The organism is Gardnerella nova, assembly GCF_049244055.1.
In the GTDB taxonomy this organism is placed as follows: Bacteria; Actinomycetota; Actinomycetes; order Actinomycetales; family Bifidobacteriaceae; genus Bifidobacterium; species Bifidobacterium vaginale_H.
The window spans coordinates 403,221-518,563 of record NZ_CP058369.1; the positions used below are offsets into that span (position 1 = coordinate 403,221).

At 43.4% G+C, this 115,343-nt stretch carries 75 protein-coding genes, 3 tRNA genes and 2 pseudogenes (2 of these 80 cut by a window edge); 56 read left to right on the top strand and 24 right to left on the bottom strand.

What is annotated here, in order from left to right; genetic code table 11:
• The 6 genes from HXT56_RS01825 to HXT56_RS01850 all read left to right on the top strand — a co-directional run.
• A protein-coding gene (locus HXT56_RS01825) for a pyroglutamyl-peptidase I (RefSeq protein ID WP_421778285.1) crosses the window boundary here: on the top strand, positions 1–299 show its 3' end. It extends 307 nt beyond the left edge of the window; 299 of the gene's 606 nt are visible here — the last part of the coding sequence; the start codon falls outside the window, past its left edge; its stop codon occupies positions 297–299.
• Positions 300–433: 134 nt separating this feature from the next.
• Positions 434–1,174, top strand: coding sequence for a hypothetical protein (locus HXT56_RS01830; RefSeq protein ID WP_421778286.1), 741 nt, complete (start codon positions 434–436; stop codon positions 1,172–1,174).
• The gene (locus HXT56_RS01835) at positions 1,164–3,791 is read left to right on the top strand and encodes an HAD-IC family P-type ATPase (RefSeq protein WP_421778287.1); all 2,628 of its coding nucleotides are present in this window, start codon (positions 1,164–1,166) and stop codon (positions 3,789–3,791) included. The genes HXT56_RS01830 and HXT56_RS01835 overlap by 11 nt, the downstream gene beginning before the upstream one ends.
• Before the next feature lie 85 nt (positions 3,792–3,876).
• Positions 3,877–5,442, top strand: coding sequence for an L-serine ammonia-lyase (locus tag HXT56_RS01840; RefSeq protein WP_421778288.1), 1,566 nt, complete (start codon positions 3,877–3,879; stop codon positions 5,440–5,442).
• 259 nt (positions 5,443–5,701) lie between these two features.
• Entirely contained in the window at positions 5,702–6,109 is a 408-nt protein-coding gene (locus tag HXT56_RS01845; protein WP_421778289.1) for an FKBP-type peptidyl-prolyl cis-trans isomerase, read from the top strand.
• 85 nt (positions 6,110–6,194) lie between these two features.
• Positions 6,195–6,674, top strand: a complete 480-nt coding sequence (locus tag HXT56_RS01850) for a GreA/GreB family elongation factor (protein WP_116711572.1) — start codon at positions 6,195–6,197, stop codon at positions 6,672–6,674.
• Positions 6,675–6,992: 318 nt separating this feature from the next.
• On the opposite strand, the gene lexA is transcribed toward HXT56_RS01850, so the two are convergent.
• A complete protein-coding gene (lexA, locus tag HXT56_RS01855; RefSeq protein WP_421778290.1) occupies positions 6,993–7,727 on the bottom strand; it encodes a transcriptional repressor LexA in 735 nt (244 codons plus the stop codon).
• A gap of 171 nt (positions 7,728–7,898) precedes the next feature.
• On the opposite strand from lexA, the gene HXT56_RS01860 reads away from it, so the two are divergent.
• On the top strand, positions 7,899–8,279 hold the full coding sequence (locus HXT56_RS01860) for a LysM peptidoglycan-binding domain-containing protein (RefSeq protein ID WP_421778291.1): 381 nt from the start codon (positions 7,899–7,901) through the stop codon (positions 8,277–8,279).
• A 423-nt stretch (positions 8,280–8,702) separates the two neighbouring features.
• Positions 8,703–9,161 carry a transcriptional regulator NrdR gene (nrdR, locus tag HXT56_RS01865; RefSeq protein ID WP_116712022.1) on the top strand — a complete coding sequence of 153 codons (459 nt, stop codon included), beginning with the start codon at positions 8,703–8,705 and terminating at the stop codon, positions 9,159–9,161.
• 103 nt (positions 9,162–9,264) lie between these two features.
• Here the strand turns inward: nrdR and HXT56_RS01870 are convergent, their stop codons facing one another.
• Positions 9,265–11,541, bottom strand: coding sequence for a HelD family protein (locus HXT56_RS01870; protein WP_421778292.1), 2,277 nt, complete (start codon positions 11,539–11,541; stop codon positions 9,265–9,267).
• A 343-nt stretch (positions 11,542–11,884) separates the two neighbouring features.
• Between HXT56_RS01870 and HXT56_RS01875 the strand changes: the two genes are divergently transcribed.
• Together HXT56_RS01875 and HXT56_RS01880 are read left to right on the top strand one after the other, a co-directional pair.
• A complete protein-coding gene (locus HXT56_RS01875; protein ID WP_421778523.1) occupies positions 11,885–12,841 on the top strand; it encodes a nucleoside hydrolase in 957 nt (318 codons plus the stop codon).
• Positions 12,842–12,907: 66 nt separating this feature from the next.
• Positions 12,908–14,332: an MFS transporter gene (locus tag HXT56_RS01880; protein WP_116711575.1), complete on the top strand. Its 1,425-nt coding sequence runs from the start codon at positions 12,908–12,910 to the stop codon at positions 14,330–14,332.
• 83 nt (positions 14,333–14,415) lie between these two features.
• On the opposite strand, the gene hrpA is transcribed toward HXT56_RS01880, so the two are convergent.
• Together hrpA and HXT56_RS01890 are read right to left on the bottom strand one after the other, a co-directional pair.
• Positions 14,416–18,495 (bottom strand): ATP-dependent RNA helicase HrpA, encoded by a 4,080-nt coding sequence (gene hrpA, locus HXT56_RS01885; RefSeq protein WP_421778293.1) that lies wholly within the window; start codon positions 18,493–18,495, stop codon positions 14,416–14,418.
• Positions 18,496–18,551: 56 nt separating this feature from the next.
• Entirely contained in the window at positions 18,552–19,208 is a 657-nt protein-coding gene (locus HXT56_RS01890) for a class I SAM-dependent methyltransferase (RefSeq protein ID WP_421778294.1), read from the bottom strand.
• Between the two features lie 278 nt (positions 19,209–19,486).
• Here HXT56_RS01890 and hflX point away from each other — a divergent pair, with 278 nt between their 5' ends.
• The 3 genes from hflX to HXT56_RS01905 all read left to right on the top strand — a co-directional run bounded on the left by hflX (position 19,487) and on the right by HXT56_RS01905 (position 23,794).
• Positions 19,487–21,025, top strand: a complete 1,539-nt coding sequence (hflX, locus tag HXT56_RS01895; RefSeq protein ID WP_421778295.1) for a GTPase HflX — start codon at positions 19,487–19,489, stop codon at positions 21,023–21,025.
• A gap of 140 nt (positions 21,026–21,165) precedes the next feature.
• Entirely contained in the window at positions 21,166–22,128 is a 963-nt protein-coding gene (locus HXT56_RS01900; protein WP_004107125.1) for an L-lactate dehydrogenase, read from the top strand.
• A 181-nt stretch (positions 22,129–22,309) separates the two neighbouring features.
• Positions 22,310–23,794 carry a sensor histidine kinase gene (locus HXT56_RS01905; RefSeq protein WP_116711578.1) on the top strand — a complete coding sequence of 495 codons (1,485 nt, stop codon included), beginning with the start codon at positions 22,310–22,312 and terminating at the stop codon, positions 23,792–23,794.
• A gap of 124 nt (positions 23,795–23,918) precedes the next feature.
• Here HXT56_RS01905 and HXT56_RS01910 read toward each other — a convergent pair whose 3' ends face one another.
• The 4 genes from HXT56_RS01910 to HXT56_RS01925 all read right to left on the bottom strand — a co-directional run bounded on the left by HXT56_RS01910 (position 23,919) and on the right by HXT56_RS01925 (position 29,329).
• Positions 23,919–24,191: a WhiB family transcriptional regulator gene (locus tag HXT56_RS01910; RefSeq protein ID WP_116711579.1), complete on the bottom strand. Its 273-nt coding sequence runs from the start codon at positions 24,189–24,191 to the stop codon at positions 23,919–23,921.
• 120 nt (positions 24,192–24,311) lie between these two features.
• Complete coding sequence (locus tag HXT56_RS01915) at positions 24,312–26,228, bottom strand: FtsK/SpoIIIE domain-containing protein (RefSeq protein WP_421778296.1); 1,917 nt, start codon at positions 26,226–26,228, stop codon at positions 24,312–24,314.
• Between the two features lie 75 nt (positions 26,229–26,303).
• Entirely contained in the window at positions 26,304–27,626 is a 1,323-nt protein-coding gene (locus HXT56_RS01920; protein WP_421778297.1) for an LCP family protein, read from the bottom strand.
• 245 nt (positions 27,627–27,871) lie between these two features.
• Positions 27,872–29,329 carry an LCP family protein gene (locus HXT56_RS01925; protein WP_421778298.1) on the bottom strand — a complete coding sequence of 486 codons (1,458 nt, stop codon included), beginning with the start codon at positions 29,327–29,329 and terminating at the stop codon, positions 27,872–27,874.
• A gap of 302 nt (positions 29,330–29,631) precedes the next feature.
• Between HXT56_RS01925 and HXT56_RS01930 the strand changes: the two genes are divergently transcribed.
• From HXT56_RS01930 to HXT56_RS01940, 3 genes are read left to right on the top strand one after another with little or no spacing between them, the layout of a single operon-like run.
• Positions 29,632–32,985: a glycosyltransferase family 2 protein gene (locus HXT56_RS01930; RefSeq protein WP_421778300.1), complete on the top strand. Its 3,354-nt coding sequence runs from the start codon at positions 29,632–29,634 to the stop codon at positions 32,983–32,985.
• Positions 32,972–34,558: a DUF5719 family protein gene (locus HXT56_RS01935; protein WP_421778301.1), complete on the top strand. Its 1,587-nt coding sequence runs from the start codon at positions 32,972–32,974 to the stop codon at positions 34,556–34,558. Before HXT56_RS01930 ends, HXT56_RS01935 begins: the two co-directional genes overlap by 14 nt.
• A gap of 18 nt (positions 34,559–34,576) precedes the next feature.
• Entirely contained in the window at positions 34,577–35,521 is a 945-nt protein-coding gene (locus HXT56_RS01940; protein ID WP_116711585.1) for a nucleoside hydrolase, read from the top strand.
• Between the two features lie 62 nt (positions 35,522–35,583).
• On the opposite strand, the gene HXT56_RS01945 is transcribed toward HXT56_RS01940, so the two are convergent.
• Positions 35,584–36,012, bottom strand: coding sequence for a metallopeptidase family protein (locus HXT56_RS01945; RefSeq protein WP_116711586.1), 429 nt, complete (start codon positions 36,010–36,012; stop codon positions 35,584–35,586).
• A gap of 121 nt (positions 36,013–36,133) precedes the next feature.
• On the opposite strand from HXT56_RS01945, the gene HXT56_RS01950 reads away from it, so the two are divergent.
• Positions 36,134–36,952, top strand: coding sequence for an HAD-IIB family hydrolase (locus HXT56_RS01950; protein WP_421778302.1), 819 nt, complete (start codon positions 36,134–36,136; stop codon positions 36,950–36,952).
• A 283-nt stretch (positions 36,953–37,235) separates the two neighbouring features.
• Positions 37,236–38,093, top strand: a complete 858-nt coding sequence (locus HXT56_RS01955; protein ID WP_421778303.1) for a ComF family protein — start codon at positions 37,236–37,238, stop codon at positions 38,091–38,093.
• Here the strand turns inward: HXT56_RS01955 and HXT56_RS01960 are convergent.
• From HXT56_RS01960 to glgB, 3 genes are all read right to left on the bottom strand, one after another.
• Positions 38,075–39,289 carry a sensor histidine kinase gene (locus HXT56_RS01960; RefSeq protein WP_116711588.1) on the bottom strand — a complete coding sequence of 405 codons (1,215 nt, stop codon included), beginning with the start codon at positions 39,287–39,289 and terminating at the stop codon, positions 38,075–38,077. The two genes, HXT56_RS01955 and HXT56_RS01960, sit on opposite strands and share 19 nt — an antisense overlap.
• Before the next feature lie 114 nt (positions 39,290–39,403).
• Complete coding sequence (locus HXT56_RS01965) at positions 39,404–40,159, bottom strand: response regulator transcription factor (protein WP_116711589.1); 756 nt, start codon at positions 40,157–40,159, stop codon at positions 39,404–39,406.
• A 16-nt stretch (positions 40,160–40,175) separates the two neighbouring features.
• A complete protein-coding gene (glgB, locus tag HXT56_RS01970; RefSeq protein ID WP_421778304.1) occupies positions 40,176–42,449 on the bottom strand; it encodes a 1,4-alpha-glucan branching protein GlgB in 2,274 nt (757 codons plus the stop codon).
• Between the two features lie 134 nt (positions 42,450–42,583).
• Between glgB and HXT56_RS01975 the strand changes: the two genes are divergently transcribed.
• Positions 42,584–43,180: a CarD family transcriptional regulator gene (locus HXT56_RS01975; protein WP_205727502.1), complete on the top strand. Its 597-nt coding sequence runs from the start codon at positions 42,584–42,586 to the stop codon at positions 43,178–43,180.
• 150 nt (positions 43,181–43,330) lie between these two features.
• Here the strand turns inward: HXT56_RS01975 and HXT56_RS01980 are convergent, their stop codons facing one another.
• Positions 43,331–44,383 carry a metal ABC transporter solute-binding protein, Zn/Mn family gene (locus HXT56_RS01980; protein WP_116711592.1) on the bottom strand — a complete coding sequence of 351 codons (1,053 nt, stop codon included), beginning with the start codon at positions 44,381–44,383 and terminating at the stop codon, positions 43,331–43,333.
• 133 nt (positions 44,384–44,516) lie between these two features.
• On the opposite strand from HXT56_RS01980, the gene HXT56_RS01985 reads away from it, so the two are divergent.
• The 19 genes and pseudogenes from HXT56_RS01985 to glgX all read left to right on the top strand — a co-directional run bounded on the left by HXT56_RS01985 (position 44,517) and on the right by glgX (position 77,857).
• The gene (locus tag HXT56_RS01985) at positions 44,517–45,401 is read left to right on the top strand and encodes a bifunctional methylenetetrahydrofolate dehydrogenase/methenyltetrahydrofolate cyclohydrolase (RefSeq protein WP_250309335.1); all 885 of its coding nucleotides are present in this window, start codon (positions 44,517–44,519) and stop codon (positions 45,399–45,401) included.
• A 144-nt stretch (positions 45,402–45,545) separates the two neighbouring features.
• A complete protein-coding gene (gene rpsA, locus HXT56_RS01990) occupies positions 45,546–47,048 on the top strand; it encodes a 30S ribosomal protein S1 (RefSeq protein WP_421778305.1) in 1,503 nt (500 codons plus the stop codon).
• Positions 47,049–47,268: 220 nt separating this feature from the next.
• The gene (locus tag HXT56_RS01995) at positions 47,269–47,598 is read left to right on the top strand and encodes a TM2 domain-containing protein (RefSeq protein WP_116711594.1); all 330 of its coding nucleotides are present in this window, start codon (positions 47,269–47,271) and stop codon (positions 47,596–47,598) included.
• A gap of 284 nt (positions 47,599–47,882) precedes the next feature.
• Positions 47,883–48,407 (top strand): GNAT family N-acetyltransferase, encoded by a 525-nt coding sequence (locus tag HXT56_RS02000; RefSeq protein ID WP_421778306.1) that lies wholly within the window; start codon positions 47,883–47,885, stop codon positions 48,405–48,407.
• 55 nt (positions 48,408–48,462) lie between these two features.
• A complete protein-coding gene (coaE, locus tag HXT56_RS02005; protein ID WP_421778307.1) occupies positions 48,463–49,122 on the top strand; it encodes a dephospho-CoA kinase in 660 nt (219 codons plus the stop codon).
• A gap of 88 nt (positions 49,123–49,210) precedes the next feature.
• On the top strand, positions 49,211–51,325 hold the full coding sequence (uvrB, locus tag HXT56_RS02010) for an excinuclease ABC subunit UvrB (protein WP_421778308.1): 2,115 nt from the start codon (positions 49,211–49,213) through the stop codon (positions 51,323–51,325).
• A 189-nt stretch (positions 51,326–51,514) separates the two neighbouring features.
• Positions 51,515–52,954, top strand: coding sequence for a pyruvate kinase (gene pyk, locus HXT56_RS02015; protein ID WP_116711604.1), 1,440 nt, complete (start codon positions 51,515–51,517; stop codon positions 52,952–52,954).
• Between the two features lie 237 nt (positions 52,955–53,191).
• Positions 53,192–53,265, top strand: a tRNA-Leu gene (locus HXT56_RS02020).
• Positions 53,266–53,541: 276 nt separating this feature from the next.
• The gene (locus HXT56_RS02025; RefSeq protein WP_421778524.1) at positions 53,542–55,086 is read left to right on the top strand and encodes an alpha-amylase; all 1,545 of its coding nucleotides are present in this window, start codon (positions 53,542–53,544) and stop codon (positions 55,084–55,086) included.
• A 238-nt stretch (positions 55,087–55,324) separates the two neighbouring features.
• Positions 55,325–61,465, top strand: a complete 6,141-nt coding sequence (gene pulA, locus HXT56_RS02030) for a type I pullulanase (RefSeq protein ID WP_421778310.1) — start codon at positions 55,325–55,327, stop codon at positions 61,463–61,465.
• Positions 61,466–61,998: 533 nt separating this feature from the next.
• Positions 61,999–64,968: pseudogene (gene pulA / locus HXT56_RS02035) on the top strand (type I pullulanase); the annotation flags it as partial.
• A 954-nt stretch (positions 64,969–65,922) separates the two neighbouring features.
• Positions 65,923–66,549 carry a tryptophan transporter gene (locus HXT56_RS02040; RefSeq protein WP_421778311.1) on the top strand — a complete coding sequence of 209 codons (627 nt, stop codon included), beginning with the start codon at positions 65,923–65,925 and terminating at the stop codon, positions 66,547–66,549.
• A 111-nt stretch (positions 66,550–66,660) separates the two neighbouring features.
• On the top strand, positions 66,661–68,556 hold the full coding sequence (locus tag HXT56_RS02045; RefSeq protein ID WP_421778312.1) for an ABC transporter ATP-binding protein: 1,896 nt from the start codon (positions 66,661–66,663) through the stop codon (positions 68,554–68,556).
• 61 nt (positions 68,557–68,617) lie between these two features.
• On the top strand, positions 68,618–69,391 hold the full coding sequence (locus tag HXT56_RS02050; RefSeq protein ID WP_421778313.1) for an energy-coupling factor transporter transmembrane component T family protein: 774 nt from the start codon (positions 68,618–68,620) through the stop codon (positions 69,389–69,391).
• A 47-nt stretch (positions 69,392–69,438) separates the two neighbouring features.
• Positions 69,439–70,527, top strand: coding sequence for a 1,4-dihydroxy-2-naphthoate octaprenyltransferase (gene menA / locus HXT56_RS02055; protein WP_421778314.1), 1,089 nt, complete (start codon positions 69,439–69,441; stop codon positions 70,525–70,527).
• A 226-nt stretch (positions 70,528–70,753) separates the two neighbouring features.
• Positions 70,754–71,542, top strand: a complete 789-nt coding sequence (locus HXT56_RS02060; RefSeq protein WP_116711612.1) for an ANTAR domain-containing response regulator — start codon at positions 70,754–70,756, stop codon at positions 71,540–71,542.
• An 80-nt stretch (positions 71,543–71,622) separates the two neighbouring features.
• Positions 71,623–74,685 carry a DNA polymerase I gene (polA, locus tag HXT56_RS02065; RefSeq protein WP_421778315.1) on the top strand — a complete coding sequence of 1,021 codons (3,063 nt, stop codon included), beginning with the start codon at positions 71,623–71,625 and terminating at the stop codon, positions 74,683–74,685.
• Positions 74,686–74,755: 70 nt separating this feature from the next.
• Positions 74,756–75,640 carry a Nif3-like dinuclear metal center hexameric protein gene (locus HXT56_RS02070; protein WP_421778316.1) on the top strand — a complete coding sequence of 295 codons (885 nt, stop codon included), beginning with the start codon at positions 74,756–74,758 and terminating at the stop codon, positions 75,638–75,640.
• Positions 75,641–75,727: 87 nt separating this feature from the next.
• The gene (gene glgX, locus HXT56_RS02075; protein WP_116711615.1) at positions 75,728–77,857 is read left to right on the top strand and encodes a glycogen debranching protein GlgX; all 2,130 of its coding nucleotides are present in this window, start codon (positions 75,728–75,730) and stop codon (positions 77,855–77,857) included.
• Positions 77,858–77,987: 130 nt separating this feature from the next.
• Here the strand turns inward: glgX and HXT56_RS02080 are convergent, their stop codons facing one another.
• Positions 77,988–79,109 carry an ABC transporter permease gene (locus HXT56_RS02080; RefSeq protein ID WP_421778317.1) on the bottom strand — a complete coding sequence of 374 codons (1,122 nt, stop codon included), beginning with the start codon at positions 79,107–79,109 and terminating at the stop codon, positions 77,988–77,990.
• A gap of 157 nt (positions 79,110–79,266) precedes the next feature.
• Between HXT56_RS02080 and HXT56_RS02085 the strand changes: the two genes are divergently transcribed.
• From HXT56_RS02085 to aroA, 5 genes are all read left to right on the top strand, one after another.
• A tRNA-Pro gene (locus tag HXT56_RS02085) sits at positions 79,267–79,343 on the top strand.
• A 328-nt stretch (positions 79,344–79,671) separates the two neighbouring features.
• Positions 79,672–80,283, top strand: coding sequence for an ECF transporter S component (locus HXT56_RS02090; RefSeq protein ID WP_116711617.1), 612 nt, complete (start codon positions 79,672–79,674; stop codon positions 80,281–80,283).
• A gap of 111 nt (positions 80,284–80,394) precedes the next feature.
• The gene (locus HXT56_RS02095) at positions 80,395–81,987 is read left to right on the top strand and encodes an ABC transporter ATP-binding protein (protein ID WP_421778318.1); all 1,593 of its coding nucleotides are present in this window, start codon (positions 80,395–80,397) and stop codon (positions 81,985–81,987) included.
• 1 nt (position 81,988) lies between these two features.
• Positions 81,989–82,903: an energy-coupling factor transporter transmembrane component T family protein gene (locus HXT56_RS02100; RefSeq protein ID WP_116711619.1), complete on the top strand. Its 915-nt coding sequence runs from the start codon at positions 81,989–81,991 to the stop codon at positions 82,901–82,903.
• A 94-nt stretch (positions 82,904–82,997) separates the two neighbouring features.
• Positions 82,998–84,362, top strand: a complete 1,365-nt coding sequence (gene aroA / locus HXT56_RS02105; protein WP_421778320.1) for a 3-phosphoshikimate 1-carboxyvinyltransferase — start codon at positions 82,998–83,000, stop codon at positions 84,360–84,362.
• A 143-nt stretch (positions 84,363–84,505) separates the two neighbouring features.
• Here aroA and HXT56_RS02110 read toward each other — a convergent pair whose 3' ends face one another.
• The 3 genes from HXT56_RS02110 to HXT56_RS02120 form a co-directional block, all read right to left on the bottom strand.
• The gene (locus HXT56_RS02110; RefSeq protein ID WP_165846008.1) at positions 84,506–85,735 is read right to left on the bottom strand and encodes an acetate/propionate family kinase; all 1,230 of its coding nucleotides are present in this window, start codon (positions 85,733–85,735) and stop codon (positions 84,506–84,508) included.
• 171 nt (positions 85,736–85,906) lie between these two features.
• On the bottom strand, positions 85,907–87,613 hold the full coding sequence (gene pta, locus HXT56_RS02115) for a phosphate acetyltransferase (RefSeq protein ID WP_421778321.1): 1,707 nt from the start codon (positions 87,611–87,613) through the stop codon (positions 85,907–85,909).
• Positions 87,614–87,901: 288 nt separating this feature from the next.
• On the bottom strand, positions 87,902–90,379 hold the full coding sequence (locus tag HXT56_RS02120; RefSeq protein WP_116711622.1) for a phosphoketolase: 2,478 nt from the start codon (positions 90,377–90,379) through the stop codon (positions 87,902–87,904).
• Positions 90,380–90,801: 422 nt separating this feature from the next.
• Here HXT56_RS02120 and guaA point away from each other — a divergent pair, with 422 nt between their 5' ends.
• Both guaA and HXT56_RS02130 read left to right on the top strand, forming a co-directional pair.
• Complete coding sequence (guaA, locus tag HXT56_RS02125) at positions 90,802–92,364, top strand: glutamine-hydrolyzing GMP synthase (protein WP_421778322.1); 1,563 nt, start codon at positions 90,802–90,804, stop codon at positions 92,362–92,364.
• A 261-nt stretch (positions 92,365–92,625) separates the two neighbouring features.
• On the top strand, positions 92,626–93,354 hold the full coding sequence (locus tag HXT56_RS02130; RefSeq protein WP_116711624.1) for a GntR family transcriptional regulator: 729 nt from the start codon (positions 92,626–92,628) through the stop codon (positions 93,352–93,354).
• A 174-nt stretch (positions 93,355–93,528) separates the two neighbouring features.
• Here the strand turns inward: HXT56_RS02130 and HXT56_RS02135 are convergent.
• The 5 genes from HXT56_RS02135 to HXT56_RS02155 form a co-directional block, all read right to left on the bottom strand.
• Positions 93,529–93,615 (bottom strand) — tRNA-Leu (locus HXT56_RS02135).
• Between the two features lie 108 nt (positions 93,616–93,723).
• Entirely contained in the window at positions 93,724–95,739 is a 2,016-nt protein-coding gene (locus tag HXT56_RS02140; protein WP_421778323.1) for an FAD-binding protein, read from the bottom strand.
• 38 nt (positions 95,740–95,777) lie between these two features.
• Positions 95,778–97,424: a DNA-processing protein DprA gene (gene dprA / locus HXT56_RS02145; RefSeq protein ID WP_421778324.1), complete on the bottom strand. Its 1,647-nt coding sequence runs from the start codon at positions 97,422–97,424 to the stop codon at positions 95,778–95,780.
• Positions 97,421–99,067: a YifB family Mg chelatase-like AAA ATPase gene (locus tag HXT56_RS02150; protein WP_421778325.1), complete on the bottom strand. Its 1,647-nt coding sequence runs from the start codon at positions 99,065–99,067 to the stop codon at positions 97,421–97,423. Before HXT56_RS02150 ends, dprA begins: the two co-directional genes overlap by 4 nt.
• The gene (locus HXT56_RS02155) at positions 99,067–99,651 is read right to left on the bottom strand and encodes a YraN family protein (protein WP_116711628.1); all 585 of its coding nucleotides are present in this window, start codon (positions 99,649–99,651) and stop codon (positions 99,067–99,069) included. Before HXT56_RS02155 ends, HXT56_RS02150 begins: the two co-directional genes overlap by 1 nt.
• A gap of 365 nt (positions 99,652–100,016) precedes the next feature.
• On the opposite strand from HXT56_RS02155, the gene HXT56_RS02160 reads away from it, so the two are divergent.
• The 4 genes from HXT56_RS02160 to HXT56_RS02175 all read left to right on the top strand — a co-directional run bounded on the left by HXT56_RS02160 (position 100,017) and on the right by HXT56_RS02175 (position 106,128).
• Positions 100,017–101,339, top strand: a complete 1,323-nt coding sequence (locus tag HXT56_RS02160) for an O-acetylhomoserine aminocarboxypropyltransferase/cysteine synthase family protein (protein ID WP_116711629.1) — start codon at positions 100,017–100,019, stop codon at positions 101,337–101,339.
• A gap of 255 nt (positions 101,340–101,594) precedes the next feature.
• Positions 101,595–102,434, top strand: a complete 840-nt coding sequence (locus tag HXT56_RS02165; RefSeq protein WP_421778326.1) for an ABC transporter ATP-binding protein — start codon at positions 101,595–101,597, stop codon at positions 102,432–102,434.
• A gap of 17 nt (positions 102,435–102,451) precedes the next feature.
• Positions 102,452–105,145, top strand: a complete 2,694-nt coding sequence (locus HXT56_RS02170; protein WP_421778327.1) for an ABC transporter permease — start codon at positions 102,452–102,454, stop codon at positions 105,143–105,145.
• A gap of 383 nt (positions 105,146–105,528) precedes the next feature.
• Positions 105,529–106,128 carry a hypothetical protein gene (locus HXT56_RS02175; protein ID WP_421778530.1) on the top strand — a complete coding sequence of 200 codons (600 nt, stop codon included), beginning with the start codon at positions 105,529–105,531 and terminating at the stop codon, positions 106,126–106,128.
• Here the strand turns inward: HXT56_RS02175 and HXT56_RS02180 are convergent.
• A pseudogene (locus HXT56_RS02180) lies at positions 106,092–107,042 on the bottom strand (histidine kinase dimerization/phosphoacceptor domain-containing protein); the annotation flags it as partial. The gene HXT56_RS02175 and the pseudogene HXT56_RS02180 sit on opposite strands and share 37 nt — an antisense overlap.
• A gap of 118 nt (positions 107,043–107,160) precedes the next feature.
• On the opposite strand from HXT56_RS02180, the gene HXT56_RS02185 reads away from it, so the two are divergent.
• From HXT56_RS02185 to HXT56_RS02200, 4 genes are all read left to right on the top strand, one after another.
• The gene (locus HXT56_RS02185) at positions 107,161–108,543 is read left to right on the top strand and encodes an alpha/beta fold hydrolase (protein WP_250309361.1); all 1,383 of its coding nucleotides are present in this window, start codon (positions 107,161–107,163) and stop codon (positions 108,541–108,543) included.
• Between the two features lie 121 nt (positions 108,544–108,664).
• A complete protein-coding gene (gene proC, locus HXT56_RS02190) occupies positions 108,665–109,468 on the top strand; it encodes a pyrroline-5-carboxylate reductase (RefSeq protein ID WP_421778328.1) in 804 nt (267 codons plus the stop codon).
• A 68-nt stretch (positions 109,469–109,536) separates the two neighbouring features.
• Complete coding sequence (ychF, locus tag HXT56_RS02195; protein WP_421778329.1) at positions 109,537–110,625, top strand: redox-regulated ATPase YchF; 1,089 nt, start codon at positions 109,537–109,539, stop codon at positions 110,623–110,625.
• Between the two features lie 160 nt (positions 110,626–110,785).
• Entirely contained in the window at positions 110,786–111,688 is a 903-nt protein-coding gene (locus HXT56_RS02200; RefSeq protein ID WP_421778330.1) for a L,D-transpeptidase, read from the top strand.
• Between the two features lie 164 nt (positions 111,689–111,852).
• Here HXT56_RS02200 and HXT56_RS02205 read toward each other — a convergent pair whose 3' ends face one another.
• Positions 111,853–112,914: a YeiH family protein gene (locus HXT56_RS02205; RefSeq protein ID WP_421778331.1), complete on the bottom strand. Its 1,062-nt coding sequence runs from the start codon at positions 112,912–112,914 to the stop codon at positions 111,853–111,855.
• Positions 112,915–113,135: 221 nt separating this feature from the next.
• Here HXT56_RS02205 and HXT56_RS02210 point away from each other — a divergent pair, with 221 nt between their 5' ends.
• The 3 genes from HXT56_RS02210 to HXT56_RS02220 all read left to right on the top strand — a co-directional run.
• Entirely contained in the window at positions 113,136–113,501 is a 366-nt protein-coding gene (locus HXT56_RS02210; protein WP_421778332.1) for a DUF488 domain-containing protein, read from the top strand.
• Positions 113,502–113,804: 303 nt separating this feature from the next.
• Entirely contained in the window at positions 113,805–115,094 is a 1,290-nt protein-coding gene (locus HXT56_RS02215; protein ID WP_250309362.1) for a uracil-xanthine permease family protein, read from the top strand.
• 130 nt (positions 115,095–115,224) lie between these two features.
• Positions 115,225–115,343 carry the start of a UPF0182 family protein gene (locus tag HXT56_RS02220; RefSeq protein ID WP_421778333.1) on the top strand. It continues 3,490 nt past the right edge of the window, so 119 of the gene's 3,609 nt are visible here — the first part of the coding sequence; it begins with the start codon at positions 115,225–115,227; its stop codon lies beyond the right edge, outside the window.

Genomic DNA, 115,343 nt, shown 5'->3' on the forward strand with positions numbered 1-115,343 from the left:
AAGATGGTGACGTGGCGTATAAAGCGACTTTGCCAGTTGTGAACATAGTTGACGCTTTAAATCAAGCAAAATTGCCGGCGGCTGTGTCTTTTTCTGCAGGTGCGTACGTATGCAATGACGTGCTTTACAGTGTTTGTCATTATTGCCAGACTAAAAAATTGCCGATTAAGAGCGGTTTCATTCACGTTCCGTATTTGCCTGAGCAAGTTCTTGATAAGCCGAGTATGAGTTCTATGAGTTTAGCTGATATGCTTCGCGGTATTGAAGTTGCGCTGCAAGTAATTGCTGGAGATTGCTAGTAACTAGTATAGGTATTTATATTCTGCTGATTTTTTGAAAGTTTTATAAAAGCATAAGTGGTGTTATATGTGGTGTCAATGGTTGATTGTACTACAATTTGGCAAATTGTATAAAATGATCAAAACAGCCACTTATGGCGAAAGTGTGGTATAAAAGTCTTATGTTTTCTAAACGCGCTGTTACCATTTTTGCGGCTGCTGTCGTAACTGCTTTAGCGCTAGGTACGTTGAGTGCTTGCGAACCGCAGGGTAAAGCTGTGGGAGCTACTGGTCGCGCTGGGGACATAATTCACGATGGTGTGGATATTAACGACATTCATGTGCTTGTAGTTGGTTCTCGTTCTGCAGCGCTTGACACAGAGCTTATGGAACAATGTAAAATGTCAAAATTGAGCGCTTCTTACGTTTCAATATCCAATATTGTTAATCCTAACGAAGCTTCTCAGCAGGCTATTCGCGCGGCAAGTGAACAGCCGGTTTCGATAATACTTATTAACGAACTAGACGTAACAAGTATTGACGAGCCTTATGATTCTAATAATCAACCAAATAAAAAAGAGAATAACAAGCTCAATAAGATTGCGCGCAATAAACAAAACGAAAGCAAAGCATGGATTTCCGCATTACAATACGCGCGCTACGCTGGAGTGCCGGTGGCCTTAATTAATCCTGTAAACGCGCCTAAAGACGCAACTTTATACGCTGCAACATTGCGAATTGGAGATATTTCGAATAGTTTAGCGTCTAACAATCCTGCGTCTAGCAATACCGCGCCAAATAATACCGCAATTAAGCGCGCGTCTTTGCTCAGCATTGTTCGCGCAATAATCGACAATACGCCACACAGTAGGGAAGTGATCATAAATGGTAAGTAGCAAGCAAAACGCAATAGCGTCTACAGAAATCAGCAAAAATAACGCTGTTGCGGCGCTTCCTGAAGTAGAAATTTCTGGATTGAGCGACGAAGAAGTTGCGGAGGCGGTTTCTCGCGGAGACGTGAATATTACTTCTAAGCAGACTTCTCGCTCTTTAATGGATATTGTGCGCGCGAACGTGTTTACATTGTTTAACGCGATTATTTTCACAGCAATGGTGGTCGTGCTTGCAACGGGTTCGTGGAAAGATGCTGTTTTTGGCGCGGTAATTCTGGTGAATACTGGAATTGGCATCGTGACTGAATTAAAAGCAAAGCGTACTTTGGATAGGCTTTCTATATTGATTGCTGCTCGCGCAATGGTGCGTAGAGGTGGAGAAAATATTGAGATTGCGCACAAAGATATTGTGCTTGGTGATGTCTTGTGGCTTAGAGCTGGCGAGCAGGTGCCGGCAGACGTAGAAGTGTTGGAATCGTGGGGATTGGAAATGGACGAGTCCATGCTTACGGGCGAGTCTGCTACAGTTCGAAAAGCCCAAGGTGACGACGTTTATTCTGGATCTACTGCAGTTTCTGGAATGGCTTTAACGCGTGTTACTGCCGTAGGTGAGCACAGTTACGCCGCAAAATTAGCAGCGCAAGCGAAGGTTTATACCAAAACAATTTCCGACTTAAGCCGTGGAATTAATACGATTTTGAAGTATATGACGATGGTTGTGGTGCCTTTATGCGTACTGCTTGTGTGGTCGCAAATGCATAAGGTTGGCGGATTTGTTGAGGCTTGGCAGACTGGTGCTTGGAGAGGAGCTGTTGTTTCTGCTGTTGCAGGCGTTGTTGGTATGATTCCAGAAGGATTGGTTCTTCTTACTTCGCTTAATTTTGCGGTGGCTGCTATGCGACTTGCGCGTAAGCAAACGTTAGTTCAGGAGCTGGAATCTGTAGAAACTTTAGCGCGTGTGGACTGCTTGAATTTGGACAAAACTGGTACTATAACCGACGGTGGTATTGCGTTTGTTGGCGTAGAAAATCTAGATAATAGTAGTACTGAAATATCTTTACAGACCAACTTGCAGACCAACTTGCAGACCAACTTACAAACCAACTTACGAACCAACTTACGAACCAAGCAAGCTTTATTTGATTTATCAAACGAAGAAAATCCAAACGCAACAGGCGTTGCAATTATGCAAGGGCTTGGCGCTCAAGGAGTCGCAGCTAGCGCGCATGTAAATAATCGTCTTCCGTTCTCGTCTGCCAGAAAATGGAGTGCTGTGCAATATGCGCAAAGCAGTGGAGAATATAAAACTTGGTATATGGGTGCTCCGGAAGTATTGCTAAGCGCGATTAATTATGCAAATACTAATGAAATTTTAGAGAAAGTTAATTCTTATGCGGAGCTTGGTGAGCGCGTGCTGCTTCTTGCAAAAGTAAGTAGCGTTTCAGAAATAAATAAAACTTTCGGTGACACACCTACTATTTGCGCCGCTGCTCAGCCTGTTGCTTTGGTTCGCTGCTCTGAGCGTATTCGTGAAGATGCTCGCAAAACACTCGAATGGTTCCGTGAGCAGGGTGTGCGCTGCCGTGTAATTTCGGGAGATAATCCTACAACTGTTGCGGCTGTTGCTGCAAAAGTTGGTTTAACAGGAGATCGCAAGCCTGTTGCAATGGATGCTCGGAAATTGCCAGAAGATATTGACGAATTAGCTAAAGTGCTTGAAAACGTGGACGTACTTGGGCGCGTGCTCCCTCATCAAAAGAAGGCAATTGTTCAGGCGCTTCACGCTCAGGGTCATGTGGTTGCTATGACTGGTGACGGTGTGAACGATACTTTAGCTCTTAAAGAGGCTGATTTGGGCGTTGCTATGGGCAATGCTGCTCCTGCTGCAAAAGCTGTAGCTCAAGTGGTTCTTGTTGATTCGCGCTTCTCACATTTGCCAGATGTTGTGGCTCGTGGTAGGCAAGTGATGGCAAATATGGAACGAGTTGCAGGATTGTTCCTTGTAAAAACTGTGTATTCTGCGCTTATTTCTGCAGGAGTCGTGCTTCTAGCGCTTCACTTCCCGTATTTGCCTCGTCACATTACTTATATTGGTTCTTTAACCATTGGTATTCCAGCATTTTTGCTCGCTCTTGCGCCTAATACTCGTCGATACATTCCAGGCTTCTTGCAGCGTGTAGTTCGTTTTGCTGTTCCTAGCGGATTTGCTATAGCAGTTTCCGTGCTTGCGACTGCTGTTATAGCTCCTCGCGTTTTGGGACTTAATCTCGACAAAGCTGCAGATGACAGTGTAACGGTATCGCGTTTTATTGTTGCAAACGTGCAAGCTTTAGCAACCACTCGCAGTATTTGCTCGGTAATAGTATTCGTGCTCGGCATACTTGTGCTTGCAAGTGTTGCCAAGCCGTTGCGCTCGTGGCGAGGAATTATGGTTGTGCTATTTGCTGCAGCTGGCGTTGCTGGAGCTTTTATACCGTTTACTGCAAAGTTCTTCGAACTCCACGTGCCTACTGCTGGAAGTGCGTTTACTGTAATGCTGGTAGCCGCTATTTTAGCTGTAATATTGTGGCTTGTGTGCGTGAGTTTAGCCAAATTATTGTTTCAGCGACGTCAAAAGTGAAGAATTTAACATGATTTCAATACGCTGAGCGTGTTGAAGAGCGTTAACACATGCTTACAATAGATACGTGTTCAGTATTTTAGAAATGTTTTCAGTTGGAGTTGGTCCAAGTTCTTCGCATACCGTAGGCCCTATGCGTGCAGCTTGTGCGTTCGTTACATCGCTTAAAAAAAGTGGGAATCTTAAGAACGTTGCGCATGTAAAAGTGACGCTTTATGGTTCATTGTCGCTAACTGGGCTTGGTCATGGTACAGATCGTGCGTGTGTGGCTGGTCTCGAGGGCAATCTTCCGGACAATGTGGACACTGAGCATATGCTTACTATTCGAGAAGAGTGTAAAAAAGCTGGTACGTTAACGCTTGCAGGGGACCATACTATTGCTTTTGATTACGATACAGACGTAATTTTTGAAAAGTGGAAGCGCATGGTAGTTCATCCAAACGGTATGCGTTTTGTGGCGACGGATGATGCTGGAAATACGGTAGACGAGCAAGTATGGTACTCAATTGGCGGCGGGTTTATTCGTCAAGGTCGTGCTGATGACGCTATGGTGGGATTGCACGAGCGGGTGACTGAGCAATCAGAAAACGATAATAACGAAAGTAATAACGAAAGTAATAACGAAAGTAATAACGAAAGTAATAACGAAAGTAATAACGAAAGTAATAACGAAAGTAATAACGAAAGTAATAACGAAAGTAATAACGAAAAATCGGCAGACTTTTCGAATCAAATCAAAGATACTACCGTACCGTATCCTTTCACTTCTTGCGACGAACTTATAAATATTTGTCGAGAAAAGCATATGTCAATCAGCGATATCGTGTGGCAAAACGAGTTGGCGCTGCACGAAGGTGACGCAGATTACGTGCGCAACTATTTACTGCACGTGTGGAATGTGATGAGTAAATGTGTGGAAAATGGCTGCAATTCAAAGCAACCGATTCTTCCAGGCGGACTTGATGTGCCTCGTCGTGCGCCTCGTATGTATGAGCGTTTAGCTGCAAATTCGGATATGCTTCGTAATAATCGTCGTCGCGCTGACACCGCTTTGGAAAGTTCCGACTCTGCGTGGGTAAATCTTTTTGCGCTCGCAGTGAGTGAGGAGAATGCTGGCGGCGGGCGTATTGTTACGGCTCCTACAAATGGTTCTGCTGGTATTATTCCCGCGGTTTTGCAATACTATTGGCGTTTTGTTGATGCTGCTAGTGAGGATGGTATTGTACGATTTTTGCTTGCTGCAGGTGCTGTTGGTTACTTGTTCAAGCGCAATGCTTCAATTTCCGGTGCGGAAGTTGGTTGCCAGGGTGAAGTTGGGTCCGCCTGTTCGATGGCTGCAGCTGGATTGTGCGAAGTATTGGGTGGAACACCGGAACAGGTTGAAAATGCGGCAGAAATTGGTATCGAACATCACTTGGGATTGACTTGCGATCCTGTGGGTGGCTTGGTACAAATCCCGTGCATTGAACGTAACGCTATGGCTGCAAATACTGCGATTAACGCTGTCCGCATGGCAATGCTTGGGGATGGTTCGCATATGGTAAGTCTTGATCAGGCAATTAAAACTATGAAAGAAACTGGTCATGACATGATGTCAAAGTATCGCGAAACATCAAAGGGTGGCTTGGCTGTGAACGTTGTTGAATGCTAATTTGCTGAGGTTGTGTAGTTAATTTTTGCTAAGTTATACACAATGTGAATATTGCATGTACATACGTAACGATTCAGTGGTAATCTAGGACAGGTTAATCTAAGAAGTGTTAATCTAAGAAGCGTTGTTGCGAGCATGTTGTCTGATGTGTTCTGTGTAATAAACGCTCGTTTAGTAATGCTAGAGGACTGTGCAAGTCAGCTACGCAGATGTTATACTATTTCGGATTATGTTCTGTGAAGTTTGTAAAGGAGGCAGTATGGCACAGGATATGCCAGAGGTGATTGCAGAATTTGGCACTACGCCAACGGTGACGTTCCCAGCGTCTGAGCCGCCGGCTGGGCTTAAGGTTGTCGAATTAGTAGAGGGCAATGGTCCAGTTGTTCGTGCTGGCGATACGGTTACCGTAAACTACCATGGTGTGGTTTGGGGTGCTGAAAAGCCATTTGATTCAAGTTTTGCGCGCCATACGCCAGCTAGCTTTGGTATTGGTGTTGGCCAGGTAATTCAGGGCTGGGATCGCACGGTTCCGGGTCACAATGTCGGTTCGCGCTTACTTATTTCGATTCCGCCTGAGTATGGTTATGGTTCTCGCGGGGTATCACAAGCTGGTATTGGCGGTGGAGATACTTTAGTATTTGTTGTTGATATTATTGCAACTCGCTGAATGAGGTATGCGCGTGGTTTGAAGTTATCCGCGATCCGCGTGCAAAGACTTTAATTCATGGAGATTGTTAGATAAGGAGGTAGCAATGGCTGAAGAAAAAACTATTCTGCTTACGCAGGAAGCGTATGACAAGCTGAAGGAAGAGCTAGAGCATCGCGAAGGTGAGTATCGCGAAGAAATTACGGAACGTATTGCTGCGGCTCGTGCTGAAGGTGATTTGTCTGAAAACGGTGGTTATCAGGCAGCCCGTGAGGAGCAAGGTAAGAATGAGGGTCGCATTAACGAACTCATTGTGAAATTGCGTAACGCTAAGATTCTTGAAGCTCCAAAAGCTGGCACTGTCGGTAATGGTTCCTTGGTCACAGTAGAGCTTGCTGGACGTGAAATGACGTATGTACTTGGTTCTCGCGATATTGCGGTAGCTACTGAGTATGATGTTATTAGTCCGGAGTCTCCAATTGGTGCGGCTATTATGGGTGCGCACGCTGGTGATACGGTGAGCTATGCGGCTCCTAATGGTCGTGAGATTTCAGTAACTATCAAGGATTCTCATCCGCTTGCTTAGTTTGATTTGTTGCAGCTGAGTGCGATGCGTAATTGAATTTTGCGTCGTATGCGGTGATAAGATTTTCTCCCCGTTTGTTGATTTGTAAAACGAACGGGGAGAATCTTTTTTTTTGGGGGGGGGGGTGGATTGGGGTTGAATGTAAGTTTATTAATGGTATTTGTTGCAGGTTTTGATTTATAAGGTATTTATATAGTGTGTTGGTTGGGTAGTGTTGGCTGGGTGGTGTTGGTTGTATAACGCCGGTTGGGTTATCTTTTGGTTTGGGTGGTGCTTAAACCGTGCTAAATTAGACGTTTGATTAAATGCTGACTCGAATTATAGCTTGCGTAACACGGTAACAACTTTCCCCATAATAGTTGCATGTGATCCGTCGATAGGAGAGTATGCGGGATTGTGAGGAATGAGCCACACATGGCCGTTATCGTTACGGAATGTTTTTACTGTAGCCTCGTTATCAAGTAATGCTGCAACAATATCTCCGTTTATTGCTTCGTGTTGTTCTCGGACTACAACATAATCGCCATCGCAGATTGCTGCGTCAATCATTGAATCTCCATGAACTTCGAGCATAAACAAGTTACCGGTACCTGTAAGGCGCTCTGGCAATCGCATGACATCTTCTATATGTTGTTCTGCTGTAATAGGTGTACCCGCTGCAATTCGACCTACTAAAGGAACATCATGTGAATTTATTACAGCATCAGTTTCATGAAGACTAACATCCACTGCTTGCGAATAGTTCTGAGAAGTATTGCTTGCGTTTTTTGCAACAGGAACAGTGTCATTAATGATTTCAATAGCGCGTCCCTTGTTTGCGCTTATCCGTAGAATCCCTTTTTCTTCAAGCGCTCGTAACTGATGTTTTACTGACGAAGGACTGCGTAAACCAACAGCTTCGCCTATTTCGCGGAATGATGGCGGAAAACCATGAAGGGCAAGGCTGTTTTGAATAGCGTCAATAATGTTTCGTTGTCGTTCAGTAAGTGACGAGGCGTCATTTTTAACAACGTTATTGCTGTTATTGCTGCTATCAGTGTGCTCGTTATTCATGGTGCTCCTTTCCATAATTTATATTTTAGCGCAATTTTTCAAAAAATCAAACATCTGTTCGACACGCCGTTGCAACTGTCGAACAGATGTGCCATGATTAATACATCTGTTCGATAGAACAAATGTTCACTAGATTTGTTTACTGGATTGAGAATGGAAGGAAGGACAGCAATGAACGTGTTGTTACAAAACAGTTATCGTACGAGGATCAATGTGCATCGTCAGACGTCTCGCGCAACAACGCGTAGTCGACGTGTTATGTCTAAAAGTAGACGTGCTACTGTGCTATTTCGCATTTTTGTATTATTTACAGCTGCGTTTGTACTGTACACACTTATGATACCGAGAATCGCAGTATCTGCAATTCCTGAAAAGTTCGTAACATATACTGTTCGTCCAGGGGATACTCTGTGGAATTATGCCACATCAATCACGCCTAAAAACGGTAATGTTTCAGATAGCGTTGATAAGTTAGTGGCATTAAACCATCTTTCATCTGAAGATTTGCAAATTGGACAGTCTATTAATGTTCCGGTTATAAATGTTCAATAATTCATTGGGCAGTATAAGGTATGGGGGAAATATGAGAAGGACAAATATTGTTAATACATATGTCATGTCATTGTATGAGCAAAAATCTGTTGGAAAAGGAGTAATACATGAATGTGATAGCATGTATGAAATTTACACCTATCCAGATGGCTTCTACTATATTGCTTGTAATCAGTGTCTTGAGACTGACAGTTCACCATTGTTTGTTGATGATTTACTAGGCCATATGCAATGTGATGATATTGAAGACAGTGATATTAATCGCATTTGCATTATCTGTTAGTGAAAATCATGTGGTGAATCATGACGTATTACAGTAGAGTATTTTGTGTAAAGAGCAGAAGTTCGTATAATATTCTGAATTATTAGAATAAAGTAAATTTATTATGTCGTATTTCCGGAATCTTTAGTATGCTGGGTTATATGCATTGTCCTTTTTGTAAAAATCCTGATACTAAGGTTATAGATACGCGCATTAGTGAAGATGGTTATTCTATTCGTCGTAGGCGTGAATGCCAGGTGTGCGGGAATCGCTTTACTACCGTAGAAACGACCCAGTTGCTAGTTATGAAACGTTCGGGATCTGTTGAACCTTTCGATCGTGCAAAGGTAGTAGCTGGTGTAAGTAAAGCCTGTCAAGGACGTCCTATTGATGCTGAAGCACTAAAAACTATAGGCATGAGGGTAGAAGCAGATTTACGCGCACGAGGATTAGCTCAAGTAACATCTGAAGAAGTCGGTAAGGCTATCCTTAAGCCACTTCGCGAACTAGATGAGGTTGCATATCTTCGTTTTGCAAGCGTATATCAGAACTTCGCAGGACTAGAAGATTTTGAGCATGCAATTGAAGATTTAAAGCGAAGCAAATCAGAAGAACAATAAATCAAAATTATTGTGACATCGAACTTTCTGATTTGCGGCGTCCTTTCAATTGTTATTGAAAGGACGCCGCAGCTTTAACGGTTTTGATACTGTTATCAAAAACCTACTGTTCAAAATTCGCGTCGTCGGAAGTACGGATAATAAACAATTGTTGTGTTGGACGTGTCATAGCGACATAAAGATTAGCTGCTGCAGCAAGTCTTGATGCTGCTTCCTGTTCAATCTGCGAAGGCTGTAATACGATTACTGCGTCGTATTCCAACCCTTTCACATCTTCCGCTGTACAAACACTGCATTGTTTATCGTCCTCGTTTTGCTCATCAAGATGACGCATTATATGTTCCGGTAATGAATTGCGCAACGCATTATTCACCACGTCTTGCGTGTGTTTAATCATTTCACAAGGAGCGATAACCACTATACGACCACTACCGTCATCGGAAACAAACTTTTGGAACAAGGTTATGCACGATTGAGCAAGCTCAGTATCAAGATTTTCGTCAGATTCTACAATTTTTGTTACCAAAGATCCAGGCACCGATCGCACCGCATTAACTGTAGAAATATATAATCCTGAATCTGTGGCAACCTTGCTTGCAGCTTCGGAGACTTCTCGAGGATTACGATAATTAATCGTCAGTTCGTAAAGATCCCAATTTGGCTCGCCAAATAGAGTATTCATATTTTTCTGCCAACGGTGAGTACCACCTAAAGCAGAAGTTTGTGCAACGTCACCGACGATAGTAAAAGAACGTGAAGGACAACGACGCATGAGCATACGCCAATCCATAGCGGTAAGTTCCTGAGCCTCATCGACAACTACGTGACCATACGTCCACTCTCGGTCAGATGCAGCTTTGCGAGCGAGCAATCCAGCATCATCACCCTGCAAGTTATCGAGGAGCATATCTGCCGTCACTATGCCATTACCGATACCAGCTTGCGCAAGAGTATCAGAAGCAAACTGTTGTTCCTCAAGTTTCTTAGCTCGTGCCGATGCTCGTTGCGCGTCGAGTTTTGGATCTGGGCCAAGCAACTCCATAGCTTCATCGAGTAGAGGTATATCCGAACGTGTAAGAGGACTGCCCTTTGGTCTTACAAGAGCTGCGATGTCGTCTTCGCTGAGCCAAGGAGCATAAGTTCGCAACTGATCCGGCTTAGAGAACAGCTGATCAATAAGCCATTCGCCAGTCATAGGAAGCCAAGCAAGATTAAGCGTAATGCGAAGTTTATCATCTAAACGAAGCTGCGAAGTTATGTCGTTTAATTCAGCTTGGTCAGGATTGTAATCAAGCTGCTGCAAGTAACGGTTTTTTAAGATACTCAGTACAGTTTTTACAAAAGTATTGCGAGCTTGATTGTGTGGCTGATGTGTACGTTGAGCATCAGACTGCGCAATCTGAATGTCCTCTTTAAGAAGAGGAATACTGAATCCTCCAATATGTAATGTTGGAAGATTCTTAGGCACTCGAATACGTCCTGAAATCGCGTGTGCAATAACAGTGTGCATGCGATACATTCCTTTGAGTTTTGCCACATAAGCGGAATCCTCAGAGGTAGCGTGAACGTCTGGAATTAAATCAGCAATAGTACGACTCACCACTCCCGTTTCACCCAAGGAAGGAAGCACTTGATCAATATAACGCAAAAATGCCGAACTTGGTCCAACAATAAGCACACCGGAGCGTTCAAGCTTTCGGCGATGCGTATACAACAAGTAGGCAGCACGATGTAAGGCTACAGCAGTTTTTCCTGTTCCAGGTCCACCTTGTACCACAATCGTGTGGTCAAGCGGTGCTCGAATAATGCGATCCTGCTCAGCCTGAATAGTGGCCACAATATCAGTCATTTTTCCAGTACGACGAGATCCCAAAGAAGCAAGTAAAGCACCTTCGCCAGTAAGAGTACCCTGTTGAGATGCTTTTCCTACTTCCTCAGAGTGAATATCAAGAATCTCATCTTCAATGCCGACAACATCGCGGAAACGGAGGGTAATATGACGGCGCATAACAATATCGCCATGATGTGAAGGAGTTGCCTCATAAAAAGGTCGAGCTGCCTCTGCACGCCAATCAGTAAGAATAGGATCGTGGTTTTCACTCAACAAGCCAATACGCCCAATGTAGCGGCGAGTGCCTTCAGTATTATCGAGTCTTCCAAAAACAAGACGATCTTCGACAGCACGTAATTGCGTAAGACGATCCTCGTACATGGTTGCAAAAGAGTCGCGTTCTGTTCGCTGAGTAGGAGAACCATGTGATCCAGCCGCTCTCACAGCATCTAAACGCGTACGAATAGTGGTACGCAAGTCATCAAGACGACCGTAAGCGCGGTCCACAGCCTGCTGTTCTTCGCTAAGTTGTGAGGAATAGGTAGACATACGCATCCATTCTTCGTAAAGTACTGTTGCCAAAATAAGGCATTTAAGTATATCGCGGGGGTAATACACGCGAGTATTTCGTGTTGCATGGAATGAGTGTTTGCTGGGCATCAGTCGATTATTGACTGTGTAATTATAGTGGCTATTAAAATTTGTGAAAGAGGTTATAAACTTATGTTTATAAGTGTTGATTTTGAATTATAACGAGATACAATTTCTACGATGTATGGCATTAAACGATGAGGTCGTGATCTTCTGCGTTTGCTGCTAAGCAGTAATTATAAATAGCTGTGGTCGTCGCTGTTGACGACGGTAAGCTCACAATACAGAAAGGTAGTTCATGATGAAGAAACTTATTCTTGATTTGGACACAGGTGTTGACGATACATTAGCGATTTCCTACGCATTAGGCAGTCCAGAGGTTGAGCTTATAGGTATCACAGGAACCTATGGCAATGTTCTTATGGAACAGGGCGTCCGTAATGCGCTCGCCATCACTGAGTTGTTTGGACACCCGGAAGTAAAAGTGTACCGTGGCCTTCCTCACGCAAGCACTAAAGATTCGTTTGAAGTATTGCCAATCTCCGCGTTCATTCATGGCGATAATGGTATTGGTGATGTGGTAATTCCAGATTCAAAGCGTGAAGCTGAATCTAAGACTGCTGTCGATTTCATCATTGATGCTGTAAAAACCTACGGCAAGGATCTCATTTATGTTCCAACTGGTCCTATGACCAACATTGCTGCAGCGTTGAAGAAAGCTCCGGAAATTAAGGATGAAATCGGTAAGATTGTGCTTATGGGTGGCGCACTTACAATTCATGGCAACGTGAATGCGTGGACTGAGGCAAATATTTCTCAAGATCCAGATGCTGCTAATGAGCTTTTCCGTTCAGGTGCCCCAGTGACAATGATTGGTTTGGACGTTACATTGCAAACATTGCTCACATACAAAGAAACCCAGCAATGGCGCGATCTTGGCACTAAAGCCGGTAAATTCTTGGCTGATATGACAGACTTCTACATTAAGGCTTATGAGACTACTGCTCCTCACCTTGGCGGTTGTGGTTTGCATGATCCGTTGGCCGTTGCAGTTGCTGTTGATCCAACGTTGGTCACTACGTTGCCTATTAACATGCAAGTGGATGTGGAAGGTCCAACGCGCGGACGTACCATCGGTGATGTCACTCGTTTGAACGATCCAGTTAAGACTATGCAGGTGGCTGTTGGTGTAGATGTGAAGCGTTTCTTGAGTGAATTCATGACTCGTATTTCAGGTTTGGCAAAAATTGCCGGCTAAAAGTCACCAATATTTTCAAAATAGAAAATAAATTATAAATAAATTAATTCAATTGATTGGATTATTATGACTGAAAATGCAACATCTCTAGCAGTGGACCCATATGAGGATCCCAAAACTCGTGATAAAGTAGCGATTTATTCGCTAATTTTGCTGCTTGTCACATTCATTCTCGGCACATTGTGCTTGCAAGGCTTTAACCTAGTTTTTAATCAGATTGGTGCCGCCGTTGGTGCTCCTGAACAAGCCTCACTTATTACCAGTCTTCCGATTATTGTGCTTGGCATTGTGTGCTTTATTTATGGTTCGCTTGGCGACTTCGTGTCGCTTCGCAGGCTTATAACCATCGGTTTGGTAACGTTATTTGTTGGTTCATTATTTGGATTTATTGCCAACTTCTATTTCACTCCAAACTTGTGGACTGTTATTGTTGCTCGTATTCTGCAAACTGCGGGTGAACAGGTAGCAGGTTCATCTTTCTTAGTTATTGCAACTAAGTATTTGCGCAATGATTTGAAGGTTATCTTCTTCGGTCTCTTTACGGCTGCCTACCAGCTTTCGGCATCTATCGGTGTGTTTGCCGCAGGTATTTTAAGTTCTATCGCTTGGCAGTACCTGTTCTTGATTCCTGCTATCACCATCGTGTTCTTGCCTGTGCTTGTTAAGTGCTTGCCTACAAAGAATGGTATTGGTGGAAAGATAGATAAGCTCGGCTTCACCGTATTCGGTATTGCCGTAACACTTCTTACGCTGTTCTTCTCCTACAAGGCCTGGGGATTGTTGCTTGGTTCCATTGTGCTTTTCGTTTTGTTCGCTTTCTACATTATGAAGGCAAAGAACCCGTTCGTAACTCCTGCATTCTTTAAGAATAAGCGTTGGCTTTCCGGCATCGTATTGATCTTCATCTTCTATTTCACAAACTACTGCATGCCTCCTATCTACAATGTTATTGGTGGAGCTTTGTATCACATGACCACTAATCAGGTTTCGTCCTATCTTGTGTGGGCGTTCGTGTGCGCTGCAGTCTTTGGTGTATTCTCCGGTACGATTATTAGCCATATTGGTCGCAAAGCCGGTATTATTACAGCAGCATTCTTGATGATTGTTGGCTGGGTTGGTGCAGCTTTGCTTATCAACACTGATTTTATGTCGCTTACTATTTGCGCTTGCATCTACTATGCAGGATGCGGTTTGATGTACTCGCCAATCGTTTCAACGGTACTTTCTGCTCTTCCAGTTGAAGAATCTGGTCGTGGCTGTGGTATGAACGATTTGATTATGAACGTTACCGCTTCTATTGGTATTTCTATTTTCAGCGGTTTCTTTGGAGGAGATTTATTCAAAGGATTCTCCTTCAACGGTCTTAGTGGACAGGCGGCAGGTTATTCCAATTTGCTTATGATGGGTGCTGCAGTAGCCATCATTGGTTTAGTTGTTTACTTGGTTCGCAGCTGCTTTATTTCCGAAAAGAAGGAACTTACTGAAGAATAGTTTAAATAGGCTAATAAGTAAGTAAAAATAAGAGTAGGCGGTCGTACAAAATACGTGCGACCGCCTACTTTTTGTTAATTAGTTTATGCGTCTAATTTTCGCATGCGCTGTACGCTAATTGGGTAAGCAGTTCCAAGTTCTTGAGCCCATAGTGACACATAAAATTCTTCGCTCATCCATCGCAACTTTTCAGCGCGTTCCTGTGCTTCATCATGAGACGGGCCCGCAGGTAGTTTGTTGGCTTTTTCCAGCGCCTTTTCAACAATCTTATGAGCTTCTTCAGCTTCCCAAGCCCAACGAACATCGCGATCTTTATCCGATCTAGCTTTAGTAAGGCGGATTAAATCAGCATGCAAATATTTTTCGATGCGGGGTAGCGAATTAGCTGGCGTTTGCGCAATAAATCCTTCATAAACCAAGCTTGAGGCATGCTCGCGAATTGACTGTAGCACCGACAATAGTGGCAAATCAGCTTTACCAGAAACTACTTTGCTCAACTCCGCTTGACGTTTTACGATAGCAATAACGTCATGCGCAAGGCTATAAACAGTGTCCTCATAAATTTGCGACACATTAGCCACAGCTTCCTGCAGCAAAGAATCATCCGTAATTCTTTCAGGATTCGGTATCAGTCGTTTCACTGCAGCCATTTGTAAATCTTCAGCGAGCGCTGCGGAGGTTGAGTATGGGGCGGCAGTAAGCATAAGAGCTTCTGAACCAAGCCATCGCGAAGTGATACGTTTATCGTCCATATGCAGCATCTTGAGTGCACCCTGCCACACCATTTGCGAGCGTGAAAGATTAGTAGCTCCAGACTTGTGAAGCAAATCAGCTCTTTGCACAACGTTTCCAGCTTGAGCGGCTTTATTTGCTTTACGATTAACTACAGCACGTGCTGAATCCTGTGCTTCTTTAGCAAAACGTTGCTGCAACGCAAGTAACGATTTATCGGTACCAAGTACGGTAGGTTTTACATGATTTAACTTGTTGCGAACGTTGTTCTTATTGCGATTCTCTACGGTTTTTCGTTCTTCAACGCTGAACGTTACGCGCAGGTATGGCGAAAGTCTGCTCATCTGTTCGTCGTTAAATACTTCCGGATGAATCTGCGCGCCAATTACTTCAATAGCTGCTTTTGTAAATACTTCGCGGAAGTCTGTCCATGCAGTATTCTCTCCGTCTACTTCAGCATCAGCAACTCCCGGAAGCGTATCGTAGTGTTCGTCAATCCATGAGCGAATTTTTTGAGCAGTATCCGGCGCAGGCACGAACTGTACTCGTAGTGTTTTAGGCAATGACTTAATCATGCCGATAATAAGCTCATCAAGCAAGCCTGGAACATTCCACGTAAATTCTTCAGGCGTTAAGCGAGAAAGCATATACAGAGGTACGTGCACTGTTACACCATCTAACGGGTTATGAGGATCATAAACGTAACTTAAACGCAAATGCAAAGGTTGACCGTCAGTAGCGACCGTATTCCAATGGTCTGGATAATCCGCTAAATCATTGCTTTGCGTAGTTTGCAAACGTTCGACTTCTTCAGGATTAAAGTCGAGTTTGTACGGGTCGTCTGCGCGATTATCTTTCCACCATTTTGCGAGAGTTGCCACAGTGGTGACTTCTTGCGGTAGTCTCGTATCGTAGAAAGTAAATAAATCTTCATCGTTAACCGTTTCGCTTATTTGACGCGTGCGATTAGCTTGATTATCTGCGTCGTCAAGCACGTTTCGGTTAGCTGCAATAAAATTGTCGTGTGGGAAACGTTGCTGAATTTCGCCTTCAATTAGTCCTTGCCGAATCATCAACATTCTAGCTTCGTATGGATTAATACGAGACCATTGCACGAGACGATCTTTAACAATAGGCAGCCCGTAAAGTAACACTTGAGATTTAGCAACTGCAGCGCCTTTTGAAGCACTCCAATGCGCGTCGCAATAGGTAGTTCTCGTAAGGTTTTTCGCAAGTTGTTCAGCCCAAGCAGGGTCGATTTGAGCACAATAGCGAGCCCATAGTCTAGAAGTTTCCACTAACTGCGTGCAAATCACCCAAGAAGGTGTAGTTTTAGCAACAGAAGAAGCAGGGAAGATGGCAAAGCGAGTGCCACGAGCGCCTTGATAGTTATTATGTGACATTTTTTGAGCGCGTTTCATCGCCCTTATTTTTGCCGTTCCGCTTAATCCTGCAAAATCCGAAGCTTTTGGTTCGCGTACGATTTGCATGCCCATCATCGAAAGTAAGCCTGCAAGCATTGATGTGTGTATTCCTTGGGAATCCCAGGAGCAGCACAAGCTGTGAGCAGCCTGCTGGTTGTTAGGAAGTTGACGAATTTCCAAAGAAGGTCTTTTGCTTGGAACGGAATCGCCAACTTTATAATGCAATTCTTTGCATAAGTCACGCAACTGGTTGACTAAATCTTTCCATTGTTTAATACGCAAAAAGTGAAGAAATTCTGCTTTACAAATCTTGCGAAGTGCATTATTGCTCATATCGCCATCAGCTTGGAAAAGTCGATCCCACATATTCAAAGCGGTAAGAAAATCGCTAGTTTCGTCAGCGTATCTATTGTGGATTCTATCCGCCTCGTCGCGTTGTTCTTCAGGTCGTTCGCGAGGATCTTGCAAACTCAAAAATGCAACTACTACTAGCACTGCAGCTAAAGTATTCGGCGTAGTGCGCTTAGCAGCTTCAATAATCATGCGGCCTAAGCGAATATCGAGAGGCAATTTCGCAAGTTCGCGACCAATATGGGTGAGCGTAATTGCGCCGGATTTCCTACTAATTGCGCCCAGTTCAGTAAGTTCGTTAAAACCGTCGCTTACTGCTTTTATGTCTGGAGGATCAATAAAGCCAAAATTCGTAATATCTTCACCGGTTTTTGCAACTCCTACTGCAAGCATGTGAAGCACTACGGATCCAAGAGAAGTGCGCAAAATTTCCGGATCGGTAAAACGAGGACGCGTTTCGTAATCTTCGCGAGAGTAAAGTCTAATAGCAATGCCGTCTGCGATTCGTCCGCAACGTCCGGATCGTTGATCTGCGCTCGCTTGAGAAATCGGTTCTATTGGGAGCCTCTGCACTTTCGCAGATTTAGAATATCTGGAAATTCTTGCAAAACCAGGATCAACAACATATCGAATACCAGGCACAGTAAGCGAAGTTTCTGCAACGTTTGTGGCAATAACAATGCGCTGGTGAATATGCGATTCAAAAACGCGATGCTGGTCTTTAGCGGAAAGGCGCGCAAAAAGCGGTACAATTTCAATCGCGTCTGCCCGTTTCATATCATTCGCTCGCGCACCAAAATATGAGCGTAAACCTGATTCAAATTCGCGAATATCACGTTCGCCGGAAGCAAAAACCATAATATCGCGCGCGCCGTGCTCGTGGCTGGAATGAATTACCAATTGTGCGCATGCGCGAGTGACTGCAGAAGTCATATCTTCGTCAGCAATATCGTCGCGTTCGCGTTCGTTAGACTGGGTTTCTGCAACGGTTTCCTCGTCCATCGTAATGTCTGCAAATCCCGGTACGTGTCGCATTAGAGAGGGCGCGGATCCTAGTGGCTCGTAAAGCACTCGTACGGGGTAAGTGCGTCCGGAAACTTCAATAACAGGGACTGTGATGTGCAATGCCTCTTCAAAATGTTCCTTAAATTTTGCGGAATCAATAGTTGCAGAGGTAATTATGAGCTTCAAATCACGACGTTGCGGAAGTAGCGTAGTTACGTAGCCAAGCAAGAAGTCGATATTGAGACTTCGCTCGTGTGCTTCGTCAATAATAATTGTGTCGTAACGAGTAAGCAGTGGGTCTCTTTGAATTTGTGCAAGTAAAATACCGTCGGTAACAATACGAAGTTTTGTTTTAGGGGAGCTTTCGTCGGTAAATCGTACTTGATAACCGATTTCTTCCCCAAGTGTTACTGCCATTTCGCTAGCGATACGTTCGGCAACAGTGCGTGCAGCCAAGCGGCGAGGCTGCGTGTGTACTATTTGTTTTCCTCGTCCGCCTCTGCCAAGTTCCAACGCCATTTTTGGAATTTGTGTAGTTTTGCCGGAGCCAGTTTGTCCGGAAATAATGACTACTTGCGAAGATTTTATTGCTTCGATTATTTCATCATGAGCGGCACAAATAGGAAGTTCAGCAGGGTAGTCGAATTTCATAGTATATTTTATTCTTTTCTGATTTTTTTAATTTCCTGTAACTAGCTTGCTATTTTTTATTTTCTTAATACTTCTATAATTCGATATCCTTTGGAACTAGCGTATTTTTCTACGCTATATGTTTCGTCGAGATTTTCAGCAAGCCAAGTAATAAGTGAGTCTGATCCAAGATTTTTTTGTACTACTAAATACGCTGCGCCGCCAACTCGCAATCGTGGCAACCAAGTAAGCAAAATATTGTGCAATACTTCTTTCCCAACGCGAATCGGAGGATTTGACCATATTGCGTCAAAGTTGTCAAACTGTGGCGAAGAATCCGCATGAAGTGCATCGTCCGCTAGCGCTGCATGGACATGCTGTAATCCTGCAGCTTGGGCGTTGAGTTTAGTAAGTTCTAAAGCTCTTTCGTTGACGTCTACAGCAAAAATTTCTGCATTGGGCGATTCTAAACCAAGAGCTACAGTAATAGGACCCCATCCGCAGCCGATATCAAGTAGTTTGCCGTTTTCGGGAGGCTGGGGAGCATGTTTAAGAAGAACGGAAGTTCCTAAATCAAGTTGTGATGCGCTAAATACTCCGCGAGAAACTTGCATAGTAACGTCGTGGCCGCGCAATGTTACGTGCAAAGTATGTCGTTCGTCGTTCGACGATGGCGTAGCCGAAAAATACTGTTCTCCACCAACTTGTGGCTGTTTTGATTGCTGCTTGCTCATAACCTTGCTCAAAATATTGCTTGTGTAAACTTTGTGTGTTTAACTTTGTGGTTAAACCTTGTGTTAAACGATGGCACTTTTGCGCTATCGTTTCGTTATTTTGTATTTCTTCCGTATCGTCTTCCGTATTTCTTCCGTATTTCTTCCGTATCGTATCTATATACCGTCTTCCGTATTGTCTTCTCAACTTTCCATAATAAAACAAACGTTGTAAAACGCTAGCTAGTATGACTATAGTTGAGTCACCATTGAGCACAATCGAATAGAGGAGGGTACGTATGGTAGAAAATAAGGGCACTGCTGAAAGCGGCGATATGCCAGTTGCGGATAATTCAAGCCTTCCTGACGATTATTATGCTGCTGGTGATACTGCATTTTCTGGACACGCGGGTGTGCTTTCCGGTCATTCTGATGTGCTTCTTGATGCAACTTCAGTTAGTGAACAGCACGATGAGGCTTGGCAGGAGCGTGAGTCAAGAAACGCTCTAAAGCGTGTTGCAGGTCTTGGTGAGTTGCAAGATGTAACCGAAGTTGAGTATAGAAAGCTTCGTCTTGAACGCGTTGTTTTAGTAGGTGTATGGTCTAGCGCTCGTACGACGCTGGCTCAAGCTGAGGAGTCGCTTAGGGAGCTTGCAGCTTTAGCGCAAACTGCTGGCGCTGTGGTGTGTGATGGCATGCTTCAGCAACGCTATAGGCCGGATGCGGCAACTTACGTAGGTTCAGGTAAAGCGCGTGAGCTTGCGGCAGTAGTTGCGCAAAACGATGCTGATACGATTATTGTTGATGACGATTTGCCGCCTAGCCAGCGTAGAGCTTTAGAAGATGCTACTAAAGTTAAGGTTGTTGATCGTACTGCAGTAATTTTAGATATTTTTGCTCAACATGCGACGAGTCGTGAAGGTAAAGCTCAGGTTGAGTTGGCTCAACTACAATATATGCTTCCACGTTTGCGCGGTTGGGGTGCGGCTCTTTCTAGGCAGGCTGGTGGCCGTGCGGCAGGCGATGCTGGCATTGGTTCTCGCGGTCCTGGTGAAACAAAAATTGAGATGGATCGTCGCGCTATTCGCAATCGCATTGCCAAATTGCGACGTGATATTGCTCACATGGCGCCTGCTCGCGATGTGAAACGAGGTTCGCGTCGTCGTCAAGATATCCCAACGGTAGCTGTAGTTGGTTATACGAATGCTGGAAAATCTTCCCTTATTAATCGTCTAACTGGTTCTCAAGAATTAGTTGAAAACGCATTATTTGCAACGCTTGACACTGCTGTTCGTCGCGCTCAAACACGAGATGGTAGAAACTATACTTTAGTGGATACTGTTGGTTTTGTTCGTAGATTACCGACGCAGTTGGTGGAAGCTTTTAAATCGACGTTGGAAGAGGTCGGTCAAGCGGATGTGATTCTGCACGTCGTTGATGGTTCTCATCCTGATCCGATTGCGCAAATTGACGCAGTAAATGAGGTGCTTGCCAATATTGATGGTGTGGAAGATATTCCTCAGCTCATGGCATTGAATAAAGCGGATATGATGAGTGAGGCTGTGCGAGAACGTTTTACAGGGCTTTATCCGGACGCAATTGTTGTTTCTGCGGCGAGCGGTGAGCATGTGCAAGAGTTGCGTAATCGTTTGGAATCATTATTGCCATCTCCTAACGTTCGGGTAGAAGTAGTATTGCCTTATAGCGCGGGTGATTTGCTTGCTAGAGTGCGCGAAAACGGGATTGTAGAAAAAGTAGAATACGTTGATGCTGGTGTGGAACTTGTGGCGCGAGTAGGTGCTTCATTGGCTGCGAAACTTATGAGAATTGCGCTGTGAGAATAAATTCCGTAGGTGCGATTAGAGTAAAAGTGTTCATACCAACAGGCTCTTAATGTGAGAGCAGCCCTTGCTTTTGTAATTGGTGCATTTTTGTGCCGGTAAGGGTGTTATAGGTTGTTGAAAAGAGGTTTTTACTCATGGTGAGTTCGCAGGTTAAGCCAACGAAGCTTGCAATTATTGGTGCTGGTGCAGTAGGTTCGACGCTCGCTTTCGCTGCTGCGCAGCGTGGTGTTGCTCGCGAGATTGTACTTGAAGATATTGCTAAGGAACGTGTTGAGGCTGAAGTTTTGGATATGCAGCATGGTTCTAGCTTCTATCCTGCAGTTTCTATCGCTGGTTCTGATGACGTCGAGATTTGCCGTGACGCGGATATGGTTGTTATTACCGCTGGCGCTCGCCAGAAGCCAGGACAAACTCGTTTGGAGCTTGCAGGCGCAACCATCAATATTATGAAGTCCATAATTCCAAACGTGGTGAAGGTTGCTCCTAACGCTATTTACATGTTGATTACCAACCCTGTCGACGTTGTAACCCACGTTTCTATGAAGCTTTCCGGTCTTCCAGCAAACCAAATGTTTGGTTCTGGTACCAACCTTGATTCTGCGCGTCTTCGCTTCCTTATCGCTCAGCACACTGGCGTCAACGTTAAGAACGTTCACGCTTACATTGCTGGCGAGCACGGCGATTCCGAAGTTCCTCTGTGGGCTTCTGCAACCATCGGTGGCGTCCCAATGTGCGATTGGAACGCTCTTCCAGGCCACGAGCCATTGGATGCCGCTAAGCGCGAAGAGATTCACCAGGAAGTTGTGAACGCTGCTTACAAGATTATTAACGGTAAGGGTGCTACCAACTACGCTATTGCTATGTCTGGTGTGGATATTGTTGAGGCTGTGCTTCGCGATACCAACCGCATTCTTCCAGTATCTTCTTTGCTTGATGACTTCCACGGCATTTCTGACGTGTGCATGTCTGTACCAACTTTGCTCAATCGCAATGGTGTAAACTCTCGCCTCAATACTCCAGTTTCCGATCGCGAATTGGCTGCATTGAAGCGTTCTGCTGAAACTTTGCGCGAAACTGCTGCTAAGTTTGGTTTCTAATTTATAACTAAGTAATTTCTTTTTATAAATTACTAAAGTTGCTAAAGTATTGAGCCGTTTCTTCGCTTAATTGTGAGGAAACGGCTTTTGTATTGCTAAGTTTGATACTCTTAGAATTTCGTATTATTGAGCACAACATACCTCTTAATATTTTCGTTTGTGTTCGATATATGATGTACCTATGGCTGATTTTTCTCACATACTTGCAACTCGTCCCGACTTTAACGATAGTGATCGTGAATGGCTGCATCATTTAGTGGCGGATTGGCAAGTTATTGCGGACCTTAGTTTTGCTGACTTACTTCTTGTTATTCAAAACGGTGACGGCGATTACGTTGTTGCTGAGCAGTGCCGTCCGTCAACCGCTATTACTTTGCGCACGGACGATTTGCTCGGTAAAAAGTTAGATGATTCGCTTGTTCCTGAACTTAATGAAGCTATGAAATCTGAAACAAGTTTCCATTCTTCAACGTTGCGTTCTATTGGTAGGGCTACGGTTTGCTACGTGTATGCGCCGGTTCGCCACCGTGGTAAAACGCTTGGTTTAGTTATGCGAGAAACAAATTTGGCAACTCGCGAATCCAACGGCCGTTACGAAATGGAAAGTATTAACGCTGGTAAAACATTGTTTGATATGATTCCACGAGAGCAGTTCCCGTACCGAGATTCTGTTCTTAACCAGCGCCATAACGCTCGTGTTTCGGATGGTTTTATTGTGCTTGAGGCGGATGGTGTTGTTCGTTATGCTTCTCCTAACGCGATTAGTTGTTTTCGTCGCTTAGGTGGGCTAGATACTATGCAAGGCGAGTATTTAAGCGAGTTTGGTACGCGTTTGCTTCACACTAACGATACGGTTCCTGAAAGTTTGCCATTGGTATTAACTGGCAAGGCTGATGTCGATTGTGAGCTTGAGGCTAATCGTTCGATTGTTTCTATGCGCTCGTTGCCGTTGTGGGGTCCAAATAATCGTATTGGCGCTGTGGTTTTGTGTCGTGACGTAACGGAAGTGTTGCGTCGCGAGCAGGAGTTGCGTACAAAGAACGCTACTATTTCCGAGATTCATCATAGGGTGAAAAATAATTTGCAGGCCGTTTCTGCATTGCTTCGTTTACAAGCTCGCAAAACGAAATCTGTTGAAGTTCGTAAAGAGTTGGAAGAAGCTCAGAGGCGTGTGCAAACCATTGCGTTAGTGCACGAGGGTTTGAGCCAGACTGCTGATGAAATCGTTGATTTTGATAAAGTTATTTCTAGCTTGCTGAAAATGTCTATTGAGTTGGCGTCGCAAAATCAGAATATTGATATTGATTTTATTGGTAAATTTGGTAGGTTAGCTGCCCAGGATGCCACGCCATTGTCGTTGGTATTAACTGAATTAGTTACTAATGCGGTTGAGCATGGTTTTGAGGGTCGAGAAGAAGGCCATATTCGTATTACTGTTGGCCGTGGAGGAGACAATCTCAATATTGTTGTTGAAGACGACGGCGATGGTATTGATAGTGAAGCATCGCATGGGATGGCGAAGTCTTCTGGGTCTGGTCTTGGTACGCAGCTTATTAATACTTTTGTTACTAACGATTTTGGTGGCACTGTGCGTTGGATGCCTCGTCGGGATGGAGGAACTAGGGTAGTGCTTGACATTAAGTTGAGGGTGTCGGGTATCGAATAGTAACGCGTTACTATTGAGTATCGTGGCATGTTGAAAACAAGTAATGCGTTATGATGTAGTGCTGCATCATAACGCATTATGTTTTGTCTGTTTATTGTTTACGTAAGTATTGTTACAGTGTTGCCTACAAAGTTGCGTCTTGACTTCTGCGCGCTCGCATAACCCTTCGTTTAAGCGATCTCCTCTCGTCCTCGCTCAGTCCGCCCCAAACACCATAATCTTGATTTGTTTCCAACGCGCATTTCAGACATTCATCCGAAACATTGCATGAGCGACATACTGCTTTTGCTTCCTCAAGTTGCTGAACTGCAGTACCAGCATTACCCAAAGGAAAGAACAGTTCAGGATCTTTATCTCGGCAAGCGGCCGTTGTTCGCCAATACAGAGAATTGCTCATGAATCACTAACCTCATTTCTTTAACTCATATTGCTGAGTTTGAGAAAGTTCCCTGAATGTAAGGAAAGCATGAAAAAACAGTTTTTTCAAGGTATTTTGCAGCTTTGTTCCAAAATTTTACTATTTTGTGTATTCGCACAGTGATATTTGCGTTACTGTAGCCTTTCCGGGAGTAATCATTACGCATCTTCCAGGAAGTTGATAATCGTGCGTGTCAAAAGTTTTAGATAATGAATTAGGCACTCCTAGCATGGCGTCAGTACCAATATCGCCGGTGGGGAAAATAATACGAACCGGAGCTTGTTCTGGAAGTCGTAGGTGTCTCGATGTTGCCATACTCATGATTACGGGTGCGCTTGAACGAGTGAGTCTTTCTTGTAATGCAATAGCCTGAGGTTGGGTGCTCAATGGTTCTAATAATTCGTCGACATCGTCAAGAATAAGTGGAGTGTGGTCATCCTGAATAATATACGTATCGTTTGCGCTGAGTTCGGTTGCGCAATAGACTGGAAGCTCGAGTTTATGCGCTAGTATGCGTATAACGTTACTCTTTCCTTGTAGGCGGCCACCAATAATAGCTACGTTTCCTAAGTGAAGTGGAAGGGCTGCGGGAAGTAGTCGAATACCCGTATCTTGTAATCCAATAACCACAGGTTTTAGCTGAGTTTGCGTTTTTTGTGAGTTGATAAAGTGTGGATTTTTCTCAATTTCCTTGGGCTGAACGTTACGTTCATAGCTTTCGTAATTTGTATAGCTTTCGTAATTTTCCGTACAATATTGCTGAATTTGGTTGGGGAATATTAGAGAAGGCAGTGGAGCGCTAAATAGTAGTGGAGCATGCTGATAATGCAAGAATTTGCTAGCTAATTGTATTGCGGCAACTAGCAGTTGAGGATTGCGACTTCTTGCGCAGCGCAATGCTTCCACGCCTTCTCCAAGATTGTAATAGGCGCTACCAGGAGTGTTTGGACTAATGTTTGCTGCGTGTGAAGTTCCCAATAATTCTTGGGATTGTAGGCTGTCGCGTACGCGTAAACAAATATTGATGGCAATATTAGCTTTCATATCGGCACTTACTTGTCCAAGGGGATTTTGTGTGCCTGCAATAATATGCATTCCTAGAGAACGCCCAACCGCCGCGATACGAATAAGACGAGACATGTAATCGGGAAGCTGATCCTTTAAAGCGTGAAATTCGTCTATTACAATGAGCAGCGATGGTTCTTGAGGCGTAACTTGAGCAATGGTATGGCATCTCTGATTTGCAACTAAGCGCTCGCGCCGGTCTAATTCCAATTCAAGCCCGCGTAAAGCTCTTACTGCATGTCGCAAATTTAAGTCTCCGACATTCCCCATAGTATGAGGCAAATCAGCAAGCGTATCAAAAGTAGCGCCTCCTTTAAAATCCATGAAAACGAATCGCAACTGTTGTGGAGAGTAGCGAAATGCTAATGCTAAGCACCAGGTTGTTAGTAGTACGGATTTACCGGATCCAGTCGTTCCTGCTACTAAGGCATGCGGGCCATTATCCACAAGGTCTATGCAACAGTATCCGTGCGAATTAATGCCAAGTGGTGCGCTAAGATGTTCCTTGGAGGATGGGCGTGTTGTGGTATTTTCGTTTGCTAGCCACGTGCGTAATACCTCTCTCCAAGGTGGCTTGGATTGAGCAGCGGTAGTTCGTTGCATAAGTAGTGTTTCTAAACTTGCTGGCGTAAGCGTATCTGGCAGGTTTTCTATATGCGAGTTTTTGCTGTTAGTGTTCGTGACAATACGGTTAGATTCATGCTCTTTATGCAGCTGGTGAGCATAATTTTCTTGTTGCTGCTGAGTAATATATTGCAGTATCTGAGGAATTAAACTTGCAGCATACATCATGATACTGGGCACAATCATGGCAAGCATCATCCAATTATGTTGCATCCAAGCCATTATGAGTAGTGCAATGTGTGCAAAAATAGGCACAATGCTTGCTGCCATTTGTGCATACAGCAGTACTTTTACTGTGTCCATAGAGTCGTGTGATTTCTTTCGCATACTCTTATAATGGCGAAGTCAATCAGCACTGAGCAAGTTTTGGGGCGCTATGTGGATAAAAGCTAAGTGAGCACGTTATTGCTGCATGTCAGCAAGGGTTCCAACGGCTCCAGGTGCGTGTGAGCCTGTTGCAAGCTCGTTAAAGAGTTCAAGATTTTTAGCGTCGTCGAGCAATACTGACGAGCCAACATCCGGAAGCTGATAATCTGGATTAGTCCAATATACTGTTCCGGAAATTCCTTTAGGACCCGTTGCTTCTTTAAAAGCTTGAGCCATATTCCATAGTGTGCCAGGATTAGATTTCTCGTCGAATTGTACAGAAGAAAGCCCTGTCTCAGCAAGTTTTTTCACTTTGCCAAAATTCGTAAGTGTACTTTTATCCAGAGCTTTTTTCATTATTGCTGCAATAACCATGCGCTGACGTGCCGCGCGTCCAAAATCAGACTGTGGATCGGCGTAGCGCATACGTGAGAAAGCAAGTGCCGTATTGCCATCGACATGATGACATCCTGCTGTCCAATTTAAGCCACTAAATCTATCCGATACTGTGCGGTTATAGCACAAGTCAATTCCATCCAAAGCGTTTACTACGTTAGTAAGTCCAGCAAAGCGAACTTCAGCAACATGATCAATGCGATGACCGGTAATGCGTTCGACTACGGAAGTAAGCGTTTTATTCCCTGCTGTTTGTGCTACGCTATTGATTTTCATGTGTTCGCCATTAATCGTAACCAGAGAATCTCGTGGAATAGATATGAGTGAACTATTCCCATTGCTTGGTCGTGTGAGCACGAGGATAGTGTCAGTTCTAAAACCGGTTATTTCTTTAGCTTCTTCACCTTCGCGTTGATCTGAACCTAAAATAAGCCACGATGTGCCTTGCGTATTAGGAGTGTTGGTGAGCCATGATGTTCGGTTCATGTGTGAATCTACCCAGTGCCACGAGTATGCTCCCAATCCAACGCAACCAATTGCAAACATCGCAACAAGTGCCAGGAAAGCATGGAGTAAACGATGTTTTTTTCGTGGCAAGAGTGCATTGGCTACAGCGGGTGCAGTTGCCGCTGACGAGGTGATGGCGCGGTCGGGGATGTATTGTCGCACTTTTCTCAACGGTGTTGGTTGCGCAGCAGGTTGGTGAGATGGCAGGTATGTTGCAGGCCTTGAGGCGTAGGATGATGTGCTGTTATATACTCTAGCGTTTTGAGAAGGTCGTTGCTGAGGTGCAAATGATGGTGCAGACTGTTCAGCAGAACGATGTTGTTTGGCAGTGTTGGAGCGTTGAGGTATGAAACTTGGAGGAGTTGAGTTCGAATCAGTATTGCTAGTATGCGAGGGAGTGAAGATTGGTGGCGTTACGTTATCTTCAGATGATTCCCCATACTGTTGCGAATTCATCCATCCTCCCATGTGTTAGTAATTGATAATTCTGTTACTTGCCGCTAGCAACGACCTAATCATACTCTCAATGTATTACGGCAGCTAACATTCTCTAACTATTTACAACTATTTGTAACAATTTGCAACTACTTACAACCATTTAAGTAGTGCTTTACTGTGAATAAATTAGTTTACTCACAGCGTTACGTACGCCAGTTGTTTGTCAGTTGCTTTCCATTTGTTTGCTGCCATTGTGTGCATAGTTACTTTTTGTGAGGAACAGCACATAATACATTGTTCATATACTTATCGGCAATACCAACATATTGTCCAGTTTCCGGATTGTGAATAGTACCATTCTTAGGATTAACAATACCGCCAGTATTAGGGTCGATAAGTTGCCCCTGAGAATCGCGTATTAAACCGGTTTTTGGATTAATGGTTCCGGAGGTAGAAGCACTTGTTGAGACATCATTCAGCCTGTCGTTTTCGCTGATATCGTCGTCAGTGCTGTTGATACTATCGTTTTTCTTGTTATCAGTGTCTTTGGTGCGAGTATGAGCAGATTTCTTAGACTTCTTTTTGTTGTTGCTCTGTACCGCTTGATGATTGAGCGATAACGGCTTATTTTCTCGCATTCGTTCCCAAATATTGTCTGCTTCGTCGGACCAAATAACTCGATTTGGATCGTAAGGATCAGGAATAACTGGGATAGTGCGAGCATAAATATGTGAAGTGTCAATTTTTCGCATACTCAAAGCTAAACCAACAAGCGTGCTAGGATTTGCCATTCCTTCGCTAATATTGAGCGCTCCTAAAGCAGACTTAGCAAGTTGGTAAAGTTCGCCGGTTTGCGTAAACAAATTTTTAGACAATGCTTGATGCACAAGTTGTTTAATTAAGTATTGTTGCCGCGTAGTGCGCATAATATCCGAACCGTCGCTGGCGCTGTCATGACGCATGCGCGCGTACTGGGTAGCCATTCTTCCGTCAAGGTGCTGCATGCCCTGCTTGAAGTTAACTCCTGTATAAAGATCGCGAGTATCGGTAGGAATACACAAGGATACGCCGCCTATAGCGTCAATCATATTGCTCAAACCACTAAAATCGGTAACAATAAAATGTTGAATATTGAGGCCGGTCAGTGCATTTACTGCTTTCATTGAGCAAGATGCTGCTGAGGCTAAATCTCCGCCTTGAGCGTAACCGTTAGCAAAAATCGAATTAAACATAACGTGACGGCGTGCGGGAATATGACCTTTAGAAGTTTCACATGCTGGAGCATTAACCATGGAATCTCGAGGGATGGAAACAATATTTATATAGGTGCGATCAGCACTAATTTGCACAACCATAGTAGTATCGGACTGGTGATCTCCGACTTCGTCGTCATTTGTGAAACTTCGGTTGTTTCCATCTCGCGAATCTTGTCCTAATACTAGGAACGTCACTGGTTTCCCTGCGTTGACATCGATGGTCTGTGCTGCCTGTTTGTCTTGCGCAATAACATTCACCACACGGTTGCTTACCGTAGAAGAAAAGTCCATCCATACGGCTGCCATAATAGTGGTAATGAAGGTGAGTACAGCAATAATAATCATACAAAATGCTGTGCGAGCACGATTAGTTACTCGATAGCCAAGGCTATGCTGCGGAGTTCTGGATTTCCAATCATCATTCGATCGGTACCGCAGGCCTTCAGGATACCGTGAAGTTACCATGGTACCTTCTTTCACAGTAGGAGAAACCCCTAGGTTTGCCGTAATGGTAATTGTGTTCTGTTGAAATAGTGATGAGTATCCAAAAGAACACACATAAGGTATCAGTGTAGCCCATTGCGTTGAAATTTAACGCGTTATTTAAGATTTACTAAAAAATAGGCGTGTTTTCTCAAGTTTTCTACGTTTTTTATAAGACAATATGCGCATTTTGATTAAATATCTGTGGAAGTATGTAAGTATGTGATTGCGTAATGTAGTGTCGCGTTGCGGCGGATACCTACCCCTTGCGTAAACTGGTAGGTATGAATTCAATAACCGCTGGTACTCACGCTTTTGAAGATGAAGTTTTGCAAGTTTTTGCCGAGGCAAAATCGGCGCACCCGCATACGGTTGATTCTTCAATATTGGCAATGATGTGTGTTGAAAGAGATACTCGTTTCTACGCGGATACATTACGAGCGGTATTGCAACAATCAGTTCTTCCTGGCACCTTAGCTATTGTCGATTGTGCAGGTCGAGTTTCGCAAATCATGCAAACGACTATGGAAATTAGTCTTGCTGCCGATTCTCTTATGGATGTCATGCGCGGCACTATTTCTTCTCATAAGATTCGCGAGAATGCGGGGAAGCGATATACTCACAGCAACGAACAGGCTGAGCATAAGTTTTTACGAATAATTATTATTCCAGTATCGTCCGCTCGCTCATTTGGTGACGGTATAGAAAAAGCATTGCGTCAATTGATGCCATTACAGGGAATTTCAGCATTGTGGCTGTTACACGATGATTCGCGCCCTGCTAATAATTATTGTTTGGAATCGTTAAGAGAAACTTGGCGAAACACGCCTACGGCGTCGGTGTTAGGTGCAAAGCAAGTCGATTGGAATGGGAAGATTTTGCACAATGTCGGCATGTACGCATGGAAACATGATGTTCATACGCTTACTGTTGATGGCGAACCTGATCAGGAACAATACGATGGTCGTGGCGACGTATATGCAGTTTCTTTGGCGGGTGCATTAGTCACTTTGTCTGCTTGGCAAACGTTGCGCGGCACTCAGCCTTGGATGACTACTTTTAGAGAATCTCAGGATTTTTGCCGCAGGGTTTGTCTTTCTGGTGGACGCGTAGTGGTGGTTCCGTCGGCTCGTATTGCTCATAGACGTGCTCGTTTAGAGGGTATTCGTACGCGTTCTGGTGAGGCGAGATCTTCAGAAAAGTCTAGTTTCCGCCATGCAGTAGGCTCATCTCTTATCGCGAAACAACGTTACTGGTATACAGACACGCGCATGCTGTTGTGGCCTCTTATGTGGCTTTGCAGCCTTCCTATGGCACTTATAGGGGCGTTGCGTTCGCTTGTTGCTAAACGTCCTTATGTAGCTTGGGTGCGTCTAATGCTGCCATGGATTGCTATTATGCAGTTCCCACACGCTATGCTTGTTCGTCGTCGTGTTGCGAGAAGTACTCGTATCCCTCTTAAAAAGCTTACGCAATTGGTTGCAGATCGCAGGCAAGTTGCCAGGTGGCGGGATCGTAGTGCAGCGTTTCAAGCACAGCAACATTGCGTATTGTTAAGTCCTTTGGCGCGACAGCATTTGCATATTCGAGTTTTACGCAGGTGGAGTGCTGTTATTGCGGCTTCATTAGTGCTTTTTGCTGTCACTTTGTACTTGTATGGTGCTCCTTGGCGTGAAATGTTAGGGGGAGCCTCGTGGTACGCGCAGCAGTGGTTGCCAACGGGTGCTGATTTTCATCAAGTTTGGAATGCTGCTATTGGGGCCTGGGTTCCAGATGACGGTTTTGGTCCGGCACTTCCTCCGTCTGCATGGTTGAGTGTGTGGGCGCTCGCTTCACTTATAGTTGGAGCTAATCCGTTGCTTGCTATTACGCTTATGTTCTTCCTGGCTGCTCCAGCATTGTGTTTGAGCTTCTGGGCTTTAGCGGGTGTATTTACGCGTTCTGATATGGTGCGTGTTTGCGCTGGAGTTTGCTGGACTATGGTTGCTATGGCATTTGGCTTATTCGCACGTGGGGATTTGCCTATGCTGATGACAATGGTATTTCTTCCTGCAGCGTTTGCGTTTGCTTTCCATGCTGTTGGCATGTACGTTACTGAAGATCCTGTTCGACCGGTTTCATCTGTGCAGTGTGCTGCATGTGCAGCGTTGTGCTTTATGATTCCTGTTGCCGCAGAACCTCAGTTATTGTTGCCGCTGATTATTATTTTTATTGCGTCCTTTATTATGGTGCGTTCGCATCGTATCATGTTTTTGCTTATGCCGATTCCATCCATAGTCATTGTGTTGCCGACTATTGGTAGTGCTATTCGTTATGGATCTTCTGGTATGTGGCGTCAGCTTTTCTCCAGTGCTGCTTTACCTCTTCGCAGTGTTCAAGGCGCGCCTCGAGCTCAAGGCTACATTGATGTTTTGTTGCACGCATTTAATATGACGAATGTGCAGAATGTAGCGAGTATACCTATTATCGGTTTGCGAACTATTATTATGATAATTTTTGCTGTGCTAGCGGTAGTTATGGCTGTGGTTGCTTTAATGCTTCCGTTCGCTTTGCGAGTTTCTCGCATGATGTGGGTGTTGATTATTAGCGGTATGGCGTTGTCGTTGGTTGCCGCTCGCATTGTAGTAGCCGCTGATATTACTGGTCCAGTTGCGGCAAGTGTGCTTCCAGGAGTTTCATTATCCATAATAGGTGTGCTTTCTTGCATGTGCATGGTTGCAGGGCAAGCAGTGCGCCGTTTTGAACCGCTGCGAGCTGCTGCCATTTCTAAATCTGAAAAAATACAGAGCTACAAGACGCGTGCTGATAAGCGTGCTGCAATGCGTCGATCTGCAGCGCGCTTGTTGCAACATATTATTCATGTTGCTCGAGCAGTACTTGCTAGTGGCATGCTTACTATGGCAGTTCTTTTGTGTTTGTTTGCTGTTATTAGTGGACCGGTTACTTCTATTGCAGCAAGTAATAACGGCTTGCCTATGGTTGTTGCTGATTATTTGCGTAAAGATGATACTCATCGCATTCTCGCTTTGCGTGCGAAAAGTAACCATGATTTATCAATTGCTGTTATGAGGACCATTCGTGGAGATGCTGTTGATGTATCGCCTGCGCTTTTTACTCGTCAAGTTATTTTTGGTGATGCTTCGAGTACGAAGGTGCTGTCGCGCGCTGCGGCTCAGTTGCTTTCTCATGCAGATAGTGGAGCTATCGAAGCACTGAAACAGTTGGGTATTGGCGGTATTTACATTGTTAATGATGCTCATCGTCAGGCTGCTGTGCCATCTGCTGCCATGTCTATACAGCAAATGTTGCATCCTTCAGCTCGACTCGTCAGTGACGTAAATAAAGAAGCTACTGAACGTCTTATCGCACATGTTAATGCTGCTGAAGGAACCCAACTGGTTGTATCTATGCCGCAAGGAACTTATTTAAGGTTCGATGGCATGCCTGATGCACGATCTCTTGCTGCAACGTCACCTTACCACCATGCTAGACCGCTAGCTTGGAGAATCCCTTGGATGTTGTTGTCGGCTACTGTGCTATTACTATACTGCTTGGTGGCTGTGCCTCGTTTTGGACGACATACTATGATTGAACGTGGCGATGATCAGTATGAGGAGGAATGTGATGAGTTGGCATAAACGTTCTCATGACGTTTCAAAACATGGTGAATCTCCGGCTAAAGCAGATGTCGTTAAACAGCATCGCGTAGCTAGCCTTTGGGCGCTTGCCACATTCAGTGCGGTTCTTTTACTAGTATCTGCATGCGTTTTGGTGTTGTGCTGCCCAATGCCGCATTTGTCTGATAATCCGAATGCTCCACACAGGAATTTTGTGAGGAATGTAGGTGCCACTCATATACAGTCTGTGTGTCCGGTGCGCTTGTCTTTGCCTGATTCAGCGCAGTATGGTGACAGTCAGTATAACGAGTCGGAAGGTGATCTACAATCTTTTGCTCGCTACGGTGCGTTTGGAGACGTGTATCGTGCTGGAGTTCATAATCTGAGAGATTCTGAAGATCAGTCAACATTCTTGAACACACAAGCGAGCGACAGTGATATTTCAGCTCTTGTTGCTAAAGGTAATGTCGATCACGATGCTCAAGTGCTCGATGGACGTTTGTCTCGCGTTGCTCCTGGAACTGGTATTGCAGCTTCCATGGTTTCTTGGGCAACTCAAGGCGATGTGCGAGGCCTTGCGGCTACTGCTTGTTCGAATCTCGTAATGAAGCAAGCTTTTTTGGTACCAGAATCTGGTCCTGGTATATCGTTGCGTTTAGAAGCGTTTAATCCTGCTTCAAAACCAACAGTAGTTCGCGTTCGAGCTTGGTCAGCAAAACACGGTAGCACTCCACTGACGCTTTCTACCGGTAGTGCGTTTACCGTTCCTGCGCGCTCGCATGCGTTCTTTGATCTTGCTGCTGCAGCACCTCAATCTGCCGGCTTGTATGTGCAAGCTGACAGTGAGCAAACTCCTGTTGCTGCTTTCATAAAAGTGGTCCGTATGAGTGGTTTAACGGTGAAAGGCGTTGATATTATTCGCGCTTTGCGCCCAGCCTCGAATATGAGTGTACTGCCAGGCTTGAGCCAGTCAGATAAGGCTAAAGTGTACGTGTGGTCCGAAAAAAGCGGGAAAGTTACGCTCTCTTGGATGGATGATACTGGTTATAAAGCTATAAAAGAGTTGTCGCTTTCCTCCCGAAAGTTGCAAATTGTCGATCTTGGGGAAGTGCCGGAAAACGTTCACGCGTTAAGTGTAAGTGGTTCTGTTGCTACGGCAGCAATGGTGTCTGTTGTGCGCGATGGTAAAGATGGACAATCTGATGTTGCATTTATTAACGCAAATCGTTCTAATGGCATGAGTGTGGTAGTTTCGCCGATGTCTCCTGATGAAACAACATTACATATTGCGTCGACAAGTAATCAGGATGCCTCCGTGCAAATGAGAGCTTTTGATGCTTCAGGTGTGCTGGTTGGTGAGAAACATATTACTATCCATGCTAATTCAGCGGTGAGTATTCCAGCTTCTTACTTAGCTCGTCGTGCTGTGATGTTTGAAGTTCAATCTCATAGCAGCATATCGTGGGGCGCGCGCATTCGTAGTAACGAGGTAGATAATGCTGGTGTTGCCGGTGTGGCGTGGATTGCTTCGCAATCGTTGGAACCTCAACAAATGCAAGTGTTTGTAGTAGATAATCATCACATAGTGTATTAGGTGTTTTGAGTAATAGTGATGGCAGAGCGTAAGAAAATTATTATTGATACAGATTGTGGTTCTGACGATGCTATGGCAATAGCGATGGCACTTAGGGATGAACGCTACGAAATACTTATGTTTTCTACAGTTGCTGGAAATGTGAGTATGCGGCAGGCTACGCTTAATACGCTTACTACTATCGAGTATGCTCAATCGTATGAGCCTCCGGTTTATTGCGGATGCAGCAATATGTTGTTAAGGGATCTTGCCTTTGCTCATGAAACTCATGGTCGAGACGGCATGGGAGATATAGGTTTAGTTCCGCACAGACTTACAGCTTCTCAAGGCAACGGTATTATTCGTATGCTTGATTTACTACGCAATAGTGACGATGGTGAGATTGATCTCATTACTTTAGGTCCGCTCACTAATATTGCGCTTGCGTTGCGTATGGATGAAGCAGCTATGCGTAAAATTGGTCGGTTGATTATTATGGGGTCGGCTGGCTTGGGCAGGGGTAATGTGACGCCGCTTGCCGAATTTAATATATGGCAGGATCCTGAGGCGGCAAAAATAGTTATTGAATCAGGTCTCCCTAATATTACGTTAGTTGGCTGGGATGCTTGTTTGGGAGATTGCATGCTCAATCCTCGAGAGATTGCTGAGATCCGGAATAGTGGGCCGTTGGGGAAATTTGTTATTGATTGTAATAGGGAACTTTTGCAGTTGAATATTGAGCGTTTTGGTGACGCTTATTTAGATATGGCAGATCCGTCGGCAGTAGCAGTTGCGTTGTCTCCGTCTTGTATAGAGGAGTGCGGAAGTTATTTTTGTGAAGTTGACGTTTCTCGCGGCCCCGGTTATGGCGCTGTTATTGTGGATGTGAATAATTGCGTTGGCAAGAATCCAAACGTTGCGGTATGTAGCAAATTAAACGCAACGCTTTATAAGCAATATATCTACAGTACGCTAGGTGTTTAAGTAATCTTAAGTAATCTTAAGTAACTTTAAACAATTAAGTACGCTAAACGAGCGTTGTAATACTATTCTCCCCAATCTGGGTCTATTTCTTCTGGCCTACGTCCGTAAAGTTCAGCAAGACGCTGTACCATTTCGTCTCGAATGGCATATTGAAGCTCGGCGCGACTGCTTACATGAGTGCACAGAGGAAGCCTATATAGCACAATACGAGGCGGTATTCCGCGACTTGCCGGAAAAACTTGAGACATAATTCTGCGATTATGTTCCCAAAGAACTGGTTGAGAAGGTGGCACGTCTTCTACCGCAACTTGAACATCTTTCATAAGCGACTTCCATGCGTTGTTCAGCCTTCTCATCTGAGCTGCAACCATTGCATCGAACATGCCACTAGCAGTGCGATACTGTGGAAGGCGTGTGCCAAATATAGGCGCTCTTAATCCTCTTCCGTGGCGATTTCTGTAGTGACGTTCCTCCCAAATTACACCTGTCATACTTACACTGTAAGGGAAGGCTAGGGCAAAAAATATGCTGTAACGCATATATCGGTGTGTGCAATATAAGCACGCTATGGAATACTAGACAGTGAGTGTCAATAAGTCAGGAGGAGCCGCAATGCTCAAGCCAATAGTGCATGATTGTAATGAATGCACTCTTGCTGAACGGATTGGTAGCTCATCTTTAATTGCGTTTGATTTAGATAATACGTTGGCTTGTTCCAGAAAGCCTATGCTTGCCCCCATGGCGGAGGCTTTGAGCAATCTTATTAATGTAATTCCAGTTGCTATTGTAACCGGTGGTTGTCTATCGCTAGTGCAAAGTCAAGTGTTAGATAAACTTCTTCCTGGCACTCAACTTACTCGTTTGCATATTATGCCTACTAATGGTACGAGCTATTATCGCGTGCGCGACGATGCGTCGTTGCAATGTGTTTATGAGCATCGTATTAAATCTGAGCAGGCGGAGCACATTATTGCGGTTATAAAAGAATGTGCTCTACGCATGGGTTTATGGAAAGAACCTGGCGATTCAATGTTGTGGGGAGAGCAGATTGAGAATCGTGGGAGTCAAATTACTTTTTCCGCTTTAGGGCAACTTGCTCCAATTTCGTACAAAAAAGCTTGGGATCCTGCGGGTTCTCTCCAAACGCGGCTTCAAGAATGTGTTGCTCAAGCGCTGCCAGATTTTTCTGTGCGCGCGGGAGGCAACACAAGCATCGATGTATGCTGCCGTGGAGATGATAAAGCACACGCTTTGCGTATGTTAGCTCAGTATTGCGGTTTTTCCGTAGAAAATATTACTTTTATTGGTGACAGAATGTACCCGGGTGGTAATGATTATCCGACTGCTTTTACTGGGGCGTTGGCAGTAAAAGTAGGTAATCCGGAGGATACTTTAGCGCTGTGTCTTGAGGTACTTGCTTATCTTCAGTAGTTTGTATTGCGGAAGATTTATCCACTTTTTGTCCACATTTTTTGCTTAGAAGTAGCTTTTAACCACAATGGTATTTTTTATTTTTAATGCACTGTTGTGTGCTTGTATGCTTTTGATTATGGTTGGGAGACGCAAGGCGATAGGCCAAAATGATAAGCGGCTAGCAAACGTGGTATGGAGAGGGGGAACTGCATACCACGTAGCCGCTTTTCATTCTGCATTCAATTCATTCAATTCATTCACAAAGTCATTATCGAGTTATTTTGCTGATATTCCTTCTCGTATGCCTGGGTGGTATGTTGCGCATTGGCCTGATATTATGCGTGCAATATGGAATATGGTGTTGCCTCGGGGGTGTGCTGGCTGCGATGTTCCGGATGAGGTGCTTTGTAGTACTTGTTGTCGTGCTTTGTGTAGATGGCAACGTGTTCCATTCAAATCGGTAAAGTGTGGGTACCGTTATGCTTGTGGAATTTATGCCGGTACTGTTCGTACGGCAATATTGTCGTGGAAAGATCATCAAGATGTGGCATGTGACACTGTATTTTCGGATTTGATTGCTGATTTAGTAGTATGTGTGATGCGTGAGCTTGCGCAGATTTCCTTAGAGCCTAGAGTTGGAATTCGCATTGCACAAAGTAACAATGAAATAGTAAGTGATACTTGTATTTATGATTGGCAAAAGCCGATACTTGTTGTACCGTTGCCATCTTCTCGTGCTTCTATGCGTAAGCGTGGTCGCCAACACCTGTTTCCTGTTGCGCAAGCTGTTGCCAAGGCATTATGTGTTGCGGGATTTCCGGCTTATGTAGCCAATATTGTTCGTATGGATGCTGCGGTTTCAGCAAAGTCTGTTCAAACAGCTAATGGTTCGCGTGGTCGTTCTCATCGTGCTGCGCACGCTTTTCGAGTTGACTATTGTGCGCTACCTAATCAATGTCTGTTGAGAAGTGAAGTTGGAGATGATTGCGGTAGTGCACTGCAAGTAATTCTTATTGATGATATTGTTACTACTGGTTCGACTATGAGTAGCTGCGCGAGTGTGTTACAGTGTGCTGGAGCAATTCCTGTTGCGGCTTTTTCTATCGCATGCGTGCCTTCTAAAGATGCGCGTGTGGGATGTCAGTCTGTTTCGTTGTAGTCCAACGGTAGTGTAATTTCAAAGTTTGGGCCGCGCTTATCGTCAACTACTTTTACTGTGCCGTGGTGCAAATTCGCCGCCCATCGTGCAATTGACAATCCTAAGCCCGTGCCGCCTGACTCGGTTCCTATGCCTTGGTTGCCTTTGACGAATCTGCGGAAAATATCTGCTCTTGCTTCTTTGGGGATTTGCGCTCCAAAATTGACGACGTTGCTTACAACGGTATGCTGACTATGGTTGATATGTGCGTTGATAAGCACTTCTGTGCCATTGGCGGAGTGCTTGAGTGCATTTGCAATAACGTTGGTAAAAAGTTGCGAAAGTCGAGCGTAATCGCCGCATAAGTTGATAGTGTTATCGATATGAACTGTAATGCGGTGGTTGTGTCCTGCGTCTGCTATTTCCAAAGGTTCAATAATATCGTCAATAAATTCAGCAAGATTAAATGAAGTGATGGTAAGACTTTCAGCTCCAGCTTCAACGCGTGACAAATCAAGTAGAAAAGTAATGAGATCTGCGAGTTTGTGTGTCTGGTTTAGTATGGCTTCCATATTTGATGGTGTTGGTTCTACCACACCGTCAGCAAGATTTTCGAGCATTGCTTGCAGAGCAGACACGGGGGTGCGTAATTCGTGGCTTACGTTAGCTATTAACTCTCGCCGCATGTGATCTGCATGCTCGAGTTCCTCAGCCATTTCGTTAAACGCAGTGGTAAGTTTTCCTACTTCATCGCGCCGATTTTCCACGGCTACGCGAACGGAATAATCTCCTTCTGACATTGCTTCTGCAGCGTCTTTCATTTGACGCAATGGTGCTGTGAGTCCGCGTGAAAAAATGTAAGTAATACCAAGTGCTACAACCAAAGTTAGTGGCATTGCAATCCATCCGTTTAAGCCAGTTTTCAGTAAGAACCATGCCATTACGAATGCGATAGCAGTGGCGAAAACGATAATAATAGAAAGCTCAATTTTTAACGATGAGAAAAATCCGACAGGACGGTTGGGATAATTGTGTTGTTGCGATTTTTCTTGTGATTGCGTGTCCGGCTTGTCGTTGTGTTTTGTGAGCTTATGATTGGAATTATGCTGCGAGGACGGTGTAAAGGTTGGTGTAGTTGGTGTAGCAAACTCACGAGCGGTAGTGTCTGTGGGCTTAATGGCGTCTGATTCTTGGTTGTGTGCTGTGTTTGAAATCATAATGAGTTTTCTACAAAATAATTAAGCGAGTATCAGTGATTCATGGATAATAGCTGATTATTGGAACTGCGTGATATTGCCGCTGCTTATATTGGGCTGGAGTGGAGGAGTTCATTATTTTGCAACTTGTGATTGCAAAACGTGATCGTAATCGTTTAACGGCGGCTCAAATGCGTAGCCTATGCCGTGTACAGTACGAATCCACTCTGAGCCGATTTTATGTCGCAGCGATTTAATATGCGAATCGACGGTGCGAGTTCCAGAAGCATCTGGCCAATCCCACACTTCTTCGAGTAGTTTTTCACGCTTAAAAACAGTGTGCGGATTACGCGCAAGCGTAGCAAGCAAATCAAACTCAGTAGGCGTAAAATGTACCTCTTCATCATGAAGCGTCACTATTCGCTGCCGAGGCCTGATAACAAGCGCCCCAAAGTCCAGTGCGCGTTCGTTCTCCAAGGTTTTGGCGATTTGCGCTGCACGTTCTACGCGACGAAGTAAAGCTGCGCAACGAGCTATTAGTTCGCGAGGAGAAAATGGCTTAGTCATATAATCGTCAGCTCCAGCGCTTAAGCCAACGATTTTATCGGCTTCTGCATCTCGAGCCGTGAGCATAAGAATAGGAACTGGTCTTTTCTCAATAATGCGCCGAGTAGCTTCGATACCATCCATAATGGGAAGCATAATATCCATGATTATTAAATCAGGCTGTAGTTGTTCGGCAGCAGTAACAGCGGACGCTCCATCAGAAGCAACTCGTGCCCGCCATCCTTGTGCAGTGATGCGTTGTGCAATCGCTGTAGCAAGATCTGGCTCGTCTTCCACCACAAGGATGGTACGGGGGACACTGCTAACTGATGGAGCGTTCAGCATGTCTGGTAAAAACCTTTCAGTGTTGTACTGGCTTCAAGAATACTGCACCCAATGCTGGAACGGTAATTCTTGCAGAGTACGGGCGGGAATGATATTCTTCAGCAGCTGCTGTGAAGGTGCCGTTGTGGATATTAGATCCGCAATACTTGGCGTCGTCTGTAGTCAATATTTCTTCCCATTGACCACCCTTTGGCAATGCAACTTGATAATCCTGCCAAGCTTGGCCGGAGAAGTTCACTACCACAACGATTTCTTCACCATCATCGCCAATACGAACATAGCTTAAGGTGTTGTGATCAGAATCGTCGCTGGTGAGCCACTGGAATCCATCTGGAGTAAAGTCTTGGCTCCAGAACGCACGAGAGCTCTTATATAGCGCGTTAAGATCCGCAACAAGCTTCTGTACTCCTTGGTGGAATGGCCACTGAAGCTCGTTCCAGTTGAGAGAAGTATTGAAGTTCCATTCGCTCGATTGGCCAATTTCACCACCCATGAACAGAAGGTTCTTTCCTGGATGAGACCACTGATAGGCGAGCAGTGCACGAAGTCCAGCAAACTGTTGCCATTCATCGCCTGGCATCTTGCCGAGCAAGGATCCCTTGCCGTACACAACTTCGTCGTGGCTCAATGGCAGTACATAGTGCTCGGAATAAGCGTACACCATGGAGAATGTGATTTCGTTGTGATGCCAACGACGATTAATTGGTTCTTCTTTAAGATACTGCAAAGTGTCGTGCATCCAGCCCATATTCCACTTCAAACCGAAGCCTAAGCCGCCCATGTCGGTTGGTGCGGTTACGCCTTGGTATGCAGTAGACTCCTCGGCAATCATCATGATGCCAGGATTATTCTTGTACGCTGTAGCATTTGCTTCCTTAATGAAGTCGATAGCTTCAAGATTCTCGCGTCCACCATAAATATTTGGTCTCCACTGGCCGTTCTCGCGGCTGTAATCCAAGTACAGCATCGAAGAAACAGCGTCAACGCGGAGAGCATCGACATGGTATTCGTCGAGCCAGAAGCAAGCATTAGCAACCAAGAAGTTGCGCACTTCATGACGCCCAAAGTTGAAGATGTAAGTACCCCAATCTGGATGTTCACCACGCATTGGATCTGGATCTTCATACAGAGCTGTGCCATCGAAGCGGCCCAAAGCGAAATCATCCTTAGGGAAGTGGGCTGGCACCCAATCCATAATTACACCAATGCCAGCTTTATGAAGCTTATCAACCAAATACTTGAAATCATCAGGGGAGCCGAGACGAGAATCTACAGCATAGTAACCTGTAACTTGGTAGCCCCAGGATCCAGAGAATGGATATTGCGTAAGTGGCATAAACTCAACGTGAGTAAAGCCTTCTCTTTGCACATAATCAACAAGATGATCTGCAAGCTCACGATAGTTACCAAAATCGCGGTTCCAGCTGTTAGCCTGCACTTCGTAAATACTTATTGGACCATTGTGAGCGTCAGTCTTTGCTCTATGTTCCATCCAAGAAGTGTCATGCCACTTAAATTCAGAATCTACAACGATGGATCCAGTGTTAGGTGGCACTTCGTGCGAGCGCTCCATTGGATCAGCTTTCATAATCCAATTGCCGGACTGCGTGAGAATTTCAAACTTGTATACTTCGCCAGCAGTGACATCTGGAATAAACAGTTCCCAAATTCCGGAAGATCCGAGGGAACGCATGGCGTGACGACGGCCATTCCAATAGTTGAAGTTACCTACTACTCGCACTGCACGCGCATTAGGTGCCCACACAGAAAATGCGGTACCAGTTACTTTCTTCACCATCTTTCCGGTTTCTGGTGAAACAAGTCCCCATGAATCGGTAATCGTCTTAACGTGGGCGCCAAGTGCTTCCCAAAGGCGCTCGTGACGTCCCTCACCGAACAGGTACATGTCAAGTTCGCCAACTTGCGGCAAGTAACGGTATGGATCGTCGTCAGTCGATTCCGATCCGTCAATTTCAACAGTATAAATACGGTAACTTGGCACCGACCAAGTCTTAGCCTTAGCGTGTTTTACTGCAGGAATAACAGCGGTAAAAATACCGTTATATTCGTGCGTTGCTTCATATTCGCCACTCTTAGTAAGAATGACGACTTTCTTAGCCATAGGACGCAATACGCGGACTGTTACGGTATCGGCAAACTTGCCAAATCCAAGATGACCACCGAGAACCTCGTGTGGATTGTAATACTCTGCATTGCTCACCGCAGCTAATACGTCCTGACGGACTGGAACTGCGACTGCATCTTCATTGATGTTAGTAACTGTACTCATGTTGCCTATCATACATGCTTTATTGCCGTAAGTCGCGTGTGTTTCGCACTATTGTGAAAAAATTATGAAAGTTTTTTCAAGTCTTAGGCTTATGAGAAACTGTTATGAGTTTTTCTGTGTGTACGGAGGGTTCTGTGGAATATCAAGTCGGCGATATGGTCGTCTATCCTCGTCACGGTGCGGCTCGTGTTGAAGAAATAAGTGAACGCACTGTAAAGGGTGTAACTCGTCAGTATTTACGCTTAGTAGTGTTATCGTCGGATGGTCTGGAAATCAATGTGCCGGTCGATAACGTCAAAAAAGTAGGCGTACGCGACATTGTTGGTGCTCAAGAAGTTGCGAAAGTGTTTGAAATTTTGCGCACACCAATAATTGAAAAAGAAATGAACTGGTCGCGTCGCTATAAGTTAAACGTTGAAAAAATTGCTACGGGTGACGTTAATAATATTGCGCAGGTTGTCCGAGACTTGTCACAGCGAGACGTGGATGAACACGGATTATCTGCCGGCGAAAAGCGTATGCTTGCTCGCGCACGCAGCATTTTAATTTCTGAAATTGCTTTGTCTGAAAAGATTGATGAGCAGGAAGCTGAGCGTCTTCTCGATGTAAATCTTGGCTATAAAGATCCGCAGCCAGGTGACGAGCATCACCATACTGTTGCTCCTGAAGAACCTGCCGATCAGACCTTGGCTTTGCTTGAAGAGCGGAACAAGAAGTCTAAGAAAAAGTAGTCCGCAAGCAGCATGCACTGTGACAGCATATACTGCTCTAACTGCTGTTGTCATAAATTGTTCAATTAGTTTTGACATGTGAACTGTACGTATAAAAAATCTCCTGCATATTCTGCAGGAGATTTTTTCATGTCTAGGTGTCTTTATTGCTTACTTGCCTGGGTCCTGTTGACCTTCATGAGAGTCCTTAGGATTCGTGTTTTCAACTACGCGAGGCTTTTCAGTAATAGGCTTTTTAGTGTTTTCTTGGTCCTCATTCTTACGCATTGCTTTGGTTTCTTCTAACGCGTTATGAATGTCGTCGCAAATTTTCATAATCCACTGATTGAGAGTATTCGCGTATTTTGGCATTAATTCGCTGACGCGTACTGTGGCAGTGTAGCTTCTTCCCGCTATACCGTTGAGGAAATTAAGCGTATCGTTTCCTTGCTGACTATTGCCAATAAGTATGTCAATTCCACGTTCTTCAATAAGTTTTTGGAATGCTTCGATACTTGAACGCTGCGGGTCAGTATTATTACTTACTGCTTCTGCATATTCTTTAGGAGTGCTGCTTTTTAAATTCAAATCCGACATAAGCCAGAAAAGAATAGGTGAAGTTTCAGCATACTTTACATTGCCATTTTCTTTCGCAAAGTTTTGCAGGAAAGTAGTAAGTTTCTTTTCGTTCTTTTGCCAATTCGCTAAACGTTGTGCAAAAGCGCGCTTTTTAGAAGGCTGAATCCTCGAAAAAGTATCGGCCATAGAAGAAGCCATAGCTTCTCTTGCGTCATGGGAAAACCAAAGATATGGATTATCTCCGTTTAATGCGCCTACCGTTGCGGCAGCACTGATAACTTCAGCTTTCTTAGGGCGAATTTTATTAGCCCAATCATCGTAGCCAGCTCCGTTGGTAACCATAACTTGCGCGTTTTGTATTTTTTGTAAGTCTCGAGAGCGAGGTTTGAAAGAGGAGGTATCTGCAGTGGCTCCTGTCATAAGGGAAGTGACTTTAATATCGTTGCCGCCGATTTCTCGAGCTAAGCTGCCCCATGTGTCAACTGTGGAGATAACAGTAATATGTGGAGCTGCCGATGGAGTTTTTACTTGAGGTTTTGATTCTGGTTGACCGCAAGCGGCAAAACCTAATACTATTGCAGCCGCCATGAAGCATACTGAAGCAGTTTTGCTGATTTTTTTCATGGCATGAATGATGGTACGCATCGCTGTGATTCCTCCCGTGTTAAACGATGTGTCGGCGCTCGCATACAGTACAGCTCGACTCCTACTGATCACATACTTCCATACTTCACGATAGCCTATCCTTACGAATTGTGCGAGTTGGGAGGAACGATTCATGACTGTAGTGCTCGATGGCAGTACATTGGCTAGTAAGATTAAAAAAGATTTGGCTAAGCGTGTAGCAGAATTACGCGAACGTGGCATGGAACCGGGATTAGGTACATTATTGGTTGGTGAAGATCCAGGTTCGGTAAAGTATGTTGCCGGAAAACACAAGGATTGTGAGGAAGTTGGGATTCGATCTATTCGTTGTGAGTTGCCAGATACCGCTAGTGAAGCGGATATTTTGCAGGCTATAGACAAGCTCAATAACGATCCTTCGTGCACGGGTTTTATTGTTCAGTTGCCTTTACCTAAAAATGTGAATTTTCAAAAAGTGATTGCTGCTATCGATCCGTTGAAGGATTGCGATGGCATGCACCCGTATAACTTGGGTGAGTTGGTGACGCATGTTTCTGGGGATATTACAACTCCATTGCCTTGCACACCTAGAGGAATCTTAGCTTTGCTTGACGAATATAATATTGATCTTTCTGGGAAAGAAGTTTGTGTTTTAGGTCGTGGCATAACAGTTGGAAGAACTATTGGTCTTCTTCTTACGCGAAGAGGAGTGGATGCTACTGTCACGTTGTGTCATACTCGTACGCACAATGTGCAAGAGATTATGCGTCGTTCTGACGTTATTATTGCAGCAATGGGTTGCGCTGGTTTTGTAAAGCCAGAGGATGTCAAGCCTGGTGCAGTGCTTGTCGACGTTGGCGTATCTCGAGTTTTTGATGAGGAAGCTGGCAGGTATCGCGTAAAGGGCGATGTTGATCCGGCTTGTCGTGAAATTGCTGGGGCGTATTCTCCAAACCCGGGCGGGGTAGGACCTATGACTCGCGCGATGCTTCTGGCGAATGTTGTTGATATGGCTGAGAGAGCACTTGATAAGCAATGAGTGCGACACGCCCGAAGTAAAACGGTAATTTTGGCTATGCCTGTATATAACATTGACAGAGCGCGTGTATAGTGCATGCGCAAGAATAAACGCATAATTTAATATCGAGTAATATCCACCCCAAGAAGAAACCACTAATAAATAATGGCAGAGAATAATAACGAAGTCGCCAAGGTTGCGATTAATGATATTGGCACCGAAGAAGACTTCATCAAGGCAGTCGATTCAACCATCAAGAATTTTGATGATGGTGATTTAGTTGAAGGTACCGTCGTAAAGATTGATCACGACGAAGTATTGTTGGACATCGGCTACAAGACTGAAGGTGTAATTCCTTCCCGTGAACTTTCCATCAAGAAAGACGTTGATCCAGATGACGTTGTCGAAGTTGGCGACACCATCGAAGCCCTTGTTGTCACTAAGGAAGACAAGGAAGGACGTCTTATTCTCTCCAAGAAGCGTGCACAGTATGAGCGTGCTTGGGGCGATATCGAGAAGATTAAGGATGCTGACGGTATTGTTGAAGGTACCGTTATTGAGGCTGTTAAGGGTGGCTTGATTGTTGACATCGGTCTTCGTGGCTTCCTCCCAGCTTCCTTGGTTGAGATGCGTCGCGTTCGTGATCTCTCTCCATACATCGGCCAGAAGATTAAGGCTAAGATTCTCGAGCTCGATAAGAACCGCAACAATGTTGTGCTTTCTCGTCGTCAGTTCCTTGAGGAAACCCAGTCTGAAGTTCGTGAGACCTTCCTTTCGCAGCTTAAGAAGGGTCAGATTCGTGAAGGCGTTGTGTCTTCTATCGTGAACTTCGGCGCATTTGTTGATCTCGGCGGTGTTGACGGTCTCATTCACGTGTCTGAGCTTTCTTGGAAGCACATCGATCACCCATCTGAGGTTGTTAAGGTTGGCGATAAGGTTACCGTTGAAGTTCTCGACGTTGATCTCGATCGCGAACGTATTTCCCTTTCCCTTAAGGCAACTCAGGAAGATCCATGGCAGCGCTTCGCTCGCACCCATGTTCCTGGACAGGTTGTTAAGGGCAAGGTCACCAAGATCGTTCAGTTCGGTGTGTTCATCTCCGTTGAAGACGGCATTGAGGGCTTGGTTCACATTTCTGAGCTTGCAAACCGTCACGTAGAGAATCCAGAAACTGTTGTTAAGGCTAACGAAGAAGTATTCGTGAAGGTTATCGACGTAGATCTCGATCGTCGTCGCATTTCCCTCTCCTTGAAGCAAGCTACTGAAGCTGTTGATCCAAATTCTGAAGATTTCGATCCAGCTCTCTACGGCATGCCAGCTGAATATGATGCTGAAGGCAACTACAAGTACCCAGAAGGCTTCGATCCAAACACTAATGAGTGGATGGCTGGCTACGAGCAGCAGCGCGAAGAGTGGGAAGCTCAGTATGCTGCAGCTCACGAGCTTTGGGAAGAGCACAAGGCATTCGCTGCTAAGGAACTTGCAGCTGCAGCTGAATCTGCTGCTGCTGATGGCCAGAGCGAAGAAGCCGAAAAGAAGTCAGCTAAGGAAGAAAAGAAGGAAGAAGTTGCTTCCAACTATTCTTCTGAAGCATCTAACGAAGGTGCTTTAGCTGATTCCGATCAGCTTGCAGCTTTGCGCGAACAGCTTTTGAGCGAAAAGAAGTAGTTTCTACTTTCTACTAGAACCTTATTAACAATTGCCCTGATGAGTGATTATCGGGGCAATTTTGTTTATGTTTGACTACTATTTTGAGTATGTTTTACGAGTATTTTTGTGACTCAAGTTTTGTAATTAAATATAGGTACAATTAATTTTCTTTTAAGAATCATGATTATATGATGCTTTTAAACATTAATCATAATTATTAAAAGGATTGGTGAAGATTATGAGCACGTTTGACAACAATCAGAAAAATGCTCAGTTCCCTTCATATGATGGGAATAGTTCGGAGAACATTAAAGCAACTTTAGTAAGTTCGCGCAATAAAATTGTTGCAGGTTTGCTAGCAATTTTCTTAGGATCTTTAGGTATCCACAATTTTTACCTTGGTTTTAAAGGCAAGGCTATTGCCCAATTGTTGATTTCTGTTCTTTCTATTGGTTTGCTTGCAGGTATTTCGATTATATGGTCATGTGTTGAAGGCATTTTGATTCTTTGCTCAAAGCCTGGAACTAAGTGGCATAAGGATGCTGATGGTGCTGAGTTAAAAGACTAAAACAAATATTTAGTATTAAGATTTATAAGTAATTTTACAAATAAAAGATGCGTTTTAGAATTCAATTTCCAAAACGCATCTTTTATTTTTATGCCTAAAACATTAGAAGAAATGAATAATATAGCAAATGCACTTATTCTTTAATATTGCATATTTTTTAATTTCATTAATGCTGCAGAGATAATTAGTACTTATATAACGATGGTTATGTAAAATCAAATATGCATATGTCGATTAAATATGTTGTGTTGTGATACGGATAGTAGCTTGTATAAAGGGTTTTTATGAAGAATATTGAAATTAAAAAATTAGATTATTTAGAAGCCAAAGATAATATGAATATAATTTTAGATTTATATCTAAAAGCATTCCCTAAAGAACTAGATCGTATAGATAATGTTCGTGAACGCATATTAGATAGTTTGAAATATAACAATAGTGCGCTTTTACTTGTTGCTGCGATGAATAATCGTATTATCGGTGTTTTATATGGCATAGAATTATTACAAGATAATTGGTATGCGAATCAAATTAAGCCATTTTTATCAGAAAATTATGATTGGTTCAACCAAAGCTTAGAGCTAAATGAGTTGTTTGTAGACACCGAATTTCAGCATTTAGGTGTGGGCAGTGCGCTTATGAAGAAAGTCGAAAATCTTGAATTATATAAAACAATAATTTTATCTACAAAAAAAGATAACAATGCTGTTGCTTTAGATTTTTATAACAAGCTTGGATACAGTTTATTAACCGATAATTGGAAATCCTATTACGGGCCTATTTACTGCGTACTATATAAGAAGTTTTAGTAGGGTCAATGAAAATTTACACTATTGTGAGAAATGTATCGTTTATAATCAAAATATGACAATGATGCGGATTGCTGTAACGGGCGGAATTGCAGCTGGGAAATCTACTGTAGTGAACCATTTGCGAAATCTAGGTGCGTTTATTATAGATTACGATGTTTTAGCGCGTAAAGTAGTGGAACCAGGAAGCGCAGTATTGCAGCAAATAGTAGACATTTTTGGGGAAAGTGCCGTTAAGAATGATGGTTCATTAAATCGTGCGTTTATTGCAGAGCATATTTTTGGCGATGACGATGTGCATAAGCAAGCGTTAAGTAAGATTGAGTCTATAATTCATCCTGCTATTTATGATTTAGCGAAGACTTTAGAAAGTGAATATGTTAATAAAATTTCTGAAGAAAATTGCAATATATTAGGTAGCATGAGTTCAGTTATTGTGCACGATATTCCGCTGCTTGCACAAGTAATAGGCAGCATTCCATTTAGTTTTGACCATATTATTACAGTTGAAGCGCCTAAAGATGTTCGCATTGCGCGAATGATAAGCGAGCGCAAAATGAGCCAGAATCAGGCGCAGCAGCGCATAAATAATCAAGTTGAAGAGATTGAGCGCAAAAAAATCGCGGATTTTGTAGTTGATTCCACAAAGCCTATGGAAGTTATGCTTAAAAGCGTTGATTCAAAAATTAAAATGTGGATGAGTAAGGAGCATTAGAGACCCATGGATAAGTCGCAAGCAACCGCGCGATTGTTAGGCTTTAATAAAATAAATAAAATGCTCTTAATGCTCTTGGAGAAAAATAATGTCGAATAAAATTCAGCGCACAAACAAGCCTTTTGTAGTAAAAGCGCCATACAAGCCTTCTGGAGACCAGCCGCAAGCAATCGACGAGCTGGCAAATCGCATTGAAAACGGCGAAAACGATGTTGTTTTAATGGGTGCTACGGGAACTGGTAAAACTGCTACAACAGCTTGGCTTATTGAGCGTTTGCAACGGCCGACGCTTATTATTGAACCGAATAAAACTTTGGCAGCTCAGCTTTGTGCGGAGTTCCGTGAGCTGATGCCAGATAATGCTGTGAGCTATTTTGTGTCTTACTACGATTACTATCAGCCGGAAGCGTATATTCCGCAAACAGACACGTATATTGAAAAAGACTCGAATATTAACGATGATGTTGAGCGTCTTCGTCATGCTGCTACAGCGAATTTGCTTACGCGACGGGATTGCGTTGTTGTTGCTACAGTTTCTTGTATTTATGGACTTGGTACTCCGGAGGAGTATGCCGAGCGAATGCTTATGTTAAGCGTTGGTGAGCAGCTTGAGCGGGACGATTTATTGCGTCAATTTGTGAGCATGCAATACAAGCGCAATGACATTGCTTTTACGCGTGGAACTTTTAGAGTGCGCGGTGACACAGTTGAGATTATTCCAGTGTATGAGGAATTAGCTGTGAGAATTGAGTTCTTCGGTGACGAAATCGACAGAATTACCATGCTGCATCCGCTTACAGGAGAAGTAATTCGCAAGGAGAGTAGTGTCCATATTTTCCCAGCGTCGCATTATATTGCAGGGCCGGAGCGCATGGAGCGTGCGTTAGAGGCGATTGAGAAAGAGCGTGACGATAGGGTAGCGCAGCTTAAAAAGCAGAATAAATTGCTGGAAGCTCAGCGTTTGGAGATGCGAACTACGTACGATTTGGAAATGTTGCGTCAGGTTGGAGTGTGCCCAGGAGTGGAGAATTATTCGAGGCATTTTGACGGCCGCGATGCAGGCACGCCTCCGCATACTTTGCTTGACTTTTTCCCAGACGACTTTTTGCTAGTTTTGGACGAGTCGCACGTAACTGTGCCGCAAATCGGAGCCATGTATGAAGGTGACGCTTCTCGCAAAAGAACGCTTGTAGAGCATGGTTTTAGGCTTCCTTCTGCAATGGATAATCGTCCGCTAAAGTGGAAAGAATTTTTGGAGCGCGTTGGTCAAACCGTGTATCTTTCTGCAACGCCTGGAGATTACGAGCTTGGACTTTCGGATGGCGTAGTTGAGCAGATTATTAGGCCTACTGGTTTGCTTGACCCTAAGATTGAGGTTCGCCCTGTGGAAGGCCAGGTTGACGATTTGCTTGCGGAGATCAAGGCGCGAGTGGCAAAAGATGAGCGTGTGCTTGTTACTACGCTTACCAAGAAAATGGCGGAAGACTTAACTGATTACTTCCTTGAGCTTGGTATTAAAGTTGAGTACTTGCATTCGGATGTTGATACTTTGCGCAGAGTGGAGCTTTTGCGCGAGCTTCGCGAAGGCAAAATTGATGTGATTGTTGGTATTAATTTGCTTCGTGAGGGTTTGGATTTGCCGGAGGTTTCGCTTGTTGCGATTTTGGATGCAGATAAAGAAGGCTTCTTAAGATCTTACCGTTCGCTTATTCAAACGATTGGTCGCGCTGCTCGTAACGTTTCTGGAACTGTGCTTATGTATGCGGATACTGTTACGGATGCTATGAGTAAGGCGATTAGTGAGACAGAGCGTCGACGCGAAAAGCAAATAGCGTATAACAAAGCGCATGGAATTGATCCTAAGCCTTTGCGAAAGAAGATTAGTGATGTGAACGACATGCTTGCTAAAGAGGATGTTGATACGCAAACTTTGCTAGCGGGCGGTTACAGGAATGCTAATAAGGCTGGTAACTCGCATTATGGTGTGCCAAAAGAGCCGAATCTTGGGCTGCAAAGTAAAGAAAAGCGTATGGCTAATATTTCTGAATTGCCGCAGGATGAGATTATGTCGCTGATTAAAAATTTGAGCGATCAAATGCATGTTGCTGCTGAGCAACTGCAGTTTGAGTTGGCTGCTCGTCTACGCGACGAAATACGCGATCTAAAGAAAGAGTTGCGTCAAATAAGCGAAGCTCAAAGTTAACAAATAGCTATTATTTAAGTATTGGTCGAGTATTTTATGTGATTTTCTGTGAACGTTCACAAAACGCCGAATAAATGTGGTAAGCGGTCACAATACGTTGATACACTAGAAAGCGGAATTGGGTGTTTTGCGGTTGTATCGTTAAAGCGCTCATGAAAAATAAACAGAAATAGAAAATAGGTAGGCATTATGCGTAAAGCCAAAATCGTTGATACTATTGGTCCAGCTACCGAATCGTTGGAAGGTATTACCAAGCTTGTTGAAGCTGGTATGGATGTTGCTCGTTTGAACCGTTCTCACGGCACTCCTGAAGATCATTTGCGTGTGTACAACAACGTTCGCGCAGCTTCCAAGTCCACCGGCCGCAATGTTGCTGCTCTTGTTGATTTGCAGGGTCCAAAGATTCGCTGCGGTTGGTTCAAGAAGAACGCTGATGGTGAAGATAAGGTTTATTTGGAAGAAGGCCAGGAGTTCATCATCACTACCGATGATGTTGAAGGCGATGAACACCGCACTTCTACCACTTTCAAGGGTTTGCCAGGTGATTGCCACGCAGGCGATCCAATCCTTATCGATGATGGTAAGGTTCGCCTTGAAGTAACCAAGGTTGAAGGCAACGACGTTCACACCAAGGTTATTGTTGCTGGCCCAGTTTCCAGCCACAAGGGCATTAACCTCCCAGGTGTTGCAGTTTCGCTCCCAGCTTTGACTGAAAAGGATGAGGCTGATCTTCGTTGGGCTATTCGCACTGGCGCTGATATTATCGCTATGTCCTTCGTGCGTTTCGCTACCGATATTGATCGCGCTCACGAAATCATGGACGAAGAAGGTCGTCGTATTCCGATCGTTGCCAAGATTGAGAAGCCACAGGCTGTTGAAAACTTGGAAGAGATTGTTAAGACCTTCGATGGCATTATGGTTGCTCGTGGTGACATGGCAGTGGAAATGCCTCTTGAAGAGGTTCCACTGGTTACCAAGCGTTGCATCGAGCTTTCTCGTCGCTACGCAAAGCCAGTTATCGTTGCTACTGAAGTTCTTGGCACCATGGTCAACTCTCCAGTTCCAACCCGTGCAGAAGCCTCTGACTGCGCTAACGCTGTTCTCGACGGTGCTGACGCAACCATGACTTCTAACGAAACTGCTGTTGGTAAGTATCCTGCAGTAACTGTTCAAACCATGTCTCGCATTTCTCAGTATGCTACTGAGCACGGCTACGATCGTATTCCTGCTGTTGAGCTTGACATGTCTAGCACCGGCGCTGTGTCTTCTGCTGCCGTTGATTTGGCTGACAAGCTTAACGCTAAGGCTATTGTTGCCTACACTCAGACTGGTCGTACGGTTCATCGCATTTCTCGCGAACGTCCAACCGCTCCAATTTACGGCTTGACCAACAATGAGCACACCTATCGTTGGTTGGCTTTGAGCTGGGGTACTGAAGGCTTCTTGATTGATGAAGATTACCATGACATGAATCGTCACGATTTGATGATCTTCACCGACAAGGTTCTTCGTGAGGCTGGTAAGGTTTCCGACGGTGATCAGATTGTTATCTTGAGCACTGCTCAGGGTGAACGTCAGGCTGGCCGTACGGATTCCATCTACGTACACACCGTTGGTGCTTGCGACTAATCTTAACTAAGTTTCGTATATGTGCAATTAATCTAATTTGATTATTTGTAAGCATATACGTAGGAATATTTAGTTTGTATAATGCGCGCTTTCTGTTTTGCAGTTTGCGCGCATTACTATTAGTGAATACCTGTTTGTCGCTCTATTTGCGACACGCCAAAATGTGTGAGGTATTTGCATACGGCTAAAAGTGTGCTATAGTCAACAAGTCGCGCAAAAACGCGGAAAATTAAAAATGCCCCTGTATCCCAATTGGTAGAGGAAACAGCCTCAAAATCTGTGCAGTGTGAGTTCGAGTCTCACCGGGGGCACGTGCACAACGTCACTTAGCTTGCTGAGTGACGTTTTTTATTTCGTTTTAATATTCAGACATAAATGATAAAGCGTATAATAATAAAAGCATTTTCGCACAATGAAACAATGAATGTGCTGTACGTAATGTGAAAGGAACGAAGATGATCCACAGTGCACAATTGCAAATAAGTGAGCGTAAAAAAAGTAATTATGCTTGCAAATTAATTAATAATTACAGGCGTAATTTAATGCTTGTGTCATGTGCTGCAATTGCTGCTGTAGCAACAGTGTTAATGTGCGTTTTCACTATTGTTCCTGCCTCTCCAGCATTTGCTTCAACTAAATCAACAAACGGTCTTCCGCCAAAAGGCGTTATTGTTACGGCTTTTCAACAGAACTGGAGGAGTATTGCCAAGGAGTGCAAAGAAACGTACGGTCCTGAAGGCGTTAAGTACGTTCAGGTGTCGCCTCCGGAAGATCATATTAAAGGTAAGGCTTGGTGGACTTCTTACCAGCCTGTGAGCTACAATCTAAATTCTAAACTTGGCACTGAAGCTGAGTTTAAGAATATGATTACTACATGTAAAGCGGCAAAGGTTGGAATTATTGTAGATGCTGTAATTAATCACACAACTGGTGCTGGTAATAAGGATACTGTGGGCGTTGGTGGAAGCAAATATGATGCTGCTAACCAGAGCTATCCAGACGCTGGTTACACAAAAGATGATTTTCATCAAATAGATAAAGATATTTACACGTATAGGGATGCTCAAGTAGTTTGGAATTATCGTTTAGTTGGTTTGCTTGATTTGGATACGTCTAAGCCGCATGTGCAGCAAATTCTTGGTAACTATTTTGCGAAATTGCTAAAAATGGGAGTTGCTGGCTTCCGCGTGGACGCTGTAAAGCATATTGCGCCAAACGAGATGAAAGCTATTAAGAAGGCTGCATCCGAGGCGAGCGGGATTAAGCCTGAAAACATTTGGTGGATGCAGGAAACGATTGGGGACAGCAATGGTGCGAAAGAAAATCAGCCAGATAAATATGTTGGAACTGGTGAAGTAGATGAGTTTGAGTATTCGTACCGTTTGCGCAATTATTTCTCTGGATCGATTGACAATTTGAAGCATATTACAGATGGTCTTATTCCTAATAAGAGTGCTGCTATTTTTGTTACCAATTGGGATACTGAGCGAGATAATGCCACAAGCGTTCTTACTTACAAAGATGGCAAGTTGTATGAGCTTGCAAACGCTTTTATGCTTGCTTACCCGTATGGTACGCCAAATGTTTATTCTGGATACAAGTTTAGTGAGCGTGACGAAGGTGCTCCTGGCGCAACTGAAACGTCTGTTCCTGATGCAAGCTGTGGCAAGGATTCAAAGTGGCAGTGCACTCAGCGCTGGACTTCTATTCGTGGCATGATTGGTTTCTATAACGCTGTGAAAGATACGAAAGTAACTAAGTGGCAGGATGACGAAAGTAATAATATTGCTTTTAGCCGCGGAAATAAGGGTTTCTTCGCTATTAATAATGGCGATAAGCAAAATGATGTTAAGTATGATACTGACTTGTCAGACGGTGAGTATTGCAATGTTTATGCGTCAAAGACTTGCGATAAAACCGTAACCATTAGCGGTGGGAAAGTTGAAACTACGATTCCTGCGCATTCTGCAGTGGCTTTGCATATTAAGGCTGTGAAGCATTTTGGTAACAGTGGGGTTGTTAATAAAATATTGCTAATATTTGCTGCTATTTTTATAGCTTTGGTTGTTACCTTGGCTTTGCGTTTTAAGAAAGGAAAAGACGATTTCAAAAATAAAAGTACTAACAATTGAGAATAGTGTTAAGTTTTAATTGAAGAGTATGCTTCAATCAGAATCGTACTAACATTATTACAATTTTTAGTTACTTTTTGCAATATTGTCAATATGTCGGTGATATAATTACCTCCGCTTATATTGCGCATTTATGCGATGGCTAGCAACATAGTTGTACTAGCCATCGTTTGCGTATTTAAGCTATTAGTGCGTCCAAAGAAGAAACGCGCTGATACCAATGGAGGAAAGGAAACTGATGAGTCATCGTCGACACTTTGCATCGAAGATGGTTGCTGTTGCTGCGTCTGTTGCAATGCTTGTAACTGGTTTTGCTGTTACGGGTAGTGCAAACGCTGCTAGCGAAAGCAATGAAAATCTAACTCTTAACCGTAAGGGTGTTATTGTTACTGCATTCCAGCAGAATTGGAAGAGTATTGCTAAGGAATGTGAGCAAACTTATGGTCCTGAGGATGTGAAGTATGTGCAGGTGTCTCCTCCGAATGAGCATGTAAAAGGTACTCAGTGGTGGACTTCTTACCAGCCTGTGAGCTATAAATTAAATTCTAAACTTGGCACTAAAGCTGAGTTTAAAGATATGATTGATACTTGCAAAGCTAAGGGCGTGGGAATCATTGCTGATGCCGTGATTAATCACATGACTGGTGCCGGTAATAAGGATACTGTTGGCGTTGGTGGAAGTGAATACGATGCGGCTGCGCAGACTTTCAAAACAGCTGGATATACTAAGGATGATTTCCATCAGAGTGCTGAAAATATTAAAAATTACAAGAATGCTGAAGAAGTTTGGACTCACAGGCTTGTTGGCTTGCTTGATTTGGATACTTCTAAGCCGCATGTTCAGCAAGTACTAGGCGGATATTTCGCTAAGCTACTGAAGATGGGTGTTGCTGGCTTCCGTATAGATGCAGTAAAGCATATTTCTCCAACAGATATGGCTGCAATTAAAGCTGAGGCTGCAAGACAATCTGGTAAAAATGCAGATGACATTTGGTGGATGCAGGAGACGATTGGTGATCCTTCTGAAGCTAAAGAAATACAGCCAGATAAGCATTTAAAGGAAGGTGAAGTCAACGAATTCCAATATTCGTACCGTTTAAAGAACGATTTTTATGGATCAATTTCGAATCTAAAGAATATTACTAATGATCTTGTTCCAAGTGATAAAGCTTCGATTTTTGTAACTAATTGGGATACTCCTCGCGAAAATTATGTGCGCACTCTTACTTATAAGGATGGTCCTCGCTACGAGCTTGCAAATGCGTTTATGCTTGCCTATCCGTATGGAAATCCAAATATTTACTCGGGGTATAGGTTTGATGCAAAGAATAAAGACGATGGTGCGCCTAATGCGACCGATACGTCTGTTCCAGATGTAGATTGTTCTCCAACAACTGGCTGGCAGTGCACTCAGCGTTGGACTTCGATTCGCGGAATGGTCGGCTTCTTTAATGCTGTAAATGGTGCGAAAGTCACCAATTGGCAGGAGAGTGACAACAATAACATTGCATTTAGCCGCGAGAAGAAGGGCTTCTTAGCAATCAACAATACGCCAAATGCAAAGAGAGTTTTGTATAAGACTGATTTGCTTGACGGCGAGTATTGCAATGTGTATGAGGCTGGAAACTGTTCTAAGACTGTTAAAGTTACAGGTGGTAAAGTTGCTGCGACTATTGCTCCTTATTCTGCAATTGCTTTGCATGTTGGTGCTAAAGCCGATGCCGCCAGTAAAACTGGTCCAGCACGTGATAAATCTGATCCAAAATACAATGTTGACGATGTTAAAGACCAGTCAACAACTGTTTACTTCAATGCTAACGGTAAAGCAGGTAATCCAAGTTCAGTAAATATTCATTATCAAATAAGTGGTAATAATTGGACTGTAGCTCCTGGATTGCCAATGCGCAAAGTTTGTGGCGATTGGTTTGCAAAGACTATTACTAATCGTGGTGAATTTAAAGCTGTATTTAATAATGGCATTGCAAAGAGCGATGGTAGCAGAGATTGGTATCACGTAAATGGCTGGGATGATGGCAATTTCACTATTCCTGCTAATGCAAAGAATTATGTAGTCAACGAAAATCTTAGTGGATCTAGTAATGTCTCAGATCTTCCTTGCAAAGCAGAATCTTCAAAACCTTCTGCATTAAAGACAAAGATTGTTATTCACTATAAGCAACAATCTAATGACAATCGCAATATGGGCGTCTATATGTGGGGTCTTAAAGATGCAGATGGTAAAGAGATAAAACCTGCTTGGCATGCGTTTAATGGTCAAGATGCTTTTGGTAAGACTTATACAGTTGAGGCTGATGGCACTTACGAGAGCGGAAAAGTCGGATTTATTATTACTACTGATCCAGGGCCTAATAACTCAAATTGGCAGAAAGACGGCGGAAATCGTTATATCTCGCAAATAGAAGATGGTGTTGGAGAAGCTTGGGTTTACGGAGGAGATTCGAATACTTTTGCTGAGCCTCCAGCTGAAGTTGCTAACAAGCTTAACAACATTAAAACGTTAAACGTTACTGTTCATTACCGCAGAACAAACAAGGATTACGCTGGTTGGAATCTCTGGACTTGGTATGGTAAGAAAGAAGGCGTAAAGCAAGATTTTACGGCTCATGATGATTTCGGAAAGATTGCAGAATATACGTTTACGGATAGTAATGGCGTAAAAGATCCAAAGTTTATTGTGCGCTATTCCATGCAAGGTAAGGATTGGGTTGCTAAAGATCCTGGTGAAGGCGATCGCGCAATTCCTGCAAAGGCAATCACTTTAAGTCAAGATGGTCAAGTTGGCAATGCTGAAATCTGGCTTATGCAGGGTGATAGTAGAGTTTACTTAAGTCCAAATGTAATCAACACGAAGTCTAATGCTATTAATGCTGATATTACGTCTTTGAATGAATTTACTGTAAATGTGAGCGGTGACCCTTCGGAAGTAAAGAAGGAAAATGTTACTGTAACTGATGTTACAGATTCAAAGAAAGATCAACATAAGGCAGTAGAAATCTCGCAAGTTGCTGTTGTAGATAATAAGATTGTAATCACTGCAAAGAACGAATTAGATCTTAAGAAAATGTATGAAATCAACATTAAGGGTGTTGGTGGAATGCCTAAAACAGTGTCTGTTTCAACTGTTAAAGGATCTAAGATTGTTCGCACTGATGAGTTCGATCAAAAGTATGCTTACGCGGGCGATGACTTGGGTGCTGTTGTAAAAGATGGTTCTACGACTTTCAAGCTTTGGGCACCAACTGCTACGAAAGTGGAGTTGGTAACTTATTCTGGCACTGATGAAAATTCTGCAGAAGCTAAAGCACAAGATATGAAGCTTGAAAGCAATAATAGTGTGTGGAGTATTACTACAGGTGATGCAAAAGCTGGAACTGCTTACACGTATAAGGTTCATTTTGCAGATGGTGCTGTTAATAATTCTCCAGACCCTTATGCAAAGGCTGCTGTGAGAAACGGAATGAGATCTGTTGTATTCGGTGGCAGTATGGCAACACCTGTATCTCGCATGGCATCGTTTGGTAAGCGACCAACTGATGCGACTATTGCAGAAATGAATATTCGCGATTTCTCGATTCATGAAAGTTCTGGCGTGGATGTTGCAAAGCGCGGCAAATATCTTGGTGTAATTGAACCTGACACTAAGAATGGGAACAAGCCAACTGGTTTGGATTATTTGAAGTCCCTTGGCATCACTCATGTGCAAATCATGCCAATGTATGATTTTGGTTCTGTGAACGAAGCAGGAGATTTGAGTTATGTTGCTACTAACGACAAAAATAATCCTCACCAAAACTGGGGCTACGATCCAATCAATTACAACGTTCCAGAAGGCTCCTATGCGTCTAATTCAGCAAATCCTGCTAAGCGTATTACTGAGCTAAAGCAAATGGTTAAAGGTTTGCATGATGCTGGATTGCGCGTGATTATGGATGTGGTTTATAACCACGTTTATAACGCGCAAAAGAACGCTTTTGGTCAAACTGTGCCAGGATACTACTTCCGTTACAACGATGACGGCAGCTTATCTAATAGATCTGGTTGCGGAAACGATACTGCTTCAGAGCGCAAAATGATGCGAAAGTATATTGTTGACTCTGTAAAGTATTGGGCTAAAGAGTACGGTATTGACGGCTTCCGATTTGATTTGATGGGATTGATTGACCTCGAAACCATGAAGGAAGTGCGTGAAGCTGTTCATAAAATTGATTCAAGCTCTATTATTCTTGGCGAAGGCTGGGATATGAGCCAATTGCCTTATGCAAACCGCACTATTCAGCCTAATGCGTATAAGCTTGCAGATAATAATGGCGTTGCATTCTTTAACGATTCATTCCGTGACGCTGTAAAAGGCCATGGAGATGATGGTGTTGCTGGATTTGTGTCTGGAAACAGAGGTAGCGACAATCTGGTAATGCAAAATCTTTACGGTTGCCAGCCTGGAAACGCAAGCTGCACTGGTAGGCAATACGCTAATGCTGGTCAGACTGTGCAATATGTTGAAGCTCACGACAATCTTAATCTTTACGATAAGTTGAAGAAATCTTTGCCTGGTGAATCAGCTGAGAATCTTAAAAAGCGAGTAAAGCTTGCTAATTCGCTTGTAATGTTTGCTCATGGCATGCCATTCTTTGAGCTTGGTCAAGAGTTCTTACGAAGCAAGAATAGTAATGCCAATAGTTACAATGCTGGCGATGGCGACAATTCCGTTAAGTGGGATTTGGTTAATAAGAATTCCGATGCTGTTGAGTACTTCAAGGCATTGATAAAGTTAAGAAACGAGATTCCAGCTTTACGCGATTCTACATATTCTGAAGTTAACAAGAATATGCATTGGATTAAGAGCAGTGATGGAATTAATGCGTTTAGCGTTGACAGCAATAATAAAACGTATGTGTTTATTTTCAATGCTAATGACAATGCTACTGACGTAAATATTGGCAAAGGAAAGTATCGCGTGCGCATTGCCGATGGAAAGGCTAACGGCAATGATGAGTCAAATTGGCCTGAAGTATCGGTAGATGATAATGGAAATTACAAGGTTGTTGCTCTTTCTACTGCAGTGCTTGTGAAGGATGCTGAAAAGAATAAGGATGAGAATTCTATTGATCTTGAAAAGGTCGCTGAATATAAATTGCATCCTGCTGACGTAAGTGAACTAGTTAATGGTCCTGTGAATCCAAAGCCTAAGCCAGAGCCGGAACCTGGTCCTCAGCCACAGCCAGCTCCTGGTCCTGTGACGCCGACACCTCAGCCGCCTGCTCCGTCTCCGGTGCCAACGCCTCAACCACAGCCGCATCCTACTCCGAATCCGCCAGCTCCGGCCCCTAAGCCTGGTCCAGTGGTTCCGCCAACACCGCAGCCAGCTCCTGCACCTGGACCCGTGACTCCAGCTCCTGCACCTGGACCGCAGCCAGTTCCTCAGCCTGGTTCTGACTCAACGCCTGGTGATTCCGGTTCTGGCTCTCAACATGGTCCACAGCAACCTTCTGTAGAAACTCATAATCCTCAGCAAGGTAGTACTAAGTCGGAGAATCCAAAGCAAGGAAATACGCAGCCTTCAGTTAAAAACAAGCCTGAGTCCGCTCCTGCTAATAAGACTCAAGAGCATGTTAATTCTGAAGATACTGCTAAATCCGAAAACAATGGAAAGACTGGCAAATCTGAGAGTGCTGAAACGCATGAAAATGTTGGAAAGTCTAACAATTCCACGAACGCTGGAAAAGATGCAAACGCTGAAAACACTGAGAAGCCTGCCCAGGTTGAGAATCATACTCAGAAGGCTGAGACTTCCACTTCAGTACCATCTACTTCAGCATCATCTGCACCGTCTGCTACGGCTCCGTCTGCTCCGGCTCCTGAAGCTCCTGCAACAGTTAAGCAGCTTAAGCCAGAATTAAAGGGTACTCTTACTGTAGGTAGCAATGATGTTGCAACAGCCGGCGTGGTAAACAATGTGAGTATTCATGTTGTAAACAGTGATTTTACCGAACGGTTGAAGAAAGATGGTGTGGTTTATGCATACGCGTACATTTACTCCAGGCCGCGCTTACTTAAGAGTGCAAATGGTTCTAAGTATGTAACTGTTCGCATGGTGAATGGTGTTCCTCAGTTTGATGCAATGTTCCCAGCTGGATACTCCGGGAAACACACAGTTGTATTGGTTGATGAGCAAGGTAAGCAACTAGCTTGGACTGAAATAACAGTAGTAAATAATGCTGTTAATCAGCGTGCTCATGAATTAAGTGCAACGGGCAGTAGCGTAGCGCAAATTGCATTTATTATTGCAATATTGTTGTCTGTTGCAGGTGCTTTCTCGATTAAAGTAAGGCGTTCTAAGCATCTGTCTCGCAATTATTAAAATTCAAAGCAATGCTTTTGAAGGCTTACGTTTTATGTTTTGAACGTATTATTTCTTAAGCACTGATATTAAAAATCGAGGGCAATGGCATCGGTGGTGTTATTGCCCTCATTTTTTGATTTTTAATTCTGCTTGTGTGCTGTTAACAATAGTTTATTTACACACATATCTGCGTTAGGGTGAGCTATACGGTTGTTATGATGTCAGTATTGAAGTGGTACAATTGCCTTGCTAGTAATATGCATTACGATGCCGGTTAGCAGCGTAGTAGCGTTAGCTGTCATTTGCATATTGCAGCTATCAGCATAACCAATGGAGAAGTATGCTGGTACCAACGGAGGAAAGGATATCGAATGAGTTTTCATCGACATTGTGCGTCGAAGATAACTTCGATTGTTGCGGCTGTTGCAATGTTAGTAACAGGGTTTGCTGTTGCAAATACTGCTAATGCTGCTAATTCAACAGAGGGAACATCAAATAAGGTAACGCTGGAAAATAAAGGTGCTACTGCTTCCCAACAAGATGTGACGAGCAAAACGACTGTCCGAATCCACTATAAGCCAAAAGCAGGGGATACTCGCGATATTGGCATTTGGCTATGGGGCAAAGACAAGGATGGCAAAGATTTACCTGGAGCTTGGCATAAGTTTACTGGCACTGATTCTTTCGGTAAAGTCTTTGAAACAACAGTTGACGGCGCGTTTAAAAACAAGTCTCTTTTCTTTATTACCACTACAGAAAAGTGGAATAAAGATGGTGGCGATCGTGCTATTGACAATTGCGAAGGTGGCCTTGCCGAAGCTTGGGTAACAGGTGGAACTTGGACAAATCCTGATGAAAAAGACACTAGCGATAGCACTAAGTTTACTGCTCCAGACAATCTTAAGAATAAGCCAAAAGAATTAACGGTAACAGTTCACTATCATAGGAATAAAGGTGATTACCAAGGCTGGAATATGTGGACTTGGGAAGACGATCGTAGTGGCACTGCTCGTCAATTCACTTCGAATGACGATTATGGCAAGATTGCAACCTTTACTGCTAAAAATGATGCTGGTATAGAAAATGCAAAATTTATAGTAAGGTATTCAACTTCTACTAATGAGTGGGAGTCTAAAGATTGTGATCAGGACCGTACGATACCTAATAATATTATCAAGCTCGATAAGAATGATCCTACTAAGGGCACTGCGGAAATCTGGCTTTTGCAAGGAGATCCTACAGTATATGTAAATGCCACTATGCCACAACTTACAGCTCACATAATGTCTGCTGATATCACAGGTCTTAAAAAATTGGCTGTAAAAGTGTCTGGCGATGTGTCTTCCCTGAAAAAATCTGATGTAACACTTTTGGATAAGAGTGAGAAGTCTCAAAAGGAAATTGAAATTGTTTCTGTTGAGAAAAAAGGATCAGATATTACCATTGAGACCAAGAATGAACTTGATATCAAACATCTGTATGAGTTGAACATTAAGGGATTAACTAAAAGTGTTGATCTTTCCGCTTCTTCTAAGACGGGCGCTAGCGTAATTCGTACCGATGAATTCGATAAGAAATATGCGTACAATGGTGATGATTTAGGTGCTGCGTATTCCGCTTCTTCAACTACTTTCAAGCTTTGGGCTCCAACAGCAACTGAAGTAAAGTTGATTACTTATAAGTCGACTGCTGAAAAAGCTGAAAAAGATAAAGAAACAGCTATGAAAGCAGAAGATCATGGCGTATGGTCTGCAAAGCTCGATGGAGATCAAGCTGGTACAGCTTATGCGTATGAAGTTCATTTTGCTGATGGTACAGTGAATGTTTCTGCTGATCCTTATGCTAAAGCTGCAGTAGTAAATGGTGAGCGTTCTGTCGTATTAGCAGATAAAGACGCGGGTAATGCTGGAAAGCGTATGCCAAAGTTTGCGCATCCAAGTGACGCAACAATTGCAGAGATGGATGTTCGTGACTTCTCGATCAATCCAAACTCTGGTATTAGCGATGCTCATCGCGGTAAGTATCTCGGTGTAGTAGAAGCAGGTACTAAGACCACAGATAAGCATAATGTTTCTGGCTTTGATTATTTGAAGTCGCTTGGTGTCACTCACGTGCAAATCATGCCAATGTATGATTTTGGTTCAGTGAATGAAACTGGTGACTTAGGCTATGGAAAACCAGGTGCTCAAAACTGGGGTTATGATCCGCAAAACTACAATGTTCCTGAAGGATCTTACTCTACAGATCCTGTCAATCCAACAACAAGAGTTAAGGAAGCTAAGCAAATGATTGCTGGCCTTCATAAGGCTGGCCTGCGTGTGATTATGGACGTGGTTTACAACCATGTTTATAACGCGCAAAATCATTCGTTTAATAAGACAGTTCCTGGATATTACTTCCGTTATAAGGATGGCGCTCTGAATGGTAATTCTGGATGCGGTAACGATACTGCTTCTGAGCGTCAAATGATGCGCAAGTATATTGTGGACTCTGTGAAGTATTGGGCTACGCATTACAACCTTGATGGCTTCCGATTTGATTTGATGGGCTTAATTGACCTGAAGACTATGCAGGAAGTGCGTGCTGAGCTTAATAAGATTGATCCATCAATTATTGTGCTTGGTGAAGGTTGGGATATGAATACTATGCTTCCTAAGAGTGATTCTACTATTCAACCTAATGGTTCTAAGATTCCAGGTGTAGCGTTCTTTAATGATTCATTCCGTGATGCTATGAAGGGTTCTGTATTCGACGCTAAGGGTACTGGTTTTGTCAATGGCAATACTAGTAAAGATACTAAGGCTCTGCTTGAGCATAATTTGCTCGGTTGCCAATTTGGCACAGGCGGTAAGACTGCAGACGGTAAGAATACGATTAAGTGCTGGAATGGTAATGCTGAAATGCACTTTGCTGATGCGGGTCAAGTAGTTCAGTATGTGGAAGCTCATGATAACTTGTCGTTGTATGATAAGTTAAAGGTTTCTGCTCCTAACGATACTGAAGACGTGCGCATGAAGCGAGTAAAGCTTGCAAATTCAATGGTTTTGCTTTCGCGTGGCATGCCGTTCATTCAGCTCGGCCAGGAATTCTTGCGAACTAAGAATGGTAACGGAAACAGTTACAATGCTGGAGATAAAGACAATGCTCTTGATTGGAATCGTGCAACAGAAAAGTCTGATTCTGTGAACTATTTCAGGGGATTGTTGAAGCTCCGTAAGAGCATTAAGTCTCTTCGTGATTTTGATTATGCAACAATTAACAAGAACATGAAGATGATTGCTGGCACTCCTGATGGTGTAATTGCTTACACGCTTAAAGATGGAGATAAACAATACGTTGTAGTGTTCAATGCTAATAATGCTGAAACTCAAGTAAAGATTCCAGCAGGAAAGTATGTTGCATTGGTTGCCAATGGTGAAGTAAATAGTAAGCCGAAGGCTGTGACTGTTGCTGCTAATGGAAAGTACAAGGTTGCTGCTCTTTCTACTGCTGTACTGCTTGATGCAGAAAAGAATTCGCAAACAACTCTAACTTCAACTTCGCTTGGTTATACTTCGAGTTCGGATCAGCAATCCTATGCTGCAACAACGCAAGAGCAGTCTTCTGGTGAGAATTCAACTTCATCTCAAAAGTTAACTGCAGATCAGAAATCCAAGAAAGCTATTACAAAACGTGGTCGTATGTTAAGTGCAACTGGTAGCAACATAGCGCAAGTTGTTGTAATGTGCGGCATACTTATAGCTGTAGCAGTATTGTGTTTGATGCGTAGGAAAACACGTTAAGCATATTGCTTAATATGTGTGCTACATATTCGAGTAGGTTCTTGAATAGTAAGCTACGCTAAAAACATATATGTACTACGAGGGCGATGGCATCGGTGATGTTATCGCCCTCAATTTTTTGATTTTTGCTTGCGTGTTGCATGCTTTTTTAGAAATTTTTTGCGTAGCATAATTTCGGGCGTTTTCTAAAATTATAGAAGCCGTTTTCCTTTATATAACAAGGGTTTGTATACGTTTTCTAAAAAGTAACATTTTACTTATATTTTTGAAAATATGAGCATAGTGCACGAATAAATATTTGCATTTGTACTTTTGCAGTGTTAGCATCATTCTCAACACAAACGAATATCGAATACTTCGGTTGAGGTTTGTGCGTGAACCACAGTCAGCTAATGAGCTTAAGGAGGCAGTTATCATGCGTAACATGAACATGAATGCTGAATCTCACAATGCTCTTGACGCTGCACGTATGTGGTGGTGGCAGTCTTCTCTTTGGCGTGAGTTTACTCTGAAGTTTTAGAAGCTGCGTATAAAAGCTTGTAAAAGACCTCCGGGGTAAGCCCGGGGGTCTTTTTGTATACAAGCTTAAATTTTCAAAATAACCAAATCACAAAACAAATCACAAAACAAATCACAACAAAATATTCGATAGCTTTATATGAACAATATAAAGCCCAAACAAGGAGAGAAATCATGGCTCAAGAAATTAACGAAACCGTTAAGGAAACTTATAACAATGATGCAAAGGCAACTACTGATGCTGCTGCAGCAATGATGCAAAATGTAAAAGTTAAGCATCATGCGCTGGATATTACTTCGCTGGTGCTGGTTGCTGTACTGTTCGCCGCAGGCTGCATTCTCGATTTCACGGTTGCGAAGTCACTTTCTATTGGCAACATTCAGCCGGAATTTGTTATTGCTTCCTTCTGCCTGTCAATTCTGCTGGTTCGTCCTAATATTCTGCAAGGAGCTATTATTGGTGCTCTCGCGGCAACATTGATTCAGTTCAATACGTCGATTCCAGGACTTGAGTACGCTTGCGATATTCCAGCAGCAATTGTTATGACTTTGATGATTATGGCTTATGTTCGCGTTTTCCCTAAGGATGCTGCTAGAAAGTTCAGTATTTTCCCACTTATAGCAACTTTTATAACTACAGTTGTTTCTGGTTTAATATTTGCATCTACTGCATCTTTCTTTGTTCTTCATTCTCCTAAGACGATTCTTGTTATGCTTCCAATCATTTTTGGAACTGCTGTGTTTAATGCTGTTGTTGTTGAAGTTCTTTACACTCCAATTCGACTCGTTTTGCATAAGTAGCACAGTTTGTGTTTGCAATATGTGTTAGGAATGTTTGGTAAATTATATAATCGTTAGATAATAATCAATAATTAGTAATCAATTTATTGGTTTTAAGAGTTAGGAATTATTGTGCCTTTGCTTGAGTTAAAAGATGTGTCTTTTAAGTATGTGAATCGGAATAAAGATGATTCTTTGGACTCTTCAAAGGCACAAGATTCCACTTTTGCACTAAAAGATGTAAGTCTTAGCGTAGAATCTGGCGAATTTGTGGGAATTATTGGCCCTTCAGGATCTGGAAAAACAACTCTTGCTTCGCTTTTTTCTGGTGCTATTCCGCATCATTATTCTGGCGAACTCTTAGGAAGCGTTAAAATTGCAGGTCAAGACACTAAAAATCTTGCTTTAACTAACATTGCTTGCTTAATTGGATCTGTTATTCAAGATATTGATGCGCAAATGGTTGCTGCAAACGTAGAAGATGAGATTCTTTTTGGCTTAGAAAACTTTGGCGTTGCGCATAGCGAAATACCAAGTCGAATAGATGAAGCTTTGCAAATTGTTGGCATTAGTGACTTGCGCAACCGCGATTTAGACACTCTTTCTGGAGGTCAAAAGCAGAAAGTTGCGATTGCTGCTATTCTTGCGCTAAAGCCTAAAGTTATGGTGTTAGATGAGCCTACGTGCGCTTTAGATCCTGTTTCTTCTAAAATGATTTTTTCGATTCTTAAAGATTTGAATAAGAATTTTGGAATAACTGTTGTTGTAATTGAGCAAAAAGTGGCGCTTTTAAGCGAGTATTGCAAGCGTTTAGTTGTGCTTTCTAATGGCACTTTGGCGCTTGATTTACCTTTACCGCAAGCGTTGAAAAACATGGATTTGCTGTATTCTATTGGAATAAATTATCCGCGTACTACGCATTTGGTTAATGATTTGCAGCGTGAGAATATTTGCTATAAAAGCGATTTGCCTGTGTCTGTAGAAGATACAGTAAATACTATTGTTAATACGATTAATAGTGAAAAATCTTTGACTTCACATGTTGATTCACATAGTGATTCGCCTAGTGAATTTGATAATAGTGAGTGTGATTCAAATAAATTGGCGGTTGCTTGCGACTTTCCCCACGAATCGCAAGTCTCCGCACAATCTTCCGCACAAAATAAATCGAAAAACAATTCGCCATGTCTTTCGCTTAAAAACGTCAGTTTTTCGTATCAGAGTGGCGTTAGTGCGCTAAAAAACGTGTCTTTTGAAGCTTACGCTGGAGAGCTTGTAACTCTTGTTGGTAGAAATGGTGCTGGTAAAACAACTATTACCAAAATTATTAATGGTTTATTAAAACCAACAGAAGGCAGCGTAACAATTGATGGCGTTGACACTAAGTCTCTTCGTATCAGTCAAATAGCAAAATATGTTTCTACGCTATTCCAAAATCCTGACCGGCAATTATGCAAAGAAACAGTACTTGAAGAAGTTACTTTAAGCTGCACTCTAATTGGTCAGAATGAGGACGAAGCTAAAGCTCACGCAATGGAAATTATTGATGAGTTGGAGCTGGATCCTGAAGCTAGCCCGTTTATGCTTTCGAGAGGACAGCGTCAAATGGTGGCGCTTGCTGCAACGGTAGTGACGCATCCTAAAATTTTGGTGCTCGACGAGCCAACTTGTGGTCTTGATTACAAGGAATGCATGAGAATTATGCAAGTTGTAGAGCGTTTAAGAAAAAACGGTTGCTGTGTGATTATGGTTTGTCACGATATGGAAGTTGTTCTTGATTATGCAACTCGACTTATAACAATTAATGATGGAAAGCTTATTATTGATGGTTCAGCATACGATGTGTTTGAAAAGCCGGAAGTGTGCTCTGCTGCGGCATTGTATCCGCCATTATTATGTTCCGTTTCTCAAGGCTTGGTTGCGCATGGATTTAATAAGTGCAATGGCTTGTATGTGAGAGAAGAATTAGTAGAAGCGTTGCGCGGCGAAAAAATCACAAAACAGACTGTACAAAATCAGCAGAATTAACAGAAGCAATAGAAAACTAAAAGTAGCAAATAGAAGTAAGAAGTAAAGGCGTCTGATATTTATGAAAACTAGATTATTAACCTACCAACCAGGTAATACTTTTCTTCATCGCACTAATCCTATTGCAAAACTAATTCTTGCTGCGAGTGTTGTAGTAAGCGTGTTTATTGCTAAACAGTATTCTGTGCTTATTGCGCTTGTAGCTATTATTTTTATTGGTATGGCTTTTACTGGAGTTGTTAAAGCATTATCTGGTCTTATTAAAGCTATGCTAATAATTTCTTGCGTAATGTTTTTGCTGCAGACTGTTATTGCTCAAAGTGGCAACTATATTTTCTTGTGGTTCACATTGCACGGCATTGATATTGGCGCAAAAGCTGCTTTAAGATTGTTCTGCTTTGCTTTTCCTCTTGTAACAGTTCTAACTGTGACTAAATTAAACGATCTTGCAAATGCTGTAGTGCAATATTTGCACGTGCCATACTGCTACGCTTTTACTATTACAACAGCAGTGCGTTTTGTACCAATTTTTGCTTACGAAATGTCTCAAATCACGGAAGCTCAAATGGCTCGTGGTGTTGAATATGATACTAAAAATCCGTTCAAAAAAATAAAGCTTATGATGCCGCTTATTGTACCTCTTTTAGTTTCTTCAGTTCGAAAAGCAGACAGTTCCGCACTTGCTGCCGAGGAGCGCGGGTTTTATTTGCGTACTCGCAAATCCTCGTATTATAAGTATCAATTCGGGTGGCGCGGATTTTTATCTGTATTTATTTCTGCGCTTATTATTGCTTTACCAATATGCACATCAATCTTCTTGGCAAATCTCGTGTAAATTATTTATGTAATAATGAAATAATAAAATAATCTACGAGGCTATTAATGAAAAGTCTAGGGATTTGGCTTAAAGGTGCAAGAATTTACACATTGCCAATAGGTTTAGTACCTGTTGTGATGGCATTTGCTGTTGCTTTACGAATGATTCGGTTTTCATGCTTTGGGGAATCTTACGTGCATTCTTGGCAGTGCGCTCTTCAATGTTTCCTATGTGCAGTGGTTGCTGTATGTATGCAGATCTCAGTTAATTACGCTAATGATTACTGTGACGGGCTGAACGGTTTAGACGACAATCGTAGCTTACGTGCCGTAAGTGGTAGCAATAATTCTAAACCCTTGTGTGATGTCTCTTGGCGTCTTGCAAATGCTGGTATTAAGCCGAAAGCAGTGCTGAAAGCTGTAATCATTTCCGCAATAATTGCGTGTATTTTTGGTTTTATTATTGTTGTACGCACAGGAATATGGTGGTTTATTCTGCTCGGAATTGCATGCGTTGCTGCAGCATGGTTTTATGCTGGAGGAAAGCACCCTTATGGTTATAAAGGTTGGGGAGAAGTAAGTGCTTTTGTGTTCTTTGGACCCGTGCCTTTTATTGGAACCTTATGCGCAGTTACTTATGGAATTGGCGTACAAGCTAACAGCATATTTATTAATAACCCGTTAAGAATTTTGACTTGTGTGCTCATGTCTTGTATTCCGGGAGCTTATTCGGCTTGTCTAATGATGGTGAACAATCTTCGAGATATTGCAAGCGATGAGAAGCACGGTAAGATAACTGCAATGGTAAGGCTTGGCGAGCACAATGGTAGGCGTTTATGTGCCACGATGAGCACTATAGCAATGCTGTTATTACTAGCATATTCAGCTTTGATTATTGTTTTACCTTCCGCAGTGCCTTCAATATGGCGTTTTGGTAGTGAGGAAGTTCTCTTCAGTTTTAGCATGATTATGTGCAACGCTAGATGGCATCTATTTGTTGCTGTTTTTCAGTGGATTATATTGGTAGCTCTTGTAATAAAAGCATATAAATTTATTAAATGTGTGCTTCGTGGCGATTATAAGAATGCTTTTCCTCTGTGCGTTGCTCAGGCAATGTTTGCTGCTACAGCTGTATTGTTGTCGGCGATTATATGAAATAGCCAAAATGGTGCGAATAATGTACATTTTTTCGCGCGTCTTGTAAATCTTATGATATCATTGATTGACACAAACATGGTGCGCGTACGGTTGTTTGAAGACATGCAGAGTCATGTTATGAGGCGTGAATTTACTACTGTTTGAATGCTGAGCGTGCACGCCGTGTTAATGATGCATGGCGATGTTGCCCTGTGAATGAGTGGCAAGGAAATGAGGTTGTGATATGTCAGTTGCAAATGACAATGAGGGGGCAGAACCTACTGTGCCTGTGGTACTTACTGATGATGAGTTGCGTAAAGCTGCCGATGAGGAGTCTGCTCAACGTGAGCTTAGCAAGAAAAATAGTCACGGCGTTCGAACTGTTGTTGTTGCAGAAGACGAAGCAGTGAACCGTATGGATTTAGTAGCAATGCTTGAAGATAACGGCTATAAGGTTGTTGGTCAGGCTGCTAATGGTCAGGAAGCTATTGAATTAACTCGTGAGCATCGTCCGGACGTAGTTTGCATGGATGTTAAGATGCCGGTAGTTGATGGTATTACAGCTGCTGCTACTATCTGCGACGAAAATATTGCTCCAGTAGTTATGCTGACTGCTTTTTCGCAATCTGATTTAGTAAAACAGGCAACCGGTGCTGGAGCGATGGCGTACGTAACTAAGCCGTACGAGGAGTCTAAGCTTCTTCCTGCGTTGGAAGTTGCAATGGGTCGTTTCAGTGAGATTAACGATTTGTTGGATAGCGTAGAGCGTACAGAAAACAAGTTACGTGACACTGAAGATCAGCTCAAGAAAACTGAAGAAAAGCTCAAGAAAGCTGAAGATACGTTAGAGGAGCGTAAGCTTGTCGACCGTGCTAAAGGCTTGCTTATGGATAAAGCTGGATTCTCAGAGCAGGGTGCTTTCCGTTGGATTCAGAAGACTTCCATGGATCAGCGTATTCCTAAGAAGCGCTTAGCTTTGGCTATTATCGCTAAGTATAGTGATGACAAACCTGAGCCTGAATCTGAAAATTAAGATGTAAGTAGAGCTTATGCTATGGTATAAGCTCACATATTATAACAAGTAAATTACGGAATGTAGGTGAAGAGTCAACAGTGGATGCCAACATCGTCGAAGAACATTATTCGCAGAACAAGAATGATAAGGGGACGTTGTTGGTCGTTGATGGCCACTCGCTTGCATTCCGTGCTTTTTTTGCGATTTCAGTAGATAATTTTTCTACGCGCTCAGGTCAGGCCACTAATTCTGTCTGGGGCTTTATTACCATGCTTTCGGAAGTGGTAAAAAAAGAGCATCCTGATCGTTTAGCTATTGCTTTTGACGTTAAAGGTGGCACCTTCAGAAATACTTTGCTGCCCCAGTATAAAGGGACTCGTGATGCTGCACCTGAGGAATTGCTTTCTCAACTTCCGCTTATTCAGCAATTGTTGACGGCTCTTGGAGTTACCTATATTGAAAAACCGGGCTACGAAGGTGACGATGTTATTGGCACGCTCGCAACTATGGGTGCCAATGCTGGCTATCGTACGCTTGTACTTTCTGGTGATCGCGACGCATTCCAACTCATAGATAACAATATCACCGTGCTATATCCAGGTCAGCATTTCAAAGATTTGAAAGCTATGGATCCTGCTGCTGTATTCGAAAAGTATCGTGTTACTCCTCAGCAGTATCCGGATTTGGCAGCGTTAAGAGGAGAAACTGCCGATAATATTCCTGGAGTACCAGGTGTCGGTGACGGTTATGCAGCGAAGTGGATTAATCAGTTTGGTAGCTTAGAAGGTATTATTGCTCACGCTGACGAAATTACTGGCAAAAAAGGTGAGTCTTTACGCGAAAATATTGACCAAGTGCGTCTAAATCGTAAAGTTAATGCTTTAGTAAGAGATTTGGATCTTGGAGTAAGCGTAGAAGATTTACGTTTCGGCGAAGTTGACGCTGTAAACTTGGGGAAATTGCTATCTCAACTCGAGTTTGGCGAGTTAAAAAAACGCAAGATTTTGAAAACCTTCAATCTCGTGCCGAAACAAACTCTTGAACGCAATATGCAGATTATGCTTTCGTCTATTTACAACGATTCCGATACTTCTTCTGCAGATGAGGAGTCGGATCAAGAGATTGATGATATTCAATCAATGCTAGCGAGCATACATGTACATCATGTAAAATCACTGGAAGATTTTCTGAACTGGCAGCGCTGTGTTTCGCCTATTATGAAGCAGTCGGCTGATTTGCCTGATAATACTAGCGTGAATTCTGGTGATTTATCTCATGATTTATCTCATGATTCCGATAAAAATTACGGTATTGATGCGTCGAAGCAGTGTGCTGCTCGTATAAAAAATAATACGGAATTAACTTTGTATGCTCACGAGCGAAAATGTGTAGCAAGTAGACATTTTGGTTTGAAAGCAGATTCTCTCGTCATGCTTGTTGGTCACGAAGCGGCAGTATTATATGCTGACGATATTGCTTCAAAAGAAAAGAATATTTTGCCGTCTTTGCGAGAATTTTTGAATGCTCATAGTTCCGCTATGGTGTTGCATGATTATAAGAAACATTTAGCGTTGTTTAAATCTTTGGGAATATTACAGGATAACAGCGAAAATATTTGTATGCCACTTCTTGATACGAGACTGGCATCGTACCTTTTGGAACCTGATTTTCGTGCAGACACTATTGAAACTGTAGTTGAGCATTATTTAGATATTCACCCATACGAGGGTGATGCTGATGCTCAAAAACCTGAGCAGGGTGAGCTTGACCTTCTTCTTGATGATGACACTACGCGTGAGGAAACGAAAGCTGAGGCTGAAGCAAGCAGGCTTCGTGAAGAAAATCTGCTAAGAATAGTGATTCTTACTCGTTCGTTAGCTCGTCAATTCGCTCCTAAAATTGATGCGCGGAAGCAGACAGGGCTTATGTCCGATTTGGAAATGCCGGTTTCGCGCGTGTTAAGAGGCATGGAAGACACTGGTGCTGCAGTAGATTTACAGCGTTTAGAGGATATGTTCCGCAAATTCTCCTCAGACGCAGAGTTTGCGCAGAATATGGCATGGAAGTTGGCAGATAAGCGCGTGAATTTACAAAGTCCAAAGCAACTCCAGCAAATTCTGTTTGAACATTTTGGTCTCAAGCCTACGCGACGCACGAAAAGCGGATCATACACTACTAATGCGGAAGCTTTGCAGGAAATGTATGCGAAAACCGATCCAGATGAAGCGTCAAGCCAATTTTTGGGAGCATTGTTAAAGCATCGTGAAACAAATAAGTTGAAACAAATTGTGCAAAGCTTAATTGAAGCTGCACATTATGACGACAATCGTATTCATACTACCTTTGAGCAAACTATTGCTGCGACAGGTCGCCTCAGCTCAACTGATCCAAATTTGCAAAATATTCCTAACAAAAATGCTACTGGACGTGAAATCCGTGCTGCTTTTGTGCCTGGGGAAGGCTTTGAATCGTTAATGAGCTGCGATTATTCGCAAGTCGAATTGCGTATTATGGCTCATGCTTCTCAAGATAGCACGCTTATTAAAGCATTTTGTTCTGGAGTAGATTTCCATAAGTATGTAGCAAGTTTGGTTTACCAAATTCCAGTAACGCAGGTTAATGCGGAGCAGCGTTCGCATGTAAAAGCTATGAGTTACGGTTTGGCCTACGGGTTGAGCACTTACGGTTTAGCTAAGCAACTTTCTATTACTCCTGCCGCTGCTGAAGTGTTGAAAAATAAGTATTTTGATACTTTCGGAAACGTACACGATTACTTGGAATCTTTGGTTGCGCAAGCCCGAAAACTTGGTTATACGGAAACAATGTTTGGCCGCCGCCGCTACTTCCCGCAGCTTTCTTCAACGCATAGAACTGTTCGCGAGGCAGCAGAGAGAGGCGCCCTTAATGCTCCAATTCAAGGAACTGCGGCGGATATTATGAAACTTGCTATGCTTCGTGTTGATGAAGGATTGCGTAAGGCGAAACTGCTAAGCCGTGTTATTTTGCAGATTCACGATGAACTTATTTTGGAAATTGCTCATGGTGAACAAGAATCAGTGGAAACTGTGGTTCGTCAAGCGATGGAGCATGCTGTAGAGCTTGATGTTCCGCTCGATGTGTCTACGGGTGTTGGAGCAGACTGGCAGCTAGCAGCGCACTAATGGTGCTGATATCTTTTATTTGTATACGTTCTTACAAATATTATATGTGAGCCGAGCGATAGGGGGCATTATGACTACGTTATACGAGGCTGCTAAGGCGTTGGAGCAGTTGTATCCATTGCGTTATGCGGAACAGTGGGATGCCCCAGGACTGATTGTTGGTGATGTGCGTAAACGTGTACAGCGTATTGTTTGCGTATGCGATCCCACATTGGCAATGGTTGATCGTGCGCTTGCAATGGGAGCGGATTTGCTTGTCACTCACCATCCCTTGTTCTTTAGGGCGGTGCACGAAGTAGCAGGCTTTGGGGTACGAGGCGAAATTGTGCGCCGGTTGATTGAGAATAATTGCGGCTTGTGGGTTGGCCATACTAATGCTGATGCGGCTTGGCGTGGGGTTGCTCATGCTGCGGCAGATTCTTTTGGTTTGCACAATCTTCGTCCGCTTGTACCACAATCTCAGCCAGATTCTTACGGTCATGAAGTTGGTTTAGGGCGTATTGGAGAACTTAATTCTCCGGTTACTTTGCGCGATTTTGCTCATACAGTATTCAATGCTTTGCCTCGCACGCATTTTGGAGTGCAAGTTGCTGGTAATCTTGACGCTCAAGTTCGTTCTGTTGCTGTGTTGCCTGGTTCAGGGGAGAGTTTGTTTGACGAAGTGCGTGCTGCTGGCGTCGACGTGTATGTTACTAGTGACTTGCGTCATCATCCTGCAACGGATGCTATTGAGCAGGCGCGTTATGAAGCTCAGTTGCGATTTGATTGCGGATTGGAGTCTTCTCAGAACATGCGTCCTATGCTTATCAATACGCCACACAGCGCTATTGAATCGTTATGGTTTAATTATGCTGTTGGCGACATTGCAGATTCCGTTGCGAAAATTTCTGGAGAACGTCCCGAGGTGACTTGGATTGGTGAAGCCTGTGATCCTTGGAATTACGTAATTAATTAAATGCTGTGTAAAATATAAATTTTCAGGTTTCTTGAAATATAAGCAACATGGCGTGAAAACTGTAGAAATATATGCGATACTTATATTATGCATATAAGACCAGGTTCCATGTATCCGCTTGGTGCCAATTATGATGGTGCCGGCGTGAATTTTGCGCTGTTTTCCGAAGTTGCAAAGCGCGTTGAATTATGTTTGTTTGATGAGCACGATAACGAAACGCGTATTGATATGACCGAGCAGAACTCATACGTATGGCACAATTATGTGTCTGGTATTCAGCCTGGCCAGCGATATGGGTATCGTGTCCACGGTCCGTATGATCCATCTCATGGATTATGGTGTAACCCGCATAAGCTGTTACTTGACCCATACGCTAAGGCGATTGAGGGCAATATTGACGGCGATGAAAGTCTTTTCTCATATTGGTTCGCCAATCCGGATGATATTTCAGCGATGAATACTCTGGATTCTGCCGCACACACTATGAAAGCTGCTGTTATTAACCCATATTTCGATTGGGGTAATGATCAGCATCCTATGATTCCGTATCATGATTCAGTCATTTATGAGGCGCATGTGCGTGGTATGACTAATCTCGACAAGCGCGTTCCGGCGGATATTCGTGGCACCTATGCTGGTCTTGCGCACCCAAGTGTTATTTCGTATTTGAAGAAGCTTGGTATTACTGCAATTGAACTTATGCCGATTCATCAGTTTGTGAACGATTCGTTCTTGCAAAATAAGGGGTTGAGCAACTATTGGGGTTATAATACAATCGGTTTCTTTGCTCCTCAGAACTCTTATTCAAGCTCAGGTCAGCGCGGTGAGCAGGTAAATGAATTCAAGTCCATGGTGAAGGCTTATCATGCGGCCGGTATGGAAGTTATTCTCGATGTGGTTTACAACCATACTGCTGAAGGAAACGATAGAGGCCCAACTTTAAGCTTCCGCGGTATCGATAATCGAGCCTACTACCGCTTGGTTGACAACGATCAACGTCACTATTTTGATACCACTGGCACCGGTAATTCGCTGCTTATGCGCTCGCCAAAGGCATTGCGACTGATTACTGATAGTTTGCGCTACTGGGTGACAGAAATGCATGTTGACGGTTTCCGCTTTGATTTGGCGGCAACGCTTGCGCGTCAATTCCAGGAAGTCGATAAGCTTTCCGCATTCTTCGACATTATCGAGCAAGATCCTATTATTTCAAGCGTGAAGCTTATTGCTGAGCCTTGGGATATTGGCGTGGGTGGATATCAGGTTGGTGGTTTCCCTCCAAGCTGGTCGGAATGGAACGGTCGTTATCGTGATTGTGTGCGCGATTTTTGGCGGTCGCAGCCTTCGACGCTTCCTGAATTTGCAAGTAGACTTATGGGTAGCTCTGATTTATATGAGCAGAACGGGCGTAAGCCGGTTGCGTCGGTGAACTTTATTACAGCTCACGACGGCTTTACTATGAACGATTTAGTGAGTTACAACGAAAAGCATAATGAAGCGAATAAGGAAGGCAATTGCGACGGTGCCAATGATAATCGTTCGTGGAATTGCGGTGTAGAAGGACCTACTAATATTCACGATGTGAACGAACTGCGTGAACGTCAGATGCGTAATCTGTTCTCAACTTTGCTTATGAGCCAAGGCATTCCTATGATTTGCGCTGGCGATGAAGTGATGCGTACGCAGAACGGTAACAATAACGCGTATTGCCAAGATAACGCTATTTCGTGGATGAGTTGGGATTGTAACGAAAAACAGCGCGATATGTTTGATTTCGTTGCTAAGCTCATTCATTTGCGACTAAGTCATCCTGTTCTACATCGTCGTCGGTTCTTTACTGGTAGATCGAATGAGGATGACGTTTGTGATATTCCGCAAGTTGAGTGGCTTGACCATAGCGGAACTGTTATGGATATGGAAGACTGGTCAAATACCCATGCCTTATCGGTTATGATTTATTTGAATGGTTCTGATATTCCGGAAACAGACTGGTATGGTACCAGGATGGTTGATAATGATTTCATTCTTATTTTTAATGCGCATTATGAACCAATCACGTTTACTTTGCCAGATAAGCGTTATGGAGAAAAGTGGAAGCTTATTGTGGACACGCACAATCCAAAAGGTCCTGAACTTCTTTATGAAGCAGGTTTTAATATTGTTGCTCAGTCGCGTAGTTTCTTGCTCCTTATGAGTGAGCATAAGCCAGAGCACTAGTAATGGTTGTGTGAGTTTTCATCCACTTTTGAAAGTTAAGGGCAGTGTGGGAGCGCGTTTGTATTTGTGCTTCTGTACTGCCTTTATATTATGTGATTGATTGTGTTGAACGTTGCGTTGAATGTCACTGTTAGCGTTGATAGATGACGTGCGACTTGTCGGTTTGTGATTCTTTATTTGCTATAATCATTTGATTAATTTTTGATTGAAGTCGATCGCTTTGCATGGCTGCAACTTGTCGTGAAAAGACAATAATCCAACCTAGGAAAAGTAAGCATGAAAGTGCTTCCACATTGGTGAGCGTATTATGACCATGAAGCCACTGGTTTCCAGCCCACGAAGTGAGTGCAACTGCTAAATCTGAAGCTATATAAAACGTTCGTGACAGCCGAGGAGCAAGCCACGGAAGACAAACGAGCATAGTGCAGATTAATCCTGTGACGCCTCGCGCACACAAGTCGTGAAGGATGGGGTGTGGCGTGTACCGGAATGTACCTATGCCAATAAAAGCAATACCTCCAAGAATAAGCAGCGCAGCCATAATGGTAATTCGCACTTTGAAATGCTTCGTTTTTTCTTGGCTGTTTCGTGTTAGTATTTCGTGTTGTGTTGCAATAAACTCGCTGATAGCAAAGTAGCTAGTAATAATAATGCAAAGTCCTGCTAAAACAAGTGTTGCGTTAAACATATTGGCGGCAAAAGTTGTACGATCTCCAAGCTGAGAAAAATTATTGTTGTACCAGTAGGGGTCGTCGGACGTTAATCCTGCTGTTGCTGCTCCAGAAATAACAAATAAGGGGAGTAGTGAGGCGACAGTTTTTGCTTCTAGTAGTTCTGCTTGGATAAGTGTTGCGTAACCAACTATTCCGGATAATGCTGAACATAATACGGGAAGATAGCTATTCATTGCTGATCTTCCTATAATCCCGTTGATAATAGAAAGTAGTGCGAAAGACATGAGGAACATGGTTGCGCCGTACATGGTTGAAAGTGCGGTAATTTCAAAAGTGTGTTTTGCGAGGCGTATTAAGTAGCTGCCGGTAAATTTTTTGTTGGTGCGTAAATATCCAATAACGAATGCGCCAACGCTACAAAGGGCCACAATTCCAGATGCAGTGAGGAAGAGTCGTTGACTTATTTGCCAAATTGCTGGCATTACGGACATGTATAAAGACATAACAATCATGCCGTAAACAGCGCATGCAAGAAATGCTATCAAACCTGCTGCTTCTGTTCGTTGAAAACGTCCCATATAAACCCCTCTGTGGTGCAACTTACTCTATTGTAGCTTGTGCTGGTGGAGATGCTTTCTGTGTTCTCGCATCAGTGTGTCGCGGATTTGCATTTGTCATAAATGTGCGCTATAGTAATTGATTGTGCTTGGAAGCCAGGTTGTGGTTTTGAAGCATCGGGGTGTAGCGCAGTTTGGTAGCGCGCCTGCTTTGGGAGCAGGATGTCGCAGGTTCGAATCCTGTCACCCCGACCATGAGCCCGAGTCTTTGACTCGGGTTTTTTGTTTATTAATATTGAATGATATCGCCCAATTTTTCCTTTTATCTTATAGATTTCTATTTTTCTCTAGGCACTCTGTTGAATGATGTCATACTAGTGTGTATTGTTGAACTGTTGGGCTTGTACATGCAGTAATTGCGTGTGTGAGCTTTACTAATGATTGAATATTGACTCGGGAGCCGCAAGGCTGAGAGGAAGCGTAAGCTTCGACCGATTGAACGTGTGTTAAGTAATATTAGCAACGGACGTCGCTCTTTTCCCGTGCCCCAATCTATCTATTCATAGAAAGAAAGGCACTTATTATGTCTACTGTTGAAAATTCGGAAGTAAAACATTCGAACCGTTGGCGAGTTATTGATATTGTTATCGCCGCAATTATCGCCGTTGCCTCTGGTGTATTGTTCTGGGCTTGGGACATTGTGTGTGCAGCTCCTACTAATCTTTTCGCAAGCCTGTTGCCTGGCGCTGAAGGTTTGTCTAATGGTTTTTGGCTTTTTGCTGGACCTTTAGCTGCAATAATCGTGCGTAAGCCTGGTGCTGCATTATTTGCTGAAACTTTAGCTGCGTTTGTTGAACTCATGCTGGGCAATCAGTGGGGCGTTGGCGGATCTTTGATTGTTGGTATTATACAAGGCATTGGCGCAGAACTTGCGTTCATTTTCTTCATGTATAAGGCATGGAACTTGCTTTCTACCGTTATTTCGGGTGCGTTGGCAGGTTTGGCTTGCTTCCTTTACAATTGGACTAGCGGTGGCCAGGGCTGGAGTGTTCAGTACATTACAGCAAATGTAATTACTTCTATTATTTCCGGTTTCATTATTGCCGGCGTGCTGATGTGGGTTGTGCAAAAAGCATTAGCTGCAACGGGTGTTCTCGATCGTTTTGAATCAGGCCGCCCTCAAGCATTAGTGTGAGCGCTTAAAGAAAGTGCTTGAAATCTTAAACTATCGTGTTCTAGTGCTTGCAAAAGCATTAAAACACGATAGTTTGTTCATATAATGCTTCGGTAATGAAAGTTTGTTATTATGCAACTTGCAGATAATGTCGCATGGGCTCCTGCGAGCGTTGTTGCTCAAGACTGGGGTTGGCGTCACACAACGCGTAAAGATTTTGTATTACGTCATGTAAATATTGATATTAAACCAGGCGAACACGTGTTATTGCTGGGCGCGTCTGGAGCTGGTAAAAGTACCTTAATGGCAGGTTTGGCTGGTGTTCTTGGAGACGAAACTGAGGGCATGGCAGAAGGTAGCCTTTGTATAGATGGGGTTGAGGCAAAGGATGCACGTGGCAGAGTCGGTTTGGTTATGCAAGATCCCGATTCTCAGATTATTCTCGAACGAACTGGTGATGATGTTGCTTTCGGCAGTGAAAATCTCGGTATTCCAGTAGAAGAAACGTGGAAACGAGTACGTGAATCTTTACAAGCAGTTGGTTTGGACGATATTACTTCAGGAAGTGAAGGTCTTCGTCGATCGACGCAATGTTTATCTGGAGGGCAGCGACAACGCCTTGCATTAGCTGGTGTGCTTGCTATGCACCCTGGACTGTTGTTATTAGATGAGCCTACAGCCAATCTCGATCCTGAAGGAGTAAAGCAAGTACATGACGCGGTAGCCAATGTGCTTGTAAAAACTGGTGCCACTATGGTAGTGGTTGAACATCATATTGATATTTGGATGGATCTTATCGACAGAGTGATTGTAATTGGAAAACCTTCCCAACATCACGCTGACGATACTGACGATACTGGCGATACTGACGCTAACGTTGGCTGCGTTATTGCAGACGGCGATCCAAAAGAAGTATTTGCACAATTTGGTGACATGCTTGCAAACGGCGGTGCTTGGGTTCCTGGAAGAACTATTACATCGTTTGCTCCGAAAAAAGAATATAGTTGTGACGATAAATCGCAAGATCTTGCACTTTATACTCGTGACTGTTCCTTCGGAAGAACAGTGCCGTTAGCTCAGCATGTTAATATTGGCTTTCGTTTTGGTGAAGTAGCTGCGCTCATGGGACCTAATGGTGCAGGAAAAACTACTGTAGCACTCACCCTTGCAGGCCTATTAAAACCTCTTGAAGGAAGCGTGTGTTTAGCGAAAGATTTGGTTCCTGAAAAGCGAGATAATAATCTTTGGACGTGGAAAAGCCGTGAATTGCTGGGACGCATTGGCATGGTGTTCCAAGAGCCTGAACACCAGTTTGTAACGTCGTGCGTACGAGATGAAGTTGCTTTAGGACCAAGAAAGCAAGGCAAAAGTGAGCAAGAATCTTACGATATTGCTGACGCAATGCTGGAACGTATGAATCTGAAACGTTTTGCGCTAGCTAATCCGTATACCTTATCTGGCGGCGAAAAGCGTCGCCTTTCTGTTGCTTCGTTGCTGGCTGCAGCTCCCCGCGTAGTTATTATGGACGAACCAACGTTTGGTCAGGACTTTACTACGTGGACGGCCATGGTTGAACTGATTGCGCAAATTCGAGACAGCGGTTCTGCAGTTATTATGGTTACGCACGATGACGCTTTAGTAGAAGCATTGGGTGCTCGTGTAATACGTGTTGAGCATGAGAAGAGTGTTGATCCTGCGTGCGAGCAGAGCGAAAGGAACGTGTAATATGAAGTTGCGTAGTGTATCAGAAAATTTCGCTAATAATGTAAGTTCTAAAGCGGATCTTAATCCGAAAGTTGAGGAAGATCTTGCTAAGGTTTCTTCTATAAATGTCACTTCAGCTTCGCAACGCGTGGAACACGAAAGGCTTGTATCACCATCGTGGTTTATTCGTAAACTTAATCCAATAAGCCGTTTCATTGGAGCTTTGCTGCTGTGTTTGCCGATGTTTGTTACGTTAGATATCGTTTCAGCTTCTATCGCATTCGGTTTGGATATACTGCTATTGGCAATTGGTGGCGTTATGCCGTGGTACGTTTTACGTCACACTTGGCCGGTTTGGATTGCTGCTTCAGGCAGTTTCATATCTGTACTTTTATACGGTCAAAGCTCCGGAAACGTGCTGTTCCAATTCGGTTGGATGCACGTAAGTCAAGGCTCGTTATATTTAGCTTGTTGCACATTTGTCCGTGTTGCAGCAGTGGCGGTTCCGGGCGTTATACTGGCTCTCGGCTTAGATCCTACTGATTTGGCAGATGGATTAGTGCAGATTTTGCATTTTTCTCCACGCTTTGTGTACGGTGCGTTAGCTGGATTGCGCATGTTTACTTTATTGCAGGACGATTGGCATGCTTTTGGTTTGGCACGTAGGTCTCGCGGCATTTCAGACGGTAAGGCTTTACAACGCATGCTTTCGCAATCTTTTGGTTTGCTTGTGCTTTCTATTCGTCGTGGAACTAAGCTCGCAACCGCTATGGAAGCGAGAGCCTTTGGCAGTACTGTTAAACGCGTTCCAGCGCGAAAATCCAAATTAACAGTATTTGATTGGGTGTTTTATCTGATTAGTATTGCTATTCCAACTATTGCTCTTTACACTTCAATTCGAACAGGGTATTGGCATAATGCGTTTATTCGTATGTAATTTCGCTATAATTTAGTAGCTAGTAACGTAAGAATGCGCAGAAAAGCTTGAGATTATTGTGCGTACCGTACATGTTGCTCGCTAGTATCGTAGTATGAATGAAATGATGAATCCTTGCAGTTGCCTTAATCTTTGGGCCGCGCCATTATGTGATACGCCACTCAACGCGACGGTAAATATTCCAGGTAGCAAATCATTATCGAATCGGTATTTGATACTTGCAGCACTTGCAAAAAAACCTGTGATATTACAAGGATTGTTGCGTTCTAGAGACACGGAACTTATGATAGATGCGCTCAAAGTTTTTGGCGTCACATGTGAGTCTCTTAACGTTGAAGGGACTGTGGTTCGCGTGGAGCCTCCTGAATCTGGAATATTCAATGTTCAGGAGGGGAGTGTTGTAAATTGTGGTTTAGCTGGAACGGTGATGCGTTTCGTTAGTGCGTTAGCGCTTTTTGCCGACGGTCCTGTGCGATTTGATGGTGATGAGCAGGCGTATGCACGTCCTATGAAACCAGTACTTGATGGTTTGGAGCAGCTTGGTGCGACAGTTACGTACCATGGTGCAGTCGGTTTTTTGCCGTATACTATTACGCCTCCGCAGCGTGAAATTTCAGAAGATAATTTGAAGAAAATTGTGCGCATTGATTCGTCTGCGTCATCTCAATTTATTTCTGCTTTGTTGCTTATTGGATCCAGAATTTCTGGTGGATTATATCTTGAACATACTGGCGCAACTTTGCCGAGTATGCCACATATTCGTATGACGATGGATGACATTCGTAAGGCTGCTGGCACTGTACGAATGTGCGAACCTAGTAGTTGGAGTGTTTCGGAAGCGCACTTAGTTTTGCCAAATGTGGTAGTTGTTGAACCTGATTTGTCAAATGCAGCACCATTTTTGGGCGCAGCATTGATTGCTGGAGGCACAGTTAGGGTTCCAAACTGGCCGAAGAATACAACTCAGCCAGGGGGTTTGCTTCCAAACTTGCTTGAGCAGATGGGTGCTGTAGTTAATTTTGAAGAAGATAGTTCTAATAGTGAATCTGGAGTGCTTTCTGTTACTGGCAATGGTAGTATACGTGCAATTTCTTCGCTTGATTTAAGTGCAGCAGGGGAGATTGCTCCGAGTATTGCGGCTATTCTTGCTTTTGCGGATGGGGCAAGTGAACTTCACGGTATTGCACATTTGCGTGGTCATGAGACGAATCGTTTGGCGGCGTTGGTAGCTGAATTGAAACGTGTTGGAATTGGTGCGGAAGAACTTGACGACGGTATTCGTATTGAGCCAAGTAAGCAGATACACGGGGAAGTTATGGAAACGTATGCTGATCACCGTATGGCTACGTTTGCTGCAATGCTGGGGCTGAGAATAAAAAATATACGCGTCAAGAATATTGTTACAACTCGCAAAACGATTCCTGATTTTCCGGGCATGTGGCATAAAATGCTTGCATAACAAGCTTGCATAACAAGCTTGCATAACAAGCTTACATAACAAATAATCCCGAGCCTTATTCGACTCGGGATTATTTATATCTATTCACATTTATTTTTATTTATTATTTCGCTCTGTTTAGCGAAACTGTTAAGCGCAACTGTTTAGCGCTCAAACTTGTTGCCGTAGCTGTCCTCGCCAGCTTCAGCAATAGCTGCAGCCTTGCGTGCAATTGCCAACTCTTCGTTCGTTGGAATCACAGCAATAATCACAGAGCTATCTGGAGTGGAAATAACGCGTGGCTCCTTAGAACGAACAAGGTTCTTTTCCTTATCGAGCTTAACACCGAATGGCTCAAGCTTTTCGCATACGCGAGCGCGCACAATTTCGTCGTTTTCGCCAACACCAGCGGTGAAGGTAATAACGTCAACGCCACCCATTTGAGCGGTGTAGTTGCCGATGTAACCAACAATGCGATGTACGTATACGCCGAGAGCAAGTTCAGCGTTCTCGTCACCTTCAGCAATAAGCTTATGAATGTCGCGCAAATCGCCGTGGCCGGTCATACCCATCATGCCGGAACGCTTGTTGAAGAGAGTGTCAAGCTCGTCCACGTTCATGTGAGCGTTACGAATAAGGTGGAACACTACTGCCGGATCGATATCGCCAGTACGACCGCCCATCATCAAACCCTCGAGTGGAGTTAAGCCCATAGAGGTTTCAACTGGCTTGCCAGAAATCTGAGCAGAAGCGGAAGCGCCGTTTCCAATGTGCAAAACAATCTGCTTCAGACCTTCTGCTGGCTTGCCAACAACCTGTGGCACTACGGAACCAATGTACTCGTGAGAAGTACCGTGAGCGCCGTAACGACGAATGTGGTAACGGTCTGCAATTTCCTTATTCAAAGCGTAAGTTGCTGCAACCTGTGGCAAAGCATGGAAGAACGAAGAATCGAATACCATAATTTGTGGAACATCTGGCAAAAGCTCAGTCATGACTTCAGCGCCAACAGCTTCTGGGCCGTTGTGGAGTGGAGCCAAAACTGCCAAATCCTTAACCTTATTAATCGTCTTCTCGTTGACTAATGCAGGCTTAGGGAATGTTAATCCACCCTGAACAACGCGGTGGCCTACAGCAACAATGCCGGATTCAGAAAGCTTTGGACCATATTCTTCGAAGAATCCAAGTACGCGCTTTAAGCCTTGCTCGTGGTCGTGAACTGGCTCATCGAACTCATGCTTTTCGCCATTGAATACGTGCTTGTAGTGGCCGTCAACTGGTTCACCAATCTTTTCAACGATGCCGGAAGCGAGACCTTCGCCGCTTTCCAAGTCAACGAGCTGATACTTAATCGAACTGGAACCAGAATTGATAACAAGAACGGTTTTTGCCATGTGGGCATCCTCCATAAAGTATTGATAAGGCTTGTAAATTGCCACGCTCTAGTTTACCTTTAAGTTCCTACAATACGGAGAGTTATTTTACGCATTGTAGGAACTTACTCAGTATAGGTCGTGTTTAAGGTATTACTTTGTAATTATTTTCTTAAATTTAGCTGAACGTCCTCATTCCGATTGTGCTTCAATAGCAGTTAAAGCAACGGTATTTATAATATCTTGCACTAATGCGCCTCGAGATAAATCGTTAACAGGCTTATTTAATCCTTGCAAAATAGGTCCAACTGCTAATGCTCCGCTGGAACGTTGTACAGCCTTGTATGCAATGTTTCCGGCGCATAAATCAGGGAACACGAACACATTTACGTGACCCGCAACAGGATTATCTTTTGCTTTAGTTGCAGCTACGGTAGGTGACCAAGCTGCATCAAACTGAATAGAACCGACAACTGCCAAATCGGGAGCTTTTTCTTTCACTATTTGTGTAGCTTCCTCTACGGTGTCAACATCTGGTCCTTTGCCGGATCCTAGTGTGGAGTAGGAAAGCATACCCACCTTAGGTTCAATGCCGAAGGATGCGGCCGTGTTTGCGGATTGAATAGCAATGTCAGCAAGCTGTTCTGCGCTTGGATTTAGATTAATTGCGCAATCTGCGAATACTGCCACGTGGTCCTTGAAACACATAAGGAAGGCGCCGGAAACAAGCTTGGATTCTGGCTTTGTTTTAATAACTTGAAGAGCCGGACGAACTGTATTCGCAGTTGAATTAACAGAACCAGATACTAATCCGTCAGCTTGACCTAGTACAACAAGCATTGTGCCAAAATAGCTGGCGTCAGCAAGTTGCTCGCGTGCTTGCTTTTCTGTCATGCCTTTTTTAGCTCGTTGCTCGCACAGTTTGGTAACCATGTGACTAAGCATTGCTTTGTCGTGCATGGACTGGAAGCTCGCTTTGTGAAGAGAATTGAGATTTAGTTCTTCTGCGCGTGCAAGAATAGTGTCACGTTCTCCAATAATAATAATATTTACAATGTCTCGTTCAAGCAGATAGTCTGCTGCTTTCAAAATACGATCTTCTTCGCCTTCTGGAAGCACGATAGTTTTTTTGCTTGCTTTTGCTTTGCCGAGCAAACTATATTGGAATGCATACGGGGTAATAGGGGCATTATACGGTTGACGGAGTGCATTGATAACGTCATTTTCGTTTACGAATCTAGCAAATGTTTGTAATGCGCATTCAGTTGTTTCATTTTCTAATTGTGGAAGCACCCATAATGGAATTTGGCTTACTCGCGTTGCATCTTCGCTAGAATTTGCATAATTCCTGGCAGTGTAGTCGCGCATTAATTCTGAGCCTAAACCTTCGCTGCAACCGGTAACGAATACTCCTAAAACTTGTGTGCAGGATTTCAGAATACAAGCATTAGCTGCGTCAATAGTTTGTAGAATTTGCTGAGCATCCCTATTTTTAGCAGAAACCGTAAGGAATACAGGTGAGGCCAGGTCTGCTGCAACGGTTGCGTCAAAAGTAAATAAGTCAGGGTCGTAAATTGGTGTTGCGTCGCTTGCAATAATAACTGAGGCTTGAGCGTCAGTGGTAGCTAATACTTCATGATACCTTGCAACAATATCTCCGCGAACTGTTTCTTTATGAGATAAAATTGTTTCAGGGGTTTTTGATATGACTTGTTCTACTGTGGTTGGTGTGTTTGTAATGCGAAGAAGATTGTTAGTAAAATCGTCGTTGAGCTGTGCAGATGGTCGAAAAATAGTAGTGTGATAATGGTTAACTAATGCTTTGGTGACACCAAGCGCGACGGCATTGCGTCCAAGCATATCTTCGTTGCCAATAATCGTTACGTTGAGGTGTGACACGATGTTTCTCCTTTGATACGTTTCGTGTTGCATTATGAGCTTTCATATAGCATTTGCGAACATTTGTAGGCTTTACAATATGAACAAACTTGTTCTATTGTACGGCTTTTTCACGTTATACACGCACGAAATATGAATTGCGAGATATGAATTTCGTCACGTATAGTTTGGGAACTAATCCAAACAAGCTTTATTGCTTGCTACTTGTTATATATAAAAACGGGAGCCAACCTTTCGATTGACTCCCGAATGTTTTATCTAACCAGTTTTAGCTTTAATAGCTTAAAACTACTCGTTATCGCCTGCGGTTGCAGCGGTAGCGGTGACAGCGCCTGGCTTGTCGGTCTTAACGCCTGGCCACACCCAATCGGTGTAGTCTGGGTGATCGAGACCATTGTCGACTGCATACTGGAAGGCTTCGAGACGGAAGTCTTCGAGCTTCTTGATTTCGTCGGCATACTTAGCGGCGTCAACCATGCGCAATGCTTCAGCGGTAAGCTCGTAACGATCCATGTCGTTAACGCGAACCATGTCGTATGGCGTGGTGGTGGAGCCCTGCTCCTTGTAGCCATGGACGTTGAAGTTGTCGTGGTTTGGACGATCGAAGATCAAGCCGCGAACGTCATGTGCATAGGAGTGGTAAGCGAGAAGGACTGGCTTGTCAGCGGTGAAGAGCTCAGTGAACTCTTCGTCAGTCAAAGCCTCGTTGTTTTCCTTAGCGGACTGCAACTTGAGCAAGTCAACAATGTTAACGACCTTGAACTTAACGCCAAGCTTGTTCAACTTGTCGGCAGCGGCCATCAATTCCTGCTGTGGAACATCGCCGATACCAGCGAGAACAACCTGAACTTCGTCATTGGTCTTAGCGTTAGATGCCCACTTCCACTCAGCAGCACCCTTCTCGAGCTCTTCGCGAGCTTCGTCGAGGGTCAGCCAAGTAGCAGCTGGCTGCTTACCAGCGAAGATTGCGTTGATCATGTTGGTGGACTTGTAAACCTTCTCACCAACAGCGAGCAACATGTTGGAATCTACTGGGAAGTAAATGCCGATAACGTGATCGTTGTTGAAGGTCTTGTTCAAAAGAACAGAAGTTACACCTGGATCCTGATGGGAGAATCCGTTGTGATCCTGACGCCATACGTGAGAGGATACCAACAAGTTCATGGAGGAGATTGGCTTACGCCATGGAATCTCACGAACTGTAGCTTCGAGCCACTTTGCGTGCTGGTTCAACATGGAGTCGATAACGTGTACGAAGGACTCGTAAGAGCTCCAAATGCCGTGACGACCGGTGAGCAAGTAAGCCTCGAGGAAGCCTTCCATCTGGTGCTCGGAGAGCTGCTCGGTTACCTGACCGGTAACTGCCATGTGCTCATCGACTAATTCGGAGAGGTAGCCTGCGTCCCACTGCTTGTTGGTTACTTCATAAGCAGCCTGCAAACGGTTGGAAGCGGTCTCATCTGGTCCGAAGATACGGAAGGAATCTGGGTTGTTCTTGATTACGTCGCGGGTGTAAACACCAAGGCGACGGGTAGCTTCGAGCTGACCCCAGCCGTGACCGAATTCCTTAACTTCCTTAACTTCGTAATCTTCGAGCTTTGGAAGCTTAAGGTCTTCGCGAATACGACCACCGTTGGCGTTTGGATTCTGGCCAATACGGAGTTCGCCCTTTGGCATGAAGGAAAGAACGTCTTCCTTAATGCTGCCATCTTCATTGAAGAGCTCTTCAGGCTTGTAGGACTTCATCCAGTTCTTCAAGACTTCGAAGTGAGCTTCGGTATCACGAGCAGATGCCAGTGGCACCTGGTGTGCACGCCAAGAGCCTTCAGTCTTCTTGCCGTCGATGAACTTAGGGCAAGTCCAACCCTTAGGGGTGCGGAAGATGATCATTGGGTAGAATGGACGGGTTACGTCGTTGGTCTGAGCTTCAGCCTTGATATCGCAAATCTCGTCGAAGATGGTCTCGAACATGTCGGCGAAGCGACGGTGAATGGACATGTGATCCTCATCGTCGAAGCCAGCAACGAACTCGTATGGTTCGTAGCCCATACCGTGGAAGAACTCGTGAAGCTCTTCGTCGGAAATACGGGAAAGAATAGTTGGGTTAGCAATCTTGTAACCGTTCAAGTGCAAGATTGGAAGAACGATACCATCGGTACGTGGGTTGACAAGCTTGTTGGACTGCCAACCAGTAGCCAAAGGACCGGTTTCTGCTTCGCCGTCGCCGACGATTGCTGGAACGAACAAGCTTGGGTTGTTCATGACAGCGCCGTAAGCGTGGGAGAGAGCGTAACCAAGCTCGCCACCTTCGTGGATGGAACCTGGGGTCTCAGGAGCGAAGTGAGAAGGAATACCACCTGGGTAAGAGAACTGGCGGAAGAACTTCTGCAAACCAGCTTCGTCCTTGGTGATCTTTGGATAGTACTCGGTGTAAGTACCGTCGAGGTAGGACTGAGCAGTACCAGCTGGGCCGCCGTGGCCTGGACCCATGATAATCACAGTGTTCTGCTGATGCTCAGCAATGAAACGGTTAATGTGGCCAATAAGGAAGTTAAGGCCTGGAGTGGTACCCCAGTGACCCACTAGACGATGCTTAACGTCTTCGCGAGTAAACGGCTCCTTCATTAGAGGGTTGCTACGAAGATAAATTTGGCCGATTGAAAGATAGTTGGCAACACGCCAGTACTTATCTACGCCTTCGATAGCAGCCTCGGAAACTGGAGCGTTGAGCTTCTTCCAAGGTGTGCCAATAACAGGACTCGTCATGTGTACTCCTGTACTCAAGCACTTTTCAGTGCAATTTGATCATTACCATTTGGTTATAGAGTCTGGAAAACAAATGTATTACAGCTCTTTTTCCATCCGTTTCAGTATAGTTGCATCGTTTGACTTTTGTTCGTTTGGTTACTTCTACGTGCGTTTTTGTTGAAAAAATGTGTTCTTATGTTGTAAAAAAATGGCACATTTGTAGCGAAAGTGTGCATTTTCATGTTTATTTATTCATAATATATCCGTTTTTTAGTTTAATAGGCACTATACGATGACACATAATATAGTCCCTCGTCTCAAAGCAACCCTACTATAATACTGTATTTAAGCTTCGATTATTTGCTGATTGTGCACGACACAATGGTAGAAGTTACGTCAGTTACACATATATACTGTGTACCAATATTAGAAGGAGAATCATGGCAAAAGGACCAGTGCTTGTCGTTGATTTTGGCGCTCAATATGCTCAGCTTATTGCTCGTCGCGTGCGAGAAGCAAATGTATATTCAGAACTTGTTCCTCATTCTATGCCAGTAGATGAGATGCTTGCTAAAGATCCTCAGGCCATTATTCTTTCCGGCGGCCCTGCTTCCGTGTATGAACCAGGCGCGCCAGATATTGATCCGAAGATTTTTAATGCAGGAGTGCCAGTACTCGGTATTTGCTACGGCTTCCAGGTTATGGCTCACGAGCTTGGTGGAGATGTAGATAAAGCTGCACTTGGCGAATACGGCAAAACTTCCGCAACTATCGACGATTCTGAAGGTTTACTTACAAATTCTCCGGTTGAGCAGACCACTTGGATGAGCCATGGCGTAGCTGTTAAACGTGCTCCAGAAGGTTTCACCGTGTTAGCTCACACTGAAGGTGCACCCGTTGCTGCAATGCAAGACGCGAATCGAAAGCTTTACGGCGTGCAATGGCATCCTGAAGTAAAGCACACGCCTCTTGGCCAGGAGCTTATATCTACATTCCTACATAAGTGTGCAGGACTAGATAACAATTGGAATCCTTCCAATATTATTGAAGATCAAGTTGCTAAAATTCGTGAAGAAGTTGGTGACGCACAAGTTATTTGTGGTCTTTCTGGCGGCGTGGATTCTGCTGTTGCAGCAGCTTTGGTGCATAAAGCAATTGGTGATCAGCTTACTTGCGTTTTTGTCGACCACGGTTTGCTTCGTAAAGGTGAAGTTGAGCAGGTTAAGCATGATTTCGTTGAAGCCACTGGTATTAAGCTTATTGCAGTTGATGCAGAAGATGACTTTTTGGATGCGCTTAAAGGTGTAAGTGAGCCGGAGCGTAAGCGCAAGATTATTGGTGAAAAGTTTATTCGCACTTTTGAAAAGGCTCAGCGTCAAGTTATTGAGGAGGCTGGTAAAACCGGAGCAGAAGTGAAATTCCTCGTGCAAGGAACCCTGTATCCAGATGTCGTGGAATCTGGCGGTGGTGACGGTGCTGCCAATATTAAGTCTCATCATAACGTTGGTGGTTTGCCAAAAGACTTAAAGTTTAAGCTTATTGAGCCGTTGCGTACGTTGTTTAAGGATGAAGTTCGCGCTATTGGTACCGAGCTTGGTTTGCCTGATGCTATTGTGTGGCGTCAGCCGTTCCCTGGTCCTGGTTTGGGTATTCGTATTGTTGGTGAAATTACGCGTGAGCGTCTGGCAGTACTTCGTGAAGCTGATGCTATTGCTCGTGAAGAGCTTTCTGCTGCCGGCTTGGATCGAGATATTTGGCAGTGCCCAGTTGTGTTACTTGCAGATGTTCATTCTGTTGGTGTGCAAGGGGATGAGCGCACATACGGTTCTCCAATCGTACTCCGTCCGGTAAGCTCCGAGGATGCAATGACTGCCGACTGGTCGCGCGTGCCTTACGATGTATTGGCGAAAATTTCCACTCGTATTACAAATGAATGCCGTCAGATTAATCGAGTAGTGCTTGACGTGACTTCTAAGCCACCTGCCACTATTGAATGGGAATAAAATTAGTCATTTCAAACACATTGTTTGAACCGCGTGATTTCATCACGTCGCTATGTTTTGTGAGCGGTAGCATTGTTGCGTAATGCGATAATACTGCCGCTCATAAAGTATGCGGTAATGTTATTTGTTTTCAGCATGTCGAATTGTGCATTGCTTACAATGGCTGATACGATGAGACGAGTGGATGTGAGAGCTTGACGTGGCAGTATGTTGTATGCAACTGGGATGCGTGTGGGCTAGGAAATTTCAGGAGTTATTTTTATGGTTGATGGCGTACCAAAATATATTGCTGTACGAGATAATTTGCGTGCGCGTATTGATACAATGGTGGCAAATGAACAATTGCCTCCGGAGATTGAGTTATGCCGCCAATACAATGTAAGTCGCATTACGCTAAGGCATGCTGTCGATAATCTTATTACTGAAGGTTTGTTGATAAGGGAGCAGGGTAGAGGAACATTCAGAGCACCTGCAGTTATCAACAGTAGACATCAAGAGATAATTTCTGACCGTGCGCAAGGATTTTATGAGCAGAGTTGCGATCCTGATGCATTGATACGTGTTGAAGTGCTAGAAAATGATGTTGTTCAAGATGAAGACGCTGCTTTGAACTTGGGATTAAAACCAACCGAGGAGCTCATTTGTTTAAAGCGTTTGCGATATATTGACGACGTGTTGTCTCGTTACAGTGTGTTGTATTTGTCGGCTTCGCGTTTTCCTAAAGTATTGACTCAGGATTTTTCTGAAAAATCCTTGGCTGATTTCTTGTATCAAGCGTATGCAGTGCAGTTGGTAGAAAGCGAAGTATCTGTACATATTGAACGTGTCTGTGGCAGGATGGCGGAGGTTCTCCATCTTGAACAAGAAACTCCAGCAATTGCCGCAAAGTCTACTGTTAAAGATAGATTCGGCACGATTATTGCTTTTGGTGCTGCTGTGTATACTCCAAATTCTGGCGAGATTTGCTTCCATCTACATTCAAACAGTTAGTATTAAGCAAACAGTTAGTAGTAAGCAAATAATTAGTTGCAATAGTGTGCGCTCGCATTCTTATAGCGAGCGCAATTTTATTGGCCTATAACCCCTTTGACCTATAGCCCTTTTATTGCGCGTATCGTTAGATAACAAAAAAGTCTTGCCGATTTCTCAGCAAGACTCAATCTGTGTCCGGAGCGGGAGTTGAACCCGCACGCCTGTACAAATAGGCACTAGCACCTCAAGCTAGCGCGTCTACCATTCCGCCACCCGGACGGGTGTTTTAAGCAACAGATATGACTATAACATCTTTTTCTGTTTCATGCTTCGGCGTGTTGAAAATTTTATGAATTTTTTATTGAAAGTGCAATAAAACACTACTTTTTAGTCTTGTAACAAGCTTTTATTAACTTGAAAAGTTCCGTTGCTGTCAGGTTTGAAATCAATGATAGTAACGGATTTATTGGTTACAGTTCCTTCAGAATTAATAAATGAATGTTGTGGTAGCGCGTTAGTGTCATGCTCTGGATAGTCTCTTCTTAAGAAGGATCCGCGGGATTCGTGGCGTGCGAGTGAAGCGCGCAAAACGCTTTGAGCAAGCGTAACTAGATGCTGTATTTCCCATATTGCAATAAGTTCTTGATTAAAAACTAGCGTATTACTATGAAGGCGAAGCGCGTTAATACGTGGAATTAGGGAGGTTTGAATTTCGTGTAATGCTTCGTTTAGTGATGTTGCGTCACAAGCTATTGCGGCGGAACGTTCCATAATGGTGCCTAAAGCGGTAAACAATTCGTAAGGATTATCTCCGATAAGATGTGTTTCGTTTATTTCTTGAGTTTCTTGAGTCTCTTGAGTTTTCTGTATTTCCTGCGTTTCCTTTGCTTCTTGCATAAAATGGTTCAATTCAAAATTGCGTTGCTCGTAAAGACTGTGCATCGTAGTGTTTTGCGGGTCGTTATTGAGGCCATTACTATTTTTGGCGAGCGTTTCAGCCATTGCTGCTCCTGCGCGACTGCCAAAAAGGCATGCGTCGAGTAGGGAATTTCCGCCTAAACGATTAGCTCCGTGTACTCCAACGCATGAGCATTCTCCGGCAGCAAACAAGCCTTGAACAATATGTTGTTTGCCATCGCTCCAAGTGTACACTTCGCCGCAAAGTGTAATAGGTATTCCTCCCATGGTGTAGTGGGCTGTAGGACGAATAGGCACTAAATCGTGTGCGGGATCGAGATGCGCGTACTGTTCAATGGTTTCACTGACCTGCGGTAGTGCTTCAGCCATATGAGTTTTATCAATATTCGTCATATCGAGCCAAACACAGTCTTTTCGCGCGTACTCTCTGTGAATGTCAGTTGAATCATATACTCCGCGGCCTTCATGTATTTCGTGGGCAATGGCGCGCGCAACTACGTCGCGTGGCGCCAAATCCGCATGAACGGCATCATAACGCTTCATAAATGCTTCACCTTGAGCATTGCGAAGCACACCTCCTTCCGCCCTCGAAGCTTCCGACAGTAGTATTCCTGTGTGCGCAAGCCCAGTAGGATGGAATTGAATAAACTCGCAATCTTCAATCTGCAATCCCGCTTGTAACGCCAATGCCATGCCGTCGCCAGTTAAATCCCATGAATTAGAAGTGGTGGCGAAAAGTCTTCCAGCGCCGCCGGTAGCAACAAGCACCAAGTTTGAGTGCAGTGTGCGCAAACGTCCTTGTGCAAGATCAAAAGCAAGTATTCCCTCAACTTTTTTCTTATCACTACTTATGGCTATGTCAGTTACATAACAATCTTCTTCAAAAGTAATATTTTCAGCAACGCATTGCTGCCAAAGGCTGTACAAAATTTGGTGGCCTATACGATCGGCGGCAAATGCGGCGCGTGGCACGGGTTGAGCGCCAAAGTTAGCAGTATGTCCACCAAAGCGACGTTGATTAATATGCCCGTCTTGTGTGCGAGAAAAAGCTACTCCGTAATGTTCCAGTTGAATGATGGTCTGTGGCGCCTTCTGAGAAAGTAATTTCGCCGCATCCTGATCACTCAACCAGTCGCCGCCGTGAACGGTATCGTAATAATGCCACTGCCAGGTATCATGTTCAACATTACCTAAGCTCGCTGCAATTCCGCCTTCTGCTGAACCGGTGTGTGAACGAAGTGAAGGAAGTTTAGAAATTACTACAATTGAAGGTGACTTTCCTTGCTTTCTAATAGCGTCGTATGCTGGGGATTTCACCAATCCAAGTGCCGCCGAAAGTCCTGCTGCTCCTGCGCCAACAATAATCGCATCGTAATGCTCATCTGAAGCTGGTGAAGCTGCGGTATTGTGCGAACATAACGGTGAGTTAGTTAGGGAGTATTCTGTCGCTTTGCGAACTGTAGATTGGTTGTCATCTGATTGCATAGTCTTATTTTCTCATAACCATCGTCTTGTGTCGCATATTACGCTACTTTTTGTTGTATAAGCACTAAGTTTTCTCGATTCTGCTTAAGAGCTCCTTCCAACTCAAGTAATGTTATAGCGCCCGATATTTCTGCAACTGATGGCGTGGCGGTATTAGAGGATTGTTGTTTACTTTTGATGATTTCGTAAATGGTATCGATATTTGCGTGTTCATGTTTGCGTCTACATATTGAGATTGCTTCAATAATTTGCTTCTGAATTTCCGTATAGTTGTGTATGGAATCTTGCGTTTGTAAAACGGTACCAGTTGCTGGATTAGTATCGTCGCCACTAGTACTCCTGGTACTGGTTTTGTTCGTGCTGTTCGCGTCGTTCGTGCCGTTTGCTACATTCGTGCCGGTTGCGTCGTGGCGCGGAGCAGTTACGTTAGCAATGTAATGGTGAGATTGCGGAAAGAGTGTATCAATATCTTGACTAGAGCACACCATAATTGCTTGTTCGTCGTGAATAAGTTTATTGCAGCCAGCATTATGAGGATGAGTAATATTTCCCGGTATTGCATAAAGTTCACGGTTGAGTTCGCTGGCCCAAGTTGCTGTATTTAATGCTCCGGATTGCAGTCGCGCTTGTGCAACGATAACCTTTGAAGCTAAAGCTGCTATGATTCGATTTCTGAGTAGGAAACGATGACCTACAGGAGTGGTGTCCGGGCAGAGTTCGCTAATACAGGCTCCAGAATTTGCAATAATATGTTCAAAAAGTTGCATATTGCTTTGTGGACCTATATGGTTCAAACCGCCTGCGAATACTGCAATAGTTTTTCCAATAGCTTGGTTTTCTAATGCTTCTTCTTGTGCGTCAACTGCACCCCAATGTGCTGCAGCGTCGATACCGTATGCTCCGCCAGAAATAACGGTGTGCCCTTTTGAAGCGCAGTCGTATGCAAACTGATAAGCGAGTTCTTTTCCGTAATCTGTGCAGGAGCGTGATCCTACAATGGCGAGAGGATTGCGACACTGCGTAAGAGCGTGAGGGTCGCCAATGCCCCATAAGCATAGTGGAGGCGAGAAATGGCTATGGAAAGCCAAATCTTGTAATTGCTTAGGCCAATACTTGCTGTGTGGTGCGATAATCCATTGTTTACCTGATGAAGTAAACCAGTCGAGTAAATCAGCTTCCTCCCAAGTGGGTAGATACGTCAGTCGAATACACCATTTTGCAAGTGTTGTATGAAATGCGTCAAGTGATTGTGGAGCGTTATTATTACGATAACCCCACAGTTTTAGCCCCTTTTTGAAATAGTCATCTAGTGTAGTAAGCGCGCCATGTTCGCGTACGCAACGCAACATATCGGTTACTAATTTCTGGTTTTTACTGCATCTGCTGGACGATGTGCTTTCAGAAGTTTCATTCTTGTCTTCATTTAATTCTTGACTTGCAAAAGGAAGTTGCATTTGTTGAGCTTCGTTTACCAATTGTTTAGTAAGAAAACTTGTTGTGATCTTGTGTAACAAGGTAACTATGGTTTTTGCGCATGAGGAACCGAGTAAAAGCGTATACATAATAGCGTCCGCACCTTCAAGACAGAAGGTGAGTATTGCGCGAGCTAACGTCTCTTCATCTATAACGATGTCGTTATCTACGGTGTTAATTTTCTTCCCGTTAGGTGTTTGCTGATTGCTCATATTCGTGTCCTTAAACTAATTGCTTGTGCCATATCGGTTATATCTGGTGAAGTGTGTCCTGAAAGATCCGCTAAAGTCCATGCGAGTCGTAGCGCTCTATCTGCTCCGCGCAAACTCAATTGATGCCTTTCGAGAGAACGATTAATTAAAGCGACGGCTTGCTGCGAAGTGTATTTTCTTAGCCAGGTGCCGGAAGCTTGAGCATTGCAATCCCAACCTTGTTTTGCAAAACGTTCTCTTGCAACATTTCGTGCCGTCATTACGTTATTTCGCATCATTTCACTGGTAAGAGGGGTATCAGAGCTTGCGTTTGGCGCGTGAGTATGTTGCTGGCGTTGCTCTGGCATAATAATTCTTTCTACAGGAGGAACGTCCATTTGGATATCAATGCGATCCAAAATAGGTCCGGAAAGTCGAGAAAAGTATCGTGCGCGCTCTCGCTCTTTGCAAGTGCAGCGCTCGCCATTTCCGTAAGCATATCCGCAAGGGCAAGGGTTTGCAGCAATTACCAGTTGAAATTTAGCTGGGTATAGTGTTGTTCCTTGTGATCGGGCAATAGCAATATGGCCTGATTCCAACGGTTCTCGTAAGGTTTGCAGTACGCGAGGTGAAAATTCTGGCGCTTCGTCCATGAACAATACTCCGCAGTGTGCGCGCGTAATAATACCAGGTTTTGCGATTCCTGTGCCGCCGCCAATAAGAGAGGCTGCTGAAGCAGTATGGTGAGGTGCTTCAAATGGCGGTATGTCGCTAATTCCGTAGTATGGGAGTGTGCCGCAGAGTGAACGAATTGAGGCAACTTCAAGCTGTTCTTGTTCGTTAAGAGGGCACATAATGCTTGGTATTCGTGAGGCGAGCATGGTTTTACCGGAGCCGGGTGGCCCTATCATCATTACGTGATGTCCGCCAGCTGCGGCTACTTGTAATGCCCATTTGGTGTGTTCTTGTCCGATAACTTCAGACATGTCACCAATTTCGTGAGCTGAGTCGATTTGAAGTGGTGAAGATATTTGATCGGATAGTTCTGCTGAAAATTCTCCATCTTGCGCCGAATCTTCGGATCGTTCTCGAATTTGCATATGTTGATATGCTGGGTCTGCTTCGATAAGTTTCAGCGATTCTTCTTGTAATTTTCCGTGCAATTGCGTTATTAAGTCAAGAATATGGTGTATTCCAATTGATTCAATGCCATCTACCAATTGTGCTTCGGCAAGATTTTCTTGAGGAATAATCATTCGCTTGACATGTTGTTTTTTGGCGTAAAGTGCAATGGGAAGCATACCTTGAATTGGCAGTACTGTGCCGTCAAGATTCAGTTCTCCTAAAATAACGGTATTTTCCAGCTCGGAAAGTGGAATATAATGTTCTGCGCTTAAGATACTTGCAGCAATTGCTAAGTCGTATGATGCTCCGCTTTTAGGCATGGAAGCAGGGGAGAGATTAACAGTTACTCGTCCTTCCGGCCATTTGCAGTGAAGAGCGAGATGTGCTGATTTTACGCGTTCTCGTGCCTCACTTAAGGCGGTGTCAGGAAGTCCAATAATAGAAAAGTTGGGCATGCTTCCCGAGATAAAAGCTTGTAATTTGATGGTGAATGCTTTTAAGCCGATTAAGCCTATTGATACTGCGTTTCCGATGTTCATTAAAATGCTCCTGGGATATGAATAAATTGAATTGGTTGGTTGTTTTCGATTTCTTCTCGAGCTTGTAGTTCGTATGCTGAATCAGGGTACGTGTGTTTGTTAATAATAAGAATTGATACGGCGTCAAAACGAATACGATAGTGCGGTATGTTTTTGCCAAATTCTTTAATCCATTGCATTCCCGTTTCGCGCAGTTTACTTCGCTTTTGGCGAGTTATTGCTTCGAGAGGAGTGCCATATTGTGTGGTACGTCGCGTTTTTACTTCCACAAACACCACTGTTTGTTCGGGGGTAAGCATAACGATATCCAGCTCACCGTGGTGAGCATGCCAGTTCGTATCAAGAACATGCCAACCTTGTTGCATAAGTCGTAGTGTCGCGTAGTTTTCTCCAAGTTTGCCCAAGCTTTTGCTGTCGTATGCGCTGTCTTGCAACTCTTGGGCAACTTGTTCAAGTTTTTCTCGTAAGAGTTCTTGAACGGTCGCAACGTCCTCAATATCTGTAACGTCTGTAACGTCTGTAACGTCCTCAATATCGTCTAGTGCGATAATCTCACTGTCAATAATGCGTTTTTGTGTAGTCATGTTGCTATTTTCTTCGCCCTACTGGGTGGAATCTAGTTTTTTAGTGCATTGTGGTTAAAAGCTTGCTACGGCGTGTTGTCTTGGGAAATTTCTTATATTTTTCGTTTTCTAGTAGATGATTTTCCTTATTTTGTTTAAGTTGTGAATTCGTTATAGCTAATTTTGATAACCGCGGCTATGTACGAACGTTGCTAACTGTCATATTGTCGTTATCACTGAAATTAAACGCATAAGCAGAATGTTGAAAAATAAACGAGCTTAATTGAGTGCGAGTTTAATTGAGTGCGAACTTAATTTGGTGCGAGCTTAATTGGATTCGAACTGTTCTGCTTTGTAAAACACAGTCGCCACATTGGAGGGGTATTATGAGCGCTACTGAAGAAACGCAAGGAAAGTATCATTTTGAAACTTTGCAGTTGCACGTTGGCCAAGAGCAGGCGGATCCGGCAACTGATTCTCGCGCAGTGCCGATTTATCAAACGACGAGCTACGTGTTCCACGATTTTGATCATGCCGCTGCTCGTTTTGATTTGCGCGACGCTGGAAATATTTATGGCCGTTTGACGAATTCTACTCAGGATGTTTTTGAGCGCAGAATTGCGGCTCTTGAAGGTGGTACTGCGGCTTTGGCTGTGGCTTCTGGCGCGGCCGCCGTAGATTATGCTATCCGTAACATCACGCAGCAGGGCGATCATATTGTTTCTTCAAAGAATGTGTATGGTGGCACTTATAACCTGCTTCGTCATACTCTTCCTCGAGATGGTGTAACAACTACTTTTGTGGATCCTAAGAATCCTCAGAACTTCGAGGATGCTATTCAGCCGAATACGAAGCTCGTGTACTTTGAAACTTTTGGTAATCCTAATGCCGACTTGCCTGATTTTGAGGCTATTTCAGAGATTGCACACCGTCACAATCTTCCTGTTTTTGTTGACAATACTTTCGCAACTGCATACTTGTTCCGTCCGCTTGAGCATGGTGCAGATATTGTAGTTGAGTCTGCTACGAAGTTTATTGGCGGACACGGCACAACTCTTGGCGGAATTATTGTTGAAGGCGGCAATTTTGATTGGGCTAAAGTTCCTGGAAAATTCCCAACTCTTACGGAAGCTGACCCTAGCTATCATGGTTTGAATTTCTATGATGCTCTCGGTTCTGTGGCTTTTGTGACGCGTATTCGTGCGATTATTTTGCGCGATACTGGTGCTTGCATTAGCCCGTTCGCTGCGTTCTTGCTTTTGCAAGGCACGGAAACCTTGAGCTTGCGTGTTGAGCGTCACGTTGAGAATGCGTTGAAAGTTGTTCAATATTTGCAAACTGTGCCAGAAGTTGAGTCGATAAGTCATCCTTCTATTGAAGGTCGTTCTGATCACGAGCTTTATAAGCGTTACTTCCCGAATGGCGGAGGCTCTATTTTTACGTTTGATATTAAAGGTGGAAGGGATGCTGCTCGCGTATTTATTGACAATTTGCAGCTTTTCTCACTGCTTGCAAATGTTGCTGACGTGAAGTCATTGGTTATTCATCCTGCATCTACTACGCACTCTCAGGAAACTCCTGAGGAATTGGAAGATCAAGGCATTCATGAAGGCACTATTCGTTTGTCTATTGGAACTGAACATATTGACGATATTCTTGCTGATTTGCAGCGTGGATTTGACGCAGTTCGTAAGGCGGGGCTTGCTTAAATAGTCTGATAATTGTAAGAAAAATATTCCTGAAGATCCATTACCATTTTATTCGGAGCGCATTCGTATTTGTATGCGCTCCGATTTTTTGTGTATATTCTTTAAATTTGCGCATCATACTTTAGGATGAAATACTAATTTTTTCTCAATAATTTCCGCCTTACGTACGATAGTATCCAGCAGTCTTTTCCCGTAAATTTAAGTATTAGCAATAGATAACTATGCGATCACTATTTTTTAAGAAAAGGAGCAGGAATGAACAGTCCGTACCAAACAAGCTCATACGATGGCGACGATGGCTTAGATTTCAAAGAAGATTTTAACCAAAACTTGATTGGTGAAACAGCGGTCGCAGCTTTGCATGTTGTTAAAGATTTTGGCAAGGGTGCAGGCATTGTTCACGCTTTGCGAGACGTTAGCGTTAGCTTCGAGCGTGGTAAGTTTACTGCAATTATGGGTCCTTCTGGTTCTGGAAAGTCAACTTTAATGCATTCTTTGGCTGGTCTTGACAGCGTTAATTCTGGAAAAGTTTTGGTTGATGGATTAGATATTACAGGAATGAGCGATAAGCAGCTTACGCTTATGCGCCGCGAAATGGTTGGGTTCATTTTCCAAAGTTTTAATCTTCTTCCAATGTTTAGTGCTGAGCAAAATATTCTTATGCCTCTTACTTTGGCAGGTAAAAAGCCAGATAAGCAATGGTTTAATACTTTGGTTAATACTCTTGGCTTGCAAGATCGTTTAAAGCATAGGCCTGCTGAGCTTTCTGGCGGTCAGCGCCAACGCGTTGCAATTGCTCGAGCTTTAATCTCTAAGCCTTCCGTAGTTTTTGCAGACGAGCCTACTGGAAATCTTGACTCTGCTTCCAGCTCAGAAGTTTTGCATTTTTTGAAGAAGTCTGTAACGGAGCTTGGTCAAACCGTGATTATGGTTACGCATGATGCTGTTGCAGCCTCTTACGCGGATCGAGCAATTGTGTTTGCAGATGGTCAAATTGTTGAAGACGTGCAAAATCCTACTGCAGAAGGCATGAGCAAGATGCTTATGGAGCGTAGCGAAGCTGGTATTAATAATCAGCCTGCACAATTGCAATAAAAGGTGGTGAAGTTAGAATGTGGAAAATCGCGCTAAAACTTATGCGTAAAAGCGTGCGCATGCTAATCGCCTCTGGAATTGCAATTCTTATAGGCAGCATGTTTATGAGCGCTACTTTGCTTTTTGTAAACAGTGTTGACGACTTGATGGTTCGCAATGCAACGGAAGAATTCCATAGCGCAAATTATGCAATCTCATCTAAAAGCTCTAACAATTCTCCGAATAGTGGAATTCATTATAAAGACCTTCATTTAGACAAAATATCGAAGATGCCTGGTGTTAATGGCATTCGTAGTGACGATGCGACTGCGCTTGTAAGAGTAGAAAAAGGTGATAAATCAGTTACGAGCATTGCTTGGTCTAGTGGTTTGTATGGAAATCTTCCTGTGTATAAATCAACAGAAGGTAGAGATCCGCAAGAAATAGGCGAAATTACGCTTATTAAAAGTATTGCTAAATCCATACATGCAAATATTGGTGATACTATAACTTTGGTTAAAGTAGATGACACTGGCGGAAATAAAGAAAAATCGTACGATGTTCGTGTGGTTGGTCTTGTTGAAGATGGAGAACATTCTCAAATATCATTTTCAAATCGTGGCATATATCTTGGCGGCGTAACGAACGATTTTTGTGCAAAACTCAACAATCTTAAGAATTTTGATGATCAAGTTGTGCAAAGCAAAGTGTACATGAGCATTGATGAATCTAAAATAAACGATTTATCTCCTAAGATTAGCGCTTTACTTCCAGAGCAATTTTCTCTTATGTCTAGGCACGAAGTTGGTGTAAGAGCTGTTCGAAATGTGTCCAACGGCACTAATTTTGTGACTATGTTCTTGCTATCTTTTGGTGTTCTAGCGTTGCTTATTTCTTCGCTTGTTATAGCAAACACATTCCAGGTGCTGGTTGCTCAACGCAGACGTACTCTTGCGCTTTTGCGAGTAATTGGCGCACAATCGCACCAGCTTTATGCGGCAGTTTTGCTTGAAGCTGCAATACTTGGAGTTATTTATGCGGCTGTTGGTGTGCTTTGCGCAATCGGATTTATGGGCGCAATTAGTAACTTGAATATTAATTCTGGACCATTGTCTAAGATTCCTTTGATTGTTTCACTTCCAGCGATTGTGTGGCCAATAGTAATTGGCGCGATTGTAACAGTTCTTGCATCTATGGGTGCTGCGCGATCTGCTACAAAAGTAACGCCTATGGAAGCGTTGCGACCAATGGATTTGATTAAAGATAAACGTGCAAGCATTCTTCGCTCTGTTTTTGGCGTTCTATTTATTGTTGTAGGTATTTTATTTACGGCTTTAAGTGCTACTTCTTTGGCAAGCATGATTGCTCAGCAGTCGCCTAATGCTGGTGCTGACTCTTGGAGAACTTTGCTTGTGGCAGTTTTTGGATGCGCGCTTGTGTTTATTGGAATTATTATTACAGCAACATTCTGGATGCCGTTTGCTATGAAGGCAACTGGCGCAATCATGGCACTTTGTGGGCCTGCATCTAAAGTTGCCAACGCAAACGTGCAACGAAACCCTAGAAGAGTTGCTGCAACTGGAACGGCTTTGCTTATTGGCGTAACGCTTGTTTCAACGGTAGTAACTGGCGCAATCTGCGGTAAAGCAACTCTTAAAGGTGTTGTTGATGACCGTTACAGTGTTGACATTATTATTCAAGGCAAGAATGTTGATGAGTCTTTAGCTGCCGATATTTCAAAGATTAGTGGAATAAAGCATACTGAGTTGCTTCCTGCAGTTCCTATGACTTTTAAGAACGCTAAGGGCAAAACTGAGTACGCTATGGCAGCTGGAGTTGATAATGCAGATCAACTTCGAAATGTAATGCACACTGATCTTGATGGCGTCAATATAACCAAAGATTCTGTGCTTTTGCCTAAGTTTAATGAAGAAGGTGGAGAGCCTTTTGAGCTTAAAAAAGGAAACCTTAGTCTACAAGCTTACGTAGAAAAGTACAGTTCTGGTGAAACAGACAGTAACAATATTACGCCATTTACTGGCATGAATACAGACTCTAGTAATAACGATAAGAGCATTACTGTAAAGCAAGTTCAGTTTAAGACGTATCGAAATGTTGGTGTGTATTCAAATAATACTGCTTTTGTGAGCAAATCCTACTTCAATAACTACCTTAAGCCTACAACGCATATGCTGCTTATTTCGGTAGATTCTAGCAAAGCTAATCTTGTAGATATTGCTAAAAACATTCAAAATGTTACATCTAGCTATGCGGAGGTTATGTCTACTGGAAGCGTGTTTGAGCGGGCAAAGTGGGAGAGTGCTATCGACGCAATGATGATGGTGCTTGTTGGCTTAATAGCAGTAGCTGTTGTGATTGCTTTGATAGGTGTTGCAAACACATTAAGCTTGTCTGTTATTGAGCGAACTAAAGAATCTGCAACTTTGCGCGCAATCGGCATGACAAGAGGACAGGTTAGAAGGTCACTTGCGTTGGAAGCAACATTGATTTCCTTAACAAGCACTGTTTCGGGCTTGATTGTTGGAACAGTGTTTGGGTGGATTGGATCCTACATGGTGTTTAGCGTAATTGGCAAAGTTCCGTTTGTAGTTGATTGGACTATTTACGCGGTTCTTGCTCTAATCGCTTTGCTTGCAGCTCTTCTTTCCAGTGTGCTTCCAGCTCGTAGAGCAGTGAAGTCTTCGCCAGTAGTTGCGCTCGCGGAGGACTAAATTTCGCAAAAACTATATGTGAAAGATAGTCTGTAGAAGTTAAGTTGCAGAAAATAAAGATAATGCCGGTGTGTAAATTTTACGTGCCGGCACTATCTTTTTCTTAAGCCTTTTTGACACGCAGAAAAAAATTTGTATTATCGTTATTACTTTTAGAAAATTTTTACGTATAATTATTTAATTAAATGAATATTATGTATTTAAGTCTTATTTTTTAATTAAGAAATGGAATAAATAATACGATTATTATTCATAATAACAAGTTTTGCCGGAAATATTCCGAATAAATTGCGTTGAAAATGTATTTATTCCTTTGTTATGCTCTTGTTAACTGCTGACATAAGTTAGACGTGAAGGCCGCTACGAGCAAGGAGAAAATATATATGGTAACGGTCAAGAAAAAATCTGCCGCAGCGATTGCAGGAATCTTATTGTTAATGCAAAGCCCAATGCCAGCGTGGGCGCAAGAAGCGGCTAATGATGTTCAAACTAATATGCGACCAGCGGCAGAGGCGACTGTAAAAGCGCCTACTGCGGATGATGTGCGCCAGTCTGAAGAGCAAGTTGATAAGCTAAAATCTCAGGTCAATGATTACGAAGCTCAGATAAAAGAAGCGAATATTAATTCTAGCGAACTTAAGAATAAAATTACCGACTTAGACAATCGAATACAACTTCTGCAAAAGGAATGGGACGCAATTCCAGGACACGGCAGTGAAGCGAATGAAATTCAACAAAAAATTAACTCTCTTAAAGAACAGCAGACAAAAAGTACCGAAGGATTAAATAGATTAACTGAGAATAAAGGATCACTTGAAGCTGAATATAATCGAATCAATAAAGAGCTTGAACAGTTGTCAAGTGATAAATTACGTGCAGATGAAAAAATTGTATCGTTAGAAGAAGCATTAGGATCACTAAAAAGCAAAGAAAAGCAATATGAGACTGAAATTGAAACATTCTCAATAAGAGAAGGCACGTGATTGAAGTCCAATTGACCCGATGGAGCGTCTGTTAAAGCTTCTAGAAGTCGGCGCATATCGTGAACGGCTCGCTCGGCTTCGTTTTTAATAATATGCATTGTTTTTTTAGCAAGCGAAATATCTTTGGTTGCTGCATAACGACCACCATCTGCTTGCACAATAATAATAGAAAGCGTGTGAGCAACAATATCGTGCATATCTCTGGCAATTCTTGCGCGTTCTGCAGTAACAGCAATATGCTGAGCTTTTTTGCGGTATGTGCGAATAGAATTATTGTAATCTTGTAAAAGTTGAATAGTATGCACGTGAGTGCGCTGCCAGTAGCCAATAATAACCGTAATAGTGGTAGTAATAATCGCAAAAATTATTGAAGGAATTGCAAAATTAAGTATATTTGAAACGCAATTTTTTATATTGCTGCTATCTATATTTCGTACACTGCAAGTATAACTAGATTTCGAATGATTATTGCCATATATTGGTCCCATTACAACATTCCACGATATTAATGCGCAAGATAATACGGTTGTTACGTAAGCTGCAATAACAAAAGCTTTTGAATGCTCCGTATTTCCGCGTGCAATAGCATTAACAAGTAGCACGAAACCAAAGAAATCAGCGAAAAGTTGAGTAGGGCCAAATGCTACTTGCACAATGCAAATAACAATAAAAATAGTAGCCGATTGTTCAGGCCATAGTTTTCGGACTGAAAGTAGTAATGCAACAACAATATTGATAAGCGTTACTGTAATAAGCGAACCTTGAGTCAAAAAGCCATCAACGTTGCTTATAACGTAGCGATCGCTTGAAAGTATAAAAAGAATAAGTGGAATAATACCCCATAATATGTCGTTTAATGTGAGCTCTTTTCGTAAGCGTTGTATGCAACTGTTAAACGTGCGAGATATTTTCATATTTACTAGGCTAGTGCATAGTACTTTATAGAACAATCGAACTTGAGTATGATTTATAAATAGAGTGTGTAATTGGTAGTTGCAATGTAGCACGCGAGTACAGAAAGGCAGTATAAAGATGGCATTACTTACAAGCTACTATGTTCCTGGATTGCATATTGAAGAACGAGCGATTGATGTTCCACTTGATTGGGAAGACAACACTCCTGGTGGAGCTATTAAAGGCGAAACGATTCGACTGTTCTGTAGAGTTGTTTGTGCTCCTGAGCATGTGCATGACGATTTGCCGTTGCTTGTGTTCTTGCAAGGAGGACCTGGTGGGCAGTGTCCGCGACCACTTTCGCCTTCTAGTGATGGTTGGATTCAAGAGGCTATTAAGCATTTTCGCGTAGTCTTGCCAGATCAGCGTGGTGTTGGGCGTTCTTCGAGGGTAGATGCTTCAACCATGAAGCGTATGTTGGATGACGGTGTCAGTGTTGAGCGTCAAGCGTGGTATTTGAAGCGTTTCTTAGCTGATTCAATTATTCGCGATTTTGAGCATTTGCGACTTACTGAGTTTGGTGCGAAGCCATGGGTGTCTTTAGGGCAAAGCTACGGCGGTTTCCTTACGCTTACATATTTGTCACTGTTCCCGCAAGGTTTAATTGCAAGCTTCACAACCGGCGGTATTCCTCATGTTCCGGCGAATGCTCGTGAAGTTTACGAACACACGTTCCCGCGTATGGCTCGAAAAACAGAGCAATTCTATGAGCGTTATCCGCAGGATGTGGCTCGCGCTGCAGCGATTGCGGATCGTATCACGCAGGGTGATGTTTTCTTGCCAAATGGCGAAAAACTTACGGTTGAACGATTCCAAATGTTAGGCTCTTCCTTTGGTATGAAACCAAGTTTTGAGCGAGTGCACTGGCTTCTTGATTCCGCTTTTTCTGACGGCGACGGCTCGCTTAAAGCTTTCAAGCACGCTGGCGGTTCTGTTGCTGGTAGTTTAAGCGACGAGTTTGTTTACGGTGTAATGGATGCTACTGCTTCAAGCCCGCTGTACTGGCCGTTGCAAGAGTTTATTTATGCTGACGGCGAATTAGAGCATCCAATTTTGTGGGCTGCTCAGCAGGTTAGGGAAACAATGCCTGAATTTTCTGGTTCTGCTCGTCCGCTTTTGTTTACGGGTGAAGCAATGTTTCCGTGGATGTATGATCAAGAGCAGACTTTGCAACCGTTCCTTCCAGCGGTTGACTGCTTGATGAAAGATAGGCAATTTGGCAAGATTTACGATCAAGATCAGCTTGCTAATAATGAAGTCCCGTTGCAGTCGGCAGTGTATTTTGACGATATGTACGTGGATTCTGGTCTTCAGTTGGATACACTTTCTCGTATTGCCAACTCGCACTATTGGACTACGAACGAGTTTGAGCATGACGGTTTGCATGGTGATATTGTGTTCCGTCATCTATTTGACGAAGCATTGCATCGCGGAGACTTAGAAGCAATGTATAAGCGTTAAACGCAAAATTTATTCTTGTGGATAACAAGCTGTGAGTAGTAGAGCACTATTTGGTATGCTATACATCTGTTTGCGTATTAAATAGTGTTCTATTTATTGTTAATAAGCGAGGGGATTACATATGAGTACTCAAATATTGGGAACTGTTGGTTTTATAGGTTACGGTAATATGGCGCAGGCCATTGCTCAAGGCGTGGTGCGTGCTGGCGTACTAGAGGGTAATAGTATGGTTGCTTGCGCTCATAATTTTGACAAGCTTGAGCGTAATACTTCGCTTCTTGGTTTGCGTGCTATGCGCACTGCTCAAGAAGTGTGCGAAGTGAGTGATGTGATTATTGTTGCTGTAAAACCTCATCAGGTTGCTGATGTGCTTAAGCCTCTTGCTGCTCTTCTTAACGAACGGGGTACTGCTGTTATTTCTGTAGCAGCAGGTTGGACGTTGGAGCGTTACCAAAAATTGCTTGGCAACGATGCTCATATTCAATGCATTATTCCGAATACTCCTATTGCAGTATGTCAGGGTGTGACTTTAGCTGAGTCTGATCACACTTTAACTGACGCTCAGCTTGCTGTGTTTCATGCTTTATTTGAACCGATTTCTTTAGTAGAGCGTGTGGCTGGCGAAAATATGAATATTGCAATGTGCATTTCTAGCTGCGCTCCTGCTTTTACCGCAATGTATGTAGAAGCGCTTGGAGATGCTGGTGTGAAGTACGGTTTGCAACGCGATTGCGCTTATCGTTTGGCTGCAAAAATGATTGAGGGAGTAGGTGCATTATATATGGATGAGCGCACTCATCCTGGAGCTATGAAGGATGCAGTGTGTTCTCCTGGTGGAACCACTATTCGAGGTGTTGCTGAGCTAGAATCTCGCGGCTTTAGGGGTGATGTTATTTCTGCGATTGATGCTATTGAAAATAAATAACATATAAGTAAGTTGTGTCTAAGTAAGTTGTGTCGCTCGTTCCCGACGCTGGTCTAAACTAGGTGAATATGTCTTTAACTATCGGAATTGTTGGATTGCCAAATGTGGGCAAGTCCACTATGTTTAATGCTTTAACTCGCAATAACGTTTTGGCGGAAAATTATCCGTTCGCAACTATTGAACCAAATACTGGTATTGTTCCGCTTCCGGATCATCGTCTTCCAGTTTTAGCTAAATTAGTTAATACCGAAAAGATTGTTCCAGCAACGGTTACTTTCGTTGATATTGCAGGCATTGTTAAGGGTGCTTCCGAGGGCGAAGGTTTGGGCAATAAATTCCTTGCTAATATTCGCGAAGCAGATGCTATTTGCGAAGTTGTGCGCGCGTTTAATGACGACGATATTGTGCATGTGAATGGTAAAGTTGATCCTGCCGACGATATTGACACTATTAATACTGAGCTTATTCTTGCCGATATGCAAACTATTGAAAATGCTCTTCCAAAGTTGGAAAAGGATTTGCGTGGCAAGAAAGTTACGCAGGAATACGTAGACGCTGTAAACAAAGCTAAGGAAATTCTTGCTTCTGGTAAAACGATTGACCAAGCGCATAACGAAAAGCTTATTGATAAGAACGACGTGTACGATTTGCACTTGCTTACTGCTAAGCCGTTTATTTACGTGTTTAACGTAGATGATTCTGAGCTTGCTGACGAAGATTTAAAGTCTAAACTTTCTGCTTCTGTGGCACCTGCAAAAGCAATCTTCTTGAACGCTCAGTTTGAGTCCGAGCTTACAGAGCTTGACGAAGCTGACGCTCGTGAAATGCTTGAGGATGCTGGTTTGAAGGAATCTGGTTTGGATCAGCTTGCGCGTGTGGGATTCGATATTTTAGGTCTTCAAACCTATTTAACCGCTGGTGTTAAGGAAGTTCATGCTTGGCAGATTCATAAAGGTTGGACTGCTCCTCAAGCTGCTGGCGTAATTCACACTGATTTTGAACGTGGATTTATTAAAGCAGAAATCGTATCTTATGATGATTTTGTGGCTGCTAATGGTTCTATGGCAAAAATTAAGGAAGAGGGCAAGCTTCGCCTTGAAGGTCGCGACTACGTGATGCAAGATGGCGACATTGTTGAATTTAAGTTCAATGTGTGAATAAACTTTCAATTTATTGCGTAATATTTGAAGAAAAAATCCTTTGTTGCGCTGGTAGCGTTGTTGTCGGTAATTTTTGTCGGTAATTTACTGATATAATTCTGACAATAACGCTTTTTTAGATTGTTTGATTAATCTATAGAGATAGTGGGATGGATTTATGCTTAATGGCATTATAAACGGGTTGTCGCATGCTATTGCATACTTTGGTAAGTGGTGGAAGCGTTCTTCTCCTGTGGCGAAAGTGATAGTTATTGCCATTGTGGTTAGTATTGTTGCCGTTCTGCTTGGTTTTCTTTTTAATGATTCGTCTTCTCAAGTGGGTAGTAAGCAGGATTCAAAGCAGCTTACAGCTTCTACTCAAGAAAAAGCTAAGAAGAATATAAAAAAAGTAGATTCTCATAGTAAGAATAGTAAAAATAATAACAATAGTAAAAATAGTAGTGAGAATAAACCTCAGCAAAAAGACGAAAAAAATAGCGGAAAAACTGATGCCGCTAATAAACCTCAGCAAAATAAAGATTCGCAAACAAATAATGCTGATTTAGCAAGTAAAACTCAACAAGAACGTAAACCTTCCCAAACAAATACTTCTGCACAACCTCGCACTGAAGCTCCTGCTACTGAATCGGCTTATTGGATGAATCCTACGGGAGGTGCGTATCCTAATATTTCTGGAATTCCTGCTTCTCAATTACAAATACAAGTGAATTTAGCAGAGCAGCGTGTACATATTATTGCTAATGGTGAAACTGTGTACACGATGATTATGAGCTCAGGTCTTAACGATTCCACGCCTCGCGGTGATTACAGAATTGGTATGCGTGGTGCTCACTTCTTTAATGCTCAAGAAGGTGTGGGTGCGGATTACTGGGTTGGTTTTATTGGCGGAGTTTATTTGTTCCATACGGTTCCAACCGGTTACAATTTTGGTTCTTATATTCCGTCTGAGGGAGCAAAACTTGGCACGCCTGCTTCTCATGGCTGTGTGAGGTTAAGCGTTTCAGATGCGCGTTGGTTCTATCAAAATATTCCTTCGGGATCTGCTGTTCATATTGGATAGTTAATTAATAGGTTTGAGTAACGCAATATTGTTTTGCAATAATTGCTGAATATAAAAAAGAGGGCCTTCGCGAAGACCCTCTTTTTGCATATATGCGACTGTTTATTTGCTTTTCGTAAACAAGCAGTTTTCCATTACGTGCTGTTATGTGTCGTTATATGTCGTTAGAAGAACAAAACAGCTGCTACGCAAGCCAAAACAACTAGCAAGATAGAAGCAAGGAAGCTTGCTAAAAATGCCGCACGACCTTGCTTAAAAATAACGCGGAAGTTTACGTTAATTCCAAGAGCGGCCATTGCCATTCCAAGGAAAACGTATCCTGCGTCAACTAAAACATTAGCGTACGCAGTTACGAAAGGAACGTACGTTCCAATAACGGATGCTGCAATAAAGCCGAGCATAAACCATGGGAAGCTGATGCTACGTTTTTCACTATTTTCTACTTTGCTGTGGCGAGCGTTCCACCAAATTGCAATGAAAATGGATGCTGGCACGAGCATAAGCACGCGTGCGAGTTTCATAATAGTTGCTACGTCAATGCTTCCGAAGGCGCCGCCTGCTGCTACAGCGTGTGCAATTTCATGTAGTGAAGCGCCTGCTGTAAGGCCAAGCTGCTGCTTAGTCATGCCGAGGTGAGGAAGAATGAAGATTTCAGCAAGAGCGTAAATTGTGCCCATAATTGCAACTGTTGCAACGGCCATAACTTCGTTCTGTTCTTTTTCGTCTTCTTCTTCTGGGAGAACTGGCATTGAGCCAGAAAGACCCATAACTGCTGCAGCGCCACAAATACTTGTGCCGCCTGCAGTAAGCATTGCAAGCTGAGGGTTTACCTTCAAAAGTTTAGCAATGTTGTAAGTTACGCAAACCATTACTGCAACTAACACAGCTGCAATAGGTAAGCACTTAATGCCTTTGGTAAACAAATCGTGCAAATTCAGCTTAAAACCAAGGAGAATAATACCGAGACGAAGAAGCTTGTTGGCAATTAGGCCAGCGGAACTTTTAACGCCTGCTCGTCTAGCGGTGTTGTCCTTTTTGTAGAAATGCAAAGGCAGCTGCAGAGCCATGCCGATAAGCAATGCAATAATGAGTGCGCCCAGTAACTTGAGCCCTGGGTATTGCTTAAGCCAGCTACCGATGAAGGAAGCTAGGAGTGTCAACACGGCGATAAGTGCCATGTTGGTGGTGCAGATTTTCTTTTTCCATGTATCAAAGAAAGTAACCATTTAGCCAAGTATTCTCTCATAATCGGACAAAAGTTAACAAAAAATCGAAATTTTGGTGGAATTTGTATAATTTTGTTGAAAAATCGCGCGACACGCCGAACGTTAAAATTACAAAAATGAACATAACGCACCATTATCTCTCTTTAAGAGTGGTGCATTTGATATTGCATTTTGAAAATACAATGTCATCATAGATATGTAGTACGGAAAAGGTGGCAGTGTTGAGTAAATATACGGTGAAGATTAAGCGAATTTATGAAACGGCTGATGAGCATGATGGCTTTCGAGTCTTAGTGGATAGACTGTGGCCTAGAGGAGTGAGTAAAGAGCGCGCTCAGGTTGATCAGTGGTGCAAAGATATAGCACCGAGCACTCAATTGCGAAAATGGTTTAATCACGATCCCGAACGTTTTGAAGAATTTGCGCACCGCTATACTGAAGAACTCGACGCAAACCGTGAAGCTGTCGATATGCTTACTGCTTTGTTTACTAAATACTCAACAGTTACTTTGTTGTATGCTGCTAAAGATCCAAAAGTGAATCACGCGTTAGTTTTGCAAGAATATTTGCAAAACTTACTTGCCTGATCTTAGTCCTTTCTTAAACATAAGTGAGTAGGTATAAACTTCGGTTGGTACTTATTGAGTTCTTTTCGACACACCGTTTTTTCTTGATATATCAACAAAAAATTTGACAAAATTTACTTTTTTCTTCGTATGCTCGACACATGAGCATTGTCCCATTAGAATGTCCCATTGGCTATGGGTCGGTGGTGCAATGGAGACCTCCCAGAAGCTGCCATCCCAGCGCTCGACGAGTGCTTGTTTTTTTTTTAAGCGATCACTTGTTTACCAAACATTTTGTATAGCTTGTTTTTACAAGGAGAAGAAATGAATTCGTTGTTTACATGGCAGCTTCACGGCGATGGTAAAACATTAAAACCGGGTGAGGTTGTGGAGCCAGATGAGCGTTTAACCTGGACTCGTACTGCTGGTATTGGTGCTCAGCATGTTATTGCAATGTTTGGTGCCACATTCTTGGTGCCTATTCTTACTGGCTTTGATCCATCAACCACTTTGATGTTCACTGCTCTTTCCACAGCACTGTTCTTATTGATTAACGCGAATAAGCTTCCTAGTTATCTGGGAAGCTCTTTTGGTCTTATAGCCCCTGTTATGGCTGTAACAGCCGCTCATAAGGGTATTGCAGTTGCAAGCTTTGGCATCATGTGCACCGGTTTGCTTCTTGCTCTTATTGGTATTCTTGTTCATTTTGCAGGAGCAAAGTGGATCGACGTTATTATGCCTCCTGTTGTTAACGGTGCAATCGTTGCAATTATTGGTTTTAACTTGGGCCCAGCTGTGTGGAGCAACTTCCAAAAAGCTCCAGACACAGCACTCGTAACTCTTGTTGCTGTTATGTTGATTGCAGTAGTATTCCGTGGTCTTCTTGGACGTTTGAATATTCTTCTTGGCGTGCTCGTTGGCTACGCTTACGCTTGCTTTAATGGACAAGTAGATTTTAGCCAGATTGAGAAGGCTTCTTGGATTGGCTTCCCTAAGTTCCACACTCCACAAGTTGATTTCTCTGTGCTGCTTATGTTCTTGCCGGTTGTGCTTGTGCTTATTGCAGAAAACGTCGGCCACGTAAAGTCTGTGGCTCAGATGACCGGTCGAGATTACGATTCTAAGATTGGTACTGCGCTGTTTGCTGACGGCTTAGGTACTGCTATTGCTGGATGCTTCGGCGGTTGTGGTACTACTACCTACGGTGAAAACATTGGTGTTATGGCTGCAACAAAGGTTTACTCAACCGCAGCTTACTGGTGTGCAGCTGCGTTTGCGTTCATCTTGAGCCTTTGCCCTAAGTTCGGTGCTGTTGTGAATTCTATTCCAGCTGGCGTTTTGGGCGGCGTTACCACTTTGCTTTACGGTATGATTGGCATGATTGGTGTGCGCATTTGGGTAGAGAACAAGGTGAACTTCGATAAGCCAGTGAACATTATGATTGCCGCAATCGTGATGATTATTGGTATCGCTAACTTCCAGTTCGCTATTTCTGGTATTCAGTTCAACGGTATCGCTATCGGCACTGTTGTGGTGTTGGTTGTGTATCACGTTATGAAGGCTATTGGTAAGCTTACCGGCACAATTGCTAAAGACGATCCAGATGTTGCTTAACTGTACAATCTGATTTAATATAATCCGATTTAAGCGCGTTCGCATTAACTTTGCGGGCGCGCTTTTTTGTAATTATTTTTGATTACACAACAAGTAGATTGGGAATAATTAATATAGTACGATTAGCTTTATGTTGAAAGTCATTATAGAAATAATCATTGGCGTTGCATGGGCTGCTTTTGGTGCGTATCTGGCTAAAAAACCTAAAAACACTAAAGTGCATAAGCGTTCTGATTATTCAAGCGACGG

What these genes read in the sequence shown, in the direction of transcription:
- HXT56_RS01830 (WP_421778286.1), top strand. Translation starts at nt 434, where the DNA reads ATGGCGAAAGTGTGGTATAAAAGTCTTATGTTTTCTAAACGCGCTGTT.
- HXT56_RS01835 (WP_421778287.1), top strand. Translation starts at nt 1,164, where the DNA reads ATGGTAAGTAGCAAGCAAAACGCAATAGCGTCTACAGAAATCAGCAAA.
- HXT56_RS01840 (WP_421778288.1), top strand. Translation starts at nt 3,877, where the DNA reads ATGTTTTCAGTTGGAGTTGGTCCAAGTTCTTCGCATACCGTAGGCCCT.
- HXT56_RS01845 (WP_421778289.1), top strand. Translation starts at nt 5,702, where the DNA reads ATGGCACAGGATATGCCAGAGGTGATTGCAGAATTTGGCACTACGCCA.
- HXT56_RS01850 (WP_116711572.1), top strand. Translation starts at nt 6,195, where the DNA reads ATGGCTGAAGAAAAAACTATTCTGCTTACGCAGGAAGCGTATGACAAG.
- lexA (WP_421778290.1), bottom strand. Translation starts at nt 7,727, where the DNA reads ATGAATAACGAGCACACTGATAGCAGCAATAACAGCAATAACGTTGTT.
- HXT56_RS01860 (WP_421778291.1), top strand. Translation starts at nt 7,899, where the DNA reads ATGAACGTGTTGTTACAAAACAGTTATCGTACGAGGATCAATGTGCAT.
- nrdR (WP_116712022.1), top strand. Translation starts at nt 8,703, where the DNA reads ATGCATTGTCCTTTTTGTAAAAATCCTGATACTAAGGTTATAGATACG.
- HXT56_RS01870 (WP_421778292.1), bottom strand. Translation starts at nt 11,541, where the DNA reads ATGTCTACCTATTCCTCACAACTTAGCGAAGAACAGCAGGCTGTGGAC.
- HXT56_RS01875 (WP_421778523.1), top strand. Translation starts at nt 11,885, where the DNA reads ATGAAGAAACTTATTCTTGATTTGGACACAGGTGTTGACGATACATTA.
- HXT56_RS01880 (WP_116711575.1), top strand. Translation starts at nt 12,908, where the DNA reads ATGACTGAAAATGCAACATCTCTAGCAGTGGACCCATATGAGGATCCC.
- hrpA (WP_421778293.1), bottom strand. Translation starts at nt 18,495, where the DNA reads ATGAAATTCGACTACCCTGCTGAACTTCCTATTTGTGCCGCTCATGAT.
- HXT56_RS01890 (WP_421778294.1), bottom strand. Translation starts at nt 19,208, where the DNA reads ATGAGCAAGCAGCAATCAAAACAGCCACAAGTTGGTGGAGAACAGTAT.
- hflX (WP_421778295.1), top strand. Translation starts at nt 19,487, where the DNA reads ATGGTAGAAAATAAGGGCACTGCTGAAAGCGGCGATATGCCAGTTGCG.
- HXT56_RS01900 (WP_004107125.1), top strand. Translation starts at nt 21,166, where the DNA reads ATGGTGAGTTCGCAGGTTAAGCCAACGAAGCTTGCAATTATTGGTGCT.
- HXT56_RS01905 (WP_116711578.1), top strand. Translation starts at nt 22,310, where the DNA reads ATGGCTGATTTTTCTCACATACTTGCAACTCGTCCCGACTTTAACGAT.
- HXT56_RS01910 (WP_116711579.1), bottom strand. Translation starts at nt 24,191, where the DNA reads ATGAGCAATTCTCTGTATTGGCGAACAACGGCCGCTTGCCGAGATAAA.
- HXT56_RS01915 (WP_421778296.1), bottom strand. Translation starts at nt 26,228, where the DNA reads ATGCGAAAGAAATCACACGACTCTATGGACACAGTAAAAGTACTGCTG.
- HXT56_RS01920 (WP_421778297.1), bottom strand. Translation starts at nt 27,626, where the DNA reads ATGAATTCGCAACAGTATGGGGAATCATCTGAAGATAACGTAACGCCA.
- HXT56_RS01925 (WP_421778298.1), bottom strand. Translation starts at nt 29,329, where the DNA reads ATGGTAACTTCACGGTATCCTGAAGGCCTGCGGTACCGATCGAATGAT.
- HXT56_RS01930 (WP_421778300.1), top strand. Translation starts at nt 29,632, where the DNA reads ATGAATTCAATAACCGCTGGTACTCACGCTTTTGAAGATGAAGTTTTG.
- HXT56_RS01935 (WP_421778301.1), top strand. Translation starts at nt 32,972, where the DNA reads ATGAGTTGGCATAAACGTTCTCATGACGTTTCAAAACATGGTGAATCT.
- HXT56_RS01940 (WP_116711585.1), top strand. Translation starts at nt 34,577, where the DNA reads ATGGCAGAGCGTAAGAAAATTATTATTGATACAGATTGTGGTTCTGAC.
- HXT56_RS01945 (WP_116711586.1), bottom strand. Translation starts at nt 36,012, where the DNA reads ATGACAGGTGTAATTTGGGAGGAACGTCACTACAGAAATCGCCACGGA.
- HXT56_RS01950 (WP_421778302.1), top strand. Translation starts at nt 36,134, where the DNA reads ATGCTCAAGCCAATAGTGCATGATTGTAATGAATGCACTCTTGCTGAA.
- HXT56_RS01955 (WP_421778303.1), top strand. Translation starts at nt 37,236, where the DNA reads ATGCCTGGGTGGTATGTTGCGCATTGGCCTGATATTATGCGTGCAATA.
- HXT56_RS01960 (WP_116711588.1), bottom strand. Translation starts at nt 39,289, where the DNA reads ATGATTTCAAACACAGCACACAACCAAGAATCAGACGCCATTAAGCCC.
- HXT56_RS01965 (WP_116711589.1), bottom strand. Translation starts at nt 40,159, where the DNA reads ATGCTGAACGCTCCATCAGTTAGCAGTGTCCCCCGTACCATCCTTGTG.
- glgB (WP_421778304.1), bottom strand. Translation starts at nt 42,449, where the DNA reads ATGAGTACAGTTACTAACATCAATGAAGATGCAGTCGCAGTTCCAGTC.
- HXT56_RS01980 (WP_116711592.1), bottom strand. Translation starts at nt 44,383, where the DNA reads ATGCGTACCATCATTCATGCCATGAAAAAAATCAGCAAAACTGCTTCA.
- HXT56_RS01985 (WP_250309335.1), top strand. Translation starts at nt 44,517, where the DNA reads ATGACTGTAGTGCTCGATGGCAGTACATTGGCTAGTAAGATTAAAAAA.
- rpsA (WP_421778305.1), top strand. Translation starts at nt 45,546, where the DNA reads ATGGCAGAGAATAATAACGAAGTCGCCAAGGTTGCGATTAATGATATT.
- HXT56_RS01995 (WP_116711594.1), top strand. Translation starts at nt 47,269, where the DNA reads ATGAGCACGTTTGACAACAATCAGAAAAATGCTCAGTTCCCTTCATAT.
- HXT56_RS02000 (WP_421778306.1), top strand. Translation starts at nt 47,883, where the DNA reads ATGAAGAATATTGAAATTAAAAAATTAGATTATTTAGAAGCCAAAGAT.
- coaE (WP_421778307.1), top strand. Translation starts at nt 48,463, where the DNA reads ATGACAATGATGCGGATTGCTGTAACGGGCGGAATTGCAGCTGGGAAA.
- uvrB (WP_421778308.1), top strand. Translation starts at nt 49,211, where the DNA reads ATGTCGAATAAAATTCAGCGCACAAACAAGCCTTTTGTAGTAAAAGCG.
- pyk (WP_116711604.1), top strand. Translation starts at nt 51,515, where the DNA reads ATGCGTAAAGCCAAAATCGTTGATACTATTGGTCCAGCTACCGAATCG.
- HXT56_RS02025 (WP_421778524.1), top strand. Translation starts at nt 53,542, where the DNA reads ATGTGCGTTTTCACTATTGTTCCTGCCTCTCCAGCATTTGCTTCAACT.
- pulA (WP_421778310.1), top strand. Translation starts at nt 55,325, where the DNA reads ATGAGTCATCGTCGACACTTTGCATCGAAGATGGTTGCTGTTGCTGCG.
- HXT56_RS02040 (WP_421778311.1), top strand. Translation starts at nt 65,923, where the DNA reads ATGGCTCAAGAAATTAACGAAACCGTTAAGGAAACTTATAACAATGAT.
- HXT56_RS02050 (WP_421778313.1), top strand. Translation starts at nt 68,618, where the DNA reads ATGAAAACTAGATTATTAACCTACCAACCAGGTAATACTTTTCTTCAT.
- menA (WP_421778314.1), top strand. Translation starts at nt 69,439, where the DNA reads ATGAAAAGTCTAGGGATTTGGCTTAAAGGTGCAAGAATTTACACATTG.
- HXT56_RS02060 (WP_116711612.1), top strand. Translation starts at nt 70,754, where the DNA reads ATGTCAGTTGCAAATGACAATGAGGGGGCAGAACCTACTGTGCCTGTG.
- HXT56_RS02070 (WP_421778316.1), top strand. Translation starts at nt 74,756, where the DNA reads ATGACTACGTTATACGAGGCTGCTAAGGCGTTGGAGCAGTTGTATCCA.
- glgX (WP_116711615.1), top strand. Translation starts at nt 75,728, where the DNA reads ATGCATATAAGACCAGGTTCCATGTATCCGCTTGGTGCCAATTATGAT.
- HXT56_RS02080 (WP_421778317.1), bottom strand. Translation starts at nt 79,109, where the DNA reads ATGGGACGTTTTCAACGAACAGAAGCAGCAGGTTTGATAGCATTTCTT.
- HXT56_RS02090 (WP_116711617.1), top strand. Translation starts at nt 79,672, where the DNA reads ATGTCTACTGTTGAAAATTCGGAAGTAAAACATTCGAACCGTTGGCGA.
- HXT56_RS02095 (WP_421778318.1), top strand. Translation starts at nt 80,395, where the DNA reads ATGCAACTTGCAGATAATGTCGCATGGGCTCCTGCGAGCGTTGTTGCT.
- HXT56_RS02100 (WP_116711619.1), top strand. Translation starts at nt 81,989, where the DNA reads ATGAAGTTGCGTAGTGTATCAGAAAATTTCGCTAATAATGTAAGTTCT.
- aroA (WP_421778320.1), top strand. Translation starts at nt 82,998, where the DNA reads ATGAATGAAATGATGAATCCTTGCAGTTGCCTTAATCTTTGGGCCGCG.
- HXT56_RS02110 (WP_165846008.1), bottom strand. Translation starts at nt 85,735, where the DNA reads ATGGCAAAAACCGTTCTTGTTATCAATTCTGGTTCCAGTTCGATTAAG.
- HXT56_RS02120 (WP_116711622.1), bottom strand. Translation starts at nt 90,379, where the DNA reads ATGACGAGTCCTGTTATTGGCACACCTTGGAAGAAGCTCAACGCTCCA.
- guaA (WP_421778322.1), top strand. Translation starts at nt 90,802, where the DNA reads ATGGCAAAAGGACCAGTGCTTGTCGTTGATTTTGGCGCTCAATATGCT.
- HXT56_RS02130 (WP_116711624.1), top strand. Translation starts at nt 92,626, where the DNA reads ATGGTTGATGGCGTACCAAAATATATTGCTGTACGAGATAATTTGCGT.
- HXT56_RS02140 (WP_421778323.1), bottom strand. Translation starts at nt 95,739, where the DNA reads ATGCAATCAGATGACAACCAATCTACAGTTCGCAAAGCGACAGAATAC.
- dprA (WP_421778324.1), bottom strand. Translation starts at nt 97,424, where the DNA reads ATGAGCAATCAGCAAACACCTAACGGGAAGAAAATTAACACCGTAGAT.
- HXT56_RS02150 (WP_421778325.1), bottom strand. Translation starts at nt 99,067, where the DNA reads ATGAACATCGGAAACGCAGTATCAATAGGCTTAATCGGCTTAAAAGCA.
- HXT56_RS02155 (WP_116711628.1), bottom strand. Translation starts at nt 99,651, where the DNA reads ATGACTACACAAAAACGCATTATTGACAGTGAGATTATCGCACTAGAC.
- HXT56_RS02160 (WP_116711629.1), top strand. Translation starts at nt 100,017, where the DNA reads ATGAGCGCTACTGAAGAAACGCAAGGAAAGTATCATTTTGAAACTTTG.
- HXT56_RS02165 (WP_421778326.1), top strand. Translation starts at nt 101,595, where the DNA reads ATGAACAGTCCGTACCAAACAAGCTCATACGATGGCGACGATGGCTTA.
- HXT56_RS02170 (WP_421778327.1), top strand. Translation starts at nt 102,452, where the DNA reads ATGTGGAAAATCGCGCTAAAACTTATGCGTAAAAGCGTGCGCATGCTA.
- HXT56_RS02175 (WP_421778530.1), top strand. Translation starts at nt 105,529, where the DNA reads ATGGTAACGGTCAAGAAAAAATCTGCCGCAGCGATTGCAGGAATCTTA.
- HXT56_RS02185 (WP_250309361.1), top strand. Translation starts at nt 107,161, where the DNA reads ATGGCATTACTTACAAGCTACTATGTTCCTGGATTGCATATTGAAGAA.
- proC (WP_421778328.1), top strand. Translation starts at nt 108,665, where the DNA reads ATGAGTACTCAAATATTGGGAACTGTTGGTTTTATAGGTTACGGTAAT.
- ychF (WP_421778329.1), top strand. Translation starts at nt 109,537, where the DNA reads ATGTCTTTAACTATCGGAATTGTTGGATTGCCAAATGTGGGCAAGTCC.
- HXT56_RS02200 (WP_421778330.1), top strand. Translation starts at nt 110,786, where the DNA reads ATGCTTAATGGCATTATAAACGGGTTGTCGCATGCTATTGCATACTTT.
- HXT56_RS02205 (WP_421778331.1), bottom strand. Translation starts at nt 112,914, where the DNA reads ATGGTTACTTTCTTTGATACATGGAAAAAGAAAATCTGCACCACCAAC.
- HXT56_RS02215 (WP_250309362.1), top strand. Translation starts at nt 113,805, where the DNA reads ATGAATTCGTTGTTTACATGGCAGCTTCACGGCGATGGTAAAACATTA.